We start from the raw sequence: 115,343 nt of genomic DNA, 5'->3' as shown, positions 1-115,343 counted from the left end.
TATAATTGCTAAAATAAAAGCTAGTTGATACAGCAAACAAGCTTATAAATAAACATATAGATTGCAATTTTTTCTTCAAGTTTACTTGATTATCAAAAGTAATAAATATCAGCGTGATAGCCCATGTAACAATACCTCCAGAAAAAGAATACTGCGATATCACACAAAACAATGAATATAGCCCTACTTTGAGATTTCGATTTATCTTTGATCTAAAAATTAAGGCATTTACAATTAAACACGCATCAGGGATAAGCCTATGAATAGTTATACCTCGCACCCATCTACTAAAAGAAGATGGTGAAAGTAATAAAAAATCATAAAATATTAGAATCAATATGTTTTTGTAAAAGCTTTTATTGGTTAATAACAACAATAAGTAAATCAATAGTGACATCATAACAGCAAAAATTAATCCTATGATCATTTCTGCTTTTACGTTCCATTGTCCCAAAATTCCCGCAAGAATAATAAATATCAAGTTTGGAATTAACTTCCTGCTTTCATTATGTTGTTTATAAAGTGTTTCAATATGTAATTGATTTTTAAAAAAACTCTCTATTTGTTCACCAGGTGCTAGCCATTGATCTAGTATCGGAATATTGACACCATATAAAGAAATAATTAATATCCATGTTGCATATATTATGAATGGTACTAAAAAGAGTAAGTTATGTTTTTGGAAAACTAAGTTTTTAATAGAATTATTCATATAAACGAATACCTGTATTGTTTAAATTATTTAATACCATAGAATTAAACTGGATTTCATGAGTATGAAAAATGCTATATCCCAAACACTGTAAAAACAAAAAAGAGAGGTAAAGTCATCTACCTCTCTTGAATGGATAAATTATTAAACCAAATCAGCTTTTAGTATCTGCTGGGTTTGTGAACGATGAAGCTCAGAATTTGGCACTGCTTAATATTGTCAAATCCTACAACACGGATGTAGTGACCAGGATATTGAGAACGGCAAGATTGAACTTCTGCCAATACTTCACGGGATGTTTTAGCACCAAACAAAGGTAGCTTCCACAGTGTCCAATAAAGTTCGGTAGGTTCAGAAACTTCGTTGAACTCAACGGCTGGAATGTAGCCTTGGCTCAGAATGTACTGGACTTGCTTTTCGATTTGAACGTCGGTGAGGGGGGGTAAGTAAGAAAGGGTTTCGTAACGACGCTCTTTTGGTAAGGTTTGCATAGCTGGTGATAATTGGTTGCTATTTGGAAATAAGTACTTATGCTGGCCTAACTGGATTAATGATCCCAGTCAGTATCGGAAATTGTCTGCTGTTCTGATTCAGGACTGGGGTTAGATAAACTCAGATGCGTCATGCGTTCTAGATGCTGGCGGCGTTGTTCCATATTCGCTTGCTGAATACCGCTACGAACCATTTCTGGTAAGAACTCGGCTACTTCTTCGGCTATATGTTCTCTGACAGTCATTATCCGCAAGGCTAAATCTGGCTGTTCTCGGAAAAGTTCTTTAACATACGCTTCTCCGTCCTGAACTTTGCCGACGGAAAAAGTATGCAGCCATAATGCTAACGGTGGATTCGTTTCGCCTAGCTGTGCCAACACAGTCATTAGCGCCTGATAAGTCAGGTAGCTTTGGAGCGTTTTGGCTGTATCTTTCGCTATTTGCTTGAGATTCATGCTTGACCCAGCCCTTTAAAAGGATGAAGTTTAAAGAATGTAAGGATGAAAGGTATTTTTCATTTAACCTTCATCCTTGCATCTTCAGCCTTTATCAGACGGTATCCATTGCCTCAAACTCGAACTTGATTTCTTTCCACAGTTCGCAAGCGACAGCCAATTCAGGAGACCACTTAGCAGCTTCACGGATAACGTCGTTACCTTCACGAGCCAAGTTACGACCTTCGTTACGTGCTTGGACGCAAGCTTCCAAAGCTACACGGTTAGCGGTTGCACCAGGAGCGTTACCCCAAGGGTGTCCGAGTGTACCACCACCGAATTGTAGTACGGAGTCATCACCGAAGATTTCTACCAACGCTGGCATATGCCATACGTGGATACCACCGGAAGCAACTGCCATTACACCAGGTAGAGAAGCCCAGTCTTGGGTAAAGTAAATACCGCGAGACTTGTCTTGCTCAACGTAGTTTTCACGTAGTAGGTCAACGAAGCCCATTGTGATACCGCGTTCACCTTCCAATTTACCTACTACGGTACCGGTGTGGATGTGGTCACCACCAGATAGACGTAGGGCTTTAGCCAATACACGGAAGTGGATACCGTGGTTCTTTTGACGGTCGATTACTGCGTGCATCGCGCGGTGGATGTGCAGTAGAACGCCGTTGTCACGACACCAACGAGCCAAGGTGGTGTTAGCTGTGAAACCTGCGGTCAGGTAGTCGTGCATGATGATGGGCTGTTTGAGTTCTTTAGCGTACTCAGCCCGTTTTAGCATTTCTTCACAGGTAGGAGCGGTCACGTTTAGGTAGTGACCTTTGATTTCGCCTGTTTCTGCTTGTGCTTTGGTGATAGCATCAGCTACAAACAAGAAGCGATCGCGCCATCTTTGGAATGGTGCGGAGTTAATGTTTTCGTCGTCTTTGGTGAAGTCCAAACCACCGCGCAAACACTCGTATACAGCGCGTCCGTAGTTCTTAGCAGACAGACCTAATTTTGGTTTGATGGTACAACCCAACAGAGGACGACCATATTTGTTTAATTTGTCACGCTCAACTTGGATACCGTGAGGAGGGCCTTGGAAGGTCTTGATGTAAGCAACAGGAAAGCGAATGTCTTCCAAACGCAATGCGCGTAATGCTTTAAAACCAAATACGTTACCTACAATTGAGGTCAAAACGTTGGTGATGGAGCCTTCTTCAAACAGATCCAAAGGATAAGCGATGTAGGCAATGAATTGGTTGTCTTCGCCGGGAACTGGTTCGATATCGTAGCAACGACCTTTGTAACGATCTAGATCGGTTAACAGGTCTGTCCATACGGTCGTCCAAGTACCAGTAGAAGACTCAGCCGCTACAGCCGCAGCCGCTTCCTCAAAGGGAACTCCGGGCTGGGGTGTAACACGGAACGCCGCCAGAATATCTGTATCTTTAGGTGTGTAATCAGGTGTGTAATAAGTTAGTCTGTAATCTTGAACCCCGGCTTTATACCCAGATTTTGTCTGAGTCTTCGTTTGAGCGTAAGACATATCTATCCTTCCAAGATGTCACTCTTTTTACTTATCAAATCACGTTTTGGTACAATTTCCTCTCACAATTGCCCTACCTCCCTATCAGCCAGGAGAAAAACAGGAATAATCTTTTGGTAGAGGTCAGCGACCTTTCTGCAACTAACACTTAGCTTTAGTGGTAATCCTCTTCACCAGTGTCTTGCTCATCTAGGAGTGCATAAGTTAACGCTTTTACTTTTTCCTCTTGCCATAGTTAAAAAATTCTTTTTTATCTGTTCTTCTCACCCACTAAATTGCTTTTATCCCTTCACGACCTTCGCGGTTTACGGAAAGTATGAGATGATTCCCCTATATTTCGGGGTATTTAATGAATTGGGTTAGTTTTCACACATTCCCGCTTCTGCACTCTTGCCGACCTCCTTTATTGACAGGAGACGAGCTAAGAGCCAATTTACTTGACGGATATTTAGTAGAGTAATCAGCGCAAGATGAAAAAATTGCACACCACGTAATTTGTAACTTGTCTCACAATATATCAAGAAATGGCATAAGTTATTCTTTGAAAGTTCTTAACTTACATATTTAAATTTGTTATTACATAAAGTTTTAAACGTTTTGTTAACAATCAGTTACAAAATGTATCAATGACTGTATAGGAGTCAGTTGTCAGTTGCCAATAGTCATTGGTCAATAGTCCATAGTCATTCTTCTTTACTTCCCCTGCCTCCTCTACTTATCCTCTGCCCCCTGCCTTTTCCCAATCCCCAATCCCCATATGTTTAAAAAATCCCAACTAAGGGAAGACTGAGATTAACCTTTGGTCAGTTTCGCTAATGGCTGGAGGTGCTGTCTCTAAAGGAAATGTCATCGTGGGATTATTTCGCAAACGTACTAGTTTACTGATTACTTCTATATTGTTGGGGTTGATAGGTCTGCCGAGTCTGGGCGTTTTAGATATAGGCAATTTGGCGAGGGCAGAAAAAGCTGCCACTAATGCACCATCACCAACAACCCCTGATATTAAACCATCCGAATTAAAGCCAGCTTATCCTGCATCTGCACCACCCCCAAGGGTAGACCCCTTGCCTGATGAACGAGATATGCAGGAACGTGTAGTCGAAATTGATTATCGCGTGAGTAATTTACTAGGAGATTTCGCCGGTAATCTCTGGGTAGGTTCTTGGCGGGGATTATCGCGGATTGACCCGAAAACAGGTAAGATTTTAGCCCGTGTTAGTTTACCCAATGTTGCCATTGGTGCTTTAGCTCAAGATAAAGTCGGTCGGTTATGGGTGGGAACTTATGAAGGACTCAAGAGAGTAGAACCCCGCACTAATGAAATTTCAGCGCAGAATTTGTTTTTGCCTTCCAAGCGGGTGCTATCACTGTTAACTGATAAGCGGGGTTATCTATGGGTGGGAACTGACAATGGTTTAGCCTTAGTTAGTCCTGACCAAGGTTTAATTATGACGACCGTCAAAAATTTGCCTGGTGTGAGTGGCAACACCTTAACTTTAGATGCTGATGGTCAACTTTGGACTGGAACTCTGGATGGAGTCGTGAGAATTAATACAGCCAGTGCTTTAATTATGAAGCGAATCAACGATTTACCTGGTACCACAGTACAAGCCTTAGCCATTAGTCCCGAAGGTTTAATTTGGGCAGGAATGCCGAATAATTTGCTGGTAATTAACCCAAAAACTGGAGTAGTGTTGCGGTCTGTGACTCGCTTGCGGGGTAGAAACGTGACAGCAGTGCGCTTTGCTAAAGATGGTAGTGTTTGGGTAGGTACTCACAATGGTTTGCTACGATTAAATCCAAATACAGGTGCTGTACTAGATGAAGTTGCCGGACTTCCTTCTAGTCGAGTTTTGTCCCTTATGCCTGATGTCGCTAACAAATTATGGATTGGTACTAGCGAAGGTCTGGCTTGGCTAATGCCCAAAATGGACAAAGCGAAACCTCATCTGGCTTTTAGTCGCCTTGTGAAATGAGGGATTGGGGATGGGGGATGGGATATTGAGAAATAAAAATTAATAATGTTAATCTAACCCCTAACCCCCACTCCCTATAAAAAAATGCCAGTCACTACCCAGCAATTAATTCAGTGGAAACAACAAGGTCGTTCAATTGTGGCGTTGACCGCTTGGGATTATACGATCGCTCAAATTCTGGACGGTGCTGGTGTAGACTTAATCCTCGTGGGTGACTCGATGGCGGTAATGTTGGGCTATAAAACAACGCTGCCAATTACATTAGAGGAGATGCTACACCACGCTAAAGCAGTTTGCCGTGGTGTGCAACGGGCTTTAGTTGTGGTTGATCTACCATTTTTGACTTATCAAGAGAGTATCCCACAAGCAATTAACTCGGCTGGGCGCATATTAAAGGAAACAGGCGCTCAAGCAGTTAAGTTGGAAGGTGGCTATCCGGCAATGGTAGACACTATTAATCGTTTGGTACAAGCTGGTATACCAGTTATGGGTCATGTAGGTTTGACACCCCAATCAGTTCATCAATTGGGGTTACGTCAACAAGGTAAGACACAGGAAACAGCCCAAAGAATTTTAAACGAAGCGATCGCACTTGAACAAGCGGGTGTATTCTCCATAGTTTTAGAGCATATACCCGCAGATTTGGCAATGCAGATTACACAAAAAGTTAATATTCCCACGATTGGTATTGGTGCGGGTTCCCATTGCGACGGTCAAGTTTTAGTTACTTCTGATGTATTGGGTTTATCAGAAAGACAACCACCCTTCGCCAAGGTTTATACGAATTTGCGCGAGACAATTACCAAGGCTGTACAAGATTACGCTGCGGAAGTACGCGATCGCCAGTTCCCAGAATAGAGGACTAAGTGTAATGTTGAACTGATAAGTCTTTAAAGACTACAACCAGGGCCGATAAAAGTATCAGGAAAACTAATGAATTCTACATGATCTGGATTAGCTAAGAATTGCTTGGCTACCAGCAATCCTGCAATACTCCAAGTTTGATAAATTCTGGCTTCTTTACCGATGAGACGACCGTTGTTACCATCGTAGTATTCGGGAAATTTATCGTTACTTAAACGACCTTCAGCAATAGCGATCGCTTCATGGGCAAGTTCTACCTTACCTGTTTTCAGTGCCGCAGCCGTAAATAACCACAGCAAAACTGGCCAGTTTCCGCCATTGTGATAAGACCAAGGAATATTTTTGGGGTCACATCCCGTCACAATCTGCCACTCTAAACCTTGCAAAGCAGGATAGCAAATTTTCACCGGCATATATCCAATCAGGTCTTCCCAACGATGAGCAAATAAGTTCATGATGCGTTGAGATTCTTCCTCGCTGGCTAACCCTGCTAAAATTGCCATCAGGTTTCCCAAAGCAAAAAAGCGAAAATCCATCCTTCCCGGCCCCAAATTCCCTGCCAAGTATCCACCTTTTTCGGGTAGCCACTCAATCACCCAATCAGGAATTGATTGGGAGAAAATATTAAATTTGTTAGCGATTTCTTTGCCAAATTCATTACCCTTGTAACGATAAATCTCTCTTAATCGCTTCAGATCTACCCAGTAATAGTTACGGATATGATATTGCAAAGCACCTAAGCGCCCATGAACTTTATTGAGATACTGTTCACCATCACCATCTGGCAATAGTAATTCACGGGCTGCCCTAAGTGCAGCATAAAATAATACCTGAATTTCCAGGGGGTGTTCATATACTCCCATGCGGCGATCAATCATAAATGCGCCATCGGGAACCAACATGGTGGGGTACATGGAAAACCGATGTGCCAAGCACAGATCCAAAATTAACTTGATTCCTGCTTGAAATTTTGGCTCACGGGCCAAAGTCAAGTCACCTGTAGCCTTTTCATAAGCACGCAGCAGGAGAATCCACCACATACAAGAGTCAACTGGTGGAACACGGGCGATCGCTTTTTCACCAAAATCAGCAACTAGATATTCTTTACTACCATCGGATTCTACTTTAAAACTCGCAGGCATCAACCCTGCACCAGGTTGAAAGCAGTCCATCTCCTTTTCATGGCTTTGTAATGTCAGTGTTTCTATTAAGAAGTTACGAACAATATCTGTTTGCCCATCCATCAGAAACACAAAGGCAGAAGGGACAAAATCACGCAGGAAACACTGGTCATAATTGAGCGCAGCTAATTCTGGATCTTGAGCAGCTACAGTACCTATGGGGTTGCCCTCATAATAAATAATGGAACTTTCTAGAAGTTTCCAACTTTCTGTTTCTCGAAGAGACTTCTGATTAATTGGAGGGGTTTTCATAGTTAATATAATTCCACTACTAATCTTTGTGGGATCTGATAATTTTTAATTGGTAATGGAAAAATTAAAAATATATTGAATAATGATATTGCGGCATTTCTAGACAATTATGATGGCGATCGCGTTCTGCCTAGCGTAGCTGATGGTCATCGCTTAATTAATCCCTGTAATTAAGGCGTTCTTTCCTCTTTACCCTATCATAGAATTTTTGATTATTAAGTCGTCGGGAGTTAGTGCTGAGTCGAGTAGAGAGTAGAAAGCAGGAGAAAAGAAGAAATATTTCTGTATATTTTTACCTTCTTCTCCCCCGCCTCCTTACTGGCGTAAATTAGCTGGGACTTGCTCTGGAACAACCCAATAGTAGATAGTTCTGCCATCTACTTGTAATGTCTTTTCTGGCTTCCATTCACCCATATCAAAAGCGTGAGAGACAATGCGAGTACCAGGTTTCAGTTGTTGAAGGAGGATAGGACGCAATTTGAGATTAATATCGGGCAGAAGATAGAGGGTAACTACGGTAGCTTCACTAAAATCAGTCTTAAACAAATCTTGCTGAACAAATTTTACGCGATCGCTGACTCCTGCCTTCTGAGCATTTTCGTTAGCTTCTTGAATACGTTCGGGATTAATATCTATACCGATACCCCGTGTCCCAAATTTTTGGGCGGCTGTATTGACAATGCGTCCGTCACCACTGCCTAAGTCGTAAAGTACATCATTTTTGCCCACCTGCGCTACTTGCAACATTGCATCTACCACAGGCTGTGGTGTCGGCACATAAGGCACATCCGCAGGGCGTTCTTGCGGTTGAGTTGTTGGAGCTTGTGCTTGAGTTTCAGTTTGACCTGTTAAAGTAGGTGCATTACTTTCTGTCTGTGCTTCCAAATTGGTTTGTTGTGGTGTGCAGCCAGCTAATCCCAGGCTCACAACACTAACACCTGTAACAATAGATAGTAAAATCTTTTGCAACTTCATGATTATTCTCCTAGTTAATTTTGAATTTCTAAGCCTTACCTTGGCGGTAGCGATTCCAGAACAATAACGGGACACCTGCTATCACCACCAAAACACCGACAACAGCGCCCACGTTTGTATAAACTACGCTGGAGTATAGTAAGTAGCCACAAACAGCACAAAAGAGTAATGGGGTAATAGGATAAAAAGGCACACGAAACGGACGCGGTATGTGTGGTTCTTTCTGGCGCAATATTAATAGTGATATGCCAGAAAGTAGAAAGAAGAACCAAAACACGGGTGCGGTGTAATCCACCATTGTTTCAAATCCCTTGCGGGTGAATGTGCCTAATACAACCAAGGCAAGAGCGATCGCACCTTGGACTAATAAGGCAGTCGCAGGAGTACTGGGGATTTGTCTCCAACTTCCCATGAAGCCAAACAGGTTAAAATCTTGCCCTAAGGCATAGTTAGTACGTGCGCCAGTAAAAATGGAGGCATTGATTGTCCCTAAAGCACAAATCGCAATCAAGAGGCTGATAAATACAACACCTGGCGTACCCCAGACAGCACGCATCAAGTCTGCGGCAACTGCTGATGAGTTTGCCATATTTGCTAATCCTAAGCCTCGCAAAAAAGCTAGGTTGATCAGCAGGTAAATTGCTGTGATAATACCAATACTCCACATGAGCGATCGCAAGATATTTCTTTGCCTGTTTTTTATCTCTGCCGAAATATACGCGGCTTCATTCCAACCACCGTATGACAGCAGTACAAACACCATTGCTAGTCCCCAACTACCTGAGGATGAAGGTTCCGGCGATACAGCACTATTAGCACTATTAGCAGTGCTAGCTAGTCCAAAAAGGACTACCAGCAATAAACCCAAGACTTGCGCCGCCGTCAGTAAATTTTGTGTCCATTTTCCCTGGTGTAAACCCAGTATGTTTAATATCGTTAATAAAGCAATTATCACTGCGGCATACATTGATGATGAAAATGTACCCAGCCGCCAAATCTCAGACGCATAATCACCAAAAACAAATGCCGCCAAGGCAATAGAACCAGTCTGAATCACTGTCAACCTTGCCCAGGCAAATAAAAAGGCAGTATTTTGGCCAAATGCTCGCTTTAGATAATAGTAGGCTCCACCAACATTAGGATAAGTTGTCGCCAACTCTGCGTAGCACAATGCACCAATAATAGAGACTATGCCACCAGCTAACCAAAACAACAGTACCGCAGTATCACTTCCAGCTTGACTAGCTACCAGCGCAGGGGTTTGAAAAATACCTACACCAATGACAATCCCGACAATTAGAGCAACTGCGTCTGATAGTGTTAATAATGGCTTGGGTGCATCTGCACCAGTCGTCTGTATTTGCTCTAGCGAACTGTAATCTGTATGTCTACTCACATTGCTTCCTCATAGTTGTTTGCACTGAATCAAAAGGAAAGTCAGGAGGCAGATGGGTATTAAACTCTTTAATTGGCCATGAATAATATTGCGTAGTTATTTATATGGGCATAAAAAAAATGACTGCTTTTGAGTCACTGATCCAGATTGTCATCAATAAATGTGAAGAAAAAGTGACAACTATGAGGTTTAACTGGTTCGCTGGCTTAAAGCAAGTGAAGGTGGGCAATGCTACAAATACTTATATTTTTCAAAAATCAAATCAAATTCTTATATTCGTAGGTAATGGGTAAGTACTTCTTTTCAATTACTAATTACCACATCTCAAGAATATATTCACATAACTAGCAAATTAGGTTATAAGAGTATTTTAACCTAGAAAAAAAAGATAGCAAATATTAAATTTATTGAAAAAAATCCGCATTAATCATGCCATCAATCAGAGCTTGTATGGCTCATCTGTTAAGCCTTACAACCCTAATTGAATATCATTTCAAATAAAACATTAAAAAAATATGAATTACATTTTTCCCTGAAAAAAAATGATATGTTGGATACAGAATTGAATTTCGCACGTATCTGGGGTAGTACAACGTAATCTACTCCAGTTTTTCCCTCCTAAATCCCTTGCAAATAATGACTTTCAGCAAGATTTCAGGAGGGAGTGAGTACAAAATTGTATAGTTAACAATTAGCCCAAACAGCCCTTGAACACTTGCTGTATTTGGGTTACAAATGAGTACAACAAGATCCTGAACCCCTTTCCATAAATACTCGTACCCCAACTAGAAAATACTAGAACCCCTACCTGGAAAAAATTTTACAAATTCTCACAACGTTCTCGAAATCATCATTTGAGATTTTGAGTACAACTTTAATAAATCCAATAAATTCTATTCCAGAGATACAAACTGTAATAGTCAAAGACGACTGCTATAAATCTTATATCGCCAATCACTTAACGCTTCTACATAAAACGCAAGCAAAAAGTGAGTGGAGGGATGAGATAGCACTATGCCATCTGGAAGAGAAGTCGCGGCTTTAAACACATTCTACCAAGACCCCAAGTTGACACACACCAGCCGAAACCAAGGACTTCATAGCCTGCCCTACTCAGCGAAGCCGCTACAGGCAATGTGGCAGACGCGACTTCAATTCTTAGGGCAAACACAATCAGCAACGGCATCTCCCACAGTGGCAGCTAGTCCACCGACATTTGCGAAATTCAATGACACCACCAGTTACAGGCTCTTCCGTTACTGAATCGACACCTACCAAAGCAAAATCAGGTGGTTGCGGATGCGACACCAGCACCACCGTGGAAATGGACGAAAAGCTCCAAGAACGTATTGCTAAACATCCCTGCTACAGCGAAGAGGCTCACCACCATTACGCGAGAATGCACGTTGCTGTTGCACCTGCCTGCAACATTCAATGCAACTATTGCAACCGAAAATATGATTGTGCTAACGAAAGCCGTCCTGGCGTAGTTAGTGAATTACTCACACCAGAAGAAGCAGCACACAAAGTCTTAGTAATTGCAGGCAAAATTCCCCAAATGACAGTTTTGGGAATTGCTGGCCCTGGCGATCCTCTGGCGAACCCAGAAAAGACCTTCCGCACCTTTGAGTTGATTGCAGACAAAGCGCCAGATATTAAGCTGTGTCTATCAACTAATGGTTTGATGCTGCCGGAATATGTCGATCGCATTAAACAACTAAATATTGACCACGTTACTATTACCCTAAATACTATTGACCCAGAAATCGGCGCACAGATTTATTCTTGGGTTCACTACAAGCGCAGACGTTATAGAGGTGCGGAAGGCGCGAGAATTCTGCTAGAGAAGCAGATGGAAGGCTTACAAGCTCTCAGAGAAGCTGATATCTTGTGTAAAGTTAATTCCGTGATGATTCCGGGCATTAACGATCAACATCTGGTTGAAGTCAACAAGATGATTCGTGAACAAGGTGCATTCCTGCACAACATCATGCCTTTGATTTCTGCACCAGAACACGGTACACACTTCGGCTTAACTGGTCAACGCGGGCCTTCACAAAAAGAACTGAAGTCAGTGCAAGACCAATGTTCTGGCAACATGAAAATGATGCGCCATTGCCGCCAGTGCCGTGCTGACGCTGTAGGCTTGTTAGGAGAAGACCGCAGCCAGGAATTTACCAAAGATAAATTCCTCGAAATGGCTCCAGAATATGACTTCGACAAACGTCAAGAAGTCCACGAAGGTATTGAGAAATTTAGAGTAGAACTAAAAGTAGCCAAAGAAAAAGTACTAGCTGGTAAAGAAAAAACAGCTAACAATCCTAAAATCTTAGTTGCAATAGCAACCAAAGGCGGCGGATTAGTTAACCAACACTTCGGCCATGCCAAGGAATTTCAGGTTTACGAAGTAGACGGTAGTGAAGTTAGCTTCGTCAGTCACCGCAAGGTTGATCATTATTGTCAAGGTGGATACGGCGAAGAAGCCACATTTGACAATATTGTTAAAACTATCGCAGATTGTAAAGCAGTTTTGGTTTCCAAGATTGGCGAATCTCCCAAAGAAAAACTGCTCCAAGCTGGTATACAGACTGTTGAAGCTTACGACGTGATTGAGAAGGTTGCTTTAGAGTTTTACGAGCAATGGAATAAGGGCTAGGGAGTAGGGACTGGTGAGCCAGCGCGGTCTTGGGGGTTTCCCCCATAAGCGACTGGCGAACCCCGAAGGGGGGACTAGGCAAATTACCCAATCCCCAATCCCCGATACCTAATCCCCAATCTCCAATCCCCAATCAACAAGGAGAATAATCATGGCTTACACTATCACCAGCCAATGTATTTCCTGCAAGCTCTGTTCGTCTGTATGCCCCACTGGTGCAATTAAAATCGCTGAAAACGGACAGCACTGGATTGACTCCGAACTGTGTACAAATTGCGTTGATACCGTCTACACAGTCCCACAATGTAAAGCTGGTTGTCCTACTTGCGATGGTTGCGTTAAAGTACCTAGCGATTATTGGGAAGGCTGGTTTGCTAACTACAACCGAGTTATAGCGAAATTGACAAAAAAACAAGACTATTGGGAACGTTGGTTTAATTGTTATTCAGAGAAGTTTACACTATCAAATAATTAAAAAGGCTGATTCTGCAACGTTTAATGAATATCTGCGTCAAAGGGCGTACACATTATTGATGGTGGAATTTTTCACGAATCGTTGCACCTGCTTTAACCAAAAAATTCCTTAACTGAACGGTATTGGGTTTTAACAGTCAACGTTGGCATATTTAGATCATTAGCGAGGTAGCAGCTATTTTATCAGTGCTATCCACTGATATTTGAAACTCATCCTTAATGTGCAGAGAGATGAAAGCGATCGCCGTTCTGCAATTATGAGAGTATCGTACTGTCAATCAAGAGGATGTAAAAGAAGCGCGTTCTTTGAGAAAAATTGTGTCAACAAGCCATCAGGATTTGTGGCTTATATTTTAAGCTAATGAATTTATAATCAAATCAAAATATTTTAAGGTAGTAGATAAAAAATTAACTTATTTACCTAGCAAGATAGAAGAAATATTTTCTGTTTTATGTTTTATTGGGAAATCAGCTTATTAATCAGTAATTTGTGCAGACATTGAGCATTATTAACTAGCGAATCTTTACCAGTCCGTAAAATTGCTGCTGCCGGTACCGTGGAAATGGCACGTCCAGGGGGAGATGAGTTGCCCTTTGTATATTCTGGAACCTTAGTAGGTCAAGGACAGGGAATTGCTCAAGTCCAAGCTGTGGGCGTTCAAACGGAGATGGGCAAGATTGGTAAGGCTTTGCAAAAAGTCAAGCCAGAACAGACTCCCCTACAACAGGAAATGACTCGGTTGGTGAGTCGCTTATTTGGCATCGCTTTATTGTTGTGTGTAGCGATCGCTCTCGTCATCTTTGTGGTTGCACTATATCGCAGACAAGGCGAACTTGATGCCCGTGCTTTAACTTTTACGACGTTAATTTTAGCGAATTTAGGACTAATTCTGAGCGAAAGTTCTTCATCTCGCCTCAGCCTCAAAATACGGAAATCCCCCAATAATGCCCTTTGGTGGGTGATTGGTGGAGGACTGGCTTTTCTCGCACTCGTGCTTTATGTCCCATTTTTGCGTCAATTGTTTAGCTTCTCCTTCTTACACCCCATCGACCTGGCAATTTGTTTGGGCGGTGGGGCGATCGCTCTGCTTTGGTTTGAACAGTTAAAGTTTCTCAATCGACCCCAACGAATTATTCAATCCAAATCAAGAAAACCTATCCCAGAAAATCTTTGATTTACATCTGCATTCAATAGAACTCTTTAATCTGTAGCGTGAATAATACTTACGCTGCAACATTCTTCATCATTTGGCTCAAAATCTTCTGCACAATTTGCACCCCTGTCACAGCTTGCCAGCCAAACAATCCCAGCAGAATAAGATTCAGCGAAACGTGGATGCTACGAACCCAGTCATGCTTCTGCATAAAGGGAACTAACGCCGCAGAAGTAGAAATCAATCCCACCATCCCTAAGCCAGCAAATAGATGAGGGCCAATCACGATTTTGCCATTGTTAAAGTAGGTTACCATTATCCCCCCGATCGCACCCATTACCATCAACCCCAGGAGGATAGAACCAATTTGGTGATGGCGGATGGCAAACCGACCCTTCACCAATTCTTTTTTGATATCTCCGTTAGCCAGCCTCGTCCGTCGGACTTGCACACCCAGGTACATCGCATAGAGCGCAACGACCAGCAAGATCCACATAGTAATAGGGTGAAAAAAGCTGAGATAGGGCTTGAGCGCCGCTAAGGTTTCTGAACTCATAATAAGTATTTCCAAAATTAGCTATGGAGAATTAATCACAAAAAAGTATGACATTCTGTTGTTTGAAATCATGTTCTAATACTGGATAAATTGTATGAATTGTCCTAGAAACATATAATTCTTGATATTAAAAATTCCTAGTAGTTTAGGAGTTATAATGAAAGAGAAAACAAGGAAAAATTGCCATCCCTTGAGGTTGCTTCTTGCATAATTGCACCAAGGGTTTTCTAGGGGTTTTGCAGCCCATTCAAGATTTTTATAAGGGTTTTGTAGCCTATTCAATATTGGAGATTACAGTTATGAAAACGAATGTTGGTTCGTTAGATCGCCTGATCCGTCTGTTGTTGGCTTCAGCGTTGTTTTATCTAGGACTTTTCCCGTACTACAGTACCGGATTGGGTATTGGTCTTGTCGTTGCAGGTAGCGTATTGCTGGTGACAGCTTTAGTAGGATTTTGCGGTCTTTATAGCCTCCTGGGAATTCATACCAGCCAGATCAATGATCAACTTTAAGGACTTTCAAAAAATAAATTATCCATCTTCTGGGGTATCCTACCCGCCCTGAATCTGGGATAGGTGTTCGCGTAGTGGCACGTAGTGAGGACACCCATCCCACAAGAGAATTTGGGATATTTTTTATTTTTCAGTCTCTTAAAGGGATTCACTCATCAATTTTTAAGGAGACCCATAATGGACAATAGTATTCCAATCGAAAGTCCATCCCTATCAAGACGGCAACTACTTAACTTTATTACCGGAGCAACTGTTGCTGTCACTGCGGGTGCTGCGCTCTATCCTGCTGGCAAATTCTTGATTGCTCCAGCAGAAAAAACAGGAGCGGGAGGTGCTATTCTGGCTAAGGATATTCTAGGGAAACAAATCCCCGCCTCGCAAATTCTGGCTGAACCGCCCCAAACCCGCGCCCTGGTTGCCGGTTTGGCAGGAGAACCCACCTATCTGATTGTCAAAGAAGATCACACCCTGGATCGTATTGGGCTTGTAGATAACTGCACTCACCTTGGTTGTACCTTCCCCTGGAATCCCTTGGATCAGCAGTTTCAATGTCCCTGTCATGGTTCTCGCTATGCCCCAGATGGGTCGGTGGTGCGTGGACCGGCTCCTCTACCGCTCAAAATTGTCCAGGTTGCAGTGATTGATAACAGCATTTTAATCTCGCCGTGGACGGAAACTGATCCCCGTACTGGAAAGAAACCCTGGTGGGTCTAAGGATGAAGTGATATGGAACCGATTCGGATTTTTTACTTCCTGGTTTCTGGTTATGGCTTGCGGCTCCAGCATTTCTGATGATTATTGCTAGTTACTTGGCTTATAAAAAACGCAAGAATCGCCTCGTATTAAGCCAGAAGCTTTCTAGAAAGCTGTTGCATGAAAAGTGAACGACTAAGGATTTATATAGCAGGCAAAACAATGAGATCGAAGCCATACGGTTTGATTGTGTGTTTAACAACTTTGAGCCTGTTAACAGGCTGCTATCTCAATTTGGGTGGGCTGAGAGGCTCTGGAATAGTTAAGACCGAATCTAGAGAAGTGGGTGGATTCTCATCCATTTCTAGTAAATCCGTAGGTAAAGTCAGGATACAGCAGACGGGAAAAGAGTCCCTAAAGATCACCGCCGACGACAACATCCTACCGTTGCTAGAAAGTCGTGTAGCTGACAAGGTTCTGTATCTCACCATCGCAAAAGATACAAATATGAATCCCACCAACCCCATTGAGTTTGTTGTGGAGGTGAAAAGCCTAGAGAGGTTGAATATAGATGGTGTCGGTAGTGTTGAGATAAACGATATCCAAGGTAAACAGTTGTCGATTTCCCTTGATGGGGTGGGTAGCATGACGATCGCCGGCAGTGTCGATGTGCTTGAACTCGATCTTTCCGGGGTTGGAAGTTTCCAAGGTGAAAATTTCCAGACTAAGCAGGCGACGGTTCGCAATAGCGGCGTGGGGAGTGCTGTGGTTAATGTCACTCAGCAGTTAGATGCGACTGTATCCGGCGTGGGTTCAATAGAGTATATTGGCTCTCCTCAAGTTCGGGAATCTGGGCGGGGCGTGGGGTCAATCAAGAAACGTTAGCGAAGCGATCGCTTGGATTCAGTAGAGAGAAAATTGAATTAGAGAATACAAAAAAGGAGTTATATCATGAATGCCATCAAGATTGAAATTTTGGGTACAGGCTGTAAAAAATGCCAACAGCTAGAAGCAAATGCGAAAGAAGCTGTAACTAATCTCAATTTAATTGCTGAAGTTTCACATATTACCGACCCAATCGAAATTGCTAAACGAGGTGTGATGTCTACTCCCGCTATGGCAATCAATGGCAAAGTTGTCAGCAAAGGTCAAGTAATCAGTACCGAACAAATTCAGCCCCTATTGCAGCGTTAAAGAGGCAAATTCATGTTCGATCCGTTTTATCCGTTTGATTGGTTGGCAACCCAGATTGTCACTCAAATCTTGGGCTTGTCGATTTCATCGCATTTAGGATCGAGTCTGCACTTCTTTCTTTATGATGTGCCAAAAGTCTTAACATTACTGATTGTAATTAGCTTTATTGTTGGGACATTTCAAAGCTTTTTAGAACCAGAGCGCGTTCGCTCTTTGCTAGAAGGAAAGCGTACTTTTGCCGGAAATATTTTGGCAGCAATGGTAGGAATCGTCACACCATTCTGTTCTTGCTCTGCGGTTCCTTTGTTTATCGGCTTTTTGGAAGCAGGTGTACCTTTAGGCGTGACTTTTTCGTATCTGATGGCAGCACCAATGGTAAATGAGGTTGCTGTTATCCTTTTATGGGGATTGTTTGGGTTAAAGGTGACACTGATCTACATCGGCTTTGGCGTGGGTTTAGCGATCGCCTCTGGATACATTATTGGACTCCTGAAATTAGAAAAATGGGTAGAACCATTTGTTTGGGAATTGCAAAAATCTCGTCAAGCAATACCTCTAGAAGGGGAAGACAACCTAGAACCAGTGGCGTTAACCTGGGGACAAAGATTTGAGCAAGGAAGATTCCAATCTAGTGAAATTGTGCGATCGGTGTGGCTTTATGTGGTGGGTGGAATTGCGATCGGTGCAGGGATTCATGGTTATGTGCCGACAGATTTTATTGTTAAATATGCAGGTGCGAATAATCCTTTTGCAGTGCCGATCGCGGTAATTTTGGGTGTTCCACTCTATGCGAATATTGCGGGTGTAATGCCGATTACTGAAGCTTTAGTAAATAAAGGAATGCCTATGGGTACAGTTTTAGCTTTCACTATGGCAGTAACAGCACTATCTCTTCCTGAAATAGTGATTCTCAAAAAAGTGCTACGACCACAACTGTTAGCTGTATTTGTCGGGTTAATGACCGTTGGCATTATCAGCATCGGCTACATATTCAACACCATAATTAATTGACTTGCTACTTTACAATTGCAAAATTATATGATATGTAAAAAACTAATTCAGACCATATTGCTGGGATTTGCTATGTGTTTTTACCTCTTGCTTGGTGCTGGGCTAAACCCAACTCTAGCAGCAACTCTCACACAAGTTGAATCAATCTCTCAACCCAGGATGCAAACTCTATCTGAACCCCGTAATCTGGAATCGGGAGTTGATAGTTTTCTCACTTCGATTCCCGCAGGTTATTACACGATCGCCACTGTCGAAGAGTTAAAAAGCCTGTTAAAGAAGTCTCAGCCCATGTTAGTAGATGTGCGAGAAGCCTCTGAGTATCGGGCTGGACATATACCTAACGCAATTAATATTCCCCTAAGAACCCTGTCGCAAAATCTGAATCAAATTCCCCGCACTCGCCCCGTGGTGCTGTACTGTTCCTCTGGTTATCGATCAGCAATGGGGGTAATGACACTACACCTATTAGGCTATGAGAATGTGCAAGGTTTCCCACCTAGCTTTGCGGGCTGGAAAAACGCAAAAGAAGCGATGACCTACGGTCGGTCGAAGACCATCGCCTCCTGACTAAAACTAATTACCCTGCAAAATCCTCCGAGAGAACAATGCTGGTGTTAGAAATGTTGGGCGATCGCTCTTTCAACAATCACGCCATCTTGCATTTGAATCACCCGCTTTGTCTGATCTGCTACGGTTGCATCATGGGTGACAATTGCGATCGTAGTTCCCTGTTGATTTAATTCCGTCAGCAGATTCATAATCTCGTGAGAAGTTTTGGAATCTAAAGCCCCCGTTGGTTCATCTGCTAACACTAAAGCCGGATGATTCACCAATGCCCGTGCGATCGCTACTCGCTGTTGCTGTCCTCCTGAAAGTTGGCTAGGGCGATTTGTTAAGCGATCGCCTAATCCGATATTTTCGAGGGCGGCGATCGCAGATTTCAGGCGTTGCGAACGAGGGACATCTGCATAAATCATCGGCAGCATAACATTTTCTAGTGCTGTTAATCGGGGCAACAAATTGAATTGTTGAAACACAAAGCCAATATACTGATTGCGGATATCTGCAAGTTCATCATCATCTAGCGTCGTCAACTCTCTACCGTCCAAGATATACTGTCCACTCGTAGGACGATCCAGACAACCAATAATGTTCATCAGTGTTGATTTCCCTGAACCTGAAGCCCCCATAATCGCCACATATTCCCCATCTTCAATTGATAAATTAATTTCCTTGAGAACGGGTACATCCAATTCTCCTAAGTGATAGGTTTTGGTAATGCCTTCCATCGAGATCATAGTTGCCATAGCGATCACTCATTGTGTAGTGCTGAAATTGGATCTAATTTGGCAGCATTCCGCGCTGGGATACCGCCAGCCAGAACGCCAACTACTAATGAAAGGCTAAATCCTGTCCCAATCGACCACAACGGCACAATAAACGGAAATTTGAACACAGTTGCGGCAGCAAAGGCGAACCCGATACCCAATCCCACACCAATCACACCGCCAACCGTGGAGATAACGATCGCCTCCGTCAAAAACTGGCTCAAAATATCTGTGCCGGTTGCGCCCACAGCTTTACGAATGCCGATTTCTCGCGTTCGTTCCATCACTGAAACTAGCATGATGTTGGCAATGCCAATACCGCCCACAACTAGGGAAATCCCGGCGATCGCACCGATCATCAAGGTAAATGACCCCATCACATTGCTGAAAGTGCTGATAATATCAACTAAATTGATAATCCGAAAATCATCGACATCTGACGGATGAATGCCATGCCGTAGACGCAGAATATTTGTCACCTGAAATTGAGCCGAGTTCAGTTGATCGCCATCGCTTGCTTCTACCCAGAATCCATTAATTGCTACACCCGTCAAGGCGTTATTGCCCACAATTTGGGCAGACATATTGGTAAGGGGGATATAAATCAGATCGTCTAGATCCTGTCCACCCGACGTTCCTTTTGATTCCGCCACCCCAACGACAGTGTATCGTTTGCCCCGAATCCGCAAATCAGTTCCAATCACAGTTTCGTCTGCGTTGAATAATTCATCTCGCACCTTAGAACCGAGAAACGCCACAGGTCGCCCAGCATCTAAATCCCCTTGATTAAAAAATAGTCCCACTTGGGGATGAATATTTTTCATCGTTGGATAGTTCAAATCCGTGCCTAAAAGGGTCGTGGCGATGTTGGTATTGCCCCTGACGACCTGAATTGAACCACGTTGTAAGAATGCCGAAACCGATTTAGCGGCTGGGACTTGTTTGGCGATCGCCTGGGCATCTTCCCAGGTTAGTGTACTGGCTGAACCTGCGCCTTGGCTGATACCGCCTGTTCTGGCTGCCCCTGCGGAAACCAACATCACATTTGTTCCCAAGGCTTGGATTTGTAACTCTGTTGACTTTTGTACGCCCTGTCCCACAGAGGTAATCGTAATCACCGAGGAGATGCCAATAATCACCCCCAACATAGTCAAACCTGTCCGCAGTTTATTACCCCACAGTGTTTCGACTGACATGATCAAAACTTCACTGAAAGATACCTTACGCTTTCCCGAACGGCGCGGACGAGTTTTTGTCTGTAAATTAGTAAGTTTTTTCATGAAGGTCTGCCATTAGCTGTAGAAACCTTACGAGTTCCAGGTGGAAAGCTGAGTAAAACGTTTTCGTTTCCAGTTAAGCCAGATTTGACCTCGGTTTTGTCATTTACTGTTGTCCCTACGACAATCGGCACAAAGACCGAATCGCCTTGATCCTTGGCGACAAACACACCCTGAGCATTGTTTTGTTGCACGATCGCCCCAGTCGGCACTACTATGACATTTTTTAACTCTCCAGCTTTAAAGTCCACAGTCACATTCATTCCTGATCGCAATAAGCCTTGGGGATCTGGCACTGATGTCTTCACTTCAAAGCTGGTCACGTTCTGCACAACACTTGACTGGGTGGCAATTTGCGTCACCTCTCCGGTAAAGGTTTTCCCTGTATAAGCATCTGCCTGAATTGTTGCAACTATACCCATACGAATTTGGGCAATGTTCGCTTCTGCCACATCGGCAACAATCTGGTTCGTGGATGCAAGAGCCAAGATGGAAGAAGATGAAGCAGAGGAAACGGCACTACCTGCTGTGGTGGGTGTAACGAAAGAGCCAGGATCGGCAAATTTCCGGGCAACAATCCCACTAAAGGGGGCGCGGATCACCATATCGTTGAGGTTTGCTTGAATAATTTGCACTGCCCCCTGAGCCGATGCCACTTGAGCGCGGGCTTGCTGAATATCTTCCGGTCGTGACCCCGCTTGAGAGAGCGATAGAGCTTCCTGTTTCTGCTTTACCACTGCCCTAGCTTGAGTAATATCTTCTGGACGAGTCCCCGATCGCACTAATGAAGTAGCTTGTTCTGCTTGCTTGACTTGAGTCTGGGCGCGATCGCGGCTAGTGCCGAAGGTATTTAGACTTTGGAGGGCGATCGCACCTGAGCTATAAAGTTTTTGGTTTCTTTGCAGATCATCTTCAGCTTGACGCAGAGCATATTGAGCATCTTTCAACTGAGCTTGGGCTTGGGCAACTTCCTGGAGTCGATTTCCATTCAGCAATTTTTGGAGATTTGCCTCTTGTTCAGCCAGTTGTGCCTGTGCTGTGGCAATATCTTCAGCACGATTCCCATTTACTAGTTTCTGCACATTTGCTTGAGCCGCAGCGAGATTACCCTGAGCCTGATGTAATTGCCCCTGAAGATTTGAGTCATCCATGTAAGCAAGTATTTGCCCTTGTTGCACAGAATCACCTTCTTTCACCAGCAGTTGCTTGAGAATCCCTGACGTTTTAGGACTCACATTTACTGATCGTTCGGGTTGCACCGTCCCATTTGCAGAAACCGTGATTGGCAGATTGCTCCGCTTGACTAAAGCCGTTTGCACCTTATTCTTTGCCTGTTGTTGAGGCACTACAACCAGTTGGTGATAAGCAAGATAGCTAATACCAATCATAGGTATCAATATCAGTAACCCAAGTAGCCATTTATTTGCTTTTAGCTTACTCAGTCCATTCGGCTTTAGTTCCTTTGGTTTTACCTCTTTAGGTTTTATCTCTTTAGGTATTAGGGAGATGCTCATAGGTAATACCTCTAATTTATAAAATGCAAAAGTGCGGCAAGCATATAAAACTGTCTATATAATTTTATGATTTGGGAAAATTATCAGTAAAAAATTAAAGTATGAATACTCTTACAATATAACAAAGTGATGTTTGATTTCTAGGGTTATTTGGTTGATTTAAAAAAGCTCACCTTTTCATCTTAGGTATGAGAATAAATCAAGCGATTACTAGAATTAAATCAACAATATACTAGTTTTTTCACCATATTGTCTCAGTTTTACTTGGAGATTTTTTAACCTTTACCTTGTTGTAATAGTCCCACAAGTCTTGTCAAAAGAAGCAAAGAGTAACTCATCACCATATAAAATATTTTTAAGAACGATTTAAATAATGTTTGAATTGTATAACTTATACTAAAACATTCAAAAGGCAGAGGTTATATTTTTCAAAATTTGTAAATATTAAATGTGTGGTAAAACTCAAGCATAGCTGTTAATTTTAAGCTTGACGATCATAGAGCCAGATTTCAGAAAATAAACATACTAGAGTAATTATCATGAGTACTGCAATTGATAACTTCACTAAAAACCTGCATGACAATCTAGAAGCAGTTGAAGAACGGGTAAAATCGCTGAAGGCAAGTATTCAATCTGCGCCGAAAAAAACTCAAGTTGAAATTGAATCCCAACTTGAAGAAGCGAAAATAAAGCTGGATGCTAAAAAACAAGAATTCGACGATTACCGAGCAAAGCTGAAAACTCAATTTGAAGAAAAAGAATCTGAGGTGAAGTCCCATGTCGAGGAATGGAAAACGAGCCGCAAAGTAAAGAAGCTTGAACATCGGGCAGATAAAGCTGAAAACCATGCAGCTACGGCAACCTTTTTAGCGATCGCCACCATTGAAGAGGCTGAAAAAGCCACCTTAGAAGCGATCGCTGCCAGACTAGATGCTGAAGCTGCTGCGGTAACTACGAAAAAGTAAAACCAAGCTTGTTTGAGAACTATTTGACATACATACAAGAGCTAAACTCATGACATATACACATAGCGTTGTTGCCCATTTCCCTTCTCATGCAGAAGCAGAAAGGGTTGTATTGGAGCTACAAAAGTCAGGCTTCGATATGCAAAAGCTCTCAATCATTGGTAAAGACTACCAAACCACAGAAAATGTGCGGGGATTTCTCACCTGGAAAGATACAGCTAAAGCAGGGGCCGCAGGTGGTGGTTATTGGGGTAGCTTCGTCGGCGGTTTATTTGGCATTTTAGCAGGGGCTGGAGTGGTATTTATTCCCGGAGTCGCGCCGATCATCATTGCTGGCCCCATTGTAGGAGTATTAGCAGGTTGGTTGGAAGGAACCCTTGTTGGTGGCGCTGGTGCTGCTGCTGTTGGCGGACTAGCTGGTGCGTTAGGAGGGTTAGGAATACCGAAGCACGAGATACTCAGGTACGAGACTAAAATCCAAGCAGGCGAGTTCATCATCCTGGTGACAGGTAACAAAGATGATGTTAGTCAGGCGAAGCAAATGCTAGGCAAAATCAGTCATGAAATCAGCTTGTCTGTCCCTGTTTAAGGCTTTGAACTATTAATCTGCCAACATTAGACATCTGGTGAAAAAAATGTAGAGATGTAGCATTGTTACATCTCTACAAAGGTTATGGATAAGGAAATTATTTGATGACAACCACAAAAAATCATAGCCACTATTTTCAAAATATTAGCCATCTGCACAGCATACTTGCACCTATTATGTTGTTACCTTTATTGCTGACAACAATTACAGGAACTATTTTTCAGATTGTTGATTTAGCAGGTAAAAAAGATGGGTTTTACTGGTTATTAGATTGGCACAAGGGACATTTTGGCGCACTTAATCTAGAAGTCATTTATCCGTTCCTAAATGCTCTCGGCTTGTTCATCTTGCTTTTTACAGGAATTTCTATGTGGTTTAATATGCAGCATAGTTCTAAAAAGGGTTAGCTGGATAAAGTGAAAACCTAGAGAAATAAATGACTAATAAAAGGTGAAGAAGGCAGAGGGCAGGAATCAGAATTCCCTTCTGCCTTTCTTGCTAATGCAAGGGAATTTCTCCATCCGCAGGCATTCCCGGTTTTGCTAGTCTTTCTCGTTGTTCCAAGCTCAGTTTCACACCAAATACCTGTTGCACGCGATCGCTTTGAAAATAAACGTTCTCTGGGGTAAAGGAGGCTTGAGAATCTATAGCGGTAACAGTTGCTTTAAAAGACTTTTGGTGTTTGGGATCGTTATCTAAATAAACATTGGCAAGTTGTCCGACGCGAACTTGAGCAATTTGCCCACCGGGAATAAAGCCCCGCAGATAAACTTGACTCAAGTCTACAACTCTCAGCAAGGGGCGCGATGGTAAAACCACTGTACCAGGTTCAACGCTGCGTGTCGTAACAACGCCATCAATCGGGCTTTTCACAGTCAGATTGTTTAACCGACTCTGAATCAATTGTTGATTTGCTTGGGCAGTTTTCACATCAGCTTGGGCGGCTGCTATTGTGTTGCGTGCCTGTTGTGCTTGTGTCTCGAATCGACTGACATTAGTTTGTTGTCGCCTTGGATTCAGGGTTGTGGTTTGTGCTTGCGTCAATTTTCCCTGAGCAATATTAACGGCTGTTTGTGCCGCTTCCACAGCAGCTAAACGGCTTTGCAAAGCAGCTTTGGCAGTATTGTAAAAAGTTTGCGCCACATCATAGCGTTGTTTGGTTTCTGCTCCTTCAATTGCCAGATGGGCATAGCGATCGCTATCTACCCGCGCCTGTTCAACTAATGCCCGCGCTTCTAAAACTCGTGCTTGTTCTTGTTTCACAACAGCCTTTGCAGTTGAGACAAGGGCTTGACCTTCCGCAACTTTACCTTGGGTGTCACCCTGGGATTGCTGTAAATTCAGATTAGCATCTGCGAGTTGATCTGCGAGAATAGAGATTTGTAACCGGGCGTAAGCTTCTCGTTGTTTTGCTGCATTTACCTGGGCTGTGGCTGCGCTCAGTTCAGATTGTACTTCTTCATCACTAAGACGCACTAATAATTGTCCTTTTTTGACTGTATCTCCTTCCCGCACAGTAACTTCTTCAACTCGACCAATGCCTTTGGTGCTGACATCGGTTTCATAGCCTTCAATCCGTCCATTGAATTGAATCATCTTTGCAGGTTGGGGACGAAAAAACCCATACCAGACTCCAAAGCCGACAGATGCGATCGCCACAGTTCCGCCCAAAATCCACAACCAGCGTCGGGGTTTTTTCGGAGTGGGAATTTTTAGATCGTCAGGCTTTTGAGGCGTTGTAACAGATTTTTGAGGGATTGTAATAGGTTTTGAAGAATCAACTGTATGTGACATAAAATACACCCTGAGTTAACTTAATTGACTACGGTAGCGATTTGCACTCACCAGAACTGTCACGGTTGCAAATACAATCATGGCGATCGCATTTAAACCCCAAACTTCCAAACCTGCACCTTTAAGAAGAATGCTGCGGAGAATGATCAAATAATGATAAAGCGGATTAATTTGGGCAATCCAGCGAAATACAAGCGGCATACTATTCACCGCCGTCACCGCACCGCCTAATAAAATAATGGGAATATTGAGAAATATCCCAATCAAAATTGTTTGCAATTTGTTCTCAGAAAATGTGGAAATTGCCAGTCCAATGGCAACACCAATCTGAATGTAGAGAATGGAAAATAGCAGTAATAAAAATAAATTTCCGCGAAAAGGTAAGGCAAAAACCCAGTGAGCAACGAGGAAACAAATCAGCAACGTGCCTGTGAGTAAAGCAGATATCGGCACAATTTTAGAAATCAAAATATAAGTTGATGCAACTGGAGTCATCAACAACTGTTCTAGTGTTCCTTGATCCTTTTCTCGAACCGCTTCCACAGCCGCAGCCAGAATGGCACTCAAGGTGATGATTGCGCCCAGAACGCCAGGAACAAAGAACCAACTATCAAGCATTCCGGGATTGTAGCGCAACGTCATTTCAGTTTGAACGGGGACTTCTAACCCAGTTGACACAGGTTGATAGCGTTGGAGTAAATCTAAGTTAAATCGAGTTGTAATTTGGCTGACATAGCCTTTTGCAAGTCCAGAACTGTAGGCGTTAATTCCATCAACCACAACCTGAACTTCTGATTTTCCAGTTTGCAGCAAATCCCGATCAAAACTAGGTGGAATGATTAATCCAGCATCGACTTCTCCCCGCTCAACTTGTTGGGTGAGAGTTTGTTGACTGTTGGTGTGGCGAGTCGCAAGAAACACATGATTTGCAGTAAACGCATCTACAAAATCTCGGCTGATTGTTACTTGATTTTGATCCAAAATACTCAGCCGTAAGTTTGTCACATTGGAATTCATCACATAGCCAAAAATCACCATTGAAATAATTGGGGCGATTGTGAGAAAAATAACCAGTTGGCGATTACGCAATAGTTCAGTACTTTCTTTGATTAACAAAGCCAATAGGCGGCGATTTATCATCATTGATTTTTTAATACCAAATAGAATCAAATATCAAGAATAATTAAACGCAGATAGGCGCAGATAAACACAGATAAAGATGAATTAATCAAGGTATTTCAGGATAATATGCAACTTTACATAAAATTTGTAAAAATAGGGCTTTTCGATTTAGATTTAATAATTTATGCCCCGCTTTATTTACCTGTTTTTATTTTTTATTAGAACTTTGCTAAAAATGTGATCTCTCTAATTTTAAAAAATCTATTTTTTTCAGAGGATTTTGATGATATTTGTGTAGACTCATGATTGTTATCCTACAGGTTGTTGTTGAGATCGCGATTCGATGGGGAATGCCAACCAACACCAAAAGTACAGAAAAATAAATCCAGGGATGACGATCGCTAAAATAACGGTAACAATTCGGACACCCATGATTGGTAAATTCCATAGCTGAGAAAGGGCATAACACACACCTGCGAAAACTTTATGACGACTGCGATAAAATACAATCCTTGGTATGACGGGAGTATTGGTATGCGATCTCTTGACCTTGAGAATCAAAGAAATCAGGAGTCCGATCGCACCGAAAATGGCTGATGGAATAGCGAAAATCGCCAGCCAGTGAGCCATGAACATTCCCGAAATCACGTCTCCAAGCCAAGATGAGGACGGACAAATAAAGCGAATTGCTTCTGCTGAACAACCAAAGCGTTCAGCTAAACCCATCCCTCCCCAAGTGACCAGGAATGGAAAAATTCCGTAGAGGATACATATACTCAACAAAAATAAATGTCCACGGGTGGTGAGCGATCGCGTTATGGAGATAGCTGCAAGTGCTGGCCCAACAAGCAACAGGATTGAAATCAAAGGCAAGTAAATCATGGATTTTCTTAAACTTAAATAAGGTCAAATGAAGGTTTTTGATTTAGATTTGATGGCTGGTTTTTAGGGTCAATCAACGAGCCGAAATCGTTTACCACTTTTGGAGCGTTGTAGATGGGATTTGCAACTCAATCTCCTGATCCATAGCCACAGGTAAAGTCAGGAGAATGCCCTCACTCAGTCGCTATTTGAGGTTTTTCTCTACCAAGTTTCCACAGTAAGATGACACCCAATCCGAACATATTGACTAGGAAAATTATTAAACTTCCGAAAAATGGAATTAGGGTCAGAATAGTCACGACCGCCAAACCTACCAAAAACTGCTGCTGTAAGGACCAATTACGATTACCGACTAGACTTTGACCAACAAAAAGTGCCACGGCTAATGATCCGACTAAAGAAGTGATAATCACCGTTAGGCTTAGTAGTGGAATCAGAGGAATACCAATCAGCGTAATCGCTAGAAACACATTCACAAAGATAATGCCGACAATTGCCCCCATTCCCCATAAAACAGCCAAACTGGGGTGTTGACGCAATTTTGTAGCCAAAGAAGGCAGGAACTTTGGATTGGTATGCAAAATAATCAGTCCAAGAATCGCTGCTAATATGGCGTTACCAATTCTAAAAATGGGACCGAGAGAAATAGCGTAGAAGAAGCTACCTCTACCTCGATGGGAACCATCCATCATCCCAGGTTGATCATTAGTTGTATAGCTACCGCCAATATTCGCACCTTCTTCTTTGACGATTTTGCCGCCAAAGGAGTAAACATCACCCTCTACCTGCACTCCTTTTTTCAGGATGACATCCCCGCCAAATGCGATCGCAGTATTTAAAACTCTAGCATTAGGGGATACTGTAACACTCCCCCCAAAAGCCAAGGCATTTTCGACAACTTGATTCTCTGGTACGGTGACGCTACCACCAAAGCGAATCAGGTTGGTATTGTTGATATTGATGTCAGTCTGCGCTAGGGCATTACCTGCAAATATTAAGCTGATGGTGGCGATAAAACCCAGAATTAATTGTTGCCATTTCATAGATTTTATCCTCGTGAATTACATCATGATGAATTCGCTTCATTGGATAGTTGCATTGCCGCAAACTCAGCCATCCGCAAAAGCAGCAAAGCAAAGACGATTCAGCATTAGTCTTCAGGAATTAGATATATTTAAAAATCGGCGATACCACAAAGTGCTTGCCAAGGGCATCGCTAATACTCAAGCCGACCTAATAATAAATGAAATTCGTTCTACCTGAATCTACCCCAGGGATTGAACCAACCAAAATATCCCAACAGTTCCATTCAGGCTCTCGTTGAGGATAAACACTAGCCAAACAACCATACTCCTTACCGAATTTTAGATTTTAAATTTTGGATAATGGAATTGTTGACGTAGCCTCTAGTCCAACAGAAAGCCAAGTATACTGATGGACGTGAGGGATTGGTGGAGGTTACGGAAGCTGATTCACTGATTCGTTATAATATTAAATAATAAACTTTGCTAAAGAGGGCAAATGTATGACTAGCCGCGAGCAGCTTATCCAAGAACTTGCAGAGGTTCCAGATGAGTTAGTTAAAGTAATGTTAGATTTTTTACATCGTCTTCAGACAACGCGCAGTCATCATCCTCTAGCGAAATTTGCTGGTATTTTGAGTGATAATGAGGCGGCCGATTTACAGGAAGCAATTCAAGCTGATTGTCGTCAGGTTGATTTAAATGAGTGGTGAGATTGCATTAGATACTTCTGTTGCAATACGTTTTTTGAATGGTGATCCTGATGTTGTTTCAAGGGTGTTGGCGTTACCGGAAATATTTTTGTCGGTGGTAGTAGTTGGAGAGTTACTGTTTGGGGCTGAGAACTCGACTCGACCGTTGAAAAATCTTCCTCGATATTTGGAGTTTATGGAAGTTTGTACGGTTGTGCCTGTGGAAAAGAGAACAGCAGTTATCTATGCTCAAACTCGTTCTGCTTTAAAGCGCAAAGGACGACCAATTCCGATGAATGATGTTTGGATTGCAGCGCATTGTCTGGAACATGGTTGGGTGCTTGTGACCGATAATTCAGATTTTGATTATGTGGATGGATTGGTTATAGAGCATTGGTAATGATGGCTATTATATTTTGCGATCGCTTAACGCTTAAGTCTGCAATATTCAACAGCGATGTCTAACGGCAAAATGCAACGGACACAGATACGACTGAAACGAAGCGCGAAGAGTCTGTACTTCCTTTGCATTGGGTTTGTTAGCTTGCATCTGGATCTTCTGGCGCTTCACCAATTACTGGTTGTGAGGAATGCCGAATGTGAAGGATGCGAACTGTAAACACTTCTTCTAAAACAGTGAACAGGATGCGATACGAATTACGTCTTTGTCCGTAAAGAAGTTGTCGAATCTCCTGACTAAAATATTCGTTTTCTTTCGCAAGCGGACATCGTTTCGGCATTGTCGATAAAGACTCAATTGCTTTGAGCAGTCCACCGTGCCATTGACTCGCTCTCGTAGAGACGTAACCTGCGCTAGTCGCAGAAATGCGCTATCTGCTTCCGCTTCCGCTATGCTTGAAATTTCAACACGATAGGTCATGCTGGCAGGTTATATTTACGACGTTGTTCATCAGCAAATTCATCGAAAGAGCGGAAATTTCCTGCTTCAAAATCATCTAATCCCTGCTGAATGCCTTTTATAGCATCCTCTGAATCCTGCGCTTCCCACTCAAGGACACTTGCCAAAAGTTCAGCAGCAACAAGGCTGATATCTTGCCCTTGATGAGTAGCTTTTTTGCGTAGCTGCTCCTCTAACTCTGGGGTCAGGTTAATCACGATCGTCATAAGTTGATCTCCTATGGCAGTCAGTCAGTACCCACCATTTTAACAGAAGGCGGAAAATAAGCCTTTTGAGGAGGTTGAGGAAATCACATAGATCCCAGTCTACGGTTTTAGTAGAAATCAGCATCTAGATGGTGCGTTACATTTCATTAACGCATCCTAAAAGATCGGCGATCGCAATCAACTTTTACCATACTCATTGCGATCGGAAAATTTTCATTTGAGTAAAATTGTAATGCCATTAAACTAAATCATCTTGGGCAATTTCTTGATCGATTTGTTCGGGATTTTGTTCGTAGTAATGCCAAGCTGCACTTAAATCTTCCGCAGTCAATCCAGGATAATTTGCCAATAATTCTTCATCCGGCGCACCTTGTTGACGATATGCTACCAAAGTCCATACAGGAATTCGTGTATTTCTAATTCGTGCTTGTCCACTGCAAACTCCAGGTGTAATCTGAATTGGATTTTGCAACATTTGCACGTAATTCAATGCTTGGTCAACTAATTCCTCTGGTAAAGCTGCAATTACTTCGAGCAGTTGAGTCCTCTTATTCATGACAACAAAATCTCTCTCGCTTATTTCATCCTAACTTGAAATTTTATAGTAATTATCTTATCGACTGTTTTAAAGCCCAATCTCAATTTTGGATAAGCGATCGCCAATACTAAAAGCGACCATTACCCGCCGCAGGTAAACTTTGATTTATAACCGATCATTGTGCATGGGCGTTGTTATGCTGCGACAAAATCAGCAAAGCTCAATTCCAACAATAGCATTTTTACCTGGCTGAGTCTTTGCGAGCTTTAATGCCAAATATACCTCTTGAAATGATCGCCCATAGCCAATTGAACACGTTAGTCCAGGTGTTAATTGTGAATACATAGCTTGCATTTCAAAAAGCATATCTTCTTGAAGATTTCCCTTGAACAGAAGATCGTCACCTGCCTCAAATACAACTGCATTCTTACCAAGCTTATCAGTAACAAATTTAGAGATTTTTGAAATTGCATTCGCTACATCTTTACTCAATTTCCGAAAGCTAGATTCATCGCTACAGGAAAGAAAAAGTTCTTCTAATATCTTTCCTGTATCGTCTCCATCCAACCCATAATATAAGGTGTCTCCTGGTGCTATATCAGCATACGTTAACTTTTTCATATGCTTCGGTTCTCTAGAAAGCTCACCACTTGATAACAAAGGATGCACAATATCTGTATAAAATTCAATAAAAGGAAAAGCCATTTTGACAGAAAGCTCCGCCTTGAACTTCTCCAAGTCATTTAAAAGCTTACCTTTATGCGTGGAACTATTTCTCAAGTACAAAATGAAATCATTGAACTTGCTAAAAAACTCTATATCAAAGTCAGACGGCGCATCTTTTTCAATTTTGGCTTGAATAATTTTGAGCTTTTGTCCAAAAGTTTTGCGATCTACTCCATCAGGAGTATCAGCCAATATAAATTTGCTCACAAGAAGGCGAATTAGATCCTCCACACTTGCTGAAATTGACGAAGCTGCTATTCGATATATAGCATTATCTTTACTTTGATCTCCTTGTAACTTTAACTGAATAGAATGACCCAAGTTATCTTTGAAAAACTCTTTATCAGAAGAACTTGAATCTATTGCTACATACTTATTAGTATGAGATTCTATAATTTTCCTGTAGCGTACCATTTCTGACAGATTTAGATAGGCGATGCTATCAAGTCTAGTGCTATCAGGGACTGGAGCATAGCAGGATAGCAAAATATCAGTTGGCATAAAGCCTCTTTCTTCAGTTAGTGCAAACAACTTGTCACTATCGATCGTGTATTGATTTTTTACGTCAAGAATATAAGAAGCTATTGAGAGTAAATTTTTCTGCAATGAAGTTCCATTTGTAATGTCAACAATAAGGTTTGATCCATTTGGAATACCCTTTAAAATAAACTCAATATAATCAACGAATCTTTTAATGGAGTCATCTTCTGCTGTAATCTCAACGATTTTATCGACAAATAATTCTCGGCTTACACCATTTGCCTCTGCATGATCTACCCAATTTTCATTACACTTTAGCTTGGCATAGGATTTTCTTGAATGGACAACAAATATATTTGTTAGACCCTGCTCAAATATTTCCTCAGCCTTAGCGTTAGCTGCGATTACAGAGTTTGCAAATGTAGACTCATTAGTGTTGCCGAGAACGAGTAGGGTCGTCATGTCTCTCTAATTACTTATGAATTGCTATGATTGGATTTGGCAATTTGTTTTTCCTTATGGTAGCATTTCCAAAGATTCACGTAGTACAGAAGTTCGTCGCCACAGTTTTGCTACCCATTTATGACAAAACGACTACAACATCCGCACAGTGCAGGAACTACTCGGACACAAGGATGTTAAAACAACGATGATTTCTACTCATGTACTTAATAGGAGTGGTAAAGCTGTTCGTAGTCCGCTTGATTAGAACTACTTGTATATATTTTGCATGAATTTTGAACACTTAAAATGTAGCAATTCCAAATTCAAAATTTGATAGTTCTGAAAGCCTTACGTCAAGCATAATTAACAATTATTGATAATCTGGGCGATCGCTGAAACGGCATAAATTAGAATATATCTCTATAGTTGCATTCGCCGCATTCCCCACCAAGCGATCGCAAACTCCAAAATCCCCAAAAGCAGCAAAGCACCGATGAGATGCCAAGTTCCAAACCAGCCTGAACCCCGCACAAATACATCCCGACACAGTTCGATGTAATACCGCACGGGAACTAAGTAGGAAGCAATAGAAAATGGAAACGGCACTGTATTGAGGGGAAACAAAAATCCTGCCAGCAAAAAGGCAGTCAGCACTTTAATTGTGCCGATCGCTTGTACAGCCGCGCTTTGGGTGGTAGTAAAAATGCCGATGATTAATCCGAGTTGTACACTTACCCAGATGAATATGGGAGTGCCAATAATTAAGGGGGTGGGATCGCCAATCACGCGCACTTGAAACAACAAAAAACCGACAATAAACAGAATTAAAGCTTCTCCCAATCCCACGAGGGTATATGCCAAGGACTTACCTAGCAATAGTTCCGAGGCACTGAGGCTAGAGGCGTAAAGCTGTAGAATTGTCCCTTGTTCTTTTTCTCGCACTAATGCGATCGCTATCAACAACGGCGGAAAGATGGCTAAAATCACCCCGTAACTTCCAGGTACAATGAATAATGATTCTTGTCGTCCCGGATTAAACCAGAGTCGCACCTGAGAAATTACACCAACAGAGTCAGCAAGTTTACCGAGTTGGGCTTGTACAACTGACAAAGTTGTTCCCTGAATCGCCAATCTTGTTACCCGTGCGTTGATCACATCACTGCCATCAATCACAACTTGCAGATTTCCAGTTTTGCCTGCTTGTACCTCAGCAGTAAAGTCTGGTGGAATGGTGACTTGCACTTGAGCAGTTCCCCGGTCGATGGCATCGGGAAAGCGTTCGCCTTGCCATTGTGCTGGTACAAATAAATTGGTGGCGTATAGTCGTTCAATATAACTCCGGCTGAAGCTTGTCTGATCGAGATCCCGCACCGCCAGGGCAATATTTTTCGTTTCCAGCCGAATTGCATAGCCAATAATTAGCAGGGCAATCACAGGTAAAATAAAAGCGAGGGCAACACCTAAGCGATCGCGCACAAACTGCTCTAATTCTTTGAATAATTGATTGCGAATCCGGCGAATCATCATGGTGGCGCACCTCCGGCTCGTTGCACTTCCCCAATAAACGCATCTTCTAAGGAAAATGGCATGGGTTGAATATCTGTAAGAGAGAGATTTGCCGATTGCAGATATGACCGCACTTGGGGCAGTTCTGCGGTGGGATGATCGAGAACAACGTGGAGGCGATCGCCAAAAATGGAGACGCGCCACGGTTCGAGAAATTGCCGTAAGCGATCGTAACTTCCTTGCAGTTCGCCAATTTTTAACTCAAATAATTGACCAGGTTGTGCAGCTTTAATCTCACTGGCAGAACCTTCGGCAACTTTCCGCCCTGCAACCATAAAACACATCCGGCTACATTGTTCCGCTTCGTTCATATAATGGGTTGTCACCAAAATTGCCGTCCCATGACGAGCAAAATCATTAATCAATTGCCAAAATTGCTGCCGTGCTAAAACATCTACGCCAGAAGTCGGTTCATCTAAAAACAAAATTTCCGGTTCATGGATGACGGATGCGCCAAATGCTACCCGTTGCTTCCATCCACCGGGGAGTTGTCGTGTCAGTAAATGTTCTTGTCCTTCTAATCCCGAAATGGATAACACCCAACTAATTTTTTCTCGCTGCTGACGGGGTGGAATGCCATAAACACCACTATAGAACTGCAAATTTTCCAGAATTGTTAAATCATCGTAGAGGGTGAACTTCTGACTCATATAGCCGATGCGTTGCCGCAATTCTGCACTGCGAAGATCACCTGTTTCTCCAGCCAGGGAGATTTCGCCAGAACTAATTGGTAATAGGCCACATAGCATTTTAATAGCGGTGGTTTTTCCGGCTCCATTTGCGCCCAAAAGTCCATAAACATCGCCATAGCGGATATCAAGATTCAAATCCACAACGGCGTGAAAGTCACCGAAAACGCGATTGAGATTCTGTGCAGAGATGGCTATTTTCGCCTTTGCAGGTTCAGATATTGCCAAGCTTTTGACTCGCGGAAATGCCAGAGATTTTGGTACAGAACCTTTTTGGCGTAAGAGTGTGGTGAAAACGTTCTCTAGTGTGGGTGATTCTGGTTGAATTTCCTCGAACTGTACATTGTTTTGAGTCAAGCGATCGCGCACAAAGGCAATTCCCGATTTCACATCTTTCACCAAAACTTCCAGGCGATCGCCTAATGTGGAAACCTCTACAATTTCACCTGTGACAATCAGGGCTTGTTCTGCCTTAATTAGCTGCGAAGTGCGGATAATTAACCGATTTAAGCCTAAATTCCCCTTGAGTTCTGTGGGAGAACCCATTTGCTGAATTTGTCCGTTGTAAATTAATGCCACGCGATCGCAGCGTTCGGCTTCATCTAAATCTGGAGTTGCAACCAGCACGGTAATATTTTGGACAGTTAATCCAGCCAGAATGTCCCAAAACTCACGCCTAGCAATGGTATCGACTCCAGTTGTTGGCTCATCCAGCAATAATACTTGCGGTTCAGCAATTAATGCACAGCACAAGGCTAACTTTTGCTTCATCCCACCAGAAAGACGACCGGCAAGGCGATCGCGGAATGAATCGAGTTGCATCAACTTAAGATACTTGGTGCGTCGTGCTTCCAGTTGATCTTCGGGGACAAGTCGCAATCCTGCACTGTAATAGATATTTTCATCCACACTCAGATCAGGATAAAGAGAAAATTGTTGAGTTAAATATCCAGTGTAATTTCGCGCATCACGGGCAGGTAATCCGAGAATTTTAGCATCCCCTGCGGTTGCCTGCATCACGCCACCCAAAATATTGAATGTGGTTGTCTTACCTGCACCGTCAGGCCCAATCAATCCAAACAATTCGCCACGGCGGATTTGCAGATCGAGTCCGCGAATTGCAATGGTTTTACCATAGTGTTTGTAGAGTCCCCGAACCTCGATTGTCACCTCATTTAAGTTTAAAGAAGCAGCAGGAATTAACTCATGGGAAATTTTCATAGGCTAAAACCTTGCTCAAGGAATGAAGACAAATAACAAATCAAAATACTTCTTTGTATACTCATTTATTTTCTCTTATTTTTACAAAAATAAGTATAAATCTTCTAATTAAATATCATGTTTATTTAAATGATTAAAATATGTATGAATAATACGTATTCTGATAAATACTTCCAAAAAAATAGATGAAATTGATTCTATTTACCTATTCAGATACAAGAAGTATTTGATGTTTTATGCTTTAGTGAAAAGTTAGGTTAAAGCTGATGTAATTGTCAACATAGGGGGATATGAAGAAGCAACGTAAATACCAGACTTCTTTGTTTAAACTGGGGGACACTCGTAATAGCTTAGGGACTTGCATGAAAATAAAGTACCAGTAAACCGAGTTTCGACTCCGCTCAACTCTCGACAGATGAGGGTTGAGCGGAGTCGAAACCCGGCTGGTTAGGACACTATTAACCCGCAGATCCTTTATATATCTTTGTCGCATTTTACTACCAAAGGTGGAGAAAGCATACTGAGACAATATGGAAAATAAAACCAAATTGACTCTAATTAAAATCATTCACACGTTGATATGGGTATTCTTCAATTTTGTAATTTTTTATATGCTTTATGCCGCAATCGTCAATAAAATTGATGTATGGCTCTGGATTGGTTATGGATTTGTATTTCTAGAAGGGCTGACCCTGTTAACTTTTAAACTTCAATGCCCATTAACTTTGATGGCTCGTAAATATTCAAACTCTACAAGAGACAATTTTGCAATTTATCTTCCCAATTGGTTATCCCAGTACACAATGCTGATCTATACATCTATTGTAGTAATTATTTCAATCATCACAATTTATCAACTTCTGAATTAACAAATATAGGTAAGTATCATGTGGATTAAATGGATTGGAATTATTGGTATTTTTATCATAGTCTGCTTGGGAATTGCAGCCATTTATGGTGGTTATCGGTGGCAGTTGGATACTGATAAATTACGCGCCAAATTAACAAATGGACAGCAGATAATTAAGCCCAAAATCTATGACAAAAAGGAAATTGAAGGCTTACCAGCCCCCGTACAGCGATTCTTTCGGACTGTGCTTAAGGATGGACAAGCGATCGCATCTGCGGTCAAACTCTCTCAGCAGGGGCAGTTCAATATGAGTGAAACTGAGGCAAAGTGGAGTAAGTTTACCGCCACACAGCTTGTGATCACCCAGCGCCCCGGTTTTGATTGGGATGCACGTATTCAGATGGCTCCCGGAGTGAATGCCTTTGTCCATGATACCTATCTGTTAGGAGAAGGCAACTTACAGGCTTCATTATTCGGTCTTTTCACCGTTGCCAAAATGTACGGTACACCTGAATCGAACCAAGGTGAATTATTGCGGTTTTTTGCAGAGACGGCGTGGTATCCCACGGCTCTGTTACCTAGTCAGGGTGTGCGCTGGGAGGCGATTGATGACACATCCGCTCGCGCTACTATGACGGATGGTATAACAACTGTCTCCCTTGTATTTCAGTTTAATGACGAAGGGGCGATCGCGACTATTCGGGCTGAGGCTCGTTATCGAATGGATGGCGATAAGCTGACTGCGATGCCTTGGGGTGGCAGATTTGGGGAATATTCAGTTCGCAATGGGATGCTGATTCCCTTAGAAGGCGAAGTGGGATGGGAGCATCCAGAAGGCACTCGGCTCTATTTTAAAGGAAGAATTACAGAAATTAATTATGAGTTCGCGGCATGAATTGCACCCATCGGAAAATAACCCATAATTGAGAGGTCAGTGATGCCAACGGCAACGGATTTTAAAGACTATTACGCAGTTCTGGGAGTGAGCAAAACGGCAACCCCTGAAGAAATTAAACGCGCTTACCGCAAACTTGCCCGCAAATATCATCCTGACCTCAATCCTGGAGATAAAGACGCAGAAGCAAAGTTCAAAGACCTGAACGAAGCGAATGAGGTACTCTCTGACCCAGAAAAGCGGCAGAAATATGATCGCTTTGGTCAGCACTGGAATCACCCAGGGTACACTGACGCACCGCCACCCAGTTCCACTAATGTTGATACAACTGACTTCGATCAGTACGGCGATTTTGATTCGTTTATCAACGATCTGCTGGGTCGAACGAGACGTAAAACCTCCACTGGTGGCTTTGATGATTTTAGTGGGGGATTTCGTTCTCAAGCTCCCGCACCGGACACAGAAGCCGCGATAGCCCTGACATTTTCCGAAGCATTTCACGGTGTCCAAAAACGGCTGCAACTCGATGAGGAAACAATCAACGTCCGTATTCCCCCTGGTGCAAAGCCTGGGAGTAGAATTCGCATCAAAGGTAAAGGTCGTCCTAGTCCATTCTCTCAACAGCGTGGCGATTTATATTTAACTATCGAAGTTTTACCCCATCCCTTCTTTCGATTTGAGGGCGATAACTTGGTTTGCGAAATTCCCATTCGCCCTGATGAAGCGGTTTTAGGCGCACAAATCAGCGTACCAACCCCCGATGGTAGCGTGACGATGAAAATTCCCAAAGGAGTGCGATCGGGGCAATCGCTCAGACTGCGCGGCAAAGGCTGGACATTGCCAAAAGGGGGACGAGGTGACTTATTTGCCAAACTTCAGATGGTCACGCCGCAAGACCTGAGTGCGATCGAGCAAGAATACTACGAAAAAATCCAGGCAAATACTAGCTTTAACCCACGTACCCAGTTAGAGGAGATTAAGTTATGACCTTCAGCCTTTCAAAAACCGTGGTTTCACTCGAAGGCGAACAACTCTACACCTTTGAATATGCCGCATCAATAACTGAGACTTCGATTAGCGTTGTGCAGGTTTATGTTGAGTTAGGCGTAATCGAAGCGATTGGTGATTTGCTGCATTCCCGTGCGATCGCGCGAATTGCTCAGATTCAACGCTTGCGTCAAGATTTGGGGCTAAATTTAGTCGGCGCGGCAATGGTAATAGATATGGCGACGGAAATTGCCCAATTACGGGCGCAGCTAAAGGTGTATCAGTCTCATCCCTCTAAGCAATGGTGATGACCACGATTGGGTCTGATTAATTTCCGAAAACCGCAGAAGGGCGGGTGCTATTGGTATTGCTGACACTCTCAAAGAGTTGCAACTGCTGGGAATCACCCCGAAAATGATTACCGGAGACAACAAGGCTGTGGCGATGAGTGTCATACAGCAGGTAGGATAAGTAAAAAGCTATTCATCTTCGTCTCCTGATGGTCGTTCGCTCTCGCTTTGTTGGGTGTTCCACTCCAAAACAATATATTCTAGCATTTCAGCCTGTGTACAGTTATTTACAGCAGCGTATTGCTTAATTAGCTCTTTTACTTTAGGGCTAATCTGGCTGATATCTAGTGAGTTATTTCCTACTGTTTCCATGATGTTTTCAGAGAATATTTAAGCGGTTTTGCTGTTTCTTTTACTAACTGCTTCGCCAAAGGATTTTGGATATATATATGCAAGAGCTTTCAGCATTGCTAGTAAAAGCGATCGCTGGAATTTCTCTTTTCTGGGGAGACATAAGTGTTCGGATTTTCCGGATTAGTCCATAGTTATTTTTTCCTATTATATTGACTTTTGTAATTGTCACTAGTTTCTCTATCATGACAACTAATTTATTAATGTCAATTGGTTTGAGCAAATATCCGGCAAACTCTATCTTAAAAATGTGTTCAATAGTACTTGTGGCAGATGTTGAATTCACAATAATTGGGATATGATTTCTACTATCTGCTTCCACAGCTTTCAATTTATTTAGCAAGGTATAAATACTTTCACCTAAGAATATTATCTCATGCAATTTCCTGTCTGATAACAGCTATTAACCATTACATTCTAAAGCTAATTTCATAATTTATTTAGTTTCGGATTTAAGCACTCCTAAGAGAACAATCCGCAATATCAAAGCCTTTAAAAATACTAAGTACTGTTGGCAGGAATTATCGTAATGAACCTAACCGATCGCCAAGATACAGACTATCTCAAATTTATAGGAAAATTGCCACCCCAAGACAATTACATCCCTGTTGAATCTTTTAATCAGGGTGCATGGTATTGGGTCGATAAAAACACCCCTTGCCTACAAATTGTTTCGCCCGATCCACACCCGTGGGGTCAGGAGTGGGTAATTTCACTTGTAGTAGATAGAGGGATTAAAGACCTCGTTGAATCACCTCCATTAAGTGTGAGCTTAAAACTTTCCCCTCTCTCCCCGTTAGAAAAGGCTACTTCTGTGGAAATAACTCGGCAGATAGAATACGGTAAGTTTGTCCACACGCAAGAGCAACTATATTACTTTGTGACATTTATTTGTCAAGGTGATAACTCTTTGGCAGAACATGAAAACCCACTCAGTGAGTGGGTGACATATTTGTTTTATCCGAAGGCGAAACGATGAGAAGTAAGGGACTTCCAACTAAAAAAAATATACCATCACTAAGTCAGCAGGGGGCAGAGGAGAAACAGAAAATATGACCTGACTAAATTGGATAATTTATTTTCTGGAAGTCCCTAAAAAGAATGCGATCGCATCTTTTTATTTATTAGAAAATATCGCGTGTTCAGCAATTATTTAACCAAAAATAGATGAGTAGGATTCAGAATCTATGACTATTTCTCCTTCTAAGCCAAAGTCTTCAGACGTGAAACAAGACAAATCTGCTCCACTTAGTACTGAAGAATTGTATCAAATCAATGCTTACTGGCGTGCTTGCAACTATCTAGCTCTAGGTATGATCTATTTGCAAGATAATCCACTGCTCAAACAACCCCTCAAGCCAGGACACATCAAAAATCGCCTGTTAGGACACTGGGGTTCAAGTCCCGGTTTGAGCTTTATTTACGTCCATCTCAACCGTTTAATCAAGAAATATGATTTGGATGTGATTTACATTGCAGGCCCAGGTCATGGCGCTCCGGGTATTCTTGGACCTACATACTTAGAAGGAACCTATTCTGAGGTTTATCCTGATAAGAGCGAGGACGAGGAAGGTATGCTGAAGTTTTTCAAACAGTTTTCCTTTCCTGGTGGCATTGGTAGCCACTGCACACCGGAAACCCCTGGCTCGATTCACGAAGGCGGCGAGTTAGGCTACAGCCTCTCCCACGCTTACGGTGCGGCTTTCGATAACCCAGATTTGATTGTGACGGCAGTTATTGGTGATGGTGAAGCAGAAACTGGGCCTCTGGCAACAGCTTGGCATTCCAATAAATTTATCAACCCCATTCGGGATGGTGCTGTTTTACCAATCTTGCATTTGAATGGCTACAAAATTGCTAACCCAACTATCCTAGCCCGCATCAGCCATGAGGAACTAGAGGACTTATTCAAGGGGTATGGCTATACACCGTACTTTGTGGAAGGGCATGATCCAGCGCAAGTGCATCAATTGATGGCAGCAACCCTAGAAACAGTGATTCTGGAAATCAAAAAAATTCAAACCGAAGCTAGGACTTCGGGTGTAGCAAAGCGTCCTCGTTGGCCGATGATTGTCCTTCGCACCCCCAAAGGCTGGACTGCGCCGGCAGAAATAGACGGTCATAAATTAGAGGGATTTTGGCGATCGCACCAAGTACCAATTACAGATGTAGCTACTAATCCTGACCATCTGAAGATTCTCGAACAATGGATGAAAAGTTACAAGCCAGAAGAATTATTTGATGAGCATGGCAGTCTAATTCCTGAACTCAAAGAACTAGCTCCTATTGGTCATCGTCGCATCAGTGCCAATCCCGTTGCTAATGGTGGAATTCTGCGGAAAGAATTGCGCCTATCCGACTTCCGCAACAATGCAGTTGAGGTATCTAAACCTGGTGCAGTTGAGGTGGAAAACACTAAGCCTCTAGGGAACTTCCTGCGAGATATCATGCGTAATAACATGACTAATTTCCGCATATTCGGCCCAGATGAAACCGCCTCCAATCGACTCAGTGCTGTCTACGAAGTCAGCGAGAAAACCTGGTTGGCAGATATTCTGCCTGAAGATGCAGATGGTAGTGAACTATCTACCGACGGTCGGGTGATGGAAATGCTCAGTGAACATAATCTGTTCGGCTGGCTTGAGGGCTATCTTTTATCTGGGCGACATGGTTTGTTCCACAGCTATGAAGCTTTTGCTCACATTGTTGACTCTATGTTTAACCAGCACGCCAAATGGCTGGAAATCAGTAAAAATGAAGTTGCTTGGCGATCGCCGATTTCTTCAGAAAATATCTTGCTATCCTCTACTGTTTGGCGACAAGACAACAATGGCTTTAGCCACCAAGATCCAGGATTCATAGATTTGGTGACGAATAAGAGTGCCAATGTTACCCGGATTTATCTGCCTCCCGATGCTAACTGTCTACTTTCTGTAGCCGATCATTGCCTGCGTAGTACCAACTACGTCAACGTCATCGTTGCAGACAAGCAAAAACACCTCCAGTTTCTCAGCATAGAAGAAGCGATCGCACATTGCACCAAAGGCATCGGCATCTGGGACTGGGCAAGCAATGACCATCATGGGCAAGAACCCGATCTTCCTGATGTCATCATGGCATCTTGTGGAGATGTTGTGACTATGGAAGCGTTAGCTGCAACTGCCATCTTAAGAGATGAGTTCCCCGATCTCAAGGTGCGGTTTATTAATGTTGTTGACTTGTACAAGTTGCAACCAGATACAGAACATCCACATGGATTATCAGACTGGGATTTCGATAGTCTTTTCACCACAGATAAGCCTGTAATTTTCAACTTCCACGGCTATCCTTGGCTGATTCACAAACTTGCTTACCGTCGCACTAACCATGAAAATATTCATGTGCGCGGCTACAAGGAAAAGGGCAGCATTAACACACCACTTGAGTTAGCTATCAACAACCAAGTTGATCGGTTCAATCTGGTGATTGACGTAATTGATCGAGTTCCGAAGCTGGGTTCTGCTGCTGTCTATGTTAGAGAGCGCATGAAAAAAGAAATTATTAACAACCGGAATTATGCTCACAAGCACGGTATAGATCAGCCAGAAATCCTCAACTGGAAGTGGCCTTACTAAGTCTGTAAGTATTGGGCGTTGGCGTAGCCTATATACGATTACTTTTTGCTCTTGTCGATAGCTTGATTCGCTGATGTGCTTACTTCAACTCACTTTAAAGCTTTCCGCGCTAACTTTACATAAGTTTTTACAGTCAATAGCGGCATCTCTAAATCATCAGCGATCGCCTGGAGTGAATCTCCCATGTCTCGACGAGCCAAAACAGTTGCCCAGGTAGCAGCTATTTTATCAGTGCGATCGCCACCCTTGCGTTTGCGTTGTGCTGTGAATATTTCTGTCAGTTCCTCGATCCGTTCTGCCAATATATTCTCCAACAACTGAGCCGATGTCGTTGGCTTCTGTTCTAACCAGTCTAAACGTGTTTGCCCTAAACCAAATGTCGTTTTATGTCCTGTGCCGCAATAGGGAGATAACTGCACCAAAGCATAAAATAATTTAGTAAAGTCTGCATTAGCTAACCCTGCCCGGCTCAAACCTAAAGATATTGCACCTGTAAAACCTGTGACTGACCCCCGCTTCCCTGCTGCTACTTTCTCTGACTGCAAACGGTGTTGATGAATGATCACGTTTTCGTCTATCCATTCCAGAAAACTCTCTTGATTTACTAGCATATTGGAAAAGTCATTCCATCGCCGCAAGTAACTATGAAACAGATTTTCTGGTACTGGTAGAGGGAAATGATGACCTTTGCGCCGAAAACTGGTAGGTGAGACAAAGCTCAGATTGACTAATGATGGTTGCGTTGATGGTTGCAATAACTGTGCATAAGTTGTTGGTGCATGAGCAATACTCACTTGTTTGATTTGTAGAGGTGTGCCACTTAACTCAATAGTTTTCGGTAAGTTCGTCAACCATTCTTTGAGGAACAATGCCACTTTTTGAGACAGTGCATTGATATGCCAGTGGTATGTTTGCTTGGCTTCTAACCTTAATTGCTTGCCACTAGGTAGCAGTTGTCCTTCTAATGCCGATATATTGAAGGGTTTTTCCGATTCTCCATCATGAAGATAGGCTGAAAGGTCTGGGTCAACTTGCTGCACTTGATGCAGAAACCAAGCATGAAGTCCGATTGTGTACTGTGAGTAGAGAGAACCTGAGTCAGTTGCCTCTAAGTCAAACACCAAGCCTACCAATTCTGTCTCATCTGCCCATGTTGGAACTAGAGATGTTGGTGCTGATTTAGCTCTAGGCTTGCGTTTGGGTGTTGTGGCTGCTCGTGGCATCGCTTGGTTTGACTCAATATGTGTTGAATATTTTAGGCGATTTCGTCCCCCTATGGGGAAAATTTTTTGGTGCAGGCGATCGCTTGTTTCTGTTATTGAGTAGAGTCAAATATCTGAAATTAATACTAATGCTGATAAATTTGGCGAAATGTGATTTCACATAAAAAGTTTTTTACTTTATGTAGCATTTATTTTAATCCCCTTAAGGGTATTAAAAATTAACGCAACGGCAATAACCACTACTAGTAAATTAAATATCTATCTCCAAGAATTATTTTTAGTCCCCTTGCGGGGAAGTATTGAAACTAAATTTAAATGCTCACAATACACGAGAGCGTGAGTTTCAATTCCCTTGCGAGAAAGTTTTCTTATCAGAAATTCATAGTATCACATCTTCCTGCATTTGTATCTCTGTGGTGATCGGCAAAATATTTTTTGAAATTTGTATCTAAAAAAATGCTTTAGAACAACACAATAAAACTTTTGTCACTTATAATTTATCCATACTGATGACTTGTATTTCTCTAAATGGCTCCATAATCTTACTTTTGCCTTTGTCTACAGTTTCAGAGCTTTCCGTTTTGTAATAAGGCTTTGGCTATCATTGAGGAGTTTGATTTTATGGCAGTTACGGGAACTGGCATCATTAGTATCAGTGAATAATTTGTTTTGGAGAATACTATGTCTAGCTTGAATGTACTCATGATAACAAGTAAAGCTGCTGATCCACTAGGATCTATCCTCACTAAAGTTTAAAGGCTCAAAAATACCAGAGATTCGTGAATTTAATAATGCAGGAGAAATTTATGAAATTCAGTGGAAACACCATATCTATAGAAGTAAAATCTTCTAATCATCATCCAAATTTCCTGAGTTACAATAAGCGGTTGGAACCAGAAAGTGAGCAACATAGGTATTCGACGATACCACCGATAGAATTACAATCACAACCCCATATATCTTTACAACTAAATATCTCTGATGCGCCACATCAGAATCAGATAATACCAGTAGAGAAAGCTAGCACTATTGGTAAGATTTTTGGCAAGACAAAATCAGCAATCTCACTAATTTCATTTCTCAGATGCTTAGAAATTTTAAAAGATTGGATTAGTGAAGTTTTGAAACATTAAACGAGTTAAGACTGCTAGGAGTTTTATCAGAGACTTCGTTGAAAAACCTGGAAGTACGTATAAAACCGAGCTTTATCTTATTGTGCCAAAGTTCGGTGTTACGAAGCCTTCCAATGACCACTAGAAATTCAGTGGTAGTCTGATTTGATCATTTTTTGTCAAAGAGGACACCTCTAAACGGTGTCCTTTATTTTCAAGGGTCATCATGAACAATTCTCGCACGCGCACAATTACTGCTTTAGCCTGGTGTCTCGCTTGGGGCGAAAGGCACAATCTCAATCAGGATGAACTCAGTATATTGCATCAAATAGAACGGGCAATTAAAGATGAGCCAGACGTACCGGAGAGTATCAAATCTGTTGTTAAACAAGCAAAGCGACTCTATGATATTCCTAACGACTATGAACCAGAAACACTGGAAGACTTGAAGAAAGATTATCCAGACCTTTGGGATGAGAAGAGGCGCATTGGTTTGGTATATGGGGGAGCTACCAAAATCAAACAATACGTCTTTGAAGCTGCTAAACTTAACGATATTCGTGGTGCGTCGGCGTTACTAGATCGCATTAATCTTGATGATATTCCCGGTTTTTTTGGAGAGGGCGGGCGATCGCACCGAATAGGTAAATGGCTGGATGAGAATGGATTTTCTGACCTAAGACAAGCCTTAATTCCCGAATTGATTATCTATTCTACAGGCGGTAGTGTTCTTGCTTTCTGTCCTGCTGCATTGACTGACAAACTCGCCAATGCAATCGAAAAACGCTACACTCATGAAACTTTAACCGCTAATTCCTGTGCTGTTGGTGATACTTTCAGGCTTTTAGAATTACGCTTTGGGTTACTGCAAGACCCAATTGAAAATACGCTTTGGCTTGAAAAATACAAACAAAAACAAAGTAATCCTAATCCCAATCCTATTATTCAAGCTTATTTTAACCAATCAAATGAATCGGACTTAAACAAGAAATTTTGGCTACGCAAGAATTTTAACGAACTTGTGGGAAAACTTGCTAACCAATTTACCCACCGCCGTAACGGAAACGCATCAGCAACAGCACGTCCTACTCGTTCCTTTCCGCCAATGTTTGAAACTCATCCATACTTGGAACGGGATGAAACTGACAATCGCGCAGCTGTCGCCAAGACGAATTTACCGGGAACACCTAGTTTTTCGGATGCTTTAGCACGAAAAGTTATTGTCGGACAGCGCAGCAAACGCGATCGCCAGCAACGACGGCGATGGTACAAAAATTTTAGATTCCGCAGACAGTCAGGGAAAGAAGAACTATGGAGTCCCGGTTATTTTCCTAGTTGGGTGACAAGATTTCACAAATTTTTAGAACAATCAGAAAGCGATCGCCAATATTATCAAATCACACAAGGTGAACCAGTAACAGAGGCTTTTTCTTTACGTGAAATAGGTAATGTCAGCAAACTTCGTGGTTTTGTTGGTTATATCTATGCAGATGGTAATAATATGGGTGGCTATCTCCGCCAGCACATCCGCACGCCAGAAAAATACCGCGAGTTTAGCAAACAGGTTTTAGATGCAACGCGGAACGCTGTTTACATTGCGCTAGAAAAACATCTTAAACCGCGCCGACTGAATAATCTTATTGACCCAGATAATGCTCACCGGAATGGTGATTGGATTTATCCTTTTGAAATTATTACGATTGGTGGCGATGATGTTTTATTAATCGTTCCTGCGGATAAAGCTTTAGATGTTGCTAAAACTATTGGTGAAGAATTTGAACGAGAAATATTAAAATCACCAGGCTTTAGGCTTAACAAACCTTATGAACCCGAAAAAGTCCACCGCTACCAAGGAGAAAAACCATCTGAGTATACATCTCAATGTGAATTAAGTATGTCGGCAGGTGTTTTGATAACTGCTGAAAATACACCTATTTACTACGCACAAGAACTCACCGAGCAACTTCTAAAATCATCGAAGAAACTTGCTAAAGAACTCAAACGCTATAACTATTATGGTGGAACGGTTGATTTTTTAGTATTAAAAGCCGTAACCATGATTGCTTCAGATGTCAAAGATTTCCGCGAACAAGGATTAACAAAAGGTAATCTTAAACTATATGCTTCACCTTACACCCTTCATGAATTAGGAGGGTTATTACAAACTGTGGAAGCACTTAAAAAAGCCAAATTTCCGAAATCACAACTATATCAAATTCGTAGTTTGTTAGAGCGAGGCAAACATACTGCTATCCTCAACTATCGTTACTTCCGAGTTAGACTACAACAAGGACAAGCTGAACTACAAAGGGAATTTGAAGAGTCTTGGTGTAAAGCTTTAACAAATGATGGTAATTTAGCACCTTGGATAAGTGATAGAAGATGTATCATCAGAAATTTGATGTTGTTGCTCTTTGTAGAAGCCAGTCCTCAAGCAGGATTTTGCTTACATTATCAAACTTTACGCCTTTTAAAAAAACCAAATTATGAAACTCTTTGGCGTGACTTGGTAGATTTATATCCATTTCTAGTAGAAGATGAGCCAACACCAGCGAACCAAGGAGAACAACAAGAACAAGGAGTCAAGCAATGATTGACCTGAGTACACTTTCCCAAAGAGCATCTGAAAACTGGAAAATAAATGCAATTATTGATACAGCTTTATGTGTTGGTGCTGGTGGTTCATCTGGTTCGCTGGCAGATAAACCCATTGTCCGCAACGCCCAACGACAACTTTTAATCCCCGGTTCTCAAATTAAAGGTAGGCTGCGCCATGAATGTGAAAAACTTGCACGGGCGTTAGGTTGGCAGATTTTTTATGCACCCGTAGCCACAGAACTTTGTCCAAATCAAGGCCAAGTGTCTAGCCAATTTCAAGAAATTTATCAAGTTAGCGGCTATAAAGGCTACCACTGCGTTGTATCGCAAATCTTTGGCGACCCAATCTTACCATCCCGTGTCATTGTGGATGATTTTATCTGTACAACACCAGTTGATGAACTAGCAGAAGTTTTTCGTCCTGGTGTGACTATCAACCGTCGTCGTCGCACGGCTGAAGAAAACAAACTCTATTTATTAGAAACGTCGCCTGCAAATGCCCAGTTAGAGTTTAAGGGTAAGATTTACCTACAGCCCCGCTTTCGTTCTGGCAGTCCAGACTTAGCAAAGCCTTTGATTTTTGCTGCTTTACGACGCATCTATGCTTTGGGAGGTAGTAAATCAACAGGTTTGGGATGGTTGCATTGGCAGAATTTACCGACTTTATCTGATGATGATCCGATATGGTCAAATTTGAATGCTGAGGAGTATCTAGCAAATCGTCAAGTTTCAGTTGGTGGTGCTGCATGAAGCGAATTGAACTGACCATCAAAGCATTGTCACCCTTGGCAATTGGTAAACAAAAACCCGGCGGTTCTATCAACGAGGTGGAACGATATATTCCAGGTTCAGTGTTGCGTGGTGCGATCGCTAAACATATCCTACAACGTGCTGGCCGGGAACTGGAAAATCTGGCAACTAACGGCGGTGATTTCGCAGACTTATTTTTAGCGGAAAATCCAGCTATCTTTCAAAATGCCTACCCCGCAGTTGCTAAAGTGGGGAGTAAGCATCAAGTAGTAGATAACAATATCAAAGTTTTACCTGCAACTGCTGTTAGTTCCAAAGCCAATCCTGGTTTTTTACCCAAGGGACATGGTGTATTTGATACATTAATTGACTCGTTTTGTGCCGAACAATTCCAGCATTCTTATGACCCCAGTAGTTTGAAAGCATTAGAACAAGGGGTAGACCCGCGAGTTGAAACCTACAATTCTTTGTATAGCAAACATAACGAGCAATACTGTACTCATGCGGCTACAAGTCGTTTGTTAACACGGGTGGGCATTAATCGTTATCGTGCTACATCTAGCGATGATATTTTATACAGTATCGAAGTTCTCAACGAAGCCTTTATAGTTGCCAATGAGGGTAAAAATCAGGAATGGGATAATTACGTTTATCGCGGTTATATTAACGTTTCTAATGATGAATTAGTCACAAAACTCACTAATTTTATCAACAATAACTCTGAAGTTTTTCGACTTGGTGGGTCAGTATCTCGTGGGCTGGGTAAAGTTGAAATTACTGCTAAAGAAATTCCGGTAGCTGATGATATTTCTAGTCGGATTCATGTATTTAATCAAGCATTACATAAACGCTGGCAAGATTGGTCTGAAGCATTTGGCGATGGGCTACGCCCCGCTAAAAGCGATCGCACACCTAACCCAACTAGTAAACGCACTTTTTTTACACTTAACTTGCATTCTGATGTAATTTTAACTGAAGATTGGCAGCGTACTACAGTAATTTCGCCAGAAATGCTTCAGCAGTTTGCAGATGTGGAAGACCCTAGCTTAAAACTCCACACAGCTTACAGTAGTTATAGTTACACTTCTGGTTGGAATAGTGCTTGGGGTTTGATGAAAGATGTTGAACTTGTCACCAATAAAGGGTCAGTTTATTTATTCAGCACTGAAAATCGACAGTTGTGGGAGGATGCACTTTCTAGTTTAGAGTTGCGGGGTGTAGGCGATCGCACCTGTGAAGGTTTTGGACAAGTAGAAATTTGCAACGAGTTTCATCAAATATTTCGGGAGAATCCAGTATGACAGATTTGACTGAACAGCAACAGCAAAGAGAGATACAACAAAAAGAACTCAAAATTCAAAAAGAAATTCGTCAAATCGAAGATGATTTAGTTATAGCTATTGAGACAATTTTAAAAGATAAAGATTCATGTAAAAACTTAGAAGAATCTCAATATCGTAATTTAATGCACGTTGCAGATACAACAGAAAGTATTGCAGTCATCAAGAATTTTTTGCGCTACCAGTTAGGTCGTGATAAAAAGTGGGGCGTAGGAGAAAATTCAATTGCCCAAAGAATTATTAATGATATTGATACTTTACTTCAAGAGAAAGCAAAAACAATTGTCGAAGAAGTAAAGTATATGGAAAAATTTAAACCTGTTTGGTTAGAATTAACCCGCCGTTATCTTGGCTATGGTTCTCGTCGTCTCAAGTACATTAATGCCAATAAAGATAATAAATATGAAAGTTAATTTTAGGTAAAAACTATGTTTGAAATCTTTAAAAATCGTCTAGAAATTATCGGTATCCTTGAAACTGTTACAGCTTTGAGAATCAGTGCTGGACGTTCTACAGAACCAATTGGCTCAGATTTGCCAGTTATTAAAGATGCTTTTGGTAGACCATTAATCCCCGGTTCGAGTTTAAAAGGTGCATTACGTTCACGGCTGGAAAGTTTTTTGCGGGGAATTCATCATGATTTTGCTGCTAACCCAGCCCAGGAAACAGAATGGTCAATTCCTCCAGATGAAATGGCTAGTGTTAAAGAGCGTATCAAAAATTTAACCCCACAGGAAAAAGAAGCTCAATTACACGAATATATTATCAACAACACTGACTTAGTTTCTTCACTATTTGGTTCTCCCTGGCTGGCTAGTAAATTCCAAATTCGTGATTTAACAGTTAGTAAACCTGACGATAATTGGTTTGGTCAGTATCAAGAACGTGATGGTGTTGCGATTGATAGAGATACAGAAACTGCTGGTGATGGCAAACTTTATGACTTTCAAGTTGTACCAGCCGGGACTCCTTTTATATTTCATGCAGTGATTGAAAATGCCGCAGAATGGGAATTAGGAATGTTAATGATTGGCTTGCACCAATTTCAAACAGAACAAATTCCCCTTGGTGGCGGACGTTCTCGCGGCTTAGGAGTTGTCAAGCTGATAATTGAGGATATGAAATGGGTCGATGTTCGAGATGAAAATTACAAACGAGATAAGAATTACAAACCGCAAACAGACCCAAAAAAAGTACAAGACTATCTCAAATCTTTGATTAATAATAGTTCTAATTCCACTTCTTCTGATATTGATTCTCAATCTTTAAAACAAGCTTGGGCTGACGCTTTTATTAATCATCTTGCTAGCGAACTTCAAAAACGCACTAACACTACAGCAACTTCTTCTCACTAGAATCATGCACAAGCAATTTGTTAACCACTGCACAATTGACCTGACAATTATTCCAGATGGCCCTATCTTGATTAAATCTGGTCGGGAAGGTGCAGACCCCACGAAACCCCAGATGGAATTTGTCGAAACTTTTCACAATGGTAAATCCATAATTTATTTACCTGGGAGTTCGCTTAAAGGTGCAATTCGCGCCCATGCTGAACGTATTGTGAGAACGGTAGGTCATCCTGAATATGAAAAACCATCTAATACGGAACTGGTTTGGGCGAACAATCCTTTGGATACCGATAAATATGATTATTTATACGAAAATCCTCAAGCTGAACAAGGGGTAAAAAAGAAATTATCTGCACCGAGAATCTACAAAGAATCGTCATTTACTGACCAGATATTTGGTAATATTGCGATCGCCAGCCGTTTCCGCATTGAAGATGCCTATCCTGATACTTCAGTACCACTCAAAATTGAAGAACGTAACGGTGTCGCCATTGATAGAGTATTTGGTTCAGTAGCACACGGGCCTTTTGATTATCAAGTCTGCACTGCTGGCGCGTTTAAGACCAAAATTCACTTAAAAAACTTTTCCCTGGCCCAGTTGGGATTAATTGCATTGGTGTTACGTGACTTAAATGCTGGCTGGTTTGGTATTGGGTTTGCCAAATCACGGGGTTTGGGTATAGTTCGTCTAGAGTACAACAGTGCTGTTGTCCAGTATCCTGGCTGCATATTGGACAATAACAACCAAATTTATTCATTTGGCAGTTCAACACCTTGGGATAAAATTTATCTCTTAGGGGCTGGGAAGTTTTTACGAGGTGATAACGCTAATCCCTATAATTTCCCAACTAACGACACAGAAAAACAAGAAGTAAAAAATGTTGTCTTAACAGCAATGGATTTTAAATTCGGTGTAGAACTGCGTTGGGATGGTGAAAATGGTGTCCGAGATTTATTTACTAAAGCTGTTGCTGCTTGGAGTCACTTGCTGCAAAACGGAGGTGCGGTATGTGCTTCGTAGGGGTAAATCAGCAACCGCTATCGGCGGAAGAATTAATTAAACTACTGCAAAAATTCTCTACTCCACCGAGTTATTACTTTTTGCGCTGGGCGCATCGGGTGGGAGGATTTTGGCGACTAGGTGCGGAAGATTCTGAATATACTAGCTTAGAAGCAGATGTGCGCGATCGCCTCCAACAAAATCTTAACGAAACTTTCCCCAGTCCACAAGGACAGCTATTTAATTCCATATTAGAAATACGCTGGCAGCAAAAACAAGGTAAATATGAGGTTTTAATTCTCAGTTCTCAAGACAAAGCATCTATTTTACAAACTCAAGATGGTGAAAATAATTTTCGCCTAATTAAAGCAGGTCATTGGGAAATTATAGAGCAGAATTTATTATTGCATTCACCTACAGAAACCCGCTTTCCTAAAGATTTGAACTCTGAAGATATCAAAAATATTGCTCAACGTTACTTCCGATATAAACACACCGCTACTGTACATTTTGTTGCATTGACTATTAAAAAATAACATGGCTAGAAATTCTTCCCGTTCTCAAAATTTTGGTGGTTCCAATCAAGAACGTGGCCCCAGACCATACGATTTTGTTTATTTCCCTACAACACCACCAACTCAAAATCAACCGCCTGGACACCATAAATATTTACCTAACCATTTACACGGCACATTATTTCTGACGCTAACAGTCCAGACAACACTGCATATATCAACAGGTGTAGTGCTGTTGGGCGAGGATATTAATCAAGCAGACATTCCTTTAATCAAAACAATGGTTCAAGGTAATGACAACGAACTATTAATCCAAGGTAGTTCTTTAAAAGGTTGTATTCGTTCCGTTTATGAGGCTATTACTAATAGTCGTGTCGGAGTTAAGCCCAAACAGCCCAATGAATACCCAGAAGAACGTCTACCAGCCAAAGAAAAAAATCAACTTTGTCCTGCTAGTATAGTTTTTGGTGCATCTGGTGAAAAATGGGGATGGCAAGGGTTAATCACAATTCAAGATGCTCATTGTGAAATAACAGGTTCTGAAGTTGGTTTTATGCCTAATCTTTGGCGACCTAGACCTGATGAAAACCAAGCATATTATAATAATGATGGTAAAACTGTTGGTTGGAAATTTTATTATAATATGAAAAATTCCATCGACAAAGGTTTAGATAACGGGATTCCTGTACAAGTAGCATTTAGAAATGATGAATTTAGCACTCAATTAAATTTTAAAAATCTCAAACCAGAAGAATTAGGAGCTTTGCTGATTGCTTTAGGGCAAGATAAAAATTATCCCCTAGTCTTAAAGGTCGGTGCTGGTAAACCCATAGGAATGGGAAGTATGACAGTAGCCATCACTGAAGCAGAAATAGTACAAAATCAAGCTGATTTATATAATCGCTATACGTCTTTAAGTTTACCATCTAGTCAACTCTTAACTGATGAATCTTTGCAAGCTTTCATACAAAGTAAAATTCAACAAGCACACGAATCGTTAATTGCCCAAACTCAATTACAAAAATTATCAGAAATTCTCAATTCTTCTACAAATCGCATACCTTATGAAAGTTATTAATTAAAGAATATGGCCAATATTAACTATTTTATAACTGACGAACATTTACAAATAGCTCATAAAATTGCTAAGTTTTTGAATAATGAGCAAAAACGTATTGAACCTGGTAAAGAAGGTATTAGCACTGAGTTAAGTAAATTGATTACTTATCTTGACGCAAAAATTAAGCAAAATTCGTATGTTGATAAAACATTAAGAAAACCATCAAGGTTTTTTACATATATTGAACAATTAGTTGAACATGGAAAAACAATTGGGCATAGTAAAAAAACAACTACTTACTATGAAAGTATTAATGAAGTTTGTAATCAATACCTCAAATCTTATGAAAAAAAGCCTTTAGTAATCATCCAAATCTTAGGCTGGTCGCAACGCTTAATGCGTTATTACAAAACAGTAGATGATGATGATGATACTGATATTTCACCAGGTATATCAACAGAAGTGGTAGTGCGAAAAATTCCTAAAGTTATAGAGACTCCCAAAATAGTAAAACCTCAGAAAACAGAAGACATAAAAACATTAGAAAGTCCTCAATCACTCAAACCTACTAAACCTATACCACCCAAATTAATAGAACCGAAGAAATCAGAAGATTCCAAAAATTTACAACGTCCTAGAATACCAGATTCTCCCAAGCCGATAAAAAATTCTCAACCCGAAGCACCTAAACCTGTAGAACCACCAAAACCTTGGGAACGGGTTCCTAAAAAACCATCTAAATAAGTTGATATATCTCGATATAAATTTCAATTCAATAATAAGGAAGGTTTATTTGTTATTGCTTTTCACCATAAGCAACGTAAGCAGAATCAGCGACAATTCCCATTAAGCTTATAGGCGCATTTACTGGAACATAATAATAATCAACTCGTGCAGCTAAATTATCAATTTCTCTAAACCTTCCTTTTACATAAATTACCAGCACTGTTGTTTTTTCCATCAAAGGCAAAATAGCATCAATTTGGATTTTTACCTTTTCTTCCCGCTTATTTTCAGCTTCTTTATCTGATAATCCAATAAAGTCCTGTCCTTCCAATAGCTTGGAATTAATCAAATCTAAAACTAAAACATCTCCTAGTGGCTTTTTGGGCTTGCGCTTTTGATTGCAAAACCTGACTTTAGCAAAGCCTCTAGTTCGCAATAGCTTACAATCATCGGGTTCTGTTGTATCATCACTGGGTAAGTAATAATCAACCACTGTTGAACCAATTACTCTTTCGCGCTGCAAAGAACGCTTGACACTCTCAACCTCAGACTGGACTAAATCTGTAATTTTATTTTCTACTTCTCGGTTAATTAATTGACTGGCTAATTTTTTCGCATCATCTAAATTTTTACCTATAGCAAAGGCTAAAAACCCACCCAAAAATGCAAATACTACTAAGGTAAATTGCATTGCAGCAACAAATCTGTTAAAGCTTTCACCTAGTTGACCATTGGTAGCCTTGAGAAATTCTAACTGGCTTTTGAGTAGTTCAATATCATTGATATTTTTTGCCGGATTTACCACTGGTGAAGGTGTGGTTGTAGGTGTTGGAGTTTGGGCAATAACTAAATCCCAAAGGTGGGATAAATCAATTGTAGGTAGCCAATCCATAGGTATTTTGTTGATGGCGATTACTTCTCTATTTAATCATGTGCGATCGCCTGCATTATTTTATTCCAACTTTAACTTAAGCGATCGCAACTTCCCTTAAGTTTCAATAGTGGTTTTACTGTGCGATCGCATTACATCACCGCTACTAAATCCCGCTATTGATTATGTTTCCATCCCCGTGAGGGGTAAAGGAATCAAAACAAAAAAAAGCCGCATTTAATTTGGCAAATTCCAATGGTTTCCATCCCCGTGAGGGGTAAAGGAATCAAAACCGGGCTTGTTACCTTAGAGATACATTAAAATTAAATCCAGTTTCCATCCCCGTGAGGGGTAAAGGAATCAAAACTTTTGGTTTACGTTCCTATTGATAACCAGTTTGAAGGTTTCCATCCCCGTGAGGGGTAAAGGAATCAAAACCTGAAGAGATTGAAAGACTCAAACGCCAGGCCGAAGTTTCCATCCCCGTGAGGGGTAAAGGAATCAAAACCGTTTTGTTGCTCGCATTATCGTTTCTTGCATTTTATTGGTTTCCATCCCCGTGAGGGGTAAAGGAATCAAAACTTACAAACTTTTTCTATCCACCAGTTCCGTTTTTTATTAGGTTTCCATCCCCGTGAGGGGTAAAGGAATTAAAACCTAGTTGGTCCGCTTTCAAGCCCAACAAATTATGATAGTGTTTCCATCCCCGTGAGGGGTAAAGGAATTAAAACATAATAATTTTCTTTATATATTTCCTTGTCTTTTATTTGTTTCCATCCCCGTGAGGGGTAAAGGAATTAAAACAGAAATTTCTATCGGAGGTGTAGGCGCACAATAAAGTTTCCATCCCCGTGAGGGGTAAAGGAATTAAAACTGGTGGAACAAGTTTTGTCGGAATCGGTGAAAACGTTTCCATCCCCGTGAGGGGTAAAGGAATTAAAACACTCTCCGCTTTGCTTGTTGTTGCCATTAAGGCACAAGAGTTTCCATCCCCGTGAGGGGTAAAGGAATTAAAACTATATCTAGAATTCCAGGAATAAATTTTCTAGGAAGCGTGTTTCCATCCCCGTGAGGGGTAAAGGAATTAAAACACATATAATCGATGCAGAAATTCAAGCTTTTCTTAGCAGTGTTTCCATCCCCGTGAGGGGTAAAGGAATTAAAACCTTTTTAATAAGTTAGACCCAAACACACAATTTCTGATAGTTTCCATCCCCGTGAGGGGTAAAGGAATTAAAACCCTACCTGTTCAGAAGCCTTGCCACGATTGAGTTTGAGATAGGTCAATCTGAGGGGGTCATTTTTTCAGCCCAATAATTGATAAACTCTGTCAATAAACCACTTTCTAATGAGCCTCAAACGCTTACTCAGCAAGCTATCTGAGGGGGTCAACGAAAGAATCAGGGTTTCAGCCGTTGCCTGACCCCCTCAGATGCTTATCATTCAACAAAAAACTATAAGTTTGCCAAATGAATCAGAGTAAATGGAAATACTTAATCTAAGTATTATTAACTTTTCATGGTTCAAAAACTCTGATGATCAGTGTATAGAAACCTACTAAAAAAGTCAAGGTGAAGCATAAAGTATAAAATTACGCTCCCTTCCTTCCCCTTTTAAGCCTACTGTGTACACACAAGCCCACGAGATGTTCCCTACGGTTAGGCTTATACCATTTCACTAAAATTCTGATACAGATCCAAATCCAGAAACCTTTGCAAAATATAGGTTTCTTAATTTTGAATTGGTATTACGCTATCGGTAAGAGAGGTAAGCTATGGAGAGGGGTAAAAATCTCGGCTACAAAACGGAAAATTAAAACTTACAGATTGCTCTTTTTTCTTTCGCGCTCCTCATTACAACTTCCAAATCATCGGTCGGTATAACTCAACTTCTCCCGTTAATGAAGTGATATATTCCCTGACCTGTAATTCCAAACAACGGCGTAGGCTGACTTGATATCCTGTATGGGGATGCGTTACCTCCGATTGCAATTTCTCTTCCCAATGTTTGAGAAACTTTTTTAAGGCGTGAGGTTGCAGATATACACCGCCTTTTTCATCTGGAGGAGTGAAATCTTCAAATGTAAAAATCTTGGAATTAATTAAATATGCCACTAGAGAATCAACTAGTTGAGCGCGAAATTCTTCCATTAAATCACTCACTAAAGCTGGGTGATTATCACGGGGAACGTGCAGATTACCAAAGTGGGTATGTAACCCAATTACTTGTACAAATGAGAAGACATTTTGACTTAATAAAGTATATCCCAAACTTAACAAGCTATTAACTGGATCTGTTGGTGGACGCTTGGTACGTTTCTCAAAGACAAACGCTCCTGTAAACAGAGAACCCAAACCTTGAAAGTATAAAGTCGCTGCTTTTCCCTCATATCCCCGCAACGAATCCATACTTTCAGCCAAACTTAACTTCTCCATCAATTCGGCAATTCCACTAATTGCTGTCGCAGCAATTTTTGAGGGATGACGACGATTTAATTTTAACAATAATGCACGGGAATTATGCAATTTCGCCCGAACTATCGCCTCAGCTTGCTTTCTGGTAAATTCATGATTTTGACAACGCTCAACTTGTAACATCAAATATTCAACCTTAGCATCACCTTCTGTTTGCAACCTGCCAAAATACCTACCCTTCTGTGACAAATACATAATCGGAATTCGTCGCCGCAACGCCATACTCACAGCACCATGCGATACATTACAACAACCAAACAACACCACATTACTCACCCGCATCACTGGGACTTTTATTCGCAATTCTCCCTGATGAAAAACTTGGAACTGCTGATTTTTTACACTTAAATATGCGCCTTGGTCTGTTATATATAAAGTAGTCATGGTTTCCTGCCAATAATGAGATAAAGATGCTTTAGGAAAATTAATTGGTTTGTCAATACTGCAAGCTTTCGGAGGATGAGAAACTGGTTTTCTTGGTTTAGGTTTCAATCGGAAATAAGGCGTACCCGAATCATTGATTACCCACTCCCCAGGGCGCACAGGTTCGGGTGGTGGTGGTGCATAAACTTCGCCGCCAGCAAAGCGATAACCCAAAAAAGTAAACTCATCATTAGGAGTGAAAATCTGTGTTTTCTCTGGTTGGAGAGTTAAATAAACTTCCCCTAACCAGCCAGTAATTTTGTCAAGGATGCGGTTTGCTTCTAGCCAACTATTACAAGCGATAACAAAATCATCACCATACCTGACTAAGTTAATTCCTTGGCTGAGACATTTTCGATCAAAACTCGTGAGATATAAATTAGCTAAAGCCCCAGAAAGTATTCCACCTTGTAAAACTCCCTTACCAAAGTTACGATATTGTCCAGCAATGATAATTCCTGACTTCAACTGTTGTTCTAGCAACTGTAATAAACTCGGTTCAAGGGATAATTCCTCCAAATAAGTTAACAACAATGCCCAAGAAAGATTATCAAAAAAATCAGCAACATCAGCTTTGATTATCCATTTTGGTTGATATTGGTAATACCCATATAAATGCTGTACTGCTTGCTGAATACTATGCCCAGGACGATAAGCATAGCTGCAATCAAGAAAAGTATCTTCTAAAGGAAAATACAACTCATCAAGTAGTAAACGCTGGATAATTCTATCCCGCACAGTATGGATACCAATTAAGCGTTTAGTGCCATTTTTTTTAGGTATATAAAACCCTTTGGCGGGATTGGCTGTATAAGTTTCTTCCTTGAGTTGATAGGCGATATTCTGTAATTGTTCCGTCGCCATCGACTCGAACAAATCAACAGAAATTCCATCAACACCCGCGCTTTTACTTCCCGCACGCACTTGTAACCATGCGAAATTGAGGTGTTCAATAGTGAACATGGTGATAAGTTAAAAGTTAAAAGTTAAAAGGCAAAAGTGGTACGTTGGATTTAGATCCCCGACTTCTTTAAGAAGTCGGGGATCTGGGTATTACCTTTGATTTAATTGTTGCAGTGCTATATATGAGTTCATATATGGGTTCTTGACTCTGATATATGAGTTCGTATATGACCCAAGAAGGTAAAAGTAAAAAGTAAAAAGGTAAAAGAAATATTAAGAAAAATAGCTATCAGCCATTAACAAGACTTAAGGGGATTACATTTTTACTTCCTAAATCATGCGATATGTGACTTATTCTTGAAACCCCTATCCATAGCTTGCTGTAGCTCTCCCCGGAAACCGTAGAAACTTTGTATACAAAGTCTCTACATTAATTCTTGCTCACCTTCCCTTGTAGGTAAGGGGTTGGGGGTGAGGTTTGAAGAAAAGTTGCACACAGCATTAAATATGTATAATTCTCTTACTTTTACCTTTTTACTTTTAACTTTTTACTTATTATGAGTCGGACTCTGGTTGCATCAGATGAAGGTATGAAGCTGGCAAGAAAAGCGTTGAAAGCTAGAAATTTAACCCAAACAGATTTTGCGATAGAAGTAGGATTAGGTTACACAACTGTTAATAATTTTCTCAACGGTAAACCGATATATCGCACCAATTTTCAAGAGATTTGTGTTTTTCTCGATTTAGACTGGAAAGACATCGCTGCATTTGGTGAAGCCGAACTCGAAGAACTCACACCCCTCGATAAGCTTTGGCAACAACTACAATTATTAAGTTCTCCTACTGAACAAATGGGGCTAGTTTTAGTCAAAGAAGAAACACTACGTTGGGGTCATAAAATACCGAGTCGTTATGAAAAATCAGTACAGGTGGGTAGTCATATTCGTTTTGAAGTCAACTTAGAAACTCCCGGATATTTAATCCTGTTGCAAAAAGATACATCTGGACAACTGTGGTGTTTTTGTCCTTCGTGTTTTGCTCCCCAGGCGCACTTGAATACAGGTAAGACAACCTTACCTCAAGAAGGTTCGCCAATAACGTCTTTCCCAATAGAAGGAAATCCAGGTAAGGAGGAAATTATCGCAGTTTTTACCAACGAAGTACCTGAATTAGACTGGCTACCGCCAGGAGATAATGACCCTTTGGAATTAGAAGCAAGTCATCTGGTGGCGTTACTAGAATATGTGACTGGAGGCGGAGAATATCAAATTTGGTACACAGATTACATGATTACTGCATGATAGAAAAGTTAATAGTTTAAGGGTTCAAAACTTCAAGTAGTTTGTTATACTACTGCTCAATAGCAACAGAACCTTGAAAACTTAATATCAGGTTTCAAAATAAACGCAAAAGTGCTTAGTTTTACTTTCCATACGTAAGTTTTTAGCGGGGGTAGAGCGATCGCCAAAACACTGATTCTTTCGTTGACCCCCGCTAATCGCTTACTGTACAAGGGTTTCAATAGGGTGCATGAGTCATCAATTGTCAATAATTTGTGCTTGTTGACAGGTAAAATGTACCCCCCGCTAAAATGACCCCTTCAAACCCTCTCGTAGTAATGCTTCTACAAGGGTAGGGTTTTAATTCCTTTACCCCTCACGGGGATGGAAACCTGATTTTCAACCACTTCGGGTTGAGTTTCAACCACATCTGTTTTAATTCCTTTACCCCTCACGGGGATGGAAACATGTCCCAATACCAAGTCCAGATCCAACTGGTGTAACTGTTTTAATTCCTTTACCCCTCACGGGGATGGAAACCTTCCCCTTTCAGGGGATTGGTCTTGGGGGATAATTGGTTTTAATTCCTTTACCCCTCACGGGGATGAAAACTGATGATGAACGATTTTAGATAAAATAAATAACTGATTGAAAAATCAAACCTAAAAAATATACAAACATCTGGAACTAGCAGATGAAAAAACTCTTAAAACAATTAAATCAACTTAACTTACAGGTTGTGCAACTTGCTGGACAAGGAAACTTAAAGCAAGCGATAATTATTGCCCAACAAGCTGTCAACTTAGGGAAAAGCCAGCAGCTAACAGAGTATTCAGAATATTGTGATAGCTTGAATAACTTAGCAGAATTATATCGCATACAAGGATGTTATTTAGAAGCCAATCCCTTGTATTTACAAGCCTTAACTATTAGAAAAAATCTCTTAGGTTCAGAGCATCCTGATGTTGCCCAATCTTTAAATAATCTAGCAGCACTATACTATTCACAAGGGAATTACTCACAAGCCGAAAAATATTTTTTAGAATCCCTGGAACTTTGGAAAAGTATTTTTGGAGCCGAACATTTTCAAATTGCGACCAATTTAAATAATCTGGCAGAGATTTATCGAGAACAAGGAAAATATCTCAAAGCTGAACAGGTACATTTAGAAGTTTTAGGAATGCGAAAACGTTTGTTTGGCGAGAAGCATACAGATATTGCTCAAACCTTGACTAATTTAGCATCCATTTACACATCTCTTGGACGTTATCAAGAAGCAGAACAAATGCACTTAGAAACCTTGGCGATGAAAAGACGCTTGTTGGAAGAGTTACACCCTGATATTACTATTAGCTTAAATAATTTAGCAAGATTATACGATGTTCAAGGACGTTATCAAGAAGCAGAAGAACTACATTTAGATGTTTTAAATAGATGGAAAAAAGTATTGGGAGATGAACATCCACATATAGCATCTACCTTCAGTAATTTGGGCGGAACTTATCAAGAAAAGGGACGTTACCTAGAATCCGAGCAAAAATATCTAGAAGCATTAGCGATGAGAAAACGCTTGCTAGGTGATGAACATCCTGATATTGCTAATGGCTTGGATAATTTAGCAGAACTTTATTTGATTCAAGGGCGTTATTTATTAGCTGAACAAAAGGCTCTAGAAGCTTATTCTTTAAGAAAAAAGCTGTTCAGTTCTGAGGAATTTGATATTGTTGATAGCTTAAAAATTTTGGCAGTGATTTACACATACCAAGGGCGATATTTAGAAGCAGAAAAATTATATTTAGAAGTATTTCCAATTCTGGAAAGCTCATTAGGGAAAGAGCATCCCATAATTGCCAATGCTCTAAACAATCTAGCAGGACTTTATGAAGAACAAGGAAATTATTCTCAAGCCGAACAAAAATATTTATCAGCGTTAGAAATTCAAAAAAATCTTTTAGGTAATGAGCATCCTGATATTGCTTTGACTTTCAACCAGATAGCAGTTATTTATCGGTTACAAGGGCGATATTCCGAAGCCATAGTCTGAGTAATCTGGGAGAGTTATATTTTTCCCTGGGACGCTATGAAGAAGCACAACAGAAGTATGTAGAAACTTTGGCGATGAGAAAACGCCTGTTGGGAGATGAGCATCCTGATGTTGCATTTAGCTTAAATAATCTCGCAACAGTGTTAGCTGCGACTAACCACCCAGAGGAAGCTTTATCTCATCGCATCGAAGCCAGTAACATTAATGATCAGATTATACGTAATATATTTGCTTTTAGTTCAGAGAGCGATCGCCTCTCATTTCTTGATAAAATTCGCAATAACTTTGACTTATTTCTTTCCTTAGTCTGCAACCATCTTGCTAACTCAAATCGAGCAAAACTAGCAGCCTTAGATTTTGTTCTCAAACGTAAAGCCTTAACCGCCTCGGCTCTAGCGGCTCAAAATCAAGCATTCTATAACGGCCGTTACCCGCAATTACAAGAAAAATTTAGCCAACTGCGTGATTTAAGCAATCAAATTATCCATCTCACTTTTGCAGTTCCCGAAACAGATGACTTAGCTACATACCAAGATAATATAAGACAACTGCAAAGCAGACATAACCACTTACAAAAACAATTAGCTGCACAAGTTCCGGAAATTCAGCTATCTGAACAAGTTTTTGATTGTCAGGCGATCGCCGCAGCGTTACCACATAACTCTATTTTAGTTGAGTTCGTGCGTTTTGACGTATTTGATTTTCAGGCAGTTTCAGCGAATGGAGAAACACAATGGCATCCGGCGCGATATTTAGCATTTATTTTAACAGCCGGGAAACCAAATGCTGTGCAGATGATAGATTTAGGCGTAGCTGATACCATCGATAGATTGATTCAGGCATTTCGTTTACAAGCATCTGACTATACCCTGCCTACACTCGCTTGGGGTAAAGCACCAAAGCTGCGAGTCAAATCATATAATCCCACACCTGCAATAGAACTGAGTCAAGCCCTATTGGAACCTATTCGGGGTTTAGTGAAAGATTGCAGACATCTGATTATTGCACCCGATGGTAATTTAAACTTAGTGCCATTTCAGGTATTGCCGATTGATGCTACAAGTTCACGTTTATTAATGGATGAGTATACCATTAGTTATCTAGGTGTCGGGCGAGAAATTCTGCGTAGCAAATTTCAGCCATCAACAGGTTCTATCTCTGCACCATTAATTATCGCTGATCCTGATTTCGATTTATCGGGGACTGGGGATTGGGAAAACAATACTCGGCTTGATGTGCGAAGTTTGCAACTAAGTAATCAGTTTACAGAAACAGGTTTACTCCGCGCACCTGGAACAAGATTTTTAGGGGAAAGCGTGGCGAAAAAACTGCCTGATGCCAAATTATACTTAGGTGCAGAGGCACTAGAAACCCGCTTAACAAATAGCAATTGTCCCAAAATCATGCTAATTGCGACTCATGGCTTATTCCAAAGCGATTCCCAGGCGCAACCAGTCACGAAAAGACGCAATCTATTAAGTATGGAACGTCAGCGCACAACCAAGGTAGAAAATCCTATGTTGCGTTCTGGACTGGCTCTAGCGGGTGCTAATACTTGGCTGGCTGGTGGAACATTACCATTAGCCGCAGGTAAAGGCTTTGTGTTTGCCCAAGATATTGCCAATTTAGATTTGTGGGCGAATGAATTGACGGTTCTTTCTGCCTGCGATACGGCTAGAGGAGATATTAAAATTGGCGAAGGCGTGTTTGGGTTGCGTCGCGCTTTTGCAGTGGCGGGTACAAAAACTCTGGTGATGAGCCTCTGGTCTGTTCCTGACAAAGTAACTGCCTTACTTATGGAGCGTTTCTTTGATAATTTACAATCTGGGATGAGTCGGTCTGAGGCTTTAGATTCTGCTCAGAATTATATACGTAACATTACAGTTAAAGAACTGCGCGCATCAGCTTTGGGTCTGGAAGTTTTGAAAGAACTTTTGGCAGTCAAAGAGTTATCTGCAAATAGTAGAATTGATTGTCAAGAAGATGACACACCCTTAGAGCATCCCTTTTACTGGGGAGCTTGGATTTGTCAGGGAAATACAAATCCATTGGTGAACTAAAATTCAAGGTTACCAAGCGGCTAAGAAGTTAAATCAGCCACAATCTTAGGTTGCCAGCCTCTTATGAATACCTAGATGTTAGCTTCAGTAAAAATGCGGGAATAATGATTTACACTGAACCGTATTTATTTGTTTGAAACATCGAGAGCTATATAAAAAATGAGTATTGAAAATATTATATGTATTCCACCTATTCCGGTGGATAACATTCCATCTCCTTGGAGAGAAACATTTCAACAACTAAACCAAGTTCCACCACCGTTACCTGTTTGTAACTTTCCAGACCAGACAAATGAACAGATGCCAGATACAGCAGGAAAAGAGATAATTTACTGGGTGGATATTGATAAATCGGGTTTGAAACCTCGGATGTCTATCCTACCTACACTTGTGGAAGTATGTTTTTCTGATGGTGAGTTGCCAAACTATACACTGAAACTTACACTCCTGGATCAACCAGCCCTTCAGTGCCATGCAGATATGTTAGACGCAGATTGGCGAATTGCCCTCTATTGGATTGTTAAAAAACAGTGGGATTCTGACCTCATCATTCCTACATCCACTGAACTGGCTCAACTCTATGAACCTTGGGCTGAATTACTTAATCAAGTACTTAAGCTCTGTACTGTCTGCTTTGATAGGAAAAATTATTTAAGCCGACACTATCTACACGCCGCCGATTGGTTTTTAAAAATTATCCAAGAAGCGAAGCAAATAGATACTGAAATCATGATTGAAAACGAAGCTAAAGGTAAAGATTCCACCATTAAGACTAAACGTGAGATTATCTCTCAACTCCGAGAGCTTAACAATTCTGCAACTCTAGAAACATCTCCCCACTACTACAGATTGATTAAAGTAGCTCTGTCAATGGAAAAATGTGACGAGTTTAACAAAAACTATTGGAAGCCTTTTTTAAGTGCGGGTTGTAAAGATATTCAAGGAATGGAGCGAAAGACTAGCCAAGAAAGCTTCGTAGTCAATCACAAAATTGTTTACCGAGCGCCAGGACAAGGCAAAGGAATTTATACCCTAATTAATCTAAATCACGCTAAATTTAGGTGAAGCCTTTGTGCTGCAAGGCTTAAAAACTTTAATCTGAAAGATCAGAATTTACTGCATCCTGTGCCACATTACTAAGTGTAGATGTTGATCAGGTTGCTATAGAGCTATTTTGAGAAAACTCTGATGCCAAAACTCATGCTGGTTTTGGTATAAATTCTCATGACTCGTAAATAGTAAAAACTAAATATATTGCATATATTGCTAGATATTTATTGCAGATAAAACATCTCGAAACATCACAACCTTATTTAATCAATATTTTCGGATTAAATTCTGGTTCAAATGTTAGCTAATTAGCCAATTGTTTCATTTTCAAATCACGAACAAAACGCAATAATTATTGTTTATACTCTTTAGACACAAGGAATCAAATATGCCAAAATCAGATGCTCTAATTATTACGGTTTCAGAAGGGTCACGGGTTAGTCAACCTGAAAATGCTTATGAATTGCTAAAAGAATTTGAAAAACACCTAAATCAAGAACACCCTAATCAAAGCTACAGCATATTCAATCAATCTGAAACTTCTGTCTATCGCTATACTCTGCCTGGATGGGGAAGTCCTCATATCCAAGGTAAAAAAATCACACAAGCAGAAAAAATCGCTGCTCAGGAATTCGCCAAGAAAATATCTTTGAAAGAGTTCCAAAATGCCTTAAAAATTCAGCAAAAAGTATTTGATGACTTAAAAATTCCCAAAAGTATTCAACGAAATTACCGAGCTATTCTCAACAGAATTATCCAGTTTTCTCAAAAATATGTTGTTCTGCAAAATGAGTCAGCTACACAATCTCAGACATCAACTGCTCACCATCCACTTTGGAGAAAAGGCTGTAATGCAGATATAGTGAAAACTACTAACAAACAATGGCAACCAAGATTTGGACTTGGCTGTATCCCAGAAGATATAGTTTCTGATGTTTTGGAGAAACAACTACTTGACTTGGAAGACTTTGGCATAGATATATTGGGGATCAGAGCTACAACTGTTAAGCTGAATACCAGCAGAATTAAACAAATTTTAGGTGCCAAACCTTGTCGTCAGTGCGTTGCTTCTACAGCAGAACTCAATATCAACACATTAATTCCCTTTGTTCCCATCCGCACGGGTCTACGAACACTACCTATTGATAGTTCACTAGCTCAACGATTAATTCAACAAGAGGAATTAAAAGAACAAGCAAGGCAGGCAGCAATTAAATGTCAGAGCGATATCAAACGATTACTGCGCTGGTATCGGGAAGAGCGGAAAGTTTCACCTGGTATGGAGCAGGGCGTTATACTTGTCCACATTTTCGTTGCTAAATTCTTATATCGTAATGAAACTGACAAGCTTCAAGCAGAGGACTATGAAGATATCCCTGTGATTATCATGTTACGTCAACTCTTAAGGGAGGTGATAAAGCGGGTAGATACGGCTACTCCTGCCATTGATGTAGACAAGAAATGGTTAGACTGGCCAGAGTGGTTAAGTTTGGTAGAGACATTGCGTCAGGAAGCTACCGTAGTAGTCTATGTACGCCCAGACAGAGAACAGCCTTCCGGATTACGTGTGCTTCGTGGCATAGGGCAAAGTCTTCAGATTTTCTTGTTATGTAGTTTTTGGGCTTTCTTGCCACCAGACCGTCAAAGAACTGTGCGAGAGCTAGAGGAAGGGAAAAGTTTAGTTTGGAAAGATGATAAATGGCAAATTCACCTGACCTCTGGTGCTACGAAGATTGACAATGAAGAGGAATGGATTCCTATACCCAATGTCAAGTTTCAGGATGGTACTTGTTTGTATCAATATTTCCAGGCTTGGTTGCATGATTACAAAGCTTTACCTAGTTATGCCAACCTGCCCTGGGAAGGGGGATTAAGAGCAGTGTTTACTCCAGAGCATAGTTTCTGTTTCACAATGGTTGACAGTGGTAAACCCCTAACAGCAAATGCCGTTCGTGATTATGTCAAGCGCAGAGCTTATCGATTGACTAAAAAAGCAATTACGCCACATCTAACTCGTTCCATGTACATCACATACTTAGAAGAAAATGGTGTGCCAGAAAACTTAATGGTGTCTACTGCTAAATCTATGCACCACAGTCGGGCTACACAACGTAAGCATTACGATAAGCGTCAGCAGTCTAAGAAAATGCAGCCAGGACTTGATTTGGCTGTCCAACTTGCACAGTCTATTCTGCACAAGTAAGTGTTTATAGCGTTTCTCAATCTAGTGAAGTACATTGTTAAAGCTACTAGTTTTGATATAGAAGGTTAAGTGTACTTCATCTGCCTGGGAAACGCCATAAATGATGAATGAAATGAAGTAAATTTTTGAGTCAGGATATTTAAAGAGTTTTTAGGTCTAGTCAAGCAAAAAATGGGTGAATTGCGTTTTTTGAGCTTGCAGGAGTTAAAAAACCTCCAATCTTCTGATACTTTGGCTGAAACACTTGAATAATTAAATATGTAATAGTATGATTTGATACAGATGAATTAAAGCTGCTGCATACGCTTAATTCTCTAACAGATTTTCATAGCCTGGGAAAATTATTGCAACACGATTTCCTCTCCTAACTTAAAGCTACCACATTCATCTATCTCAAATTATTCAGTACATTTATTTTTCAGCCCTTCATTTATCGCATCTCAAATACTTTCAACATTTTGTTCTCTCAAAGTTGATTCGTAAAAAAAATCTGAAGGAGATTCAACTAATTGCTAGTTCTAAGTTTCAGCGAACAATTGCTGTATTAGCTCAAATTCCTGAACCACTTACAAGGTGATTATTTTACTTTAGTTCATACGTTAGCTCTCCAACAATTCTCATTTCACTCGAATGGCTTGCAATGAACAAAAAAGATTTCAACTTTCGCTATTCTCAAATTAACTAACAACGATACTTATGATTTACGAATCTTGGTCACAAGTTGTAATTCGCACAGTTCTTGAATGGGAAAAACGTAGAGCCGAGTTAAATTCTACCCCGGCTATTCCAGAACAAAAAACAAAGTCCAAAAACAAGACTGCCTAGTAATGATACTCAATGGCTTTTACAAGGTTATCATCTACACATATTGTTTTAATGCAGCCATTGAGTATTAATCTCTTGATGACTGATAAACTACCTCTTCAGCAAAAAAGTGAACCTACAACACAGGTTGTGATCAGTGCTGATTTGTTATCCCACAGAAAAACTAGTCATTTGACGCATTTTTGGCGTATGGAAGCCAATGACAATATCTTGTTTAGGTACATTCATTTCTATTAATTCCGCAGCAATATCTACTTCAGTAGTATTTTGCTGAATCCAGATTTTTTCATTTCTGATATCTAGGTGCATGATAGGGCCATAAACCCGTTTTTGTTGATTCCAACCGATACTGATAACTTGGTAATGGTCACGTTGTGTATCAAATATTAGCTCGATTTCTACATCACCATAACTAGGTTTATACTGTGCATATTTCTCTAAAATTTGCTGCACTTTTAAGCGATATTCATCTAATTTAGCCATTGCACTATTTCCTCCGTTTCAATGTTGTAAATCAGTAGTAAAATTTTGGTTTCCTGCACGACTGTTTGAGTAAAGGGCAAGCTAAAAAAATCGTTATAGGTTACTAAAGGTACTGCCAAATATAAAATTCGTTCTGGGTCTTCTGTCCGTAGGACAATGCGATAGTTGATAAATTGCCCCAAGGTTGTATGAAATTCTGATATCTTTGAGGCACTGGCGAAACTTTTAATTTCAACTGCTATTTTCTCCCCAGCTTTTTCTGCGGCAATGAGGCGTTCTGCACCTAAATCAATTTGCACATCTACCCCACCGCAACGAATACTTAACGGGTCGTCTGTAATTGTCCACCCGTCTTTTTCTAGAGCTGTTCTCACGATGTTATGGAATAAATCTCTCGCCATACTAAATTTATCACTATTTTCTCCTTGAGTTTAGTAGGGTGCGTCAGTGAAAAAAAAACTTAACTAGACCAAAAAAACTATTCATACTGACGCACCCTACAGCTATAAGACCTGATGAAATTTATCATGGTTGCAATGTAACAGCGCGATCGCAATCTGGTTTTGAGGTCATACTATTCTGCTTCTGTTCCCAAGATAACCCCTTCGTACAGTAGGGCGATCGCCAATTCAAATTCGATGCTGGATAGGGTAATCGTATCTCCCTCTGTGTAGGGGTAGTAAAGCCACATTCTGCCCTCTCCCCGACAGTAGCGTTCTACGGAGATTGTTTCTGAATCAATTAGTAAATATTCTTGCAAAGAAGGGATTTTCAGGTAATTGGTGAATTTTTCGCCCCTATCCTTACCGCTTGTACCAGGGGAGAGAACTTCGGCAATTATTTTGGGGTTTTGAATAAATCTACGCGCATTGATGTCTTGAGGGTCGCAGCTGACAATAACATCAGGGTAATAGTATGGACTTTGAGGTGTAACTTGCACTTTCACGTCTGACACATTCACTCGACAACCTCTAGCTCGTAAGTGTGGGTATAAGGCTCTGTAAAAATTAAGTGCAATGTCATTGTGGGGAATTGTACCACCCGTCATTGCAAAAACTTCGCCGTTAACATATTCGTAGCGGAGGTCTTGCAGGGGTTCCCATGCGAGATATTCCTCAATGGTCATTTTTGGCGGTTGTTGAGAGATGGCTACCATAGGACGATGTTTCCAGTTTGTTTTGATTCTAGCGAATAGGTTCTGCTGGTGTAGGCGTTAGCGTAGGTATGGCTCTTTTCTCCTGGCGTTTTGTAAGGTGCGTCAGTATGAATAGTTTTGTGTCTGGTTAGGTTTTTTCGCACTGACGCACCCTACAGCTACAAACCTGATGAAATTTGTCATGGTTGCAATGTAACAGCGCGATCGCAACATTGGCTAGTAACGATACTCAATAGCTGTAACAAAGTTACCATCTACGGAGATTTTTTTTACGCAACCATTGAGGATTGCTCGTTTATCTTGAGCGTTTAGTCCTTGCCAGTAACTTTTATGAGCAAAAGCTTGTATAATTCTTTCCTTGGCAATCAGAGATTGTTTAGAAGCATTATTGGTTGCTCCTAGTGCGATCGCAATCTGTTCTTTGAGGTCATTTTTAATTTGTTCAATTGCTGAACTTGCTGGCAATGTTTCCAGACTATTCAGGGATGCGCGCAGCGTTTTTACTTCTGGGGGTTCTTCTACAATAAGCGGCTCATCTGTTTCCACCAAATTTGCTAAACGTTCGGCTTCTTGTGCCAATAAATCCATTACTTGGATATCTAATATTTTGGATGAAATCATATTTTTATTGCTACAGTTGCCAGCTTTATACAATCGGCACTGATAATAATAGATAGCTTGTCCACTCTTATCTACACGTTTGGCGTGGCGTGTCATTGAGCCGCCGCAATGGGTACATTTAAGTAAATTAGAAAATGGGTTTACTTCGTTTTCTTCTCTTGCAGCCCATCGATTATTGCGATTGTCTCGAATCATCTGTTTTATTCTTTCATGTTCCTCACAGGTAATGATTGCCTCATCGTCGTGGGTTCCCCATTTTACTTTCCACTCGTCAAAATGCTTGCGTTTTCCTTTTGATTTAACGTAAGTATCAAAGGGCAAACCCCCGGCGTAAACAGGGTTAACTAATAACGCTTTTAAACCAGGGATTGACCATCTTAGCCCAGACCAGGGATAACGCAAGGGGTGGTTAGTTTTATTTGGTGTAAATGCAATTTTATCTAAGTCGTCGTCGCCAACAATCCGGGAAGATTTTTCTAGCTTGTTCCAATTCAGAACTTTTGTTTCTATACCAAAATCTGAGTGCAGCTTACGCACAGTAGCAGCAACGGAACCGCACTCAAAAAAAGTGTGAAAAATATACTGGGCTAAGTCAGACACCGTTAATTCTCTGCGTCCTTCTAGTAAGCAAACACATGGTGAGCGATCGCGTATATATTTATCTTTATCTATGCGGTATCCTAATGGGGCAACTCGGTGACTTTTTCCTTGGTTCACCCTATGACGACGTTCGCTTTTTAACCTCTCCGTCACCATTCTTACCTCAAATTTGGCAGCAGCCAGTAACATATCAATTGTTAGTTCCCCGCCAAGGCTGTCTGGGTCAACGCCTTGATCTAAGGCTATCAGTTTAATTCCCTTGGAACGTAATACCTCTAACAATGAATAAAACAACCGCGATGATGAGCCGATGCGATCAATGCGGGTAAATTGCAGTGATTTTACCTTACCTGTTGAAGATGTCTTTAAGTCATTAATTAATTGTTGTAGCCCTTCTCTGACTTCAGTTGTCCGCGATTGAATATCCCAGTACACTTTTGAACATCCAGCATTACGCAAGCGTTCTATTTGTTTACGCAACGCACCTTTATCTGTTTGCTGTTCCTCACCGCTCACTCTCGCGTAACCCCAATTTTCCATAACAACCCATAGACACGACTTTCATTATATTTGATAGCAGATACTTCTATTCTCAGAAATTTTCCGAACAGCTACAAAAGCATCAGGGTGAAATCTTAGGGGTATAAAGATGAGTGTTATTTATCTCGATAATAATGCTACCACTAAGGTAGATCCAGACGTTGTAGAGGCAATCATGCCCTACCTGACCGATTATTACGGCAATCCTTCTAGTATGCACACCTTTGGTGGACAACTAGGAAAGGCAGTCAGAACAGCGAGAGAACAAGTTGCTGCCCTGTTGGGTGCGGATGAATCAGAAATTGTTTTTACCAGTTGTGGAACCGAGGGTGATAATGCGGCTATTCGCGCCGCATTGTTAGCCCAACCTGAGAAGCGCCACATCATTACAACTCAGGTAGAACACCCCGCAGTCTTAAATGTCTGCAAGCAATTAGAAACCCAAGGCTACACTGTTACCTATCTTTCCGTAAATAGTCACGGGCAATTGGATCTAGATGAACTAGAAGCCTCACTGACAGGTAACACCGCCTTGGTGACAATTATGTATGCGAACAACGAAACCGGGACAGTCTTCCCCATTGAAGAAATTGGGAAGCGAGTTAAGGAACGTGGCGCAATCTTCCATGTGGATGCGGTGCAAGCAGTAGGTAAGATACCTCTGAATATGAAAACCAGCACCATCGATATGTTAACCATATCTGGTCACAAAATCCATGCACCCAAGGGTATTGGCGCTTTGTATGTGCGTCGAGGTGTGAGATTCCGTCCCTTGCTGATTGGTGGACACCAAGAACGTGGTCGTCGTGCAGGAACAGAAAATGTACCGGGAATTGTCGGTTTAGGAAAAGCCGCAGAGTTAGAATTAATTCATATCGAAACAGCGATTAAAAAAGAAACAAGGCTGCGCGATCGCCTAGAACAAACCTTACTCGCTAAAATCCCTGACTGCGAAGTTAACGGCGATATTACGCAGAGATTGCCCAACACCACCAACATCGGCTTCAAATACATCGAAGGCGAAGCGATTCTGCTCTCCTTGAACAAATATGGCATCTGTGCGTCGTCTGGTTCGGCTTGTACCTCTGGGTCGCTGGAACCATCCCACGTCCTCCGGGCAATGGGTTTACCATACACCACCCTCCACGGTTCGATTCGCTTCAGTCTTTGTCGCTACACTACAGAGGCTCAAATCGATCGCGTCATCGAAGTCATGCCCGAAATTGTCGAACGTCTCCGCGCCCTTTCCCCCTTTAAAAATGATGAAGCGGGTTGGTTGCAAGCCCAAGAACAGACATTGGCACATCGTTAATTAGGGAATAGGAAGAAGCTGAGGGGCAGGGAGCAGAGGGAAAAAATATCTATAATTCCCAATTCCCAGTACCCAGCCCCCAGTACCCAATCCCCCATTCAGCAATAATTATTAAGCACTCGGAACTAAATATGTGGGACTACACAGATAAAGTATTAGAACTGTTTTACGATCCCAAGAATCAGGGAGTCATCGAAGAAAACGGCGAACCTGGCGTGAAGGTTGCTACAGGAGAAGTAGGGAGTATTGCTTGCGGTGATGCGCTGAGACTGCACATCAAGGTAGAAGTAGAATCCGATAAGATTGTTGACTCTCGCTTCCAAACTTTTGGCTGCACCAGTGCGATCGCTTCCTCTAGCGCTTTGACAGAAATGATTAAGGGTTTGACTTTAGATGAAGCCCTGAAAGTTTCTAATAAAGACATTGCTGATTACCTCGGTGGCTTGCCAGAAGCCAAAATGCACTGCTCTGTTATGGGGCAGGAAGCTTTGGAAGCTGCTATCTATAATTATCGCGGTATTCCTCTCGCCGCCCATGATGAAGATGACGAAGGTGCATTAGTTTGTACTTGCTTCGGTGTGAGTGAAAATAAGGTACGTCGCATAGTTATCGAAAATGACCTTACTGATGCGGAACAGGTCACAAATTACATTAAAGCTGGCGGCGGTTGCGGTTCCTGTTTAGCTAAAATTGATGATATCATTAAAGATGTAAAGGAAAACAAAGCCGCAACAAACCTCAACAATAAAGGCGGAAGTAAACCTACAAATATTCCTAATTCTGGGCAGAAACGACCGTTAACCAACGTGCAGAAGATAGCCCTCATCCAAAAAGTATTAGACGAAGAAGTAAGACCCGTATTGATTGCCGACGGCGGAGATGTAGAACTCTACGATGTAGACGGCGATATTGTCAAAGTAGTACTGCAAGGGGCGTGTGGCTCTTGTTCTAGTAGTACAGCCACCTTAAAGATAGCGATTGAATCCAGATTACGCGATCGCATCAACCCCAGCCTAGTAGTAGAAGCAGTTTAGTTAACAGTTAACAGTAAACCGTTAACTAACACCCAAAAGAACTTTCACAACTACATAACGAACCCATCATGAACACTAATTCTACTGGTTTTTCTGTGGAGCGATCGCCCCCTCTTCGGCGACGTTCTACAAACCCCTCACAGCCATAGCTCAACAGGCGTGAGATCCAAACACAAAGACCGACCAACTAACCAACCAATTGCAGGAAAAGAGAACAATGACTGACGAAAACATTAGACAGATAGCTTTCTACGGTAAAGGCGGTATCGGTAAATCTACCACCTCCCAAAACACCCTTGCAGCTATGGCAGAAATGGGTCAACGCATCATGATTGTAGGTTGCGACCCTAAAGCTGACTCCACCCGTCTGATGCTTCACTCCAAAGCTCAAACCACCGTACTACACTTAGCTGCTGAACGCGGTGCAGTAGAAGACTTAGAACTCCACGAAGTAATGTTGACCGGTTTCCGTGGCGTTAAGTGCGTAGAATCTGGTGGTCCAGAACCCGGTGTAGGTTGCGCCGGTCGTGGTATCATCACCGCCATTAACTTCTTAGAAGAAAACGGCGCTTACCAAGACCTAGACTTCGTATCCTACGACGTATTGGGTGACGTTGTATGTGGTGGTTTCGCTATGCCTATCCGTGAAGGTAAAGCACAAGAAATCTACATCGTTACCTCTGGTGAAATGATGGCGATGTATGCTGCTAACAACATCGCTCGCGGTATTTTGAAATATGCTCACTCCGGTGGTGTACGTTTAGGTGGTTTGATCTGTAACAGCCGTAAGGTTGACCGTGAAGACGAGTTAATCATGAACTTGGCTGAACGTTTGAACACCCAAATGATTCACTTCGTACCTCGTGACAACATCGTTCAACACGCAGAATTGCGCCGTATGACCGTTAACGAGTACGCACCAGACAGCAACCAAGGTCAAGAGTACCGCGCATTAGCTAAGAAGATCATCAACAACGACAAGCTCACCATTCCTACACCAATGGAAATGGATGAACTAGAAGCTCTGTTGATCGAATACGGTCTATTAGACGACGACACCAAGCACTCTGAAATCATCGGTAAGCCCGCAGAAGCTACCAAATAGGTCATGCCGTAATTAGGAGACACGGAGACAGGAAGATGAGGAAGCAATTCCTCTTCCCACTCTCCCTTCCCGACTCCTCACTCTCCCAAATATACTTCTATTCCCCCATTCGTAAGAGTCACTGAGGCAGATATGACACCTCCTGAAAACAAGAATCTTGTAGATGAAAATAAGGAACTTATTCAAGAAGTTCTGAAAGCTTATCCCGAAAAATCTCGCAAAAAGCGCGAAAAACACCTCAACGTCCACGAAGAAAACAAGTCTGATTGCGGCGTTAAGTCTAACATCAAATCCGTTCCTGGTGTAATGACCGCCCGTGGTTGTGCTTATGCAGGTTCTAAGGGTGTGGTTTGGGGTCCTATTAAGGACATGATCCACATCAGCCACGGGCCTGTAGGTTGCGGTTACTGGTCTTGGTCTGGTCGTCGTAACTACTACGTTGGTGTAACTGGTATCAACTCTTTCGGTACCATGCACTTCACCTCAGACTTCCAAGAACGTGACATCGTGTTCGGTGGTGACAAAAAACTCACTAAACTCATTGAAGAACTCGATGTTCTTTTCCCTCTCAACCGTGGTGTTTCCATTCAATCTGAATGTCCCATTGGTCTAATTGGGGATGACATCGAAGCTGTTGCTAAGAAAACTTCTAAGCAAATTGGTAAGCCTGTTGTACCCTTACGTTGCGAAGGTTTCCGTGGTGTGTCTCAGTCCTTAGGACACCACATCGCTAACGACGCTATCCGTGACTGGATTTTCCCAGAATACGACAAGCTCAAGAAAGAAAACAGACTTGACTTCGAGCCAAGCCCCTATGATGTAGCTCTAATCGGTGACTACAACATCGGTGGTGACGCTTGGGCCAGCCGGATGCTGTTGGAAGAAATGGGCTTACGTGTAGTAGCTCAGTGGTCTGGTGATGGTACACTCAACGAGTTGATCCAAGGCCCTGCTGCTAAGTTAGTCCTCATCCACTGCTACCGTTCTATGAACTACATCTGCCGTAGTTTGGAAGAACAATACGGTATGCCTTGGATGGAGTTCAACTTCTTCGGCCCCACCAAGATTGCTGCTTCTTTACGTGAAATCGCAGCTAAGTTTGATTCTAAGATTCAAGAAAACGCTGAGAAGGTAATTGCTAAGTACACACCAGTAATGAATGCTGTACTAGATAAATACCGCCCTCGCTTGGAAGGTAACACCGTAATGTTGTACGTAGGTGGTCTACGTCCTCGCCACGTTGTTCCCGCTTTTGAAGACCTGGGTATCAAAGTAGTTGGTACTGGCTATGAATTCGCTCACAATGACGATTACAAACGTACCACCCACTACATCGATAACGCCACCATCATTTACGATGACGTTACCGCCTACGAATTTGAAGAGTTCGTAAAAGCTAAGAAGCCTGATTTAATTGCTTCTGGTATTAAAGAGAAGTACGTCTTCCAAAAGATGGGTCTTCCCTTCCGTCAAATGCACTCTTGGGATTACTCCGAACTTGGCGACGGGGTGCAGATGTCAGATGAGGTAAGGTTTTTTTGTGAGGGGAGAAAAAAGAGTCTATTTTTAGCCTAAATACAGGTTGTAGGGTTATCTGGGAACAATACATTTTTGCGGCTTAAGACAATATAACTGTTATTGGGTCTGGTTTTTGGGTTTTGGTTAGATTTGGGGTATATGAAAATTGTAAAATAAAAGACTATTTTAATTGTTATTATTTTAGATTAATGTGGGTCGGTTAGGCGATCGCTTTGAATCACTAAGACTAGGAAGTATGCGATGAGGTATGCGACAGAAAATCTATATTCCAGCTACTATATAGAAAATAATTAAAGTTATTCAAGGATAGAAAAGAAATGTAAAATTAGAGGATGCTAAAAACATCCTCTACAATAGAGTTGTGAGTCTCTTCAACACAACTATTGATATAAATTGCGAATAATAAACTTAAGATACTGAGCTTTGTTAGTCAATATCAAAATCTATGAATATCGATTTTTAGTTCACCTTTATGATACTTTGTATGACATGAAGGACAAAGAGTCATCATGTTTTGAATATCAGCAGAACCTCCTTCACTATAGGGAATTAAGTGATGACCATTAGCTTTGGAGTTAACCTCCCAGCAAACCATACATTGATAAGATTCTAAATTCTTGACTTGTTTTTGTGCTTTTCGATGTTCGTAAGGTCTTTTTTGTGTCATAAAATGTTATTTCTCAAATTCTTACTTTAATCGTTCTGTCCTTCAAGTTGATTTTGAGATTGAGAAGAAGGTAACTTACCTTGCTCGTATTCAACAACTGTGGATCTGGCATTTGGAGCAATACTTCTTTTAGCTTTCCTTATAGCGTCGCTGAGTTTTTCTTGCTCTTCAGCAGTCAAATTGTCAATTTTTGCGTTAATAGCTCGATTTCTGTCTGAATTTTTTGCCATAATATATTTGTGTTTGAAGTTCCTGCTTAGTCAGTCGTTACTTTAATATCTCCATCTTCTGAACTTATAATGGCTTCTACCTCACCTTCACCAAATGTGACTTTCAAAGGCGGAGTTTTGCTTAGTCTTGGAATCTTTTCTTCATCTAAGGTTACAGAATACACACAAACCTCTCCATTATTTTGTCGGATGGCGACAAAATAACTTGAATTGCAGTACCAGACATTTAAAACCTGATCGCCATCTTTTAAGATTTTGACAGTCAGTCTGACGTTTGCTTCCACAACCACTGTCCCTTCTGGTATCACTAACAACTGCCTCTCAGTAGTATTAAAGTATTGTTTTAATTTAGCACCAATTTAAGATTGCTTGTAGTAGTATTATTACGTAAACAAGTTAAACACAAATCTAGATTATATAGATTTCTTGCGAGCATTAGCTAAAGTTATAGCCAAAAAAATAAAGTATTAAATAATACATTCATATTTTAGATAAAATTTGTGTAAGCGCATTTATGTAAGCACATAAAAAACCTTGGATTTTTATATGATTGAATTAGCTTGATGGGCTGGCGATACCTACGGTAAGCTCCGCTAACGCACTAATGGCTAAAGTTAGCGATACCTACGGTAAGCTTAAGTAGTTGTTCCCATCACTGATAATTTATCTTATCGTCATCAACAGAATGCAATTATCTTGATTAGCTAGGCGATCGCTACAGTAAACTACGCTAATGCAATAAAATTTTTTACAACTTGGCAGACTTTACAGATTACTTGCGTATTTAGGCTTCAATACCTTTTTGTGGTGACGATTTTAAAAGTTCTGTCTGTGGATTATATTGTATGAGGTGAGGATATTACTTCTGGAGTTGGATGTAGTAATTCACCAGTTTCTGAGGGTTGTGTTCATTTTCCTCAGATATCATGTGGCGAATTTGACGTATTTGGCTGATTGCCTGATCATTCTCCGTCATTTTGCGCTCCTATTAACTCTAATGGCGTGACTGATAATTTATCTTATCGTCATAAAAAGAATGCAATTACCTTGATTAGCTACGCGATCGCTATGGTAAGCTACGCCAAGGTATAAAAGACACAGTGATGGCGATCGCAAATTAGTCCGAGCCCAATGATTGTTAGCTTGCTGTTGAGGACTTTGGTTGTACTTCAAACTCAAACTGGGAACGGTAAAAGCAAACGTCGAACTCAATAAAAAAGTTGGTTTGACCAAGAATTAGAGGTGCATTCGGACTACGCACCCATGCAGACACTAACTTGACTGCTGCGAAGTCTGCTTGAGTTTTTCTGTTGTGGAAAGTCTCCGAACAGCAGGAAGTATCTCAGATAGAGTCATAAGTTATTGTATCTATATGCTCAATAATTAGTATTCTATGGGTTAATCAATACTAACTTAATTCGCCTTGACGCTTCTAAATAAGCTCAATATGAAATACTGTCAAATCTTCAGTTGAAAATCTTGCTACTTTGCTCAAATTTCAATGATTTTTTGCCAGTCATTATTACCCTAACTCCACCATCTGGAGCCAGGGTAAATCCACGTCGTTGCACGTTAACAGGTTTATCTTCCGCTAGAGCAAGTTGATAATTTGATAGAACTGTTGCAATAACCAATTTTATTTCTAACAGAGCTAGAGCATATCCCAAACAGCGACGACTTCCACCACCAAAAGGAATGTATTCTGAAGGAGAATATTGCCGTTCTATAAAACGTTCTGGTCGAAATTGTTGAGGATTAGGATACAAGTCTTCCCGGTAATGTATGAGGTATATACTCGCCATTAAGGTTGTGTCAGGTTCCAATTGGTATCCGGCAATATTTATAGATGATTTGGTAATGCGTGGAAAAAGTGTTGGTAAGACTGGATACATCCGCAGAGTTTCTTGAGAAACTGCTGTTAGGTAAGGAAGCTGGGCAATTTCCATTGGGTTAGGGTTTGCTCCCAATCTGTCGAGTTCCTGCTGTAATTTTTCCTGCACATTTACATTTTTTAAAATTTGATAGAAAGCCCACGCTATTGTGGTTGCGGTAGTTTCATGTCCAGCAAATAAAATTGTTAGCAATTCATCTTTTAGTTCCTCGTCTGTCATGGCTTGCCCATTTTCATCTCGTGCTGCCATCATCAAACTTAGAACATCACCGCGCTGCTCATTTTCCTTTGTTCTTTTCTCTTCTATTTCTGCTTGGAGTAGATCATAAATAGAACGTTGTTTATGTTTCATCTGTCCCCAAGGAGTCCAGGTTCCCCAATCTTTTTGTAGGGACTTTAGAAAAAGCATACTGGAGCGTAAGGGAGAATCAGTCATATTCAGCCAATCTGTGAATAGAGGCTTTATTTGTTGATAGCGTTCTCCGTCAGCTAAACCAAAGACAATTTGTATAATCACCTCTAGACTCAGTTTCTGCATGGCAGACCTAGCAACAAAAGGTTGCCCAATTTGCCATTCGCTGGCGATCTGGTTGGTAATTAAGCAGATTTGTTGAGCATAAGCTTGTAGCCTTTCTCCATGAAAGGGGGGCATTAATAATTTTCGTTCTCGTCGATGGCGATCGCCATCCATTAACATAAGAGAAGTTCGCCCAATGAGAGGCTCTGCAAGTGTATTTCCCCGACCAACATCAAATCTAGAATCTTGGGTGAAAATTTCTTGAAGAGCTTGAGGCTCCCCTAAAATTACGAAAGAGCCGATTCCAGCAAGCTGCATGGAAAAAATGTTGCCATACTTTTTACTATATTTTTTCTGAAATCCAATCGGATCAGCAATCCAATTGATAAGTTGCCACCATGAAGGGACACTAATAGGATTTGGTAATTGAGTCAACATAATATTTACCCTGATTATTAACTGTGGCTCAGTCGGGGAAAGCCAAACCAGTGCTTGGGTCACGGATATACAGACCTAGTGTAAGCGATCGCATGACTTCATCCCAAACAGGTGTCATTTGCTCTGCTTGATCAGCCCAAAACTCGAATGTAATCAAACATTGCACATTTGACCCCAAACCAATGCAAATCCGCGAAAAAGCTTCCCGTGGTTCTTCTTGGGTATCGATAAATTTGAGTTCTGTCCAGACAATTTTGGCAGTTTGGCGCTTGAGGCTAATGATTTCTCCTTTCTCAATCACATCACGGCCGTCGTCTTCTACTACTTTCCTCAAGGTGGATTTGAGGGGAAACAGAGTCCAGTCGTTGGGAGGAAGTTGATTAAAAGACACTTCCAACGCGCAATCATCTTTGGGTGGTTTTTTATCGCTGAATTTGAAGGATTTTTCCTGTGGCTCAAAAAACCAGTCTTGAGGGACGTTGAAGCGAACAGCCCCGCGATTAGCTACAAATATTCTGTAGCCATCTGGCGCTTCCCAACGATGGTCTGGTTTTAAGTCGAGAGTTTCTTTAATCCACTGGAGATTGCTTTTCTTGCGTTTTGCCATAGTGTTTTTGCAAATCTGCTATTCTGGCGATGGTCTCCGATCGGAGTTTATTACCTAATTTGGATTGTAGGCAATTCTCAATTTTTTTAATAGTAGCAAATTGTCTATTTGGCGATAGCTAAGTTTTTTGACTGGTTTGAAACAGCCAGTAGATAAAAGTGATCGCAAAGAATTGCAAACATGACTGCTCCAAACAAATTGAAGATTGCATTCGATATCAACACATACCGGAACCATGTTTTCATGAGCTTTTAAGTTATGTATGCAGACATGATTAATTATCTCTGATGCGATAGTCCCCGACAGCCGAAGGTCATCGCCATGAGCTATTGAGCCGACGTTAATTTTTGCATCTCAAATTTTACTCTATTAGAGGGCGATCGCTTGACTCAGAAAAACGCCAGGGAAGCTCAGGAATGCGACTAGTATTTGCTTCAGATATGATATTGGCGATTTGATCTATGATTGCGGGAGCATCGAAATAGTCTCCATGGTCGATTTGTCGATTAGTCAACACTGTTGCATTATGACTGTAGACATTATTGGGAGCTAAAGCTGGTAAGGGGTTGAGACCAAGGCTGCTCTCCCAACGTTTTTGCAAGTCGGGGCCGGTGAATAACTCGAATCCTTTCTGCAATGACTCACGAATTGCGTCTTTTTCAACTACTGAGGCTTTTAGTGCATTATCGTAGCGAGAGTAGAATACATGACTTTCTTGAACCAGGTGTTCCAGACCAGAGTAAAACGGGCCTGTATATTCAGATCCGCCTAGATCACACTTGGTCACTTCCCGACGTTCCACATCAGGAGCTAACATAAAATAGCGATCGACAAAAAAAGTATTTTCTCCGCCTCTATCTTTTCGTTTTAATCTGTTTTTAATCTCCTCATTCAATTCTGTTGGCTCAAAGGCTTGGTTAACTAGCTGTTCCAACATATGGCAAACAAGGTAACTGCCCATACTGTGAGCTATGACGTAGATTTTAATGTCAGGTTTTTTAGTGCGAATATAACTGATCAGATTAGCTAAGGCTGGGGCAGATTGTACACACTCAGTACGATCCGAATTGTAATCTAAAACTTTGCCATTGGAAGGCCAGGAAAATCCGACAAAAGCGATTAAATTTTGGTTGGAGTTGTCGATATCTATCTTTTCTTCTGGATCAGCAATCAAAGTAAAATTATGCTTTTTTAAGGCTCCCTTAAGGGTGTCTGCCAAAATCGAAAAAGAAGTTAATGCCCCATGAAAAGGAACATTGTAACCATGAGTGCCAATGATAATGTGTTTTACGGCCTCTTTTTTGAGAAACTTGTTAAATACAGTCTCCTCAGAATCTTCAATAATTACTCCTGGTGGCATAGTTGAAGGATCAGTAGTCGCCAAATAGTGAGCCATATATTTTTTCATATCAACCCAGTGATAACCAAATTTTAGTAATTTAATGCGTGTATCACGGTCAACATTGAGACCTAGATTTTGGCGATCGCGGTTGGTAGCAAAAAAGCGTATTTGCATATTTTTAAATTAAAGGCGTTTTTGTCAGTATAAATGCTTAAGCTTGTAATAAATAATAAATTTTGCAAGCAATTATTACGGTAATTACATAATAATAGTAGTTTTTTGAGACCTATTTAAAAATAAAGACTACCAAAATTCATAAAAAGACGAGTTAGGCAATGACATCTGGTTGGTTGTAGGCGATCGCGGATCAACCGTGTCACTGACAAAAACTCCACCCACAAGGGAATATAGTTTTTATTTGGAATTTTGAATTGAGTTATTTCTTAAGTTCTCCAAATTTAACATTTTTAAGATACTCATACCTATTCTGCAATTCCCGAAAGTTACTTTCAATCATGGGAAAAAGCTTGTCAGGAAAAGGCTCATTTAAATCAACTGGATTAATTGTTTGCAGTTCTTTAACAGAGCGAATTGTTTTGTATACCGCGACGTGTTTGATATATTTTAATAGTTCATTAATCAAGTCTTTGCTGTTATTAGCATTTTCCGCTAAATGAATTTTGGATTCTATAATTTCAACCATTTCTTGATGATTTTTCAGGATAAATTCTTTTTCTATAGCGTCACTCGCCGCTTCCGGTAAAACATTTTGTTCAGGACTTAAAGACTTGATGCGCTTCCACATGACATTATCTTTTTCTAGTCTCAAGTATATAGGCCAGTAAAACTCAGATATTTGTCTTTCTATCAAGTTAATCTCTGCGTTGTGCCTAGCTATGGCAATCTCATTCTCTAGCTCAGAAACTTGTTGCTTCTGTTGATTTTCCAGTTCAGCAATTAGCTGCCTTTGGTAATACTTTTCATTAGTTTCATTCTTAAATATCTCAAACCTTTTGTTAAGCCAGTGACCTGCTACCAAAACAATGCCACCAAGCAAAACTTTATCAAGGACTAATTCAATAATCTTTTCCGTAAGAGCCATTTCACAGTTTTCTCCCTTGTCCAATATAAAAAGATAAATAATCTCACAATTGTAATCAGGAGAACGGAAAACGCACCTACGTAATATCACAGTATTCTTAATATTGAGAGGAATACAACTGCTATAGTTACTTTCTTTCGTACTGCCGCATTTTATTCTCAGCATAAAATTGTCACTAAATCTGTGACAAAATGTTATTGTTGTGCTAAAGCCGACGTGATGGGCTACGACCTATGGTTTCTACTAAGCGCCGCTACAGTTTGGATGAATATCGCGCTCTTGAGGAAAAAGCAGAAAGACGCAGCGAATATCGAGATGGGGAAATAGTGCCTATGCCTGGAGGAACTCTCAAACATAGTCGTATTAGTCGAAATATTTTGACTTATCTTACCTCTGTGCTGTGAGATACTCAATTCGAGCCAATTAACAGCGATTTGCGACTGTGGATTCCTGAATATCGACGGGGATTATATCTCGATGTGATGGTTTTTGCAGGTGAACCACAACTGAATGAGGCTCGACTAGATGAAGTGTTAAATCCTATTTTAATTGTTGAAGTCTTATCTCCATCTACCGCAGATTACGATCGCCAAAGCAAGTTTCGGATGTATCAGACAATTCAGATTTTTAGGGAATATTTATTAATCGAGCAGGATGAGCCGTTCGTGGAACGTTACAGCAAGCAAACCCAAGGCTGGTTACTGAGTGAATTTAACGGGTTGGAGGGTTCTATTTTCTTGGAATCAGTTGCTAAAGAGTTGGCGATCGCCGAAATTTATTGCGGTGTAATTTTCGATTAAAATAACTTAGAAAAGTGATAACTTTCACTACAGCAACCAACTAAACAAATCTTGAATAGTCAATTGAAGTTCACTCGCAAATGATGGTACAGCTATGAGTGCATCTGGCTCATCAAATACTTCAGTTTCTTGTTGAGGATGGTAAACAAATACAGTTTGCTCATCGGGGTCAATTAACCAACCCATTTGAGTACCATGTTTCAAACAATGCAGGATATTTTTGGTTACTTTCGTCTGACTTTGGTCAGGTGATAAAATTTCAATTGTCCAATCGGGAGCAATAGAAAAATTATTAGCAATTTCCCCATTCTCTTCACGGGGAATCCGACTCCAAATAAAGACGGAAATATCAGGTACAGTTGAACGACCGACAAATGTACAACGCAGTTCAGGAAAAGCACGAGCGATACGTTGAGGTTTAACTACACTATTAATAACAGGTACAAATTCGCCTTGAATTGCACTGTGCTTTCCTTGCGGCATAGGTTTTTGGATAATCTTACCTTCTATATATTCACTGGCGGGTTCTGTTGCTGGTAATTTCAGGAACTCGTCTAATGTGATGGGTTTGGATGGGGTCTGTACCATTAAGACTGCCTCACAAAAGGGAATAACAGGCTTTGTGTGTATTATGTTTTATTGTATTTTATGTTGTTGCGATCAGCTGTTTACGCGATCACCTGTGGATATATCTGCAACTTTATGCTTGTTTTTTTTGGGGTGATACCTACGGTAAATTACGCTAACACTTTCTTCTCAAAAATTATTCTGTAGGGTGCGTCAGCGTTAATTAATATTCATGATGAAATGTATATCCAAGCTGACGCACCCTAATTGCTACTTGCTACTAAATCAGTATGCTCACATCATTAGAGATACAAACATAACTACGGATCTGCTAACAATCCAGAAAGAATAAATTTTATTGAACTGAATAAACATTCAGTTTCCTCAATAGTAACTTCCTCTGGTAAACGAGTACCATGAGCGGATGCATTACGTGTAATTCTTACTCCATGACAAAAACTATTTTGTGAACTTGTTTTTGGAAAAAGTTGATCAATAGCGTCATTTAATGTTTTTGTACTTCCAGCCTTAAAACGTAAAATTCTCTCGAATGCTCTGAATGCGTAGTCGCAAGCTTCGCTATACCGACATGCTAATATTGCTTGATCCGCCCTTTCCATAAGGTGAGCTTCATGACTCCCTACATGAGTTAAGACACGCGTTACTAATGAATTAAAAGTGACGGCTATACTAGGAACTTCTTGACCCCAATGAAGAATGTTATGAAATAGGCTTGTAGCATCACTACTAGGAAAATCTGGGTGGAGAAAGGGCAAGTCTATAGCACTAACAAGAACAAATCCTGCACCAAATGGTATTGTGGTGATTAAAGGTGTACCTCTTCTGCTCGAAATAAGCACCTCAGCGTTCAATATTCCCTCAAATGAAAAGTAACTATACAGATCAACTTTCTCTTTGCCCGTAAGGTCGTTACAAATAGGGTGATCGGGCTGTTGTACTTGAATAGAGACTGTTTGTTTACGTCTAGAGCCTTGATGTAACTTTAAAGTTCCAACTGGTAACCAGTTTATTAGTAAGCAAGTACGTTCTTCATGGTACCAATAGTCAGTTGGTAGTTGAGATGGAGGACAAAAAAGGATGCGTCCTCCACGTTCCAAAAATCGCTCCATGCAAGTTGGAAAAGCTATATTATTATTAATTGCATTAGCACATATCCTAGCAAATGTAAATAATCGTGATGGAAAAATGAGAAATTTAAAGCGACGGTATTCATTCGTTATTGCAACATCTACCTCATCAAGAACCATATATTGGCATCTAGCATTCTGAAGATGGCTTTCTTCTGAAGTACCTCTTCCCCCAAAAATTCCAACAGTACTCATAAATTCTTTATTTATCTCTTTAAACAAAGATTAATACTAAAATATAAGAATCTCTTTTATTCATTATACTTACCTTGCTCAATATAAAATACTTTTAAGATATTAATTACTCATATTTTATGATTGTATTTTTTTTAAATATTATTTAAAGCTTTTTTTACTGTAAGCATTGAGCAGATTATTTTTATAAAATTCAACTATTCTTATAAGCTATTTCCATCTTTAACTTCTCAATTTCCATCCTCAACCTTTCATTTTCTATCTGCAATTTAGCATTCTCCTCCCTAATCACCTCAAATTCATTCCTCTTAGTCAAAGCCTGATTAATCGCTAACTTCCGCATATCTAGCGAGAACCAGCGCTGATAGGTTTGTGTATGAACCTGCATACTATGCCCCAAATTATCAGCCGCCGCTTTGATTGGTATGCCTAAAATATGCGCTCTAATTGCCCAGGCGTGACGTAAATCATAGGGTTTAAAATCTAATTCGACTTTCCGAAACCACCAACTAATACGCTGAGTTAAGGCTGTTATTTCAGCATGATTTGTTTTATCTTTTTTACTAATTGCTGTTGCCAGCATTTCTAAATATTTCGGATTTCTTAAATCAAACTCATCAATCCATTCTTTATGTAAGGGTAATGCTTGTCTTTCACCAGTTTTACATTCTTTGTCTACTTTCCATGTGAGGTCTATATTCTCTTTGCTTAACCACCAATCAATATTAGGGTTAATAAAAATTTCCCTGGGGCGTAAACCAAAAACTGCTAACATTCCATATGTCCAGCGCCAAAGTTGCCAGCTATCTTTTACATCTTCATTAACTTGATTTCCTCTGGTAACTAGATAGTCTTCAAATTTGGTAATTCCTGATAGTATTTCTGCATCTGTGGGGATGTTGCGCGAATTGCGATCAGGCATTTTGGAATACTGGGACAAATCAATTTCTATATTGAATGTTATGCAAAAAGCTGATATGGCTCTGGCGGCATTATATCTCGCCCATTCTTTATCGATTTGCTCAATTGAATTGATGAGATTTTCCGCCGTTGCTAAATCTTTGGAATTGGTATATCGTTGGGTGCGGGAAAAATAGTAAAAAAAGGTATGTTCGCTTTTAGTGGTGCGTTTATGGGTTTTAAAATACTCTTCTGCAAATTTTTCTAGTAAATCACCTATTGTTTGTGAATCTTTTTTAGTGGCTTCTTTGCCTAAATATTTATCATTCCATTCAAAGGTTTTCCGAGCGATTAATTTACCTAATTCATAAGCTTCTTCCTCAGCCGTCTTCAGTCCATCCAAGTTTGCAGGGATATTCAAGCTGAGATTGTATTGCTTTCTGCCTGTACCGTTGGTGTCCTTATCTCCAGGTTTAATTGGTAACGTTGCTCGTAATTGCAGACTTCCGTTAGATTCTCGAACTGAGACTTTCGTCTTTGCAGACTTCAAACGCAGATTTACCTTGTCTAGGTCTTGTAGTACTTTTGTTCTCATGTGTTCTCTTTGCTGCTGTGCTTGCAGACTTGAGCCGAGAAAACTGCCGTCGGTAGATGAAAGTGGCTCTAAGTCTGCAAAGGCTTGTTGATATTTGTCTTGACCCTGATTTTGCATCGCTGTGGTATTAGCCTATATTTAGCCTAAAAATTAATGTGTTATCAGCAAACAATGTTCATCACTAACACTGCTCAGTGCAAACATTAAGCTGTTGAAAGCCATTAAACCACAAAAAGGATTACTCCGGCCCTTATCACGGTTACGACGGATTCGCTATCTTCGCCCGTGACATGGATTTAGCCCTCAACAGCCCAACTTGGAGCTTGATTGGCGCTCCTTGGAAGAAAGCGGCTGCAAAGGCTAAGGCTGCTGCCTAATTCCAGGTAAATAGAGGGATAGCCTGGGGTTGTTGCCCCAGGAACCCAGGGAAGAATGGTGAATGCTGAATGCTGGATGAAGATTTTTATTCATTATTCATGATTCATCACTCGTTACTACCTTGAGGGGGAGTGAACCTCCCAGGCTATCCTCACTCATCACTTACAAACCAACCAGCAAGCGTAGAGAGATACAACAATGCCTCAGAATCCAGAAAGAACTGTAGACCACGTTGATCTATTCAAACAGCCAGAATACACCGAGCTATTTGAAAACAAGAGAAAGAACTTTGAAGGCGCTCATCCTCCTGAAGAAGTTGAAAGAGTGTCTGAATGGACAAAATCTTGGGACTACCGGGAAAAGAACTTCGCTCGTGAAGCTTTAACCGTTAACCCTGCTAAAGGTTGCCAACCTGTAGGCGCGATGTTCGCTGCTTTGGGTTTTGAAGGTACTCTACCTTTCGTACAAGGTTCTCAAGGTTGCGTTGCTTACTTCCGTACACACCTCAGCCGTCACTACAAAGAGCCTTGCTCCGCAGTATCTTCTTCCATGACAGAAGATGCAGCAGTATTCGGTGGTTTGAACAACATGATCGAAGGTATGCAGGTTTCATACCAACTGTACAAGCCTAAGATGATTGCTGTTTGCACCACCTGTATGGCGGAAGTTATCGGAGATGACTTGGGCGCGTTCATCACCAACTCCAAGAACGCTGGTTCTATTCCTCAAGATTTCCCCGTACCCTTTGCTCACACACCTAGCTTTGTTGGTTCCCACATCACTGGCTACGACAACATGATGAAGGGTATTCTGTCTAACTTGACAGAAGGTAAGAAGAAAGCTACCAGCAACGGCAAAATTAACTTCATTCCTGGTTTTGATACCTATGTAGGTAACAACCGCGAATTGAAGCGGATGATGGGTGTAATGGGTGTTGACTACACCATCCTGTCTGACAGCAGCGACTACTTTGATTCACCTAACATGGGTGAATACGAAATGTACCCAGGTGGTACAAAGCTGGAAGATGCGGCTGATTCTATCAACGCTAAAGCAACTGTTGCTCTCCAAGCTTACACCACACCTAAGACCCGCGAATACATCAAAACCCAGTGGAAGCAAGAAACACAAGTATTGCGCCCCTTCGGTGTTAAGGGTACTGACGAGTTCTTGACTGCTGTTTCTGAATTGACCGGTAAAGCTATTCCTGAAGAATTGGAAATCGAACGCGGTCGTTTAGTTGATGCTATCACTGACTCCTACGCTTGGATTCATGGTAAGAAGTTCGCTATCTACGGCGATCCAGATTTGATCATCTCCATCACCAGCTTCTTGTTAGAAATGGGTGCTGAACCAGTACACATCCTCTGCAACAACGGTGATGACACCTTCAAGAAAGAAATGGAAGCTATCCTCGCTGCTAGCCCATTTGGTAAAGAAGCTAAAGTCTGGATTCAAAAAGACTTGTGGCACTTCCGTTCCTTGTTGTTCACCGAGCCTGTAGACTTCTTCATCGGTAACTCCTACGGTAAGTACCTGTGGCGCGATACCAGCATCCCAATGGTGCGGATTGGTTATCCTCTCTTCGATCGCCACCACTTACACCGCTATTCTACCCTCGGCTACCAAGGTGGTCTAAATATCCTCAACTGGGTTGTTAACACCCTGTTGGATGAAATGGATCGCAGCACCAACATCACTGGTAAGACCGATATCTCCTTTGACTTGATCCGCTAGAAATTAATGCAGCGTGCCATTGAAAGGTAGAACTTAGGGACTGGGGATTGGGTATTGGGTACTAGGAATATTATCTTCCCAGTCCCTTCCAGTCCCCAGTACCCAATATCTAATCATCAGTTTGGGTGTGAGGGTGTAAGGGGGTAGGAGTGTAAGGGAATAAATTAAACAAGACAATGAAATAGCTACAAATCAATTGTTTGTTTCTCCCCTATACCCCTACACCCCTATACCCCTACACCCGTCTAAATACTCTATTCATTTTAAGTTCCTTAGTATGTCATCAACTCACACTCATCAGCATCATCCTAATTTCCATCCACCAAACTATAAGAAACCAGGTGCATTTGATGTACTTCGTCCTTTGCGTGGTTGGGTTGATAATTTTCCGGTTAAAAATGCTCGTTTCGCTCATCTTGTTTGCCAGGTAATTCCTTGCTGTTGTCCTTTTGAGCGAGACATTAATTTATTTGGGCGGACGATCCATATTCCAGCATTCTGTAAACTCAATCCTTTGTATGACGAATTTGTAGGATTGCGTTTTCGCGCTTTATCTTATCTAGCTGATGAATGTGGAGAGGATATCACAAAGTACATTTGCTAGAGGTTAGAAGTTAGGAACTAGGGGCTAGGGAAAAGATTTTCTCTTGCTTTTTGTGTTATCTAATTGACCGTATTTCTTGCAAAGGTCTGTTTATGAAAATGCTACCGTTGATGATTTTGTCAGTTTTTTAAACGCAAAGTATCGCGGAGGTTAACGCGGAGTACGCGGAGGATTTTTGTGTATTTCGCGTGGTGAAAGAAGATTTTTGCAAGAAGTTTATTAAGAACAGTTATCGGTGAATTGGGGATCATTTCACTATTTACTGATAACTGAAAATTAACAAAGTCGATCGCGTGCGAGAAGAGAGATGAAGAACACCCAAGGCAAAATCAACGAGCTACTGAATGAGTCGGGATGCGAACATAATCAGCACAAGCATGGTGAGAAGAAGAATAAGTCTTGTTCACAACAAGCGCAACCTGGGGCGGCTCAAGGGGGCTGTGCATTTGATGGGGCGATGATTTCCCTTGTCCCCATTGTAGATGCGGCTCATTTGGTGCATGGCCCCATCGCCTGTGCTGGTAATTCTTGGGGTAGTCGGGGTAGTCTCTCTTCCGGCCCCCAGCTTTACAAAATGGGCTTTACTACCGATATGTCAGAAAATGATGTAATTTTCGGTGGTGAGAAGAAACTCTATAAAGCAATTCTAGAAATTCACAAACGTTACAATCCATCGGCGGTATTTGTCTACGCTACTTGTGTGACGGCGTTGATTGGTGATGATATTGATGCTGTTTGCAAAACTGCGGCGGAGAAAATTGGCACTCCTGTAATCCCAGTAATCGCTCCTGGTTTCATCGGTAGTAAGAACTTAGGCAACCGTTTTGGTGGTGAATCTTTATTAGATTATGTTGTCGGTACAGCAGAACCGGAGTACACCACACCCTATGATATAAACTTAATCGGCGAATATAATATCGCCGGGGAAATGTGGGGAGTCCTGCCGTTACTAGAAAAATTGGGTATTCGCGTCCTATCGAAAATCACAGGCGATGCTCGGTTTGAAGAAATCCGCTATGCACACCGCGCCAAGCTGAATGTGATGATCTGTTCACGGGCGTTGCTCAATATGGCGAGAAAGATGGAGGAAAATTACGGCATCCCCTACATTGAAGAGTCTTTCTATGGCATCGATGATATGAATCGGTGTTTGCGGAATATTGCCGCCAAATTGGGCGACCCTGATTTGCAAGCGCGCACAGAAAAGCTGATTGCAGAGGAAACGGCGGCTCTAGATTTGGCACTGGCTCCCTATCGCGCTCGTCTTAAAGGTAAGCGAGTCGTACTCTATACAGGTGGTGTCAAGAGTTGGTCGATTATCTCGGCGGCGAAGGACTTGGGTATTGAAGTAGTGGCTACCAGTACCCGCAAGAGTACAGAAGAAGATAAAGCTAAAATCAAACGGTTGTTGGGTGCCGATGGCATCATGCTGGAAAAAGGCAACGCCAAAGAACTCCTACAACTGGTAAAAGATACGCAAGCTGATATGTTAATTGCTGGTGGTCGTAACCAATACACCGCCCTCAAAGCCCGGATTCCTTTCCTTGATATCAACCAAGAACGCCATCATCCTTATGCTGGTTATGTGGGCATGATTGAGATGGCGCGGGAATTGTACGAAGCTCTCTACAGCCCGATTTGGGAACAAATTCGTAAGCCTGCACCTTGGGATGAAGATATGGGGATATTGGCTCATGAATATACAAGTAATCACGATCATATCTTGGCATCTATAGAGGAGTTAATCTGATGGCGATCGTTACGCTCCCCAATAAATCAGTTGCAGTCAATCCTCTCAAGCAAAGTCAAGCTTTAGGCGCTTCTCTAGCCTTTTTGGGATTGAAGGGGATGATTCCTCTGTTTCACGGTTCCCAAGGTTGTACAGCTTTTGCCAAAGTGGTGTTAGTCCGGCATTTTCGGGAAGCCATACCCCTGGCGACAACGGCGATGACGGAAGTAACTACTATCTTGGGTGGTGAAGATAATATTGAGCAAGCAATTCTCACTTTGGTGGAGAAGTCCAGCCCAGAAATTATTGGTCTGTGTAGCACTGGATTAACAGAAACCAGAGGCGATGATATTGAACGCTTTCTTAAGGATATCCGCGATCGCCATCCGGAAATATCTCACCTGCCAATTGTATTCGCGCCTACACCAGATTTTAAAGGGGCGTTGCAAGATGGATTTGCGGCTGCTGTGGAAAGCATCGTCCAAGAAATTCCCCAACCCGGTACAACCAGAAGCGAACAAGTCACAATTTTGGCTGGTTCCGCTTTCACCCCCGGAGATTTGCAAGAAATCAAAGAGATTGTCACTGCTTTTGGTTTAGTACCTATCTTCGTTCCTGATATTGGTGCGTCCTTGGATGGACACCTAGATGAGGAATATAGTTCGGTGACAACAAGTGGAACAACGGTAAAACAACTGCAAGAAGTTGGTTGTTCCGCCTTCACCATCGCCTTGGGTGAAAGTATGCGGGGTGCGGCGAGGATTCTGGAAGACAGGTTTAATATTCCCTACGAAGTCTTTAGCGAACTCACCGGCTTAGAACCCGTAGACGAATTTATCCAAGCCTTAGCAATTCTCAGCAGCAACTCAGTACCAGAAAAGTATTGCCGTCAACGTCGCCAGTTGCAAGATGCGATGTTAGACACACACTTTTACTTCGGTGCAAAACGCATCTCCTTGGCGTTGGAACCAGACCTGCTGTGGTCAATGGTCAAGTTTCTGCAATCAATGGGGACACAAATTCACGCCGCCGTCACCACCACACGCTCACCCCTGCTAGAACAACTCCCCATCAAGAGCGTAACCATCGGTGATTTAGAAGACTTTGAACAACTGGCAGTAGAATCTGACCTGTTAATTGGTAATTCTAACTTGGCAGCGATCGCTAAACGTCTTTCCATCCCTCACTATCGTCTCGGTATCCCCATTTATGACCGCTTAGGTAATGGTCATTACACCAAAGTCGGCTATCGCGGCTCAATGGAAGTCTTGTTTGGCATCGGTAATCTATTTATAGATGCGGAAGAAGCCAGAGTTAAGAACTTTGATGAGAATTTTGTAACTGGTCATGGGTAATGGGTAATGGGTAATGGGTAATAGGTAATAAAAGAGAATTTAATTTGTCTCCAATTACCAATTACCAATCCCCAATTCCCAATCACCAATCCCCAATTCAGGAGTAATCAGAATGAAAATTGCCTTTACCACTAGTGACAGAATTCATATTAATTCACACTTCGGTTCTGCTAAAGAAATTGATGTCTACGAAATTAATGCTGAAGGATATCAATTTTTAGAAACATTGAACTTTGAAGGCGAACTCAAAGAAGATGGCAACGAAGATAAAGTTGCACCAAAACTAGCAGCATTAGCTGACTGTGCCATTGTATATGTTGTGGCTATTGGTGGGACTGCTGCTGCTAAATTGATCAAAAAAGGTGTCACTCCTGTCAAGGCGCGTTCTGAAGAAGAAAGTATCAGCGAACTCTTAAATAAATTAGTCCAAACCTTGAAAGGTAATCCCCCTCCTTGGTTGCGGAAAGCGTTGCAACCAAAAACCAGAAATTTTGCTGATGAAATTGAAGATGAAGCAACAGTATGACACCAGAAAATAATTTAAATGGCACTGCTGAGAGTGTCGTTTCTACATCACCATTTTTGAAAGCATTAGTCTTACAAATTCGCGGACAAGATGCTTATGGAGTATATCGTAGCTGGGCTGATGATTTACTCCTAAAAGGCTTTGTTGTCACCAAACAAAAGAAACGGGAAATTTCCGTGCAAGGAGAAGTTGACCCGGTAACTATCTCGCGGATTATGTCCTTCTTTAAGGCGATCGCTGCCAGAATTGAACAAGAAACAGGCTTAATCTCCCAAGTTGTACTTGACTTAAGCCATGAAGGTTTTGGCTGGGCGTTAGTTTTTTCTGGTCGTCTGATACTGACAGTTAAAACCCTAAGAGATGCTCATCGTTTTGGTTTTGACTCTCTAGAAAAACTGGCGGAAGAAGGCGATAGATATGTCGAAAGAGGAGTTGATTTAGCTAATCGCTATAAAGAAGTAAGTAAGTTGTAAGAGAGGTTTTAAACGCAGAGGGGCGCGGAGGTTTACGCGGAGGAACGCAGAGTTATCTGCGCCTCTATGTGAGATGTTCAAAAATTATTCAACACTATGCAAGTAGAAGAAACAAGTATTGAGGAAATACAAACTAAAATCAAACGCCTCAATAGTAAAGCCGGGCAAATGAAAATGGATCTGCACGATTTAGCAGAAGGTTTGCCAACGGATTACACCCAACTAATGGACGTTGCGGCTGCAACTTATGAAATTTATCGTCAGCTAGATGAACTCAAGCAAGAGTTGAAGAAATTGGAGAATGCGAAATGACTAAGAGCCTAGAAGAATTTAAAAAGCTCGTAGATGCAGAAGAATATTTTAAGTTCTTTGAGCTAGATTACGATGCGAAAATTGTCAATGTTAATCGTTTGCATATTTTGAAAAAGTTCTCACAATTAATCAGTGAGATTGATACTAATTATCCAGACATAAGTGCAGAAGAAAAGTTAAATCAATATTCATTAGCTTTGCAATCAGCTTATCAAGTCTTTCTCGGCTCATCTCCACAAGAACAAAAGTTGTTCAAGGTGTTTAAGGATAAGCCAAAAAATGTAATCACGCTGACAGAACTATCGTCTGATTAGGAGGTATAAAGTGATCAACCTAACGCCTACCGAGTTAGAACGTTATAGCCGCCAAATGATGCTTCCTAATTTTGGCGAAGCGGCTCAAAAACGTCTGAAGTCAGCGACGGTTTTAGTGACAGGTGTGGGGGGATTAGGCGGTACGGCGGCGCTTTACTTAGCAGTAGCGGGCGTTGGGCGACTAATCCTCGTCCGGGGCGGTGATTTGCGACTGGATGATATGAATCGTCAGGTTCTGATGACGGATGATTGGGTTGGTAAACCAAGGGTATTCAAAGCCAAAGAAACCCTACAAGCAATTAATCCTGATATCCAGATAGAAACAATTCACGACTATATCACCTCGGAAAACGTAGATTCATTGGTACAGTCTGCTGATATGGCGCTGGACTGCGCGCACAATTTTACTGAGCGTGATTTGTTGAACTCAGCTTGTGTGCGCTGGCGTAAGCCAATGGTGGAAGCAGCGATGGACGGGATGGAAGCTTATCTGACGACAATTATCCCTGGTGTGACTCCTTGTTTGTCCTGCATATTCCCCGAAAAACCAGACTGGGATCGCCGTGGCTTTTCTGTTTTGGGCGCTGTCTCTGGGACACTAGCTTGTCTAACAGCCCTGGAAGCAATTAAGTTGATCACTGGTTTTAGTCAGCCGCTATTGTCACAATTACTCACCATAGACTTGAATCGGATGGAATTTGCCAAGCGGCGTTTGTACCGCGATCGCTCTTGTCCAGTGTGCGGTAATGATGCGCCTTGGAGATATGCACAATCCAATTCAATGGAAACCAGCAGTAATTGCACACATAGTTGATACAAATGCAAATCACTACAAACACCACACCTGAAAACATAATAACTATTCGCTACTAATCAGGAGATTTGATGACTGTTACTTTAACAGAAAAAGCTGAATTTCGTCTGCGAGCCTTTCTTCGAGGTTCTGCTAAAGACGCTAACGAAACCACAAAAGGTATTCGCGTCTCTGTCAAAGATGGTGGTTGCAGTGGCTATGAGTATCTGATGGATGTCACCAGTCAGCCACAACCAGATGATTTAGTAACTCAACAAGGTAGTGTGTTGGTTTACGTCGATGCGAAAAGCGCACCTTTGTTAGAAGGAATAGTCATTGACTTTGTTGAAGGTCTTGTCGAAAGTGGCTTTAAGTTCACTAATCCCAACGCTACTAGTACTTGCGGTTGTGGAAAGTCTTTCAAGGTGGGTGACTGTTCACCCGAAGGTGTACCTTGCAGCTAAATAATTTGTAATTATTGCCTAGTACATCAGTTAACAGTTAACCGAATCAAGTCTTCCTGTAAACGGTATGGATCATTGCTTCCCATCAAATGCAGTGTCCAACTCTGGCTTAATTCTCGAAGAATTCAGGGAGATTTAACTTCGAGAACTATATCGATCCTATAAATTTGAGGAGAATCGGCAAATGGCTAGCTACCAAGTTAGATTGATCAACAAGAAACAAGACATCGATACTACCATCGAGATTGATGAAGAAACCACAATTTTAGATGGCGCAGAAGAAAATGGTATTGAATTACCTTTCTCTTGCCATTCTGGTTCTTGTTCTAGCTGTGTAGGCAAAGTTGTTGAAGGTGAAGTTGACCAATCTGATCAAATCTTCTTAGATGATGAACAGATGGGTAAAGGCTTCGCTCTACTTTGTGTTACTTACCCTCGTTCCAACTGCACAATTAAGACCCACCAAGAACCGTACCTTGCTTAATTCATTGCTGTAGTCGCTACTATTTACAGCTTGTGCAAGTGTAGCTTAAATCAGGATGAAGGATATTTTTCATCCTGATTTCTTATATAAATCTATTCTGAATTTATTAACACCAATGTTTACTCCATTTACTGTAAATGGCAGTTCTTTGCAATTGCTAAAAGTTGGCGATCGCGGAATAGTCAAGTTCTGCAATATTCAAGATAAAAATATTCTCAAAAAACTCAAGTCTCTGGGCTTAAATACCGGAGTCACTATCACCATAGAGCAAGAATTCCCTTCTTTAATTATTCAAGTAGGAAGCATTCTCTTAGAAATAGATAAAGAACTTGCTCGTAACATCTACGTTCGTGTAATTAATAATTGATTGAATTGAGAAAAATCTTCATTAATAAGTACTATATCTTACAGTATTAGAGTACTTGAAATCATTAAAATATTGGGAAAATAAAATAAATAGAGACTTTAATATATAACGTCTCTATTTAGGGAATAAAGGTAAGCCATTTAATTAGTTTTGGTTTAATCAACAGCAACTATCACATCTGAGGATTTAATTAAAGCGTATGCTTGCTTACCCTCAGCCAGTTGGAGTTTATCTGCTGATGATTTGGTGATGATCGAAACTATCTCTACTCCAGGAGCTAGTTCTAATGTTACTTCGGTGTTAACTGTACCAGGCACAACTTTTTTAACAGTTGTTTTCAGAAAATTACGTGCGCTAACTTCCATATCTTATAATCTTACCTGTTTACAGGAAACAGAATACCAACATTTACGGTAAATAAAATCACCCCTTTAGACTTTTTTAATTATTTCGATAGATATAAATTTAAACCAAAACCAAAAACCAGATACCCGACTTCTTTAAGAAGTCGGGTATCTATGGGGATTTTGGTAGCTGACATCATACAAGATAACTGTCAAAATAGCTGCCGTTGTAGTATTTTTTAAGCGGATTTAATCAATGTACACGGCGATCGTTATAAACATTCATAATCTAAGCTTATCAGAGTGATAATATATAAGTAAGCTAAATTGTTGCTAGTGAACCTAGACCTCAGCAAAAAGCGATTACAGGGTTATCTCAGACATTCCTACCTTAATACTGGTCAATCTTAGAAATTGGGTAGATGGTCATATATCTTCAAGATGATACTCTCGGAACGCTGCGGAAATCTTCAAACAAAAACAACCAGATTTATTAGGGTTTGTCATAAGTCTCATACTTATCATTAGGTATGTCTAATTACCTTAAACGTTTTTCTGCCGGCATATTTAATTACTCTAATTATGCAGGCTTTGCCAAAGCAGTTTGGGCAAAATTACGGCAGTTTAGAAATAATTTCCTTCCTTGCAAACATAAGGAGCAGTAATTATGAGAGCTAAACAAATTATGACTCAAGACGTAGCTACTATTCGCGGTTCTGCGAGTGTAGCAGAAGCAGTCAGACTTATGAGGCTCAAAGGACTGCGTGCTTTGATTGTCGAACCTCGTCATAGTGCTGATGCTTACGGTATCGTCACTGTGGCTGATATTGCAGGTAAGGTTATTGCTTATGGAAAAGACTCAGAAAATGTCCGTGTCTATGAAATTATGAGCAAACCCTGCATCACCGTCGATCCTGATCTTGATGTAGAGTATGTGGCTCGTTTATTGTCAACTACAAATCTGTGGTGTGCGCCTGTAATTAAAGGTGAATTACTTGGCGTAATTTCGATTACAGATATTGTCAGCAAAGGCGACTGTATTCCTAAACCAAAATTAACTTTCTTACGCAAAGAACTACACAAAGCTATCTCCGATGCGCGAGGAATTTCTGCTAACTATGGCTCAGATTCTAAACGAGCTATTGAAGCTTGGGATTTAGTAGATGAACTGGAAGTAGAAGCCTGCTTTTATGGCTTACCAAAACCAGACAAATCTGCTAGAGAACTATTTGCTGATAAACCAGAGCTAGTTACAGTTTAGAGTATGGTTTTACAACTCTAATAACTAGAATTATATAGCATTGTGTTTAGTAATGGTGGGCAATGTCCGCCATTACCTTTTCTATGCAAATTCTTCTGAATTACAACAACAAATGATGAACCGGAAAAGTCATTTCAATTTGAGTCAAACCACTCAAGAATGGTTGATAGGAAAAGGCTACAATCCTGAAGACTTAGAACAACCTGGGGAAAATGGCGATAGTGCTTTGATGAAAGCTACACGAGAAGGGGTTGATGCCGTCGTCAAAGAACTAATTGATTTAGGTGTAGATATCAATGCTAGAAACAACGACAATAATAATGCTTTGTGGTTTGCTTGTTTTGGCAATCATTATGACTTAATTCATCTGCTACTGGCTGCAAAAATTAATATCGATAACCAAAATGATAACGGTGCTACTGTTTTAATGTATGCTGCATCAGCAGGTAAGACAGAAGTAGTGAAGTTGCTCCTACAATACCATCCTAACTTATATTTAAGAAATTTGGATGATTTTCAGGCTATAGATTTCGCTAGCAATGTAGAAGTTTTAAGGTTACTGAAAAATGCCACAAAGTGATATTTTCGGTAAAGCCTACCATGAGGCTACTAAGCATTCTTACTTGTCGGTGCAGCTTGATCCAAATTATATTAATGCTGCAACTCAACCATCGGCATTTAAATTTTATCCAAAGTTTTATCGTCGAGTGAAATTAAATCTCGATAATCCAATTCACTCTTTTATCTGGTTAACCAGTGCTGTCACCTTTGAAAAGGTATATAACAATGTGGCCTACAAACTCAGGGTCAATCCTTCAGCAGGCGCACTGTATCCCACTGAAGTCTATGTACAGATTCGAGGAATGCCAGAAATAGTAGATGGGATATATCATTTAGAAGTTGAGAATAATTGTCTAACACTCATCTACGAATTAATTGATGATGGCTTAGAGAGTTATGTTATACCAACAAAATGTATCACTGGATTCATTTTTTTAATTAGTTCTGTTTATTATAGGTCTAGCTGGAAATATAAACAAAGGAGCTTGAGATATTGCTTATTAGATAGCGGACACCACTTAGGTGCTGTCGCGGCTTCAGCATATCTCCATAACCGCAATATTCAGCTAATTTTTGATTTTGATAAACTCACTCTCAATACAGATTTAGGGTTTGAGAATAAAGAGTTTATTACTGGTTGTGCGATATCTGGCGAAATACACGAGAAGCAAGTTAGAAAATTAAGGCTGAAAGTTCCTTTTGTTTGTGGCACAGATTACTTTGAGGCTAATCAATTTATTGAAGATAGCTATCAAGCAACCTCTGTGCAACCAAGTCGCCAGCAACAATTCAAACAACCTTGCTTTAATTTTGAGCAGGAGAAATTCTACCAAACTGTCTGTAATAGACGTTCGGTTAGACGTTTCCGGAAAGAGTTCATTTCGCAAGAACATTACTTATATGTCTTGCAACTACTAGAGCAGCCAATCCCAACAGAAAGCGGTGAGGAGATAGAAACCTACTCGGTGATACATCGAGTCGAGGGGATGACATCAGGGTTATATAGAGGCGTGAATTTGGTTAAAGCAGGTGACTTTAGTGAACACACGGGTTACTTGTGTGTGAATCAAGCTCTTGCCAGAGATTGTGCTGTGATTTTGTTTTTTGTGTCCGAATATACCAGTTATCAAACTGCTATGCAAATAGCTGGTTTTTTAGGACAAAGAATTTATTTGGGTAGTAATTATCTAGGCATTCAATGTAGCGGTATTGGTGCTTTTTATGATGATGAAACCCAGGAATTCTTAGAAACACATAAAGATGTACTTTATGCAACGGCAATTGGAACCTGAATAGGATTGTAACAGAGATGAATCGGCACAGATTTGATTTTAGCGGAGATGATTTCCATCCCATGCAGCCAACTTCGGCTGACATTATCTTGAGACAGCAATTAGAGTATTCCTTGAGTAAATACTTTTATGAAGGATGCGATCGCACCTTACAGAATCTTCTATCTAATTGTCGTTGGTATGTCACAACTCAAGCCAATGCAATGACGTTGGTAATTGAATGTCCCGATCAAGTTACCAACTGGCGGGTTTTGCAAAAACTCGTGCCAATGGGTAAATTAATCAATCAAATGGTCAGTAGCGCCAAAATCCGCGTCTGTCCGCCAGAAAGCGAAGGCGTACCTTTTGAAATGAGAGTAGATGAACTCTCTGTATATCGAGATATGGCGTGATGGAGAGTAGGGAGCAGGGGATGCAGAGGAGAAAAAATTACCTAGTTCCCTAATCCCCAATCCCCATCCTAATTACGAATTATTTCCACAATTTTTTCAACAACCAAATCAGCAGATTGTTGAACAACAGGACTTAACTCTAGTCCAAAATCAAGATTCGCCGCCTCAATTAAATAAACTGTTACGTCTTGCGGAAAATCATCTGGAAAGATTTTTCTCCCGGCGGCTAAAGCATGATCCCAACGAAAATCATGTAAGTTATAACTAGGTTCGGGTAAAGCTGCTAATTCTTCACCAGGGACTTTAAATACTGCGCCGGGTTCCGAACCAGTGGAACTCGCATCAATAATTACTAATTGTTTGCTACCTCTAGCTTGAAACATAACTTCCATCCCTGCGGTTCCACAGTCATATACCTGCACATGGGGATGAGGATTTTCGGCTAGATATTTTTGTAAGCGTTGAGCGATGATTACGCCTACAGCATCGTCACTGCGATTGAGATTTCCGCAACCGATAATAGTCAGCATAGGTATTATATTTGAGCAGGTAGAACAGGTATTACTCAATATGTAGGATTTACGCATCCAGGTTGTCTGTTGAGACTGGGGGTAAAGGTTTTAAACATTAACACCCCTAGATCCTTCCCTACACCCTTCTCCAAACCCTTGATTTTTCGTTTTCATGCGTAAGTCCTAATATGGTCTTTAGCGGTGTGCTTGAGGCAATCAAAGCACATTTGTTTGAGGAAAAACAAGAAATTCAGTTGTTATTATAGGAGTATGTAAGAGGATATTTTAAAAGCCTTCTTATCTGTAGCAAAATGTGTGTACATCTCACCCAAAGGCAGTTGAATTGATTCATGTCTCCTGCTCTCTGCCATTCTTCGGTAATTAATTTAAAGATGATTTTTCTAGACGATAGTTTCTGCGGAGTTCGGTCAAAGTATCTTCGCTAAAAACAAATTTAATTATCCCGACTAACTCACCCCAACTGTGTAACACAGACTCGGAAGGTGCTTGCCAAAACTCTCTAATAAAAAATTCTTCCCACCATTCTGGCGCTTGTTTGCGATGAGCATAGTCGTGTTGCTTGCGCCACCGCCTACGCCATTTAATAAAGTCTGATCTGGTTGGTGGTTGCACTCCTAAAGTCGGTGGAAAATCGGCATAACTGACAAATGTACTCACCCCTCTGGCGTGGACGTAAACTACATAGTGCCAACATTCCACTGTGTAGATATCATCAAACCCGATGCGAAACATCAGACAAATTGCTTCTTCCGTGACAAATCGTGCTAGAGGATGGGGAGTTAACGATTTGTGAACAATTTTTGATGGACGGATGACAATTGCTTTTGGGTTGAGTGATGATACCATAAAAATACCAGTAAATTCGGTAGATGTTTAACTGTTAAGTCCCGTAGGTATTTTTCCTGTCGATGGATAGACACAGATAACCTATCGGTTTTACATTTGAGTACTACGATCGCTCTCTCAGTTTCCTAGGCCGGGGGGCGATCATTTTATATGATACAATTATTCTGCGACTGATACAAGTCATTGAAGCAGCAAATTATGGGAATGATTCGCCTCAAGATTCGAGAGTATGCAGCCCAGAGAGGTTGGACGTTGAAAGAAGTATCTGACCGTTCTGGTGTAGTTTACAGCACTCTGAGAACCTATGCGCGATCGCCTGGACTGGCGACTGTAGACTTTACCGCTATTCAGAAATTAGCCCGTACTTTCGAGGTGATGATTGAAGAGTTAGTCGAGGTAGTGCAGGAATAGTTTATAGTTGCACTGAAGTAGGCGATCGTTATTATTTTGTATGTCTTTTATTGATGAAATTAATCATGCCAATGTCCTGATTGTAGGAGCTAGCCAAGGCATTGGCTTAGGCTTTGTCAAAAAATTGCTACAAGATGACAGAATTGCCAAAATTTATGCCACCTATCGCCAAAAAGACTCAGCATTTGAGTTAATTACACTAGAAAACGCATATTCCCAACGATTAACTTGTCTATCATTGGATATTACTGATGAGTTACAGATAGCTGAAATCTTGCAACAAATAAATATTGAAACTAATAGATTGCATTTGGTAATTAACTGTGTAGGAATACTACATGAAGGAGATTTCCAACCTGAAAAAAGTTTGAGACAACTTAATTCAGAAAATTTACTCCGTTACTTTCAAATTAACAGCATCGGTGCTGTTCTCCTAGCAAAACATCTTTTACCTTTCTTCCGACATAATGAGCCTAGTGTTTTTGCTAGTATTTCCGCTAAATTGGGCAGCATCGGTGATAATCAACTTGGTGGCTGGTACGGCTATCGCGCTTCTAAAGCGGCACTCAATATGTTCATGCGAACTGTAGCCGTTGAGTATGGCAGAAGTTGCCCTAAAACTACAGTAGTAACTTTACATCCAGGGACAACCGATACACGTCTTTCTCGACCCTTTCAGAAAAATGTAGCCGCCGAAAAACTATTTTCCATTGAACGCACTGTTGACCAATTATTAGCTGTGATTGCACACCTTCGGGAAGGTGATAGTGGAAAATTTTTCTCTTGGGATGGAAGTCAACTGCCTTGGTAATTTAATCATTAATTTCAGTAATACTGATTCGCCAAAGTTGAGAAACATATCCTTTTCTCGGTAACTCTTGTGACATTTCGCGTTCTCATATTCTCGGTGGGAAGGTGAAATGAACGAGATGCTACGTAAAAATTTTGAATTCGTCGCACTCCTAATGCTCATTCGCCGTATCACTGCGTAGTCAAGGTTTTGCTAAATTTTGTCTGAGCATAAGTATCTGTACTTAATCAACCCATATGCGTTAGGAAACTTTATATTTATTTAAGTGATTGTACTGAAGATATTCTTGAGTCAAAACATAATCATTTGATCATAGTTATGCAAATAAATTATTAGTTACATAACTATACATTTTTTGAAATTTCTTTTTTATAAATTTAAAAAATCATGAATAATTGTCCTTGCTGTTCTCATCAGCTTTTACGGCATATTCGCAGTCGTGAAGTTTACTTTTTTTGTCGAAAATGTTGGCAAGAAATGCCTATTTTAAAACAGAAATATCATCCAGAATTGTCATCTAAACTGATTGATACACCTCAGGTTACTTACGTTCGATAGTGTGTGAAGAAATTGGGGACTGGGAATTTTAGATTTTGAACTCAAAATTGCAAATCCAAACTCGAATGGATGGAGGCTCACAACGTTCTTAAACTAGCTACACCAAGCGATAGGCAAATGCCACCCACTCATGTAATCGCTCACAATCAACTAACTCTAAGCCTGCTTGGGTGAAAGCTGTAGTCACATTTTCTTCATGATCGACGGTAAAGCCGGATGCAATCAATAGTCCTTGATGTGCATCTGTTTGACGTAAAGCATTCTGGAAATCATGAGCCAGAGCAACATGGACTCGCGCCAGAATATTTGCAACTATGAGGTCAAAGTTTTTTGTCGGCTTAATTGTTGGTACATAATCTATAGTTTCCTGGTTCATCCAATGTCCCAAATCACTACCAGATCCTAGACTCCCGGCCATGACTGTTACTTGCTGCTCAACGTCATTACACAGGACAGCATCCTGAGTTGCTTGCACAGCAAGACTATCGTTATCTAGCGCTAAAACAGTTGCACCCAATTTTGCCATTGCCACACTCAGAATACCTGAACCTGAACCCAAATCCAGAGTATTCATCCCAGGAAGGACATATTTCTCAATTAATTTGAGACTAAGAATCGTGGCTGGATGAAACCCGCTACCAAAGGAGAAGCTTTTATTTAGTCTCAAACTTACTTGGTCTGGTGTTTCTAATTGGTAGGGTACATCAGGAGGCAGCACAACAAAGCGTTTGCCAATGCGATGAATGACGGGTTTGAGTATATTTGCGTTAGTGAGTTTATCCTCAACTATATTGGTTTGAATTGCTGTAGCGATTCCAGTACGCTCTAAGGGGGAAAGCAGATGCAAAATTTTGTCTATACGTGTCCGTAAATAGGCATCACAAGCTAAGTATAAGTTAATCGTAAACGCCCAACTAGGATGGCTAGCATTGTCTGCGACTGATTCCGCTTGGTTAATTTCAGCATATTCCGTGATGTAAACATCTTGAATATCAATAGTTTGAGCCACTAGCGTACAAACCCAGTCAACTCCTTCATGTGTTGTATCTAGGCTCAATTCCATCCACGACATACTGTCTTCCCTTAGCGTGACTGTTAACGGTTAAACCTCTGCATCGGTGAGAGTTTCTATCCCCGACTCAGCCATTTTACTTTTTCTTTGTCACATTCTATTCAGAGCAGATTGACGCATAAAAATCTAAAATAAGCGATGTTCCGACTGGAAACACCGAGCATGAGCTTTACGAATAAAACCATTGTTCTCACAGGTGCATCGGCGGGAATTGGCCGAATGTTGGCAATTTCGTTGTCCCAACAGGATGCAAATTTAGTCTTGGCTGCTCGCAATCAAGAAGCATTAGAACAGACCATGACTGCTTGCACAAACTATCCAGGGAAAGTGATTGCAGTACATACAGATGTAACTCAAGCAGAAGCTTGCCAACAGTTGATAGAAAGAGCGATCGCCACATTTGGGCAAATTGATATCTTAATCAATAATGCCGGCATTGGAATGCTCACCCGCTTTGATGAGGTGACAGATATCTCTATTTTTGAGCAGGTAATGCAAGCTAACTATCTGGGTGCTGTTTATTGTACCCATTATGCCCTACCTTACCTGAAAGCAAGCCAAGGACAATTAGTGGCTATTTCTTCAATTTGTGGCAAAACAGGTGTACCCACTCGTACAGGTTACGTTGCCAGTAAACACGCTATGCAAGGCTTTTTTGATACGTTGCGGATTGAATTGCATTCAACAGGAGTGGATGTATTGGTTGTCTCACCAGGGTTTGTGGCAACTGATATCCGACAACGAGCCTTGGGAGCAGATGGAAAACCACTAGGCAAAAGTCCCCGTGATGAAACTCAAGGCAATATGTCAGTAGACGAGTGTGTGCGTCAAATTATCTGGGCAATGGAGCGGCGTAAACGAGAACACATTATGACGTTGAAAGGAAAGGTAATCCCTTGGGCAAAGCTGATTTTACCAGGGTTTGTTGATCGTATTGTTGCTGCCACCATTCGCAAGACAACTTCCACCTGATAGATAGTATCAAACTAAATTTCACTGCTTCCCAGACGCTTGCTCCAAACACTCTGCTTTCAAACTACACATTAGCGATCGCTCACTCAGCCTTCTTACCCGATTTACCACCACTGAGACTGACGAACCGTTACAGATGCAACTTTAAGATGATGGAGGGTGAAGAAAACATCTGCTTTTTGTTTCCATCCCCGTGAGGGGTGCTAAGGAAGGCGCAGAGTAACGCAGAGTTTTTATTCACGAAAATATTAATAGTAGACTTTTTTTGATACTATAAAAACTCTGACTCGTTATTTAACGATAGACGTATGAGCAAAGGCACCCTGTTTGATAAAGTTTGGGACTTACACACTGTTGGTACACTTCCTTCAGGGCTAACACAGCTATTTATTGGACTGCACCTAGTCCATGAAGTCACTAGTCCACAAGCCTTTGCTATGTTACGGGAACGAGGTTTAAAGGTACTATTTCCTGAGAGGACTGTGGCTACAGTGGATCACATTGTACCTACAGAGAATCAGGCGCGTCCCTTTGTCGATCGCTTGGCTGAGGAAATGATCCAAGCGCTAGAGCAGAATTGTCAAGAAAATAACATTACTTTTTATAACATTGGTTCCGGTAACCAAGGTATAGTCCACGTCATAGCGCCAGAACTGGGACTGACACAGCCGGGAATGACCATCGCCTGTGGTGATAGCCACACTTCTAGTCATGGGGCGTTTGGGGCGATCGCTTTTGGTATTGGTACTAGCCAAGTGCGGGATGTTCTCGCCTCCCAAACCCTATCCCTGTCTAAACTCAAAGTCCGTAAAATTGAAGTTAACGGCGCACTCAACCCTGGGGTTTATGCCAAAGATGTCATCCTGCATATCATCCGTACCCTGGGAGTGAAAGGTGGTGTAGGTTACGCCTACGAATACGCAGGTACGACCTTTGAGCAAATGAACATGGAAGAACGGATGACTGTCTGCAATATGGCTATTGAGGGTGGTGCTAGATGCGGTTATGTCAATCCTGATCAAGTTACCTACGATTATCTCCAAGGTAGAGACTTTGCCCCCCAAGGTGCTGATTGGGAAAAAGCCGTGACTTGGTGGGAATCGATCAAGAGTGATGCTGATGCTGAATACGATGATGTGATAGTATTCAACGCTGCGGATATCCCCCCGACCGTTACTTGGGGAATTACCCCTGGTCAGGGTATTGGTGTCAATCAGTTGATTCCTCAGCCAGAAGAACTATTAGAAGAAGACCGCTTTGTAGCTGAAGAAGCATACCGTTACATGGATCTATATCCTGGTCAACCGATTAAGGGAACGAAAATTGATGTTTGCTTTATCGGTAGCTGCACAAACGGACGACTCACCGACCTGCAAGAAGCGGCAAAAATTGCCAAAGGTCGCCGTGTGGCCGCAGGAGTTAAGGCTTTTGTGGTTCCTGGTTCCGAACGAGTGAAAAAAGCTGCCGAAGCTGAAGGTTTAGATAAAATCTTTGAGGCCGCAGGCTTTGAATGGCGGGAACCCGGATGTTCTATGTGTTTGGCCATGAACCCCGACAAATTAGAAGGGAGACAAATTAGCGCTTCTTCCTCCAACCGCAACTTTAAAGGACGACAAGGATCAGCTTCCGGTCGTACTTTGTTAATGAGTCCGGCGATGGTTGCCACTGCGGCGATTCAGGGGGAAGTTGCGGACGTGCGGGAGTTGTTGTAGGGGTGTAGGGGTGATGAAAAAAGCTCATTACTCCTTACTCATTACTCAGCACTCTTTACTTAAAGGCAATTATTTAGTTTCTTAGGGTGCGTCAGTGCCATAGAACCTAACTATACTCAGAAATTGTCCATACTGACGCACCCTACATTTTGAATATTTTACGCGATGTGCAACTTATTTTTGAAACCCCTCTCCAAACCTCTCCCCGAAGCGGAGAGAGGCTTTGAATCTTGCTCCCCTTCCCTCGCAGGGAAGGGGTTGGGGGTTAGGTTTGAGAGAAAGTTGCACACGGCGTTATTTTTTTATCTGGAAGTCCCTTAGTTAAAAATCACAATCATGGTCAGTGAAGTTAGAGAAGTTACAGGGCGTGCCATACCTTTAGTGGGTAATGATATTGATACCGATCGCATTATTCCGGCTCGTTATCTCAAAGCCATTACCTTTGATGGGTTACGTGAAGGTGCGTTTATTGATGACCGCACAGCCTTGAAAGGGGCGCATCCTTTTGACCAACCGCAGTATCAAGACGCGAATATCCTTATAGTTAACCGCAACTTTGGCTGCGGTTCCTCACGGGAACACGCACCGCAAGCCCTCTCTAAATGGGGGATTCAAGCCGTTATTGGTGAAAGCTTTGCAGAAATCTTCTTCGGTAATTGCGTAGCCATTGGTGTGCCTTGTGTAACGGCTGATGAGGCGATCGTTAAACAACTGCAAGAGTTAGTAGCCGCTAATCCTCAAGCTAATGTCAGCATCAACTTAGAAACTCTGCAAGTACAAGTTGGTGATTTCATTGCGCCAATCTCCATTGGTGAAGGAACCAGAAGCACCTTTATTACTGGGGCTTGGGATGCTTGCGGTCAGTTGGTAGCGAACACCGAGCAAGTGCGGGTAACAGCTGCTAAGTTACCTTATGTGAGTTGGGGTAAGCTGGCTGCGAGTTAGGCTCCAGAAATTTTGGTAAATCGGCGTAAATAATTGTCCTTGGGATCATGGCTGTATTTACGCCATATTATCCGATGCGATCGCATCACTACAACGAATCTTAATTTAATAAAGCAAGTCTGAAAAATAGAATGAAGGCTGCTTTATAGAGTTAGTATTCCTCATTTAAGAAAATTATTCTGGTGTAAATTTTTAGTAAATTTTCAGAATATCGCTAAAAGATTTATATGCCACAGCTATCTTCTCGTGATGTCGATTTAACAATTGATTTCTCTGCTAAACAGATTACTCAACGTTTAATTATTATCATTTTATGTCTTGCCCTAACTGGCACTCTTAGTGCTTATTTTCTAGTTTCCAATTTCCCATTTCCAAGCTCAAAATGGTTTTACAAACTCTTTAGCCTCGATGAAGAGTTAAATATTCCTGCTTGGTATTCATCATTCATGTTATTATTTTCTTCGGGATTGTTAGCGGTAATTGCTACCATTAAAAAGATAGATAAGTATTCTATTTATTGGAAAAATCTATCTTTAATATTTCTCTTTCTCAGTCTAGATGAAGCATTCAGCTTCCACGAAATATTAATTATCCCATCACTACGAGAAGCATTCAATTTCAGCCCAATATTTTTTCAAACCTGGGTTATATTTGGAATACCTGCCGTTATATTTTTTATATTTAAATATTTTAAGTTTTTCCTCAATTTACCCAAGAAGACTCAATATTTATTTCTCCTTGCCGCAACTTTTTATATAAGCGGAACCTTGGGTATGGAAATGGTAGGAGGGCTTTTAAGAGAATATTTTGGTCGGCTTGGGACAATAACCATAATTGGCATAGTGATTGAGGAATTGCTGGAAATGACAGGAATTGTAACTTTTATCTATGGGTTGCTAACTTACTTAGGCAGTTTGCAAGAAACTATTAATCTAAAAATTCATATATCTGAAAGATAGGATCAAACCTAAGGGATTCAGTTAAGGAAAAGGTAGGTTTGGTTAAGCATAGCGCAACCCAACAAAGTATTGATGATGTTGGGTTTTCTTGCGTCAATCCAACCTACAGCAGTAATATTTTTAGGCTTCACTGGACTGTATTGATACCAATTTGAAAAAAGAATGCGACAAATATACAGCCCCAAACTCTTGACCTGTCTTGATTTTTAATTTTGTACTCCTGTGCAGAACCCTTACCCCTACGGGGAAGCAAGCTACGCGTTAGCGTTGCGAACATGGTCTCTAACAGAAAAGGAATAAAAAAAGGGATAAGCAGTTTTGCTTATCCCAAAAAATCACTTAATTAACTAACATCAAGTTCCACTAGTCCAAGAATTAATGTACTCAATTTGCTCAGGAGTCAAACTATCGATGTAAATACCCATTGCTTGCAACTTCAAGCGAGCAATTTCTTGATCAACCTCAACAGGAATTGAGTGTAACCCAGGAGCTAACTTACCCTTATTCTTCACCAGGTATTCACAAGCTAAAGCTTGGTTAGCAAAACTCATATCCATAACTGCGCTTGGGTGTCCTTCAGCCGCAGCTAGGTTTATCAAACGTCCTTGTCCTAGAACGACGACGGATTTACCGTTTGTCAATTTATATTCTTCGGTGAAAGGACGGACTTCCTTGATTTCTTTGGCGTTAGCAGCCAAGTATTTTAAATCAAGTTCCAAATCAAAGTGACCAGAGTTACAAACGATCGCACCGTCTTTCATCACATCGAAGTGTTCACCCCGAACAACGTGCTTGTTACCAGTCACAGTGATAAAGATATCACCTTGGGGCGCAGCCTCCGCCATTGGCAGGACGCGGAAACCATCCATAACAGCTTCAATGGCTTTGATGGGGTCGATTTCGGTAACGATGACGTTTGCACCCATGCCACGGGCGCGCAGGGCTGTACCCTTACCACACCAGCCGTAACCGACAACGACGACGTTCTTACCAGCTAACAAAATATTTGTAGCGCGGATAATCCCGTCTAAGGTAGATTGACCAGTACCGTAGCGGTTATCAAAGAAATGCTTGGTGTCTGCGTCGTTAACGTTGACTGCGGGGAAGGTGAGAACGCCATCTTTAAACATGGCGCGTAAACGGACAATACCGGTAGTAGTTTCTTCAGTGGTACCAATCAAATCAGCAATTTGATGTTGGCGTTCTTGTACCAAAGTTGCCACTACGTCACTACCATCATCAATGATGATATTGGGACGGTGATCTAAAGCTATTTGGACGTGGCGATTGTAGGTGGCGTTATCTTCGCCTTTTTGAGCAAATACGGGGATTTCGTGGTCTAAGACGAGGCTAGCAGCTACGTCATCTTGAGTTGATAAGGGGTTACTAGCAATCAATACAGCGTCTGCACCACCAGCTTTTAAGGCGATCGCCAAATGTGCTGTTTCTGTGGTGATGTGGGCGCAAGCCACAAGGCGAAGTCCAGCAAAGGGTTTTTCTTGGGCAAAGCGATCGCGGATTTGCCGCAATACCGGCATTTCCCGTCCAGCCCATTCAATACGCTGTCTTCCCAAGGGAGCGAGGGCGAGGTCTTTAACCTCGTGCTTTAATCGGGGAGAAGTTGCGGTCATCAAAAGTTCCTCAAAAAGTAAAAAAAGCTACGTAGATACTTTACGCACTTTATTCAATTATTCCACGACTAATAATTTTTGGGGGTAATTACCAAAAACCTAGTCAATGGTTCTCTGGACTAGCTTGACGTTTACCAGGCTTAATGTCAACGCTATGTCCAGCTTTTCCCTTTTAACTTTATTTTTGGTAAAAGTATTATCAATGCTTTATTTAACTACCCCTATGAGTAGATGAACTCATTTGTCATCTATCTTAAGATAGAAAAATAACAAAAAAATCCCCCTTTCTATGGCGCTAAAAAGCAGAAACTCAACTTTAAGATAGGTACAAGTACTAACGCTCATTGTGGAGGATGGCTAAGGAAACGGCTCAAAATTACAAATTAAAGGAGGTATTGGAGTGCTATTTCACATTTTGGCGATCGCCGGGTCAATGGCTATCACCGTTGTCTCTGTGCCAAAAGCTACAGCCCAGATACCATTTTTCCCACAACTACCAAGTAGTATCAGCAACGAGTCAGATAGTAGAGTTGTATCCGACTGGGTGTATTTGGATGGTCGCCGTTTATTTCAGATAGCAGCAACCAAAAGCAATCTTGCAGAACGTAGAGACAATATTGAGCAGAATTTGCAAGAAATCACTCAAAATTATGTGCGCTCATCTGCCACAGAAGCAGATATCCAAGTCCGCACACTCAACGGATTACCAGTAATTTATGTCAATAATCGCTACTTAATGACCATTACTTCCCAGGATGCTAATTTGGGAGAGGGAGATCCGTTCACATTAGCCGAAAGTATTAAAGAGTCGTTAAAGCAAGACTTACAACGAGCCAGACGAGAACGACAAACTCAATTTATTATTGACCAAGCGAAAATTGCAGGAGCGATCGCCTTGGCGATGATTATCGCCAGTTGGGGTACAACACAGTGGCAACGCCGTTCTTTGAGGAATGGTTTACAATCTAACGTTTCCGCGCCACCAGCCGCCAAACAGATTACAACCCAGTTAAATCAACAGCAACATCGACATTTGCAAGAAGTCAAAAGAAGGCTGTTTCAGTTCACCCAGGTGGGAATTTGGGGAAGTGGAAATTTGATTATCTTGGGTTTATTTCCCTACACCCGCACCTTTCAAGTAGCTATTTTCACAGCAGCCCAAATTCCTTTACGATTAGCTGTGGTCTGTGCGGGAACTTATGTAGCCATTCGTTTGACCTATGCGCTAATTGACCGCTTTACTACCACTCTCATCAGCAGTGGTGCTTTACTAACGCCTGAAGCCTCAGAACGTATGCAACTGCGTGTTTCTACATTTTCCGGTGTGACTAAAAGTATTGCCACTATCGTCTGTGTGGGAGTTGGGATTTTGCTGGCGCTGGTAGCCTTGGGTATAGATATTGTTCCTTTGCTAGCTGGTGCAAGTTTAGTCGGTGTGGCTGTGTCCCTAGCTTCCCAGAACTTAATTAAAGATGCGATTAATGGCTTTTTGATTATTCTAGAAGACCAGTACGCTTTGGGTGACGTGATTAATGTCGGCAATGTTGGCGGCTTAGTAGAAAATCTCAATCTGCGAATGACTCAAGTACGCGACTCTGAAGGACGCTTAATTACAATTCCCAACAGTGAAATTAAAATTGTCGCCAATCTCTCTAGTCGCTGGTCAAGAGCCGATTTAACCATTCCTGTAGACTATCAGGCAGATATTGACCAAGCTTTAAAGTTGATTAATGATGTAGCCGTAAAAATGGATCAAGACCCCCTCTGGCAAAGACAAATTATTGAAACACCGCAAGTATTAGGGATCGATAACTTTGGCGATCGCGGTTTAATTATTCGTGTCTGGATTAAAACACAACCCCTCAAGCAATGGGATGTAGCCAGAGAATACCGCCGCCGGATCAAAATCGCCTTCGACAAAGCCGGCATTTTTATCCCTGTACCTCAACAAGCCATCTGGGTGAACGAAAATCAGCTACCCCATCCTCAGGAGAATGGTAAGGCTAGGTAATGGGGAATGGGGAATAAAGCAGAATTGTCTATCAATTACCAATCACCAACCCTGAAATTTGCCATTATAGTACAATAGTACTATAATGGGTATGTAGCGTCCAAAAGCCTAGTGCAGTGTAATATGATCAAGCACTACATTCTTAACTTAAATCCAACTGCCAAGCACGAATGGGATCGTTGCATTTTACGTGATCCACTGACTGCGAAACGTCCAGAATTTGCCAAGTTAATCGCCGAAGCAGTTGGTGCTGATACAGGTAGTTATTTGGTGAGTGTAAATATTGAAATTCAGGTTTTAGAAGAAGCTGCGGTACCTCAAGCTGAACAACTCTCGCTACCCTTTACAGAGGTGAATATTTCAGCACCCATGAGAGAAGCGGCTTAGGACAGGACAGCGCACAGATCCCCGACTTCTGAAATAAGTCGGGGATCTAGGGAAAAGTATTTTTTGAGGAAGATTATTTTGATGATGCAATTAAATCATTATCCATCGGCGATCGCTCAAGCCGCCCAAAGAGTGAATGAAGTAGACTCACAGTTAATGGCTGTACAGCAACAAATTAACCGCTTTGAAGGTAACGCAGATCGTGTCGCCGCCTTTGAGATGGATTTAAAAAATGATGCTCAACGCCGGGCGCGTCGTTTTGAAGTCCTCCTGGTGAATCAGGAATATCAAAAGGCGATGGACACACTGATGCAGCTAACTGGAGAGAAAGCCAATGCGATCGCTCATTTAGAATATCTGCGTAACCAATTTAGTGTAGCTAAACTAGAAGCCAGATTGAAAATTGCCCAACAACTCACTGATTTTGAATCACGAGAATTGGTAGGCTTGTAGTCAACGGTCAATAGTTAACAGTTGTAGACTACTAATCCTCTGCGTGACAGAGATGATCACCAGTTAAATAATTTTCTAACAGAGAAGCGATCGCCTCTGGATGAATTTTCTTGTATTTTTTCTTACCCAACATGAGAACACAGTTAGGGGCGCTGCTACAGCGTTTTTGACAACCAGTGTGTTCTATTGTCACCTTGTCGAGTAAACCGCGATCGCACAAAGTTTTTTCTAATTCCGACAATAACCCATCACCACCGCGTTTCACACAACCAGATTTTTGGCACACCATAATTTTAGCTGGTGGTGGTGCTGGTAAATTTTGCTCTGGGTTAGAAGTGAATGGTATTACTTGATAAGCTT

At 41.2% G+C, this 115,343-nt stretch carries 112 protein-coding genes, 3 pseudogenes and 1 CRISPR repeat array (2 of these 116 only partly in view); of the genes and pseudogenes, 69 read left to right on the top strand and 46 right to left on the bottom strand.

The genetic code is table 11. From position 1 onward, the window contains the following. The 4 genes from ACN222_RS07575 to ACN222_RS07560 form a co-directional block, all read right to left on the bottom strand. Positions 1-712, bottom strand: partial view of a hypothetical protein gene (locus ACN222_RS07575; RefSeq protein ID WP_010995696.1) — the start only. Its footprint begins 1,016 nt before the window's first position; only the first 712 of its 1,728 coding nucleotides appear in the window; it begins with the start codon at positions 710-712; the stop codon falls past the left edge of the window. Between the two features lie 161 nt (positions 713-873). Further along, positions 874-1,203 carry a ribulose bisphosphate carboxylase small subunit gene (locus tag ACN222_RS07570; protein WP_010995695.1) on the bottom strand — a complete coding sequence of 110 codons (330 nt, stop codon included), beginning with the start codon at positions 1,201-1,203 and terminating at the stop codon, positions 874-876. 56 nt (positions 1,204-1,259) lie between these two features. Continuing rightward, a complete protein-coding gene (gene rcbX / locus ACN222_RS07565; protein WP_010995694.1) occupies positions 1,260-1,658 on the bottom strand; it encodes a RuBisCO chaperone RbcX in 399 nt (132 codons plus the stop codon). A 94-nt stretch (positions 1,659-1,752) separates the two neighbouring features. Further along, positions 1,753-3,183: a form I ribulose bisphosphate carboxylase large subunit gene (locus ACN222_RS07560; RefSeq protein WP_010995693.1), complete on the bottom strand. Its 1,431-nt coding sequence runs from the start codon at positions 3,181-3,183 to the stop codon at positions 1,753-1,755. An 815-nt stretch (positions 3,184-3,998) separates the two neighbouring features. Between ACN222_RS07560 and ACN222_RS07555 the strand changes: the two genes are divergently transcribed. Both ACN222_RS07555 and panB read left to right on the top strand, forming a co-directional pair. Beyond that, positions 3,999-5,159 carry a ligand-binding sensor domain-containing protein gene (locus ACN222_RS07555; protein WP_010995692.1) on the top strand — a complete coding sequence of 387 codons (1,161 nt, stop codon included), beginning with the start codon at positions 3,999-4,001 and terminating at the stop codon, positions 5,157-5,159. Positions 5,160-5,243: 84 nt separating this feature from the next. Continuing rightward, complete coding sequence (gene panB / locus ACN222_RS07550; protein ID WP_010995691.1) at positions 5,244-6,017, top strand: 3-methyl-2-oxobutanoate hydroxymethyltransferase; 774 nt, start codon at positions 5,244-5,246, stop codon at positions 6,015-6,017. A 32-nt stretch (positions 6,018-6,049) separates the two neighbouring features. Here panB and ACN222_RS07545 read toward each other — a convergent pair whose 3' ends face one another. From ACN222_RS07545 to ACN222_RS07535, 3 genes are all read right to left on the bottom strand, one after another. Then, entirely contained in the window at positions 6,050-7,456 is a 1,407-nt protein-coding gene (locus ACN222_RS07545; protein ID WP_010995690.1) for a glycoside hydrolase 100 family protein, read from the bottom strand. 315 nt (positions 7,457-7,771) lie between these two features. Beyond that, positions 7,772-8,431 (bottom strand): methyltransferase domain-containing protein, encoded by a 660-nt coding sequence (locus ACN222_RS07540; protein ID WP_010995689.1) that lies wholly within the window; start codon positions 8,429-8,431, stop codon positions 7,772-7,774. A 28-nt stretch (positions 8,432-8,459) separates the two neighbouring features. Next, positions 8,460-9,827 carry an APC family permease gene (locus ACN222_RS07535; protein WP_010995688.1) on the bottom strand — a complete coding sequence of 456 codons (1,368 nt, stop codon included), beginning with the start codon at positions 9,825-9,827 and terminating at the stop codon, positions 8,460-8,462. Between the two features lie 1,014 nt (positions 9,828-10,841). On the opposite strand from ACN222_RS07535, the gene ACN222_RS07530 reads away from it, so the two are divergent. From ACN222_RS07530 to ACN222_RS07515, 4 genes and pseudogenes are all read left to right on the top strand, one after another. Beyond that, entirely contained in the window at positions 10,842-11,090 is a 249-nt protein-coding gene (locus ACN222_RS07530; protein ID WP_126987380.1) for a hypothetical protein, read from the top strand. Further along, positions 11,056-12,483, top strand: a complete 1,428-nt coding sequence (nifB, locus tag ACN222_RS07525) for a nitrogenase cofactor biosynthesis protein NifB (protein ID WP_010995686.1) — start codon at positions 11,056-11,058, stop codon at positions 12,481-12,483. The genes ACN222_RS07530 and nifB overlap by 35 nt, the downstream gene beginning before the upstream one ends. Before the next feature lie 151 nt (positions 12,484-12,634). Further along, entirely contained in the window at positions 12,635-12,958 is a 324-nt protein-coding gene (locus ACN222_RS07520; RefSeq protein WP_044520976.1) for a DUF362 domain-containing protein, read from the top strand. A 514-nt stretch (positions 12,959-13,472) separates the two neighbouring features. After that, positions 13,473-14,132: pseudogene (locus tag ACN222_RS07515) on the top strand (cation transporting ATPase C-terminal domain-containing protein); the annotation flags it as partial. A gap of 49 nt (positions 14,133-14,181) precedes the next feature. On the opposite strand, the gene ACN222_RS07510 reads toward ACN222_RS07515, so the two are convergent. Then, positions 14,182-14,667 (bottom strand): DUF4079 domain-containing protein, encoded by a 486-nt coding sequence (locus tag ACN222_RS07510; RefSeq protein WP_010995684.1) that lies wholly within the window; start codon positions 14,665-14,667, stop codon positions 14,182-14,184. A gap of 299 nt (positions 14,668-14,966) precedes the next feature. Between ACN222_RS07510 and ACN222_RS07505 the strand changes: the two genes are divergently transcribed. The 6 genes from ACN222_RS07505 to ACN222_RS07480 all read left to right on the top strand — a co-directional run bounded on the left by ACN222_RS07505 (position 14,967) and on the right by ACN222_RS07480 (position 18,644). Further along, positions 14,967-15,179 carry a YgaP family membrane protein gene (locus ACN222_RS07505; RefSeq protein WP_010995683.1) on the top strand — a complete coding sequence of 71 codons (213 nt, stop codon included), beginning with the start codon at positions 14,967-14,969 and terminating at the stop codon, positions 15,177-15,179. Between the two features lie 177 nt (positions 15,180-15,356). Then, positions 15,357-15,893 carry a cytochrome b6-f complex iron-sulfur subunit gene (gene petC / locus ACN222_RS07500; protein WP_010995682.1) on the top strand — a complete coding sequence of 179 codons (537 nt, stop codon included), beginning with the start codon at positions 15,357-15,359 and terminating at the stop codon, positions 15,891-15,893. Between the two features lie 201 nt (positions 15,894-16,094). Further along, positions 16,095-16,757, top strand: coding sequence for a GIN domain-containing protein (locus ACN222_RS07495; RefSeq protein WP_044522840.1), 663 nt, complete (start codon positions 16,095-16,097; stop codon positions 16,755-16,757). 66 nt (positions 16,758-16,823) lie between these two features. Beyond that, on the top strand, positions 16,824-17,066 hold the full coding sequence (locus tag ACN222_RS07490) for a thioredoxin family protein (protein WP_010995680.1): 243 nt from the start codon (positions 16,824-16,826) through the stop codon (positions 17,064-17,066). Positions 17,067-17,078: 12 nt separating this feature from the next. Beyond that, on the top strand, positions 17,079-18,077 hold the full coding sequence (locus ACN222_RS07485) for a permease (RefSeq protein ID WP_010995679.1): 999 nt from the start codon (positions 17,079-17,081) through the stop codon (positions 18,075-18,077). 72 nt (positions 18,078-18,149) lie between these two features. Beyond that, positions 18,150-18,644 carry a rhodanese-like domain-containing protein gene (locus ACN222_RS07480; RefSeq protein ID WP_126987386.1) on the top strand — a complete coding sequence of 165 codons (495 nt, stop codon included), beginning with the start codon at positions 18,150-18,152 and terminating at the stop codon, positions 18,642-18,644. A gap of 47 nt (positions 18,645-18,691) precedes the next feature. On the opposite strand, the gene ACN222_RS07475 is transcribed toward ACN222_RS07480, so the two are convergent. From ACN222_RS07475 to ACN222_RS07465, 3 genes are read right to left on the bottom strand one after another with little or no spacing between them, the layout of a single operon-like run. Continuing rightward, on the bottom strand, positions 18,692-19,384 hold the full coding sequence (locus ACN222_RS07475) for an ABC transporter ATP-binding protein (protein WP_272867758.1): 693 nt from the start codon (positions 19,382-19,384) through the stop codon (positions 18,692-18,694). Between the two features lie 5 nt (positions 19,385-19,389). Further along, on the bottom strand, positions 19,390-20,685 hold the full coding sequence (locus ACN222_RS07470; protein ID WP_010995676.1) for an ABC transporter permease: 1,296 nt from the start codon (positions 20,683-20,685) through the stop codon (positions 19,390-19,392). Beyond that, a complete protein-coding gene (locus ACN222_RS07465; RefSeq protein WP_010995675.1) occupies positions 20,682-22,196 on the bottom strand; it encodes an efflux RND transporter periplasmic adaptor subunit in 1,515 nt (504 codons plus the stop codon). Before ACN222_RS07465 ends, ACN222_RS07470 begins: the two co-directional genes overlap by 4 nt. 539 nt (positions 22,197-22,735) lie before the next feature. On the opposite strand from ACN222_RS07465, the gene ACN222_RS07460 reads away from it, so the two are divergent. The 3 genes from ACN222_RS07460 (at position 22,736) to ACN222_RS07450 (ending at position 24,157) form a co-directional block, all read left to right on the top strand. Continuing rightward, positions 22,736-23,161: a hypothetical protein gene (locus ACN222_RS07460; protein WP_010995674.1), complete on the top strand. Its 426-nt coding sequence runs from the start codon at positions 22,736-22,738 to the stop codon at positions 23,159-23,161. A 49-nt stretch (positions 23,162-23,210) separates the two neighbouring features. Next, on the top strand, positions 23,211-23,750 hold the full coding sequence (locus tag ACN222_RS07455; protein ID WP_010995673.1) for a general stress protein: 540 nt from the start codon (positions 23,211-23,213) through the stop codon (positions 23,748-23,750). A 104-nt stretch (positions 23,751-23,854) separates the two neighbouring features. Further along, positions 23,855-24,157 carry a hypothetical protein gene (locus ACN222_RS07450; RefSeq protein ID WP_044520972.1) on the top strand — a complete coding sequence of 101 codons (303 nt, stop codon included), beginning with the start codon at positions 23,855-23,857 and terminating at the stop codon, positions 24,155-24,157. A 91-nt stretch (positions 24,158-24,248) separates the two neighbouring features. On the opposite strand, the gene ACN222_RS07445 is transcribed toward ACN222_RS07450, so the two are convergent. The 4 genes from ACN222_RS07445 to ACN222_RS07430 form a co-directional block, all read right to left on the bottom strand. Next, positions 24,249-25,544 carry an HlyD family secretion protein gene (locus ACN222_RS07445; RefSeq protein WP_044520970.1) on the bottom strand — a complete coding sequence of 432 codons (1,296 nt, stop codon included), beginning with the start codon at positions 25,542-25,544 and terminating at the stop codon, positions 24,249-24,251. Between the two features lie 15 nt (positions 25,545-25,559). Continuing rightward, positions 25,560-26,687, bottom strand: a complete 1,128-nt coding sequence (locus ACN222_RS07440) for an ABC transporter permease (RefSeq protein WP_010995670.1) — start codon at positions 26,685-26,687, stop codon at positions 25,560-25,562. 288 nt (positions 26,688-26,975) lie between these two features. Continuing rightward, entirely contained in the window at positions 26,976-27,548 is a 573-nt protein-coding gene (locus ACN222_RS07435; protein ID WP_010995669.1) for a PspC domain-containing protein, read from the bottom strand. 173 nt (positions 27,549-27,721) lie between these two features. Then, positions 27,722-28,591 carry a hypothetical protein gene (locus tag ACN222_RS07430; RefSeq protein ID WP_049942385.1) on the bottom strand — a complete coding sequence of 290 codons (870 nt, stop codon included), beginning with the start codon at positions 28,589-28,591 and terminating at the stop codon, positions 27,722-27,724. A 25-nt stretch (positions 28,592-28,616) separates the two neighbouring features. Here ACN222_RS07430 and ACN222_RS07425 point away from each other — a divergent pair, with 25 nt between their 5' ends. The 3 genes from ACN222_RS07425 to ACN222_RS07415 all read left to right on the top strand — a co-directional run bounded on the left by ACN222_RS07425 (position 28,617) and on the right by ACN222_RS07415 (position 29,662). Beyond that, complete coding sequence (locus ACN222_RS07425) at positions 28,617-28,811, top strand: hypothetical protein (RefSeq protein WP_044520966.1); 195 nt, start codon at positions 28,617-28,619, stop codon at positions 28,809-28,811. A gap of 262 nt (positions 28,812-29,073) precedes the next feature. After that, complete coding sequence (locus ACN222_RS07420; RefSeq protein ID WP_010995666.1) at positions 29,074-29,283, top strand: hypothetical protein; 210 nt, start codon at positions 29,074-29,076, stop codon at positions 29,281-29,283. Beyond that, positions 29,273-29,662, top strand: a complete 390-nt coding sequence (locus ACN222_RS07415; RefSeq protein ID WP_010995665.1) for a type II toxin-antitoxin system VapC family toxin — start codon at positions 29,273-29,275, stop codon at positions 29,660-29,662. Before ACN222_RS07420 ends, ACN222_RS07415 begins: the two co-directional genes overlap by 11 nt. Positions 29,663-29,801: 139 nt before the next feature. Here the strand turns inward: ACN222_RS07415 and ACN222_RS07410 are convergent, their stop codons facing one another. The 6 genes from ACN222_RS07410 to ACN222_RS07385 form a co-directional block, all read right to left on the bottom strand. After that, on the bottom strand, positions 29,802-30,002 hold the full coding sequence (locus ACN222_RS07410) for a type II toxin-antitoxin system RelE/ParE family toxin (RefSeq protein ID WP_231865516.1): 201 nt from the start codon (positions 30,000-30,002) through the stop codon (positions 29,802-29,804). 136 nt (positions 30,003-30,138) lie between these two features. Then, entirely contained in the window at positions 30,139-30,387 is a 249-nt protein-coding gene (locus tag ACN222_RS07405) for a hypothetical protein (protein ID WP_010995664.1), read from the bottom strand. Positions 30,388-30,625: 238 nt separating this feature from the next. Then, positions 30,626-30,943, bottom strand: a complete 318-nt coding sequence (locus ACN222_RS07400) for a DUF433 domain-containing protein (protein ID WP_010995663.1) — start codon at positions 30,941-30,943, stop codon at positions 30,626-30,628. A gap of 192 nt (positions 30,944-31,135) precedes the next feature. Then, entirely contained in the window at positions 31,136-32,593 is a 1,458-nt protein-coding gene (locus tag ACN222_RS07395) for a mCpol domain-containing protein (RefSeq protein ID WP_010995662.1), read from the bottom strand. 402 nt (positions 32,594-32,995) lie between these two features. Continuing rightward, entirely contained in the window at positions 32,996-34,102 is a 1,107-nt protein-coding gene (locus ACN222_RS07390; protein ID WP_010995661.1) for an ABC transporter permease, read from the bottom strand. Continuing rightward, entirely contained in the window at positions 34,099-36,051 is a 1,953-nt protein-coding gene (locus ACN222_RS07385; protein WP_010995660.1) for an ATP-binding cassette domain-containing protein, read from the bottom strand. The genes ACN222_RS07390 and ACN222_RS07385 overlap by 4 nt, the downstream gene beginning before the upstream one ends. Positions 36,052-36,938: 887 nt before the next feature. On the opposite strand from ACN222_RS07385, the gene ACN222_RS07380 reads away from it, so the two are divergent. Genes ACN222_RS07380 through ACN222_RS07370 form a run of 3 tightly spaced genes read left to right on the top strand, consistent with a single transcriptional unit; the run spans position 36,939 to position 39,091 of the window. Further along, positions 36,939-37,796, top strand: coding sequence for a DUF6920 family protein (locus tag ACN222_RS07380; RefSeq protein ID WP_010995659.1), 858 nt, complete (start codon positions 36,939-36,941; stop codon positions 37,794-37,796). Between the two features lie 42 nt (positions 37,797-37,838). Next, on the top strand, positions 37,839-38,783 hold the full coding sequence (locus tag ACN222_RS07375) for a DnaJ C-terminal domain-containing protein (protein ID WP_044520964.1): 945 nt from the start codon (positions 37,839-37,841) through the stop codon (positions 38,781-38,783). Then, on the top strand, positions 38,780-39,091 hold the full coding sequence (locus ACN222_RS07370; protein ID WP_010995657.1) for a chaperone modulator CbpM: 312 nt from the start codon (positions 38,780-38,782) through the stop codon (positions 39,089-39,091). The genes ACN222_RS07375 and ACN222_RS07370 overlap by 4 nt, the downstream gene beginning before the upstream one ends. Before the next feature lie 171 nt (positions 39,092-39,262). Here ACN222_RS07370 and ACN222_RS07365 read toward each other — a convergent pair whose 3' ends face one another. Beyond that, on the bottom strand, positions 39,263-39,445 hold the full coding sequence (locus tag ACN222_RS07365) for a hypothetical protein (RefSeq protein ID WP_010995656.1): 183 nt from the start codon (positions 39,443-39,445) through the stop codon (positions 39,263-39,265). Between the two features lie 568 nt (positions 39,446-40,013). On the opposite strand from ACN222_RS07365, the gene ACN222_RS07360 reads away from it, so the two are divergent. Then, the gene (locus ACN222_RS07360) at positions 40,014-40,463 is read left to right on the top strand and encodes a hypothetical protein (RefSeq protein ID WP_010995654.1); all 450 of its coding nucleotides are present in this window, start codon (positions 40,014-40,016) and stop codon (positions 40,461-40,463) included. Between the two features lie 208 nt (positions 40,464-40,671). Beyond that, on the top strand, positions 40,672-43,098 hold the full coding sequence (locus tag ACN222_RS07355) for a phosphoketolase (protein WP_010995653.1): 2,427 nt from the start codon (positions 40,672-40,674) through the stop codon (positions 43,096-43,098). Positions 43,099-43,187: 89 nt separating this feature from the next. Here ACN222_RS07355 and cas6 read toward each other — a convergent pair whose 3' ends face one another. After that, positions 43,188-44,321, bottom strand: coding sequence for a CRISPR-associated endoribonuclease Cas6 (gene cas6, locus ACN222_RS07350; protein WP_010995652.1), 1,134 nt, complete (start codon positions 44,319-44,321; stop codon positions 43,188-43,190). Positions 44,322-45,127: 806 nt separating this feature from the next. Between cas6 and ACN222_RS07345 the strand changes: the two genes are divergently transcribed. The 10 genes from ACN222_RS07345 to ACN222_RS07300 all read left to right on the top strand — a co-directional run bounded on the left by ACN222_RS07345 (position 45,128) and on the right by ACN222_RS07300 (position 54,792). Next, entirely contained in the window at positions 45,128-45,454 is a 327-nt protein-coding gene (locus tag ACN222_RS07345; RefSeq protein WP_044520963.1) for a hypothetical protein, read from the top strand. Between the two features lie 205 nt (positions 45,455-45,659). Beyond that, a complete protein-coding gene (cas10, locus tag ACN222_RS07340) occupies positions 45,660-48,026 on the top strand; it encodes a type III-B CRISPR-associated protein Cas10/Cmr2 (protein WP_010995649.1) in 2,367 nt (788 codons plus the stop codon). Further along, positions 48,023-48,781, top strand: a complete 759-nt coding sequence (locus tag ACN222_RS07335; RefSeq protein WP_096637260.1) for an RAMP superfamily CRISPR-associated protein — start codon at positions 48,023-48,025, stop codon at positions 48,779-48,781. The genes cas10 and ACN222_RS07335 overlap by 4 nt, the downstream gene beginning before the upstream one ends. After that, positions 48,778-50,082: a CRISPR-associated RAMP protein Csx10 gene (gene csx10 / locus ACN222_RS07330; protein ID WP_419756894.1), complete on the top strand. Its 1,305-nt coding sequence runs from the start codon at positions 48,778-48,780 to the stop codon at positions 50,080-50,082. Before ACN222_RS07335 ends, csx10 begins: the two co-directional genes overlap by 4 nt. Then, positions 50,079-50,534, top strand: a complete 456-nt coding sequence (locus ACN222_RS07325; protein ID WP_010995646.1) for a hypothetical protein — start codon at positions 50,079-50,081, stop codon at positions 50,532-50,534. Before csx10 ends, ACN222_RS07325 begins: the two co-directional genes overlap by 4 nt. 15 nt (positions 50,535-50,549) lie before the next feature. Continuing rightward, positions 50,550-51,476, top strand: a complete 927-nt coding sequence (csx7, locus tag ACN222_RS07320; RefSeq protein WP_010995645.1) for a CRISPR-associated RAMP protein Csx7 — start codon at positions 50,550-50,552, stop codon at positions 51,474-51,476. Positions 51,477-51,480: 4 nt separating this feature from the next. Next, positions 51,481-52,494 carry an RAMP superfamily CRISPR-associated protein gene (locus ACN222_RS07315; RefSeq protein ID WP_010995644.1) on the top strand — a complete coding sequence of 338 codons (1,014 nt, stop codon included), beginning with the start codon at positions 51,481-51,483 and terminating at the stop codon, positions 52,492-52,494. Further along, positions 52,482-53,009 (top strand): hypothetical protein, encoded by a 528-nt coding sequence (locus tag ACN222_RS07310; protein WP_010995643.1) that lies wholly within the window; start codon positions 52,482-52,484, stop codon positions 53,007-53,009. The genes ACN222_RS07315 and ACN222_RS07310 overlap by 13 nt, the downstream gene beginning before the upstream one ends. Before the next feature lies 1 nt (position 53,010). Next, positions 53,011-54,066: an RAMP superfamily CRISPR-associated protein gene (locus ACN222_RS07305; protein WP_010995642.1), complete on the top strand. Its 1,056-nt coding sequence runs from the start codon at positions 53,011-53,013 to the stop codon at positions 54,064-54,066. 9 nt (positions 54,067-54,075) lie between these two features. Beyond that, positions 54,076-54,792: a hypothetical protein gene (locus ACN222_RS07300; protein ID WP_010995641.1), complete on the top strand. Its 717-nt coding sequence runs from the start codon at positions 54,076-54,078 to the stop codon at positions 54,790-54,792. 52 nt (positions 54,793-54,844) lie between these two features. Here the strand turns inward: ACN222_RS07300 and ACN222_RS07295 are convergent, their stop codons facing one another. Both ACN222_RS07295 and cas1 read right to left on the bottom strand, forming a co-directional pair. Then, entirely contained in the window at positions 54,845-55,666 is an 822-nt protein-coding gene (locus ACN222_RS07295; protein WP_010995640.1) for a hypothetical protein, read from the bottom strand. A 166-nt stretch (positions 55,667-55,832) separates the two neighbouring features. Next, positions 55,833-56,885: direct repeats of the CRISPR family, unit length 35 nt; unit sequence GTTTCCATCCCCGTGAGGGGTAAAGGAATTAAAAC. Positions 56,886-57,498: 613 nt separating this feature from the next. After that, positions 57,499-59,505 (bottom strand): CRISPR-associated endonuclease Cas1, encoded by a 2,007-nt coding sequence (gene cas1, locus ACN222_RS07290; RefSeq protein ID WP_010995638.1) that lies wholly within the window; start codon positions 59,503-59,505, stop codon positions 57,499-57,501. A gap of 497 nt (positions 59,506-60,002) precedes the next feature. Between cas1 and ACN222_RS07285 the strand changes: the two genes are divergently transcribed. The 5 genes from ACN222_RS07285 to ACN222_RS07265 all read left to right on the top strand — a co-directional run bounded on the left by ACN222_RS07285 (position 60,003) and on the right by ACN222_RS07265 (position 68,082). Continuing rightward, positions 60,003-60,746 (top strand): DUF4384 domain-containing protein, encoded by a 744-nt coding sequence (locus tag ACN222_RS07285; protein ID WP_010995637.1) that lies wholly within the window; start codon positions 60,003-60,005, stop codon positions 60,744-60,746. 673 nt (positions 60,747-61,419) lie between these two features. Next, positions 61,420-62,769, top strand: coding sequence for a tetratricopeptide repeat protein (locus ACN222_RS07280; protein ID WP_010995636.1), 1,350 nt, complete (start codon positions 61,420-61,422; stop codon positions 62,767-62,769). Continuing rightward, on the top strand, positions 62,748-64,829 hold the full coding sequence (locus ACN222_RS07275) for a CHAT domain-containing protein (RefSeq protein WP_084789077.1): 2,082 nt from the start codon (positions 62,748-62,750) through the stop codon (positions 64,827-64,829). The genes ACN222_RS07280 and ACN222_RS07275 overlap by 22 nt, the downstream gene beginning before the upstream one ends. 159 nt (positions 64,830-64,988) lie before the next feature. Then, positions 64,989-65,894 (top strand): hypothetical protein, encoded by a 906-nt coding sequence (locus ACN222_RS07270; RefSeq protein ID WP_010995634.1) that lies wholly within the window; start codon positions 64,989-64,991, stop codon positions 65,892-65,894. A 373-nt stretch (positions 65,895-66,267) separates the two neighbouring features. Beyond that, complete coding sequence (locus ACN222_RS07265) at positions 66,268-68,082, top strand: site-specific integrase (protein ID WP_010995633.1); 1,815 nt, start codon at positions 66,268-66,270, stop codon at positions 68,080-68,082. Between the two features lie 972 nt (positions 68,083-69,054). Here the strand turns inward: ACN222_RS07265 and ACN222_RS07260 are convergent. From ACN222_RS07260 to xisF, 4 genes are all read right to left on the bottom strand, one after another. After that, positions 69,055-69,390: a XisI protein gene (locus ACN222_RS07260; RefSeq protein ID WP_010995632.1), complete on the bottom strand. Its 336-nt coding sequence runs from the start codon at positions 69,388-69,390 to the stop codon at positions 69,055-69,057. Beyond that, a complete protein-coding gene (locus tag ACN222_RS07255; RefSeq protein ID WP_010995631.1) occupies positions 69,378-69,791 on the bottom strand; it encodes a XisH family protein in 414 nt (137 codons plus the stop codon). The genes ACN222_RS07260 and ACN222_RS07255 overlap by 13 nt, the downstream gene beginning before the upstream one ends. Positions 69,792-69,964: 173 nt before the next feature. Beyond that, positions 69,965-70,546, bottom strand: a complete 582-nt coding sequence (locus ACN222_RS07250; protein ID WP_010995630.1) for a Uma2 family endonuclease — start codon at positions 70,544-70,546, stop codon at positions 69,965-69,967. A gap of 216 nt (positions 70,547-70,762) precedes the next feature. Continuing rightward, positions 70,763-72,307, bottom strand: a complete 1,545-nt coding sequence (gene xisF, locus ACN222_RS07245) for a fdxN element excision recombinase XisF (protein WP_010995629.1) — start codon at positions 72,305-72,307, stop codon at positions 70,763-70,765. Positions 72,308-72,416: 109 nt separating this feature from the next. Between xisF and nifS the strand changes: the two genes are divergently transcribed. The 4 genes from nifS to nifD all read left to right on the top strand — a co-directional run bounded on the left by nifS (position 72,417) and on the right by nifD (position 77,333). Further along, entirely contained in the window at positions 72,417-73,619 is a 1,203-nt protein-coding gene (gene nifS, locus ACN222_RS07240; RefSeq protein WP_010995628.1) for a cysteine desulfurase NifS, read from the top strand. A 131-nt stretch (positions 73,620-73,750) separates the two neighbouring features. Next, the gene (gene nifU, locus ACN222_RS07235) at positions 73,751-74,653 is read left to right on the top strand and encodes a Fe-S cluster assembly protein NifU (protein WP_010995627.1); all 903 of its coding nucleotides are present in this window, start codon (positions 73,751-73,753) and stop codon (positions 74,651-74,653) included. 217 nt (positions 74,654-74,870) lie between these two features. Next, complete coding sequence (gene nifH, locus ACN222_RS07230; protein WP_010995626.1) at positions 74,871-75,758, top strand: nitrogenase iron protein; 888 nt, start codon at positions 74,871-74,873, stop codon at positions 75,756-75,758. Positions 75,759-75,890: 132 nt separating this feature from the next. Continuing rightward, the gene (gene nifD, locus ACN222_RS07225) at positions 75,891-77,333 is read left to right on the top strand and encodes a nitrogenase molybdenum-iron protein alpha chain (protein ID WP_044520961.1); all 1,443 of its coding nucleotides are present in this window, start codon (positions 75,891-75,893) and stop codon (positions 77,331-77,333) included. A 400-nt stretch (positions 77,334-77,733) separates the two neighbouring features. On the opposite strand, the gene ACN222_RS07220 is transcribed toward nifD, so the two are convergent. The 8 genes from ACN222_RS07220 to ACN222_RS07185 form a co-directional block, all read right to left on the bottom strand. Further along, the gene (locus ACN222_RS07220; RefSeq protein WP_010995625.1) at positions 77,734-77,964 is read right to left on the bottom strand and encodes an HNH endonuclease signature motif containing protein; all 231 of its coding nucleotides are present in this window, start codon (positions 77,962-77,964) and stop codon (positions 77,734-77,736) included. A 26-nt stretch (positions 77,965-77,990) separates the two neighbouring features. Next, positions 77,991-78,194 (bottom strand): hypothetical protein, encoded by a 204-nt coding sequence (locus ACN222_RS07215; protein ID WP_010995624.1) that lies wholly within the window; start codon positions 78,192-78,194, stop codon positions 77,991-77,993. A gap of 26 nt (positions 78,195-78,220) precedes the next feature. Beyond that, entirely contained in the window at positions 78,221-78,478 is a 258-nt protein-coding gene (locus ACN222_RS07210; protein ID WP_126987563.1) for a hypothetical protein, read from the bottom strand. A 730-nt stretch (positions 78,479-79,208) separates the two neighbouring features. After that, positions 79,209-79,406: a hypothetical protein gene (locus ACN222_RS07205; protein WP_126987559.1), complete on the bottom strand. Its 198-nt coding sequence runs from the start codon at positions 79,404-79,406 to the stop codon at positions 79,209-79,211. Between the two features lie 254 nt (positions 79,407-79,660). Then, positions 79,661-81,040, bottom strand: a complete 1,380-nt coding sequence (locus tag ACN222_RS07200) for a cytochrome P450 (RefSeq protein ID WP_010995622.1) — start codon at positions 81,038-81,040, stop codon at positions 79,661-79,663. A gap of 28 nt (positions 81,041-81,068) precedes the next feature. Continuing rightward, complete coding sequence (locus ACN222_RS07195) at positions 81,069-81,647, bottom strand: hypothetical protein (RefSeq protein ID WP_010995621.1); 579 nt, start codon at positions 81,645-81,647, stop codon at positions 81,069-81,071. A gap of 361 nt (positions 81,648-82,008) precedes the next feature. Next, positions 82,009-83,163 carry an alpha/beta hydrolase gene (locus ACN222_RS07190; RefSeq protein ID WP_010995620.1) on the bottom strand — a complete coding sequence of 385 codons (1,155 nt, stop codon included), beginning with the start codon at positions 83,161-83,163 and terminating at the stop codon, positions 82,009-82,011. A gap of 262 nt (positions 83,164-83,425) precedes the next feature. Next, positions 83,426-84,256, bottom strand: a complete 831-nt coding sequence (locus tag ACN222_RS07185) for a hypothetical protein (RefSeq protein WP_010995619.1) — start codon at positions 84,254-84,256, stop codon at positions 83,426-83,428. A 68-nt stretch (positions 84,257-84,324) separates the two neighbouring features. Between ACN222_RS07185 and ACN222_RS07180 the strand changes: the two are divergent. Further along, positions 84,325-84,891 (top strand): annotated as a pseudogene (locus ACN222_RS07180) (Uma2 family endonuclease). A 27-nt stretch (positions 84,892-84,918) separates the two neighbouring features. Here the strand turns inward: ACN222_RS07180 and ACN222_RS07175 are convergent. From ACN222_RS07175 to ACN222_RS07165, 3 genes are all read right to left on the bottom strand, one after another. Then, entirely contained in the window at positions 84,919-85,479 is a 561-nt protein-coding gene (locus tag ACN222_RS07175; protein WP_010995616.1) for a Uma2 family endonuclease, read from the bottom strand. Positions 85,480-85,778: 299 nt separating this feature from the next. Next, a complete protein-coding gene (locus ACN222_RS07170; RefSeq protein ID WP_126987556.1) occupies positions 85,779-86,828 on the bottom strand; it encodes a DUF4145 domain-containing protein in 1,050 nt (349 codons plus the stop codon). Between the two features lie 166 nt (positions 86,829-86,994). After that, positions 86,995-88,413 (bottom strand): site-specific integrase, encoded by a 1,419-nt coding sequence (locus ACN222_RS07165; RefSeq protein WP_010995614.1) that lies wholly within the window; start codon positions 88,411-88,413, stop codon positions 86,995-86,997. Positions 88,414-88,523: 110 nt separating this feature from the next. Here ACN222_RS07165 and ACN222_RS07160 point away from each other — a divergent pair. The 13 genes and pseudogenes from ACN222_RS07160 to ACN222_RS07100 form a co-directional block, all read left to right on the top strand. After that, a pseudogene (locus ACN222_RS07160) lies at positions 88,524-88,673 on the top strand (nitrogenase molybdenum-iron protein subunit alpha); the annotation flags it as partial. 199 nt (positions 88,674-88,872) lie between these two features. Then, complete coding sequence (nifK, locus tag ACN222_RS07155; RefSeq protein ID WP_010995612.1) at positions 88,873-90,411, top strand: nitrogenase molybdenum-iron protein subunit beta; 1,539 nt, start codon at positions 88,873-88,875, stop codon at positions 90,409-90,411. 277 nt (positions 90,412-90,688) lie between these two features. After that, positions 90,689-91,015: a Mo-dependent nitrogenase C-terminal domain-containing protein gene (locus ACN222_RS07150; RefSeq protein ID WP_010995611.1), complete on the top strand. Its 327-nt coding sequence runs from the start codon at positions 90,689-90,691 to the stop codon at positions 91,013-91,015. 307 nt (positions 91,016-91,322) lie between these two features. Then, positions 91,323-92,765 carry a nitrogenase iron-molybdenum cofactor biosynthesis protein NifE gene (gene nifE / locus ACN222_RS07145; protein ID WP_010995610.1) on the top strand — a complete coding sequence of 481 codons (1,443 nt, stop codon included), beginning with the start codon at positions 91,323-91,325 and terminating at the stop codon, positions 92,763-92,765. Continuing rightward, complete coding sequence (nifN, locus tag ACN222_RS07140) at positions 92,765-94,099, top strand: nitrogenase iron-molybdenum cofactor biosynthesis protein NifN (protein ID WP_010995609.1); 1,335 nt, start codon at positions 92,765-92,767, stop codon at positions 94,097-94,099. Before nifE ends, nifN begins: the two co-directional genes overlap by 1 nt. Positions 94,100-94,211: 112 nt before the next feature. Continuing rightward, positions 94,212-94,625: a nitrogen fixation protein NifX gene (gene nifX, locus ACN222_RS07135; protein ID WP_010995608.1), complete on the top strand. Its 414-nt coding sequence runs from the start codon at positions 94,212-94,214 to the stop codon at positions 94,623-94,625. Continuing rightward, entirely contained in the window at positions 94,622-95,098 is a 477-nt protein-coding gene (locus ACN222_RS07130; RefSeq protein ID WP_010995607.1) for a NifX-associated nitrogen fixation protein, read from the top strand. Before nifX ends, ACN222_RS07130 begins: the two co-directional genes overlap by 4 nt. A gap of 96 nt (positions 95,099-95,194) precedes the next feature. After that, entirely contained in the window at positions 95,195-95,410 is a 216-nt protein-coding gene (locus tag ACN222_RS07125; protein ID WP_010995606.1) for a CCE_0567 family metalloprotein, read from the top strand. After that, positions 95,407-95,724, top strand: a complete 318-nt coding sequence (nifW, locus tag ACN222_RS07120; RefSeq protein ID WP_010995605.1) for a nitrogenase-stabilizing/protective protein NifW — start codon at positions 95,407-95,409, stop codon at positions 95,722-95,724. Before ACN222_RS07125 ends, nifW begins: the two co-directional genes overlap by 4 nt. Before the next feature lie 10 nt (positions 95,725-95,734). Beyond that, positions 95,735-96,538 carry a HesA/MoeB/ThiF family protein gene (locus ACN222_RS07115; protein ID WP_044520947.1) on the top strand — a complete coding sequence of 268 codons (804 nt, stop codon included), beginning with the start codon at positions 95,735-95,737 and terminating at the stop codon, positions 96,536-96,538. A gap of 71 nt (positions 96,539-96,609) precedes the next feature. Further along, on the top strand, positions 96,610-96,981 hold the full coding sequence (locus tag ACN222_RS07110) for a HesB/IscA family protein (protein ID WP_010995603.1): 372 nt from the start codon (positions 96,610-96,612) through the stop codon (positions 96,979-96,981). A gap of 184 nt (positions 96,982-97,165) precedes the next feature. Further along, positions 97,166-97,465 carry a 2Fe-2S iron-sulfur cluster-binding protein gene (locus tag ACN222_RS07105; RefSeq protein ID WP_010995602.1) on the top strand — a complete coding sequence of 100 codons (300 nt, stop codon included), beginning with the start codon at positions 97,166-97,168 and terminating at the stop codon, positions 97,463-97,465. A 55-nt stretch (positions 97,466-97,520) separates the two neighbouring features. Then, the gene (locus ACN222_RS07100) at positions 97,521-97,832 is read left to right on the top strand and encodes a FeoA family protein (RefSeq protein WP_126987550.1); all 312 of its coding nucleotides are present in this window, start codon (positions 97,521-97,523) and stop codon (positions 97,830-97,832) included. A 155-nt stretch (positions 97,833-97,987) separates the two neighbouring features. On the opposite strand, the gene ACN222_RS07095 is transcribed toward ACN222_RS07100, so the two are convergent. Continuing rightward, on the bottom strand, positions 97,988-98,197 hold the full coding sequence (locus tag ACN222_RS07095) for a TOBE domain-containing protein (protein WP_010995600.1): 210 nt from the start codon (positions 98,195-98,197) through the stop codon (positions 97,988-97,990). Positions 98,198-98,843: 646 nt separating this feature from the next. Between ACN222_RS07095 and ACN222_RS07090 the strand changes: the two genes are divergently transcribed. The 4 genes from ACN222_RS07090 (at position 98,844) to ACN222_RS07075 (ending at position 101,682) form a co-directional block, all read left to right on the top strand. Beyond that, complete coding sequence (locus tag ACN222_RS07090) at positions 98,844-99,437, top strand: CBS domain-containing protein (RefSeq protein WP_010995599.1); 594 nt, start codon at positions 98,844-98,846, stop codon at positions 99,435-99,437. A 112-nt stretch (positions 99,438-99,549) separates the two neighbouring features. Further along, entirely contained in the window at positions 99,550-100,017 is a 468-nt protein-coding gene (locus ACN222_RS07085; protein ID WP_096637281.1) for an ankyrin repeat domain-containing protein, read from the top strand. Beyond that, complete coding sequence (locus ACN222_RS07080) at positions 100,004-101,290, top strand: nitroreductase family protein (protein ID WP_010995597.1); 1,287 nt, start codon at positions 100,004-100,006, stop codon at positions 101,288-101,290. Before ACN222_RS07085 ends, ACN222_RS07080 begins: the two co-directional genes overlap by 14 nt. Before the next feature lie 17 nt (positions 101,291-101,307). Further along, complete coding sequence (locus ACN222_RS07075) at positions 101,308-101,682, top strand: hypothetical protein (protein WP_010995596.1); 375 nt, start codon at positions 101,308-101,310, stop codon at positions 101,680-101,682. Positions 101,683-101,750: 68 nt separating this feature from the next. Here ACN222_RS07075 and ACN222_RS07070 read toward each other — a convergent pair whose 3' ends face one another. Both ACN222_RS07070 and ACN222_RS07065 read right to left on the bottom strand, forming a co-directional pair. After that, complete coding sequence (locus ACN222_RS07070) at positions 101,751-102,212, bottom strand: hydrogenase maturation protease (protein ID WP_010995595.1); 462 nt, start codon at positions 102,210-102,212, stop codon at positions 101,751-101,753. Positions 102,213-102,575: 363 nt separating this feature from the next. After that, on the bottom strand, positions 102,576-103,061 hold the full coding sequence (locus ACN222_RS07065; RefSeq protein WP_010995594.1) for a hypothetical protein: 486 nt from the start codon (positions 103,059-103,061) through the stop codon (positions 102,576-102,578). Between the two features lie 198 nt (positions 103,062-103,259). Here ACN222_RS07065 and ACN222_RS07060 point away from each other — a divergent pair, with 198 nt between their 5' ends. Both ACN222_RS07060 and ACN222_RS07055 read left to right on the top strand, forming a co-directional pair. Then, positions 103,260-103,472 carry a helix-turn-helix domain-containing protein gene (locus ACN222_RS07060; protein WP_010995593.1) on the top strand — a complete coding sequence of 71 codons (213 nt, stop codon included), beginning with the start codon at positions 103,260-103,262 and terminating at the stop codon, positions 103,470-103,472. A 40-nt stretch (positions 103,473-103,512) separates the two neighbouring features. Beyond that, positions 103,513-104,283: an SDR family NAD(P)-dependent oxidoreductase gene (locus ACN222_RS07055; protein WP_010995592.1), complete on the top strand. Its 771-nt coding sequence runs from the start codon at positions 103,513-103,515 to the stop codon at positions 104,281-104,283. A gap of 655 nt (positions 104,284-104,938) precedes the next feature. Here the strand turns inward: ACN222_RS07055 and ACN222_RS07050 are convergent. Continuing rightward, entirely contained in the window at positions 104,939-105,913 is a 975-nt protein-coding gene (locus tag ACN222_RS07050; protein WP_010995591.1) for a 50S ribosomal protein L11 methyltransferase, read from the bottom strand. A gap of 162 nt (positions 105,914-106,075) precedes the next feature. Between ACN222_RS07050 and ACN222_RS07045 the strand changes: the two genes are divergently transcribed. The 4 genes from ACN222_RS07045 (at position 106,076) to ACN222_RS07030 (ending at position 110,501) form a co-directional block, all read left to right on the top strand. Further along, complete coding sequence (locus ACN222_RS07045; RefSeq protein ID WP_044520940.1) at positions 106,076-106,885, top strand: SDR family oxidoreductase; 810 nt, start codon at positions 106,076-106,078, stop codon at positions 106,883-106,885. 308 nt (positions 106,886-107,193) lie between these two features. Further along, entirely contained in the window at positions 107,194-108,597 is a 1,404-nt protein-coding gene (gene leuC / locus ACN222_RS07040; protein ID WP_010995589.1) for a 3-isopropylmalate dehydratase large subunit, read from the top strand. 336 nt (positions 108,598-108,933) lie between these two features. Beyond that, entirely contained in the window at positions 108,934-109,542 is a 609-nt protein-coding gene (gene leuD, locus ACN222_RS07035; RefSeq protein ID WP_010995588.1) for a 3-isopropylmalate dehydratase small subunit, read from the top strand. 227 nt (positions 109,543-109,769) lie between these two features. After that, positions 109,770-110,501: a hypothetical protein gene (locus ACN222_RS07030; protein WP_010995587.1), complete on the top strand. Its 732-nt coding sequence runs from the start codon at positions 109,770-109,772 to the stop codon at positions 110,499-110,501. Positions 110,502-110,854: 353 nt separating this feature from the next. On the opposite strand, the gene ahcY is transcribed toward ACN222_RS07030, so the two are convergent. Further along, positions 110,855-112,132, bottom strand: coding sequence for an adenosylhomocysteinase (gene ahcY, locus ACN222_RS07025; protein WP_010995586.1), 1,278 nt, complete (start codon positions 112,130-112,132; stop codon positions 110,855-110,857). Positions 112,133-112,532: 400 nt separating this feature from the next. On the opposite strand from ahcY, the gene ACN222_RS07020 reads away from it, so the two are divergent. From ACN222_RS07020 to ACN222_RS07010, 3 genes are all read left to right on the top strand, one after another. After that, positions 112,533-114,143 (top strand): mechanosensitive ion channel family protein, encoded by a 1,611-nt coding sequence (locus ACN222_RS07020; protein ID WP_010995585.1) that lies wholly within the window; start codon positions 112,533-112,535, stop codon positions 114,141-114,143. 123 nt (positions 114,144-114,266) lie between these two features. Then, the gene (locus ACN222_RS07015) at positions 114,267-114,530 is read left to right on the top strand and encodes a hypothetical protein (RefSeq protein ID WP_044520935.1); all 264 of its coding nucleotides are present in this window, start codon (positions 114,267-114,269) and stop codon (positions 114,528-114,530) included. Between the two features lie 81 nt (positions 114,531-114,611). Continuing rightward, complete coding sequence (locus tag ACN222_RS07010) at positions 114,612-114,983, top strand: hypothetical protein (RefSeq protein ID WP_010995583.1); 372 nt, start codon at positions 114,612-114,614, stop codon at positions 114,981-114,983. 31 nt (positions 114,984-115,014) lie between these two features. Here ACN222_RS07010 and ACN222_RS07005 read toward each other — a convergent pair whose 3' ends face one another. Next, positions 115,015-115,343: the 3' portion of a (2Fe-2S) ferredoxin domain-containing protein gene (locus ACN222_RS07005; protein ID WP_010995582.1), read on the bottom strand. It continues 238 nt past the right edge of the window; only the last 329 of its 567 coding nucleotides appear in the window; the start codon falls outside the window, past its right edge; its stop codon occupies positions 115,015-115,017.

Source organism: Anabaena sp. FACHB-595, from assembly GCF_048568275.1.
GTDB lineage: Bacteria > Cyanobacteriota > Cyanobacteriia > Cyanobacteriales > Nostocaceae > Trichormus.
This window is presented reverse-complemented; position numbering and strand designations above follow the sequence as displayed.

Excerpts from the sequence above, each read along its gene's own strand:
- ACN222_RS07415 (WP_010995665.1), top strand. The coding sequence starts at position 29,273 with ATGAGTGGTGAGATTGCATTAGATACTTCTGTTGCAATACGTTTTTTG.
- nifD (WP_044520961.1), top strand. The coding sequence starts at position 75,891 with ATGACACCTCCTGAAAACAAGAATCTTGTAGATGAAAATAAGGAACTT.
- ACN222_RS07095 (WP_010995600.1), bottom strand. The coding sequence starts at position 98,197 with ATGGAAGTTAGCGCACGTAATTTTCTGAAAACAACTGTTAAAAAAGTT.
- ACN222_RS07070 (WP_010995595.1), bottom strand. The coding sequence starts at position 102,212 with ATGCTGACTATTATCGGTTGCGGAAATCTCAATCGCAGTGACGATGCT.
- nifE (WP_010995610.1), top strand. The coding sequence starts at position 91,323 with ATGAAGAACACCCAAGGCAAAATCAACGAGCTACTGAATGAGTCGGGA.
- nifH (WP_010995626.1), top strand. The coding sequence starts at position 74,871 with ATGACTGACGAAAACATTAGACAGATAGCTTTCTACGGTAAAGGCGGT.
- ACN222_RS07450 (WP_044520972.1), top strand. The coding sequence starts at position 23,855 with ATGACAACCACAAAAAATCATAGCCACTATTTTCAAAATATTAGCCAT.
- ACN222_RS07195 (WP_010995621.1), bottom strand. The coding sequence starts at position 81,647 with ATGGCAAAACGCAAGAAAAGCAATCTCCAGTGGATTAAAGAAACTCTC.
- ACN222_RS07100 (WP_126987550.1), top strand. The coding sequence starts at position 97,521 with ATGAAGGATATTTTTCATCCTGATTTCTTATATAAATCTATTCTGAAT.
- cas1 (WP_010995638.1), bottom strand. The coding sequence starts at position 59,505 with ATGTTCACTATTGAACACCTCAATTTCGCATGGTTACAAGTGCGTGCG.
- nifU (WP_010995627.1), top strand. The coding sequence starts at position 73,751 with ATGTGGGACTACACAGATAAAGTATTAGAACTGTTTTACGATCCCAAG.
- leuD (WP_010995588.1), top strand. The coding sequence starts at position 108,934 with ATGGTCAGTGAAGTTAGAGAAGTTACAGGGCGTGCCATACCTTTAGTG.
- ACN222_RS07395 (WP_010995662.1), bottom strand. The coding sequence starts at position 32,593 with ATGACGACCCTACTCGTTCTCGGCAACACTAATGAGTCTACATTTGCA.
- ACN222_RS07365 (WP_010995656.1), bottom strand. The coding sequence starts at position 39,445 with ATGGAAACAGTAGGAAATAACTCACTAGATATCAGCCAGATTAGCCCT.
- ACN222_RS07370 (WP_010995657.1), top strand. The coding sequence starts at position 38,780 with ATGACCTTCAGCCTTTCAAAAACCGTGGTTTCACTCGAAGGCGAACAA.
- nifB (WP_010995686.1), top strand. The coding sequence starts at position 11,056 with ATGACACCACCAGTTACAGGCTCTTCCGTTACTGAATCGACACCTACC.
- ACN222_RS07465 (WP_010995675.1), bottom strand. The coding sequence starts at position 22,196 with ATGAGCATCTCCCTAATACCTAAAGAGATAAAACCTAAAGAGGTAAAA.
- ACN222_RS07440 (WP_010995670.1), bottom strand. The coding sequence starts at position 26,687 with ATGATGATAAATCGCCGCCTATTGGCTTTGTTAATCAAAGAAAGTACT.
- xisF (WP_010995629.1), bottom strand. The coding sequence starts at position 72,307 with ATGGAAAATTGGGGTTACGCGAGAGTGAGCGGTGAGGAACAGCAAACA.
- ACN222_RS07150 (WP_010995611.1), top strand. The coding sequence starts at position 90,689 with ATGTCATCAACTCACACTCATCAGCATCATCCTAATTTCCATCCACCA.
- ACN222_RS07480 (WP_126987386.1), top strand. The coding sequence starts at position 18,150 with ATGTGTTTTTACCTCTTGCTTGGTGCTGGGCTAAACCCAACTCTAGCA.
- ACN222_RS07280 (WP_010995636.1), top strand. The coding sequence starts at position 61,420 with ATGAAAAAACTCTTAAAACAATTAAATCAACTTAACTTACAGGTTGTG.
- ACN222_RS07345 (WP_044520963.1), top strand. The coding sequence starts at position 45,128 with ATGAAATTCAGTGGAAACACCATATCTATAGAAGTAAAATCTTCTAAT.
- ACN222_RS07510 (WP_010995684.1), bottom strand. The coding sequence starts at position 14,667 with ATGAGTTCAGAAACCTTAGCGGCGCTCAAGCCCTATCTCAGCTTTTTT.
- petC (WP_010995682.1), top strand. The coding sequence starts at position 15,357 with ATGGACAATAGTATTCCAATCGAAAGTCCATCCCTATCAAGACGGCAA.
- ACN222_RS07520 (WP_044520976.1), top strand. The coding sequence starts at position 12,635 with ATGGCTTACACTATCACCAGCCAATGTATTTCCTGCAAGCTCTGTTCG.
- ACN222_RS07540 (WP_010995689.1), bottom strand. The coding sequence starts at position 8,431 with ATGAAGTTGCAAAAGATTTTACTATCTATTGTTACAGGTGTTAGTGTT.
- ACN222_RS07435 (WP_010995669.1), bottom strand. The coding sequence starts at position 27,548 with ATGATTTACTTGCCTTTGATTTCAATCCTGTTGCTTGTTGGGCCAGCA.
- ACN222_RS07355 (WP_010995653.1), top strand. The coding sequence starts at position 40,672 with ATGACTATTTCTCCTTCTAAGCCAAAGTCTTCAGACGTGAAACAAGAC.
- ACN222_RS07470 (WP_010995676.1), bottom strand. The coding sequence starts at position 20,685 with ATGAAAAAACTTACTAATTTACAGACAAAAACTCGTCCGCGCCGTTCG.
- ACN222_RS07325 (WP_010995646.1), top strand. The coding sequence starts at position 50,079 with ATGACAGATTTGACTGAACAGCAACAGCAAAGAGAGATACAACAAAAA.
- ACN222_RS07360 (WP_010995654.1), top strand. The coding sequence starts at position 40,014 with ATGAACCTAACCGATCGCCAAGATACAGACTATCTCAAATTTATAGGA.
- ACN222_RS07530 (WP_126987380.1), top strand. The coding sequence starts at position 10,842 with ATGCCATCTGGAAGAGAAGTCGCGGCTTTAAACACATTCTACCAAGAC.
- ACN222_RS07045 (WP_044520940.1), top strand. The coding sequence starts at position 106,076 with ATGAGCTTTACGAATAAAACCATTGTTCTCACAGGTGCATCGGCGGGA.
- ACN222_RS07485 (WP_010995679.1), top strand. The coding sequence starts at position 17,079 with ATGTTCGATCCGTTTTATCCGTTTGATTGGTTGGCAACCCAGATTGTC.
- leuC (WP_010995589.1), top strand. The coding sequence starts at position 107,194 with ATGAGCAAAGGCACCCTGTTTGATAAAGTTTGGGACTTACACACTGTT.
- nifK (WP_010995612.1), top strand. The coding sequence starts at position 88,873 with ATGCCTCAGAATCCAGAAAGAACTGTAGACCACGTTGATCTATTCAAA.
- csx10 (WP_419756894.1), top strand. The coding sequence starts at position 48,778 with ATGAAGCGAATTGAACTGACCATCAAAGCATTGTCACCCTTGGCAATT.
- nifN (WP_010995609.1), top strand. The coding sequence starts at position 92,765 with ATGGCGATCGTTACGCTCCCCAATAAATCAGTTGCAGTCAATCCTCTC.
- ACN222_RS07010 (WP_010995583.1), top strand. The coding sequence starts at position 114,612 with ATGATGCAATTAAATCATTATCCATCGGCGATCGCTCAAGCCGCCCAA.
- csx7 (WP_010995645.1), top strand. The coding sequence starts at position 50,550 with ATGTTTGAAATCTTTAAAAATCGTCTAGAAATTATCGGTATCCTTGAA.
- ACN222_RS07460 (WP_010995674.1), top strand. The coding sequence starts at position 22,736 with ATGAGTACTGCAATTGATAACTTCACTAAAAACCTGCATGACAATCTA.
- ACN222_RS07285 (WP_010995637.1), top strand. The coding sequence starts at position 60,003 with ATGAGTCGGACTCTGGTTGCATCAGATGAAGGTATGAAGCTGGCAAGA.
- ACN222_RS07185 (WP_010995619.1), bottom strand. The coding sequence starts at position 84,256 with ATGCTGAGAATAAAATGCGGCAGTACGAAAGAAAGTAACTATAGCAGT.
- nifW (WP_010995605.1), top strand. The coding sequence starts at position 95,407 with ATGACTAAGAGCCTAGAAGAATTTAAAAAGCTCGTAGATGCAGAAGAA.
- ACN222_RS07310 (WP_010995643.1), top strand. The coding sequence starts at position 52,482 with ATGTGCTTCGTAGGGGTAAATCAGCAACCGCTATCGGCGGAAGAATTA.
- ACN222_RS07475 (WP_272867758.1), bottom strand. The coding sequence starts at position 19,384 with ATGGCAACTATGATCTCGATGGAAGGCATTACCAAAACCTATCACTTA.
- ACN222_RS07250 (WP_010995630.1), bottom strand. The coding sequence starts at position 70,546 with ATGGTAGCCATCTCTCAACAACCGCCAAAAATGACCATTGAGGAATAT.
- ACN222_RS07545 (WP_010995690.1), bottom strand. The coding sequence starts at position 7,456 with ATGAAAACCCCTCCAATTAATCAGAAGTCTCTTCGAGAAACAGAAAGT.
- ACN222_RS07200 (WP_010995622.1), bottom strand. The coding sequence starts at position 81,040 with ATGTTGACTCAATTACCAAATCCTATTAGTGTCCCTTCATGGTGGCAA.
- ACN222_RS07335 (WP_096637260.1), top strand. The coding sequence starts at position 48,023 with ATGATTGACCTGAGTACACTTTCCCAAAGAGCATCTGAAAACTGGAAA.
- ACN222_RS07570 (WP_010995695.1), bottom strand. The coding sequence starts at position 1,203 with ATGCAAACCTTACCAAAAGAGCGTCGTTACGAAACCCTTTCTTACTTA.
- ACN222_RS07555 (WP_010995692.1), top strand. The coding sequence starts at position 3,999 with ATGGCTGGAGGTGCTGTCTCTAAAGGAAATGTCATCGTGGGATTATTT.
- ACN222_RS07105 (WP_010995602.1), top strand. The coding sequence starts at position 97,166 with ATGGCTAGCTACCAAGTTAGATTGATCAACAAGAAACAAGACATCGAT.
- cas6 (WP_010995652.1), bottom strand. The coding sequence starts at position 44,321 with ATGCCACGAGCAGCCACAACACCCAAACGCAAGCCTAGAGCTAAATCA.
- ACN222_RS07175 (WP_010995616.1), bottom strand. The coding sequence starts at position 85,479 with ATGGTACAGACCCCATCCAAACCCATCACATTAGACGAGTTCCTGAAA.
- ACN222_RS07080 (WP_010995597.1), top strand. The coding sequence starts at position 100,004 with ATGCCACAAAGTGATATTTTCGGTAAAGCCTACCATGAGGCTACTAAG.
- ACN222_RS07455 (WP_010995673.1), top strand. The coding sequence starts at position 23,211 with ATGACATATACACATAGCGTTGTTGCCCATTTCCCTTCTCATGCAGAA.
- ACN222_RS07190 (WP_010995620.1), bottom strand. The coding sequence starts at position 83,163 with ATGCAAATACGCTTTTTTGCTACCAACCGCGATCGCCAAAATCTAGGT.
- ACN222_RS07390 (WP_010995661.1), bottom strand. The coding sequence starts at position 34,102 with ATGATGATTCGCCGGATTCGCAATCAATTATTCAAAGAATTAGAGCAG.
- ACN222_RS07065 (WP_010995594.1), bottom strand. The coding sequence starts at position 103,061 with ATGGTATCATCACTCAACCCAAAAGCAATTGTCATCCGTCCATCAAAA.
- ACN222_RS07220 (WP_010995625.1), bottom strand. The coding sequence starts at position 77,964 with ATGACACAAAAAAGACCTTACGAACATCGAAAAGCACAAAAACAAGTC.
- ACN222_RS07315 (WP_010995644.1), top strand. The coding sequence starts at position 51,481 with ATGCACAAGCAATTTGTTAACCACTGCACAATTGACCTGACAATTATT.
- ACN222_RS07015 (WP_044520935.1), top strand. The coding sequence starts at position 114,267 with ATGATCAAGCACTACATTCTTAACTTAAATCCAACTGCCAAGCACGAA.
- ACN222_RS07055 (WP_010995592.1), top strand. The coding sequence starts at position 103,513 with ATGTCTTTTATTGATGAAATTAATCATGCCAATGTCCTGATTGTAGGA.
- ACN222_RS07030 (WP_010995587.1), top strand. The coding sequence starts at position 109,770 with ATGCCACAGCTATCTTCTCGTGATGTCGATTTAACAATTGATTTCTCT.
- ACN222_RS07305 (WP_010995642.1), top strand. The coding sequence starts at position 53,011 with ATGGCTAGAAATTCTTCCCGTTCTCAAAATTTTGGTGGTTCCAATCAA.
- ACN222_RS07505 (WP_010995683.1), top strand. The coding sequence starts at position 14,967 with ATGAAAACGAATGTTGGTTCGTTAGATCGCCTGATCCGTCTGTTGTTG.
- nifX (WP_010995608.1), top strand. The coding sequence starts at position 94,212 with ATGAAAATTGCCTTTACCACTAGTGACAGAATTCATATTAATTCACAC.
- ACN222_RS07430 (WP_049942385.1), bottom strand. The coding sequence starts at position 28,591 with ATGAAATGGCAACAATTAATTCTGGGTTTTATCGCCACCATCAGCTTA.
- ACN222_RS07380 (WP_010995659.1), top strand. The coding sequence starts at position 36,939 with ATGTGGATTAAATGGATTGGAATTATTGGTATTTTTATCATAGTCTGC.
- ACN222_RS07090 (WP_010995599.1), top strand. The coding sequence starts at position 98,844 with ATGAGAGCTAAACAAATTATGACTCAAGACGTAGCTACTATTCGCGGT.
- ACN222_RS07125 (WP_010995606.1), top strand. The coding sequence starts at position 95,195 with ATGCAAGTAGAAGAAACAAGTATTGAGGAAATACAAACTAAAATCAAA.
- ACN222_RS07385 (WP_010995660.1), bottom strand. The coding sequence starts at position 36,051 with ATGAAAATTTCCCATGAGTTAATTCCTGCTGCTTCTTTAAACTTAAAT.
- ACN222_RS07410 (WP_231865516.1), bottom strand. The coding sequence starts at position 30,002 with ATGCCGAAACGATGTCCGCTTGCGAAAGAAAACGAATATTTTAGTCAG.
- cas10 (WP_010995649.1), top strand. The coding sequence starts at position 45,660 with ATGAACAATTCTCGCACGCGCACAATTACTGCTTTAGCCTGGTGTCTC.
- ACN222_RS07265 (WP_010995633.1), top strand. The coding sequence starts at position 66,268 with ATGCCAAAATCAGATGCTCTAATTATTACGGTTTCAGAAGGGTCACGG.
- ACN222_RS07165 (WP_010995614.1), bottom strand. The coding sequence starts at position 88,413 with ATGCAAAATCAGGGTCAAGACAAATATCAACAAGCCTTTGCAGACTTA.
- ACN222_RS07300 (WP_010995641.1), top strand. The coding sequence starts at position 54,076 with ATGGCCAATATTAACTATTTTATAACTGACGAACATTTACAAATAGCT.
- ACN222_RS07110 (WP_010995603.1), top strand. The coding sequence starts at position 96,610 with ATGACTGTTACTTTAACAGAAAAAGCTGAATTTCGTCTGCGAGCCTTT.
- ACN222_RS07490 (WP_010995680.1), top strand. The coding sequence starts at position 16,824 with ATGAATGCCATCAAGATTGAAATTTTGGGTACAGGCTGTAAAAAATGC.
- ACN222_RS07425 (WP_044520966.1), top strand. The coding sequence starts at position 28,617 with ATGATGAATTCGCTTCATTGGATAGTTGCATTGCCGCAAACTCAGCCA.
- ACN222_RS07420 (WP_010995666.1), top strand. The coding sequence starts at position 29,074 with ATGACTAGCCGCGAGCAGCTTATCCAAGAACTTGCAGAGGTTCCAGAT.
- ACN222_RS07130 (WP_010995607.1), top strand. The coding sequence starts at position 94,622 with ATGACACCAGAAAATAATTTAAATGGCACTGCTGAGAGTGTCGTTTCT.
- ahcY (WP_010995586.1), bottom strand. The coding sequence starts at position 112,132 with ATGACCGCAACTTCTCCCCGATTAAAGCACGAGGTTAAAGACCTCGCC.
- ACN222_RS07560 (WP_010995693.1), bottom strand. The coding sequence starts at position 3,183 with ATGTCTTACGCTCAAACGAAGACTCAGACAAAATCTGGGTATAAAGCC.
- ACN222_RS07445 (WP_044520970.1), bottom strand. The coding sequence starts at position 25,544 with ATGTCACATACAGTTGATTCTTCAAAACCTATTACAATCCCTCAAAAA.
- ACN222_RS07085 (WP_096637281.1), top strand. The coding sequence starts at position 99,550 with ATGATGAACCGGAAAAGTCATTTCAATTTGAGTCAAACCACTCAAGAA.
- ACN222_RS07075 (WP_010995596.1), top strand. The coding sequence starts at position 101,308 with ATGAATCGGCACAGATTTGATTTTAGCGGAGATGATTTCCATCCCATG.
- ACN222_RS07495 (WP_044522840.1), top strand. The coding sequence starts at position 16,095 with ATGAGATCGAAGCCATACGGTTTGATTGTGTGTTTAACAACTTTGAGC.
- ACN222_RS07255 (WP_010995631.1), bottom strand. The coding sequence starts at position 69,791 with ATGGCGAGAGATTTATTCCATAACATCGTGAGAACAGCTCTAGAAAAA.
- rcbX (WP_010995694.1), bottom strand. The coding sequence starts at position 1,658 with ATGAATCTCAAGCAAATAGCGAAAGATACAGCCAAAACGCTCCAAAGC.
- panB (WP_010995691.1), top strand. The coding sequence starts at position 5,244 with ATGCCAGTCACTACCCAGCAATTAATTCAGTGGAAACAACAAGGTCGT.
- ACN222_RS07405 (WP_010995664.1), bottom strand. The coding sequence starts at position 30,387 with ATGACGATCGTGATTAACCTGACCCCAGAGTTAGAGGAGCAGCTACGC.
- ACN222_RS07295 (WP_010995640.1), bottom strand. The coding sequence starts at position 55,666 with ATGGATTGGCTACCTACAATTGATTTATCCCACCTTTGGGATTTAGTT.
- nifS (WP_010995628.1), top strand. The coding sequence starts at position 72,417 with ATGAGTGTTATTTATCTCGATAATAATGCTACCACTAAGGTAGATCCA.
- ACN222_RS07270 (WP_010995634.1), top strand. The coding sequence starts at position 64,989 with ATGAGTATTGAAAATATTATATGTATTCCACCTATTCCGGTGGATAAC.
- ACN222_RS07060 (WP_010995593.1), top strand. The coding sequence starts at position 103,260 with ATGGGAATGATTCGCCTCAAGATTCGAGAGTATGCAGCCCAGAGAGGT.
- ACN222_RS07400 (WP_010995663.1), bottom strand. The coding sequence starts at position 30,943 with ATGAATAAGAGGACTCAACTGCTCGAAGTAATTGCAGCTTTACCAGAG.
- ACN222_RS07375 (WP_044520964.1), top strand. The coding sequence starts at position 37,839 with ATGCCAACGGCAACGGATTTTAAAGACTATTACGCAGTTCTGGGAGTG.
- ACN222_RS07050 (WP_010995591.1), bottom strand. The coding sequence starts at position 105,913 with ATGTCGTGGATGGAATTGAGCCTAGATACAACACATGAAGGAGTTGAC.
- ACN222_RS07215 (WP_010995624.1), bottom strand. The coding sequence starts at position 78,194 with ATGGCAAAAAATTCAGACAGAAATCGAGCTATTAACGCAAAAATTGAC.
- ACN222_RS07260 (WP_010995632.1), bottom strand. The coding sequence starts at position 69,390 with ATGGCTAAATTAGATGAATATCGCTTAAAAGTGCAGCAAATTTTAGAG.